General features: G+C 72.7%; 101 protein-coding genes, 1 tRNA gene, 2 pseudogenes and 1 riboswitch (1 of these 105 running past the window's edge). Of the genes and pseudogenes, 41 read left to right on the top strand and 63 right to left on the bottom strand.

Annotated elements, in window-relative coordinates; translation table 11 throughout:
• A pseudogene (locus tag IG86_RS45545) lies at positions 1-306 on the top strand (eCIS core domain-containing protein) (its annotated part extends 24 nt beyond the left edge of the window); the annotation flags it as partial.
• Positions 307-1,449: 1,143 nt separating this feature from the next.
• On the opposite strand, the gene IG86_RS41500 reads toward IG86_RS45545, so the two are convergent.
• The 4 genes from IG86_RS41500 to IG86_RS0126525 all read right to left on the bottom strand — a co-directional run bounded on the left by IG86_RS41500 (position 1,450) and on the right by IG86_RS0126525 (position 4,878).
• The gene (locus tag IG86_RS41500; RefSeq protein WP_053677969.1) at positions 1,450-1,857 is read right to left on the bottom strand and encodes a PPOX class F420-dependent oxidoreductase; all 408 of its coding nucleotides are present in this window, start codon (positions 1,855-1,857) and stop codon (positions 1,450-1,452) included.
• 138 nt (positions 1,858-1,995) lie between these two features.
• Positions 1,996-2,499, bottom strand: a complete 504-nt coding sequence (locus IG86_RS43135) for a zinc ribbon domain-containing protein (protein ID WP_157854895.1) — start codon at positions 2,497-2,499, stop codon at positions 1,996-1,998.
• Positions 2,500-2,682: 183 nt separating this feature from the next.
• Positions 2,683-3,885 carry a S41 family peptidase gene (locus IG86_RS0126530; RefSeq protein WP_078906043.1) on the bottom strand — a complete coding sequence of 401 codons (1,203 nt, stop codon included), beginning with the start codon at positions 3,883-3,885 and terminating at the stop codon, positions 2,683-2,685.
• A gap of 51 nt (positions 3,886-3,936) precedes the next feature.
• Complete coding sequence (locus IG86_RS0126525) at positions 3,937-4,878, bottom strand: LysR family transcriptional regulator (RefSeq protein WP_030828988.1); 942 nt, start codon at positions 4,876-4,878, stop codon at positions 3,937-3,939.
• Between the two features lie 89 nt (positions 4,879-4,967).
• Here IG86_RS0126525 and IG86_RS0126520 point away from each other — a divergent pair, with 89 nt between their 5' ends.
• The 3 genes from IG86_RS0126520 to IG86_RS0126510 all read left to right on the top strand — a co-directional run bounded on the left by IG86_RS0126520 (position 4,968) and on the right by IG86_RS0126510 (position 8,023).
• A complete protein-coding gene (locus IG86_RS0126520) occupies positions 4,968-5,888 on the top strand; it encodes a zinc-binding dehydrogenase (protein ID WP_030828985.1) in 921 nt (306 codons plus the stop codon).
• Positions 5,885-6,877 carry an alpha/beta hydrolase family protein gene (locus IG86_RS0126515; protein ID WP_030828982.1) on the top strand — a complete coding sequence of 331 codons (993 nt, stop codon included), beginning with the start codon at positions 5,885-5,887 and terminating at the stop codon, positions 6,875-6,877. Before IG86_RS0126520 ends, IG86_RS0126515 begins: the two co-directional genes overlap by 4 nt.
• A 174-nt stretch (positions 6,878-7,051) precedes the next feature.
• Positions 7,052-8,023: a DUF4185 domain-containing protein gene (locus tag IG86_RS0126510; RefSeq protein WP_234316105.1), complete on the top strand. Its 972-nt coding sequence runs from the start codon at positions 7,052-7,054 to the stop codon at positions 8,021-8,023.
• 96 nt (positions 8,024-8,119) lie between these two features.
• Here the strand turns inward: IG86_RS0126510 and IG86_RS40140 are convergent, their stop codons facing one another.
• A complete protein-coding gene (locus IG86_RS40140) occupies positions 8,120-8,983 on the bottom strand; it encodes a ricin-type beta-trefoil lectin domain protein (protein ID WP_078848202.1) in 864 nt (287 codons plus the stop codon).
• Positions 8,984-9,277: 294 nt separating this feature from the next.
• Here IG86_RS40140 and IG86_RS0126500 point away from each other — a divergent pair, with 294 nt between their 5' ends.
• The gene (locus IG86_RS0126500; RefSeq protein WP_030828973.1) at positions 9,278-9,808 is read left to right on the top strand and encodes an RICIN domain-containing protein; all 531 of its coding nucleotides are present in this window, start codon (positions 9,278-9,280) and stop codon (positions 9,806-9,808) included.
• Positions 9,809-9,944: 136 nt separating this feature from the next.
• Here the strand turns inward: IG86_RS0126500 and IG86_RS0126495 are convergent, their stop codons facing one another.
• Complete coding sequence (locus tag IG86_RS0126495) at positions 9,945-10,376, bottom strand: GNAT family N-acetyltransferase (RefSeq protein ID WP_030828970.1); 432 nt, start codon at positions 10,374-10,376, stop codon at positions 9,945-9,947.
• Between the two features lie 93 nt (positions 10,377-10,469).
• On the opposite strand from IG86_RS0126495, the gene IG86_RS0126490 reads away from it, so the two are divergent.
• Positions 10,470-10,958 carry a hypothetical protein gene (locus tag IG86_RS0126490; protein ID WP_157854893.1) on the top strand — a complete coding sequence of 163 codons (489 nt, stop codon included), beginning with the start codon at positions 10,470-10,472 and terminating at the stop codon, positions 10,956-10,958.
• 22 nt (positions 10,959-10,980) lie between these two features.
• On the opposite strand, the gene IG86_RS0126485 is transcribed toward IG86_RS0126490, so the two are convergent.
• The 4 genes from IG86_RS0126485 to IG86_RS0126470 form a co-directional block, all read right to left on the bottom strand.
• A complete protein-coding gene (locus IG86_RS0126485; RefSeq protein ID WP_030900179.1) occupies positions 10,981-11,625 on the bottom strand; it encodes a VOC family protein in 645 nt (214 codons plus the stop codon).
• 96 nt (positions 11,626-11,721) lie between these two features.
• Positions 11,722-12,102: a hypothetical protein gene (locus IG86_RS0126480; protein WP_030828961.1), complete on the bottom strand. Its 381-nt coding sequence runs from the start codon at positions 12,100-12,102 to the stop codon at positions 11,722-11,724.
• A 2-nt stretch (positions 12,103-12,104) separates the two neighbouring features.
• A complete protein-coding gene (locus tag IG86_RS0126475; protein ID WP_030828958.1) occupies positions 12,105-12,350 on the bottom strand; it encodes a hypothetical protein in 246 nt (81 codons plus the stop codon).
• 27 nt (positions 12,351-12,377) lie between these two features.
• Positions 12,378-13,406, bottom strand: a complete 1,029-nt coding sequence (locus tag IG86_RS0126470; protein WP_030900177.1) for a membrane protein — start codon at positions 13,404-13,406, stop codon at positions 12,378-12,380.
• Positions 13,407-13,512: 106 nt separating this feature from the next.
• Between IG86_RS0126470 and IG86_RS0126465 the strand changes: the two genes are divergently transcribed.
• A complete protein-coding gene (locus IG86_RS0126465; protein ID WP_030828952.1) occupies positions 13,513-14,151 on the top strand; it encodes a TetR/AcrR family transcriptional regulator in 639 nt (212 codons plus the stop codon).
• 108 nt (positions 14,152-14,259) lie between these two features.
• Here the strand turns inward: IG86_RS0126465 and IG86_RS0126460 are convergent, their stop codons facing one another.
• Genes IG86_RS0126460 through IG86_RS0126440 form a run of 5 tightly spaced genes read right to left on the bottom strand, consistent with a single transcriptional unit; the run spans position 14,260 to position 19,676 of the window.
• On the bottom strand, positions 14,260-15,036 hold the full coding sequence (locus tag IG86_RS0126460) for an enoyl-CoA hydratase (RefSeq protein ID WP_030900174.1): 777 nt from the start codon (positions 15,034-15,036) through the stop codon (positions 14,260-14,262).
• Positions 15,033-15,935, bottom strand: coding sequence for a 3-hydroxyisobutyrate dehydrogenase (gene mmsB / locus IG86_RS0126455; protein ID WP_030828946.1), 903 nt, complete (start codon positions 15,933-15,935; stop codon positions 15,033-15,035). Before mmsB ends, IG86_RS0126460 begins: the two co-directional genes overlap by 4 nt.
• A complete protein-coding gene (locus IG86_RS0126450; RefSeq protein ID WP_051785417.1) occupies positions 15,932-17,029 on the bottom strand; it encodes an enoyl-CoA hydratase/isomerase family protein in 1,098 nt (365 codons plus the stop codon). Before IG86_RS0126450 ends, mmsB begins: the two co-directional genes overlap by 4 nt.
• Complete coding sequence (locus IG86_RS0126445) at positions 17,026-18,171, bottom strand: acyl-CoA dehydrogenase family protein (RefSeq protein WP_037943107.1); 1,146 nt, start codon at positions 18,169-18,171, stop codon at positions 17,026-17,028. The genes IG86_RS0126450 and IG86_RS0126445 overlap by 4 nt, the downstream gene beginning before the upstream one ends.
• Positions 18,172-18,176: 5 nt before the next feature.
• Positions 18,177-19,676, bottom strand: a complete 1,500-nt coding sequence (locus IG86_RS0126440; protein ID WP_030828938.1) for a CoA-acylating methylmalonate-semialdehyde dehydrogenase — start codon at positions 19,674-19,676, stop codon at positions 18,177-18,179.
• Positions 19,677-19,868: 192 nt separating this feature from the next.
• Positions 19,869-20,039, bottom strand: a riboswitch (cobalamin riboswitch).
• 160 nt (positions 20,040-20,199) lie between these two features.
• On the opposite strand from IG86_RS0126440, the gene IG86_RS0126435 reads away from it, so the two are divergent.
• Together IG86_RS0126435 and IG86_RS0126430 are read left to right on the top strand one after the other, a co-directional pair.
• Positions 20,200-21,252 (top strand): serine hydrolase domain-containing protein, encoded by a 1,053-nt coding sequence (locus tag IG86_RS0126435; RefSeq protein WP_157854891.1) that lies wholly within the window; start codon positions 20,200-20,202, stop codon positions 21,250-21,252.
• A gap of 106 nt (positions 21,253-21,358) precedes the next feature.
• Complete coding sequence (locus tag IG86_RS0126430; protein WP_244306074.1) at positions 21,359-22,825, top strand: MFS transporter; 1,467 nt, start codon at positions 21,359-21,361, stop codon at positions 22,823-22,825.
• A 42-nt stretch (positions 22,826-22,867) separates the two neighbouring features.
• Here IG86_RS0126430 and IG86_RS0126425 read toward each other — a convergent pair whose 3' ends face one another.
• From IG86_RS0126425 to IG86_RS45130, 4 genes are all read right to left on the bottom strand, one after another.
• Entirely contained in the window at positions 22,868-23,512 is a 645-nt protein-coding gene (locus tag IG86_RS0126425; RefSeq protein WP_030900163.1) for a response regulator transcription factor, read from the bottom strand.
• A complete protein-coding gene (locus tag IG86_RS0126420) occupies positions 23,464-24,795 on the bottom strand; it encodes a sensor histidine kinase (protein ID WP_244306072.1) in 1,332 nt (443 codons plus the stop codon). The genes IG86_RS0126425 and IG86_RS0126420 overlap by 49 nt, the downstream gene beginning before the upstream one ends.
• A gap of 1 nt (position 24,796) precedes the next feature.
• On the bottom strand, positions 24,797-25,642 hold the full coding sequence (locus tag IG86_RS0126415) for a CPBP family intramembrane glutamic endopeptidase (RefSeq protein ID WP_078906042.1): 846 nt from the start codon (positions 25,640-25,642) through the stop codon (positions 24,797-24,799).
• A gap of 443 nt (positions 25,643-26,085) precedes the next feature.
• Positions 26,086-26,217 (bottom strand): hypothetical protein, encoded by a 132-nt coding sequence (locus IG86_RS45130; RefSeq protein ID WP_276329196.1) that lies wholly within the window; start codon positions 26,215-26,217, stop codon positions 26,086-26,088.
• A gap of 88 nt (positions 26,218-26,305) precedes the next feature.
• On the opposite strand from IG86_RS45130, the gene IG86_RS0126405 reads away from it, so the two are divergent.
• Positions 26,306-26,548, top strand: coding sequence for a DUF6332 family protein (locus IG86_RS0126405; RefSeq protein ID WP_030828918.1), 243 nt, complete (start codon positions 26,306-26,308; stop codon positions 26,546-26,548).
• A 19-nt stretch (positions 26,549-26,567) separates the two neighbouring features.
• Here the strand turns inward: IG86_RS0126405 and IG86_RS0126400 are convergent, their stop codons facing one another.
• Complete coding sequence (locus IG86_RS0126400; protein ID WP_051785415.1) at positions 26,568-28,013, bottom strand: DUF7824 domain-containing protein; 1,446 nt, start codon at positions 28,011-28,013, stop codon at positions 26,568-26,570.
• A 428-nt stretch (positions 28,014-28,441) separates the two neighbouring features.
• Here IG86_RS0126400 and IG86_RS0126390 point away from each other — a divergent pair, with 428 nt between their 5' ends.
• Together IG86_RS0126390 and IG86_RS0126385 are read left to right on the top strand one after the other, a co-directional pair.
• Positions 28,442-29,644, top strand: coding sequence for a M4 family metallopeptidase (locus IG86_RS0126390; protein ID WP_037849111.1), 1,203 nt, complete (start codon positions 28,442-28,444; stop codon positions 29,642-29,644).
• A gap of 37 nt (positions 29,645-29,681) precedes the next feature.
• Positions 29,682-29,987 (top strand): protealysin inhibitor emfourin, encoded by a 306-nt coding sequence (locus tag IG86_RS0126385; RefSeq protein WP_030828911.1) that lies wholly within the window; start codon positions 29,682-29,684, stop codon positions 29,985-29,987.
• Between the two features lie 24 nt (positions 29,988-30,011).
• Here the strand turns inward: IG86_RS0126385 and IG86_RS0126380 are convergent, their stop codons facing one another.
• A complete protein-coding gene (locus IG86_RS0126380; RefSeq protein ID WP_037943076.1) occupies positions 30,012-31,226 on the bottom strand; it encodes a serpin family protein in 1,215 nt (404 codons plus the stop codon).
• Between the two features lie 268 nt (positions 31,227-31,494).
• Here IG86_RS0126380 and IG86_RS0126375 point away from each other — a divergent pair, with 268 nt between their 5' ends.
• Both IG86_RS0126375 and IG86_RS0126370 read left to right on the top strand, forming a co-directional pair.
• Entirely contained in the window at positions 31,495-32,700 is a 1,206-nt protein-coding gene (locus tag IG86_RS0126375) for a sensor histidine kinase (protein WP_157854889.1), read from the top strand.
• A gap of 35 nt (positions 32,701-32,735) precedes the next feature.
• Positions 32,736-33,425, top strand: a complete 690-nt coding sequence (locus IG86_RS0126370) for a response regulator (RefSeq protein WP_030828902.1) — start codon at positions 32,736-32,738, stop codon at positions 33,423-33,425.
• 131 nt (positions 33,426-33,556) lie between these two features.
• On the opposite strand, the gene IG86_RS0126365 is transcribed toward IG86_RS0126370, so the two are convergent.
• The 4 genes from IG86_RS0126365 to IG86_RS0126345 all read right to left on the bottom strand — a co-directional run bounded on the left by IG86_RS0126365 (position 33,557) and on the right by IG86_RS0126345 (position 37,087).
• Positions 33,557-33,940, bottom strand: a complete 384-nt coding sequence (locus IG86_RS0126365) for a peptidoglycan-binding domain-containing protein (protein WP_030900152.1) — start codon at positions 33,938-33,940, stop codon at positions 33,557-33,559.
• A gap of 667 nt (positions 33,941-34,607) precedes the next feature.
• The gene (locus IG86_RS0126360) at positions 34,608-35,342 is read right to left on the bottom strand and encodes a hypothetical protein (RefSeq protein ID WP_157854888.1); all 735 of its coding nucleotides are present in this window, start codon (positions 35,340-35,342) and stop codon (positions 34,608-34,610) included.
• Positions 35,343-35,428: 86 nt separating this feature from the next.
• Positions 35,429-35,962, bottom strand: a complete 534-nt coding sequence (locus IG86_RS0126355) for a DUF7822 domain-containing protein (RefSeq protein WP_030900149.1) — start codon at positions 35,960-35,962, stop codon at positions 35,429-35,431.
• 285 nt (positions 35,963-36,247) lie between these two features.
• A complete protein-coding gene (locus IG86_RS0126345) occupies positions 36,248-37,087 on the bottom strand; it encodes a hypothetical protein (RefSeq protein WP_030828889.1) in 840 nt (279 codons plus the stop codon).
• Positions 37,088-37,597: 510 nt separating this feature from the next.
• Here IG86_RS0126345 and IG86_RS43125 point away from each other — a divergent pair.
• Positions 37,598-38,887, top strand: coding sequence for a P-loop NTPase family protein (locus IG86_RS43125; protein WP_157854887.1), 1,290 nt, complete (start codon positions 37,598-37,600; stop codon positions 38,885-38,887).
• 439 nt (positions 38,888-39,326) lie between these two features.
• Here the strand turns inward: IG86_RS43125 and IG86_RS41490 are convergent.
• A pseudogene (locus IG86_RS41490) lies at positions 39,327-39,800 on the bottom strand (transposase).
• 183 nt (positions 39,801-39,983) lie between these two features.
• A complete protein-coding gene (locus tag IG86_RS0126335) occupies positions 39,984-41,753 on the bottom strand; it encodes a PKD domain-containing protein (RefSeq protein WP_030900143.1) in 1,770 nt (589 codons plus the stop codon).
• An 832-nt stretch (positions 41,754-42,585) separates the two neighbouring features.
• Here IG86_RS0126335 and IG86_RS0126325 point away from each other — a divergent pair.
• Complete coding sequence (locus IG86_RS0126325; RefSeq protein WP_244306068.1) at positions 42,586-42,948, top strand: ferrous iron transport protein A; 363 nt, start codon at positions 42,586-42,588, stop codon at positions 42,946-42,948.
• Positions 42,949-43,028: 80 nt separating this feature from the next.
• Here IG86_RS0126325 and IG86_RS0126320 read toward each other — a convergent pair whose 3' ends face one another.
• Entirely contained in the window at positions 43,029-44,222 is a 1,194-nt protein-coding gene (locus IG86_RS0126320; protein WP_030900140.1) for an ALF repeat-containing protein, read from the bottom strand.
• 135 nt (positions 44,223-44,357) lie between these two features.
• Between IG86_RS0126320 and IG86_RS0126315 the strand changes: the two genes are divergently transcribed.
• On the top strand, positions 44,358-44,840 hold the full coding sequence (locus tag IG86_RS0126315) for a hypothetical protein (RefSeq protein ID WP_030828873.1): 483 nt from the start codon (positions 44,358-44,360) through the stop codon (positions 44,838-44,840).
• On the opposite strand, the gene IG86_RS0126310 is transcribed toward IG86_RS0126315, so the two are convergent.
• Entirely contained in the window at positions 44,815-45,732 is a 918-nt protein-coding gene (locus IG86_RS0126310; RefSeq protein ID WP_030828870.1) for a LysR family transcriptional regulator, read from the bottom strand. The genes IG86_RS0126315 and IG86_RS0126310 overlap by 26 nt on opposite strands.
• Before the next feature lie 72 nt (positions 45,733-45,804).
• On the opposite strand from IG86_RS0126310, the gene IG86_RS0126305 reads away from it, so the two are divergent.
• Both IG86_RS0126305 and IG86_RS0126300 read left to right on the top strand, forming a co-directional pair.
• The gene (locus tag IG86_RS0126305; protein ID WP_037943074.1) at positions 45,805-47,322 is read left to right on the top strand and encodes an aminotransferase class I/II-fold pyridoxal phosphate-dependent enzyme; all 1,518 of its coding nucleotides are present in this window, start codon (positions 45,805-45,807) and stop codon (positions 47,320-47,322) included.
• 130 nt (positions 47,323-47,452) lie between these two features.
• Positions 47,453-48,439, top strand: coding sequence for an ABC transporter substrate-binding protein (locus tag IG86_RS0126300; protein WP_030900134.1), 987 nt, complete (start codon positions 47,453-47,455; stop codon positions 48,437-48,439).
• A gap of 217 nt (positions 48,440-48,656) precedes the next feature.
• On the opposite strand, the gene IG86_RS43120 is transcribed toward IG86_RS0126300, so the two are convergent.
• The 6 genes from IG86_RS43120 to IG86_RS0126280 form a co-directional block, all read right to left on the bottom strand.
• Positions 48,657-48,776 (bottom strand) — tRNA-OTHER (locus tag IG86_RS43120).
• Positions 48,777-48,874: 98 nt separating this feature from the next.
• Positions 48,875-49,117 carry a hypothetical protein gene (locus tag IG86_RS0126295; protein ID WP_157854886.1) on the bottom strand — a complete coding sequence of 81 codons (243 nt, stop codon included), beginning with the start codon at positions 49,115-49,117 and terminating at the stop codon, positions 48,875-48,877.
• On the bottom strand, positions 49,114-49,671 hold the full coding sequence (locus IG86_RS43115; protein WP_157854885.1) for a ligand-gated ion channel: 558 nt from the start codon (positions 49,669-49,671) through the stop codon (positions 49,114-49,116). The genes IG86_RS0126295 and IG86_RS43115 overlap by 4 nt, the downstream gene beginning before the upstream one ends.
• 119 nt (positions 49,672-49,790) lie before the next feature.
• Positions 49,791-51,347, bottom strand: coding sequence for an FAD-dependent oxidoreductase (locus tag IG86_RS0126290; protein ID WP_030900129.1), 1,557 nt, complete (start codon positions 51,345-51,347; stop codon positions 49,791-49,793).
• On the bottom strand, positions 51,344-52,090 hold the full coding sequence (locus tag IG86_RS0126285) for a class I SAM-dependent methyltransferase (RefSeq protein ID WP_030900125.1): 747 nt from the start codon (positions 52,088-52,090) through the stop codon (positions 51,344-51,346). Before IG86_RS0126285 ends, IG86_RS0126290 begins: the two co-directional genes overlap by 4 nt.
• A gap of 59 nt (positions 52,091-52,149) precedes the next feature.
• Positions 52,150-53,364 (bottom strand): lycopene cyclase family protein, encoded by a 1,215-nt coding sequence (locus tag IG86_RS0126280; protein WP_037849145.1) that lies wholly within the window; start codon positions 53,362-53,364, stop codon positions 52,150-52,152.
• A gap of 221 nt (positions 53,365-53,585) precedes the next feature.
• On the opposite strand from IG86_RS0126280, the gene IG86_RS0126275 reads away from it, so the two are divergent.
• The 4 genes from IG86_RS0126275 to IG86_RS0126260 are packed head-to-tail and all read left to right on the top strand — an operon-like array spanning position 53,586 to position 58,493.
• Complete coding sequence (locus tag IG86_RS0126275; RefSeq protein ID WP_045936542.1) at positions 53,586-54,953, top strand: polyprenyl synthetase family protein; 1,368 nt, start codon at positions 53,586-53,588, stop codon at positions 54,951-54,953.
• Complete coding sequence (crtI, locus tag IG86_RS0126270; protein WP_030900123.1) at positions 54,950-56,470, top strand: phytoene desaturase family protein; 1,521 nt, start codon at positions 54,950-54,952, stop codon at positions 56,468-56,470. Before IG86_RS0126275 ends, crtI begins: the two co-directional genes overlap by 4 nt.
• Entirely contained in the window at positions 56,467-57,486 is a 1,020-nt protein-coding gene (locus tag IG86_RS0126265; protein ID WP_030828835.1) for a phytoene/squalene synthase family protein, read from the top strand. The genes crtI and IG86_RS0126265 overlap by 4 nt, the downstream gene beginning before the upstream one ends.
• The gene (locus tag IG86_RS0126260; RefSeq protein ID WP_030900120.1) at positions 57,483-58,493 is read left to right on the top strand and encodes a Rieske (2Fe-2S) protein; all 1,011 of its coding nucleotides are present in this window, start codon (positions 57,483-57,485) and stop codon (positions 58,491-58,493) included. The genes IG86_RS0126265 and IG86_RS0126260 overlap by 4 nt, the downstream gene beginning before the upstream one ends.
• A gap of 55 nt (positions 58,494-58,548) precedes the next feature.
• On the opposite strand, the gene IG86_RS0126255 is transcribed toward IG86_RS0126260, so the two are convergent.
• A complete protein-coding gene (locus IG86_RS0126255; RefSeq protein ID WP_030900118.1) occupies positions 58,549-59,724 on the bottom strand; it encodes a cytochrome P450 family protein in 1,176 nt (391 codons plus the stop codon).
• 319 nt (positions 59,725-60,043) lie between these two features.
• Here IG86_RS0126255 and IG86_RS0126250 point away from each other — a divergent pair, with 319 nt between their 5' ends.
• A complete protein-coding gene (locus IG86_RS0126250; protein ID WP_234316039.1) occupies positions 60,044-60,577 on the top strand; it encodes a CAP domain-containing protein in 534 nt (177 codons plus the stop codon).
• Positions 60,578-60,622: 45 nt separating this feature from the next.
• On the opposite strand, the gene IG86_RS0126245 is transcribed toward IG86_RS0126250, so the two are convergent.
• The gene (locus IG86_RS0126245) at positions 60,623-61,657 is read right to left on the bottom strand and encodes a hypothetical protein (protein WP_078906040.1); all 1,035 of its coding nucleotides are present in this window, start codon (positions 61,655-61,657) and stop codon (positions 60,623-60,625) included.
• Positions 61,658-61,839: 182 nt separating this feature from the next.
• Here IG86_RS0126245 and IG86_RS0126240 point away from each other — a divergent pair, with 182 nt between their 5' ends.
• The 3 genes from IG86_RS0126240 (at position 61,840) to IG86_RS0126230 (ending at position 64,231) form a co-directional block, all read left to right on the top strand.
• Positions 61,840-62,184 (top strand): hypothetical protein, encoded by a 345-nt coding sequence (locus IG86_RS0126240; RefSeq protein WP_030900113.1) that lies wholly within the window; start codon positions 61,840-61,842, stop codon positions 62,182-62,184.
• 137 nt (positions 62,185-62,321) lie between these two features.
• Positions 62,322-63,335: an SPFH domain-containing protein gene (locus IG86_RS0126235; RefSeq protein WP_030652773.1), complete on the top strand. Its 1,014-nt coding sequence runs from the start codon at positions 62,322-62,324 to the stop codon at positions 63,333-63,335.
• Positions 63,332-64,231, top strand: a complete 900-nt coding sequence (locus tag IG86_RS0126230) for an inorganic polyphosphate kinase (RefSeq protein WP_030828817.1) — start codon at positions 63,332-63,334, stop codon at positions 64,229-64,231. Before IG86_RS0126235 ends, IG86_RS0126230 begins: the two co-directional genes overlap by 4 nt.
• Before the next feature lie 39 nt (positions 64,232-64,270).
• Here IG86_RS0126230 and IG86_RS44590 read toward each other — a convergent pair whose 3' ends face one another.
• The 10 genes from IG86_RS44590 to IG86_RS0126180 all read right to left on the bottom strand — a co-directional run bounded on the left by IG86_RS44590 (position 64,271) and on the right by IG86_RS0126180 (position 76,367).
• Positions 64,271-65,758 carry a serine/threonine-protein kinase gene (locus IG86_RS44590; RefSeq protein ID WP_051785412.1) on the bottom strand — a complete coding sequence of 496 codons (1,488 nt, stop codon included), beginning with the start codon at positions 65,756-65,758 and terminating at the stop codon, positions 64,271-64,273.
• Positions 65,759-65,869: 111 nt separating this feature from the next.
• The gene (locus tag IG86_RS39050) at positions 65,870-66,664 is read right to left on the bottom strand and encodes a DUF4328 domain-containing protein (protein WP_051785411.1); all 795 of its coding nucleotides are present in this window, start codon (positions 66,662-66,664) and stop codon (positions 65,870-65,872) included.
• A gap of 209 nt (positions 66,665-66,873) precedes the next feature.
• On the bottom strand, positions 66,874-67,107 hold the full coding sequence (locus IG86_RS0126215; RefSeq protein ID WP_030652784.1) for a hypothetical protein: 234 nt from the start codon (positions 67,105-67,107) through the stop codon (positions 66,874-66,876).
• A 1,141-nt stretch (positions 67,108-68,248) separates the two neighbouring features.
• The gene (locus tag IG86_RS0126210; protein WP_030900104.1) at positions 68,249-69,865 is read right to left on the bottom strand and encodes a vWA domain-containing protein; all 1,617 of its coding nucleotides are present in this window, start codon (positions 69,863-69,865) and stop codon (positions 68,249-68,251) included.
• A 569-nt stretch (positions 69,866-70,434) separates the two neighbouring features.
• Positions 70,435-70,710 carry a hypothetical protein gene (locus IG86_RS43110; protein ID WP_157854884.1) on the bottom strand — a complete coding sequence of 92 codons (276 nt, stop codon included), beginning with the start codon at positions 70,708-70,710 and terminating at the stop codon, positions 70,435-70,437.
• 240 nt (positions 70,711-70,950) lie between these two features.
• Positions 70,951-73,062: a xanthine dehydrogenase family protein molybdopterin-binding subunit gene (locus IG86_RS0126200; RefSeq protein WP_030900100.1), complete on the bottom strand. Its 2,112-nt coding sequence runs from the start codon at positions 73,060-73,062 to the stop codon at positions 70,951-70,953.
• A gap of 29 nt (positions 73,063-73,091) precedes the next feature.
• The gene (locus IG86_RS0126195) at positions 73,092-74,111 is read right to left on the bottom strand and encodes an FAD binding domain-containing protein (protein WP_030828806.1); all 1,020 of its coding nucleotides are present in this window, start codon (positions 74,109-74,111) and stop codon (positions 73,092-73,094) included.
• Complete coding sequence (locus IG86_RS0126190; protein ID WP_045936550.1) at positions 74,108-74,719, bottom strand: 2Fe-2S iron-sulfur cluster-binding protein; 612 nt, start codon at positions 74,717-74,719, stop codon at positions 74,108-74,110. Before IG86_RS0126190 ends, IG86_RS0126195 begins: the two co-directional genes overlap by 4 nt.
• 159 nt (positions 74,720-74,878) lie before the next feature.
• Positions 74,879-75,475: an NADPH-dependent F420 reductase gene (locus IG86_RS0126185; protein ID WP_030828800.1), complete on the bottom strand. Its 597-nt coding sequence runs from the start codon at positions 75,473-75,475 to the stop codon at positions 74,879-74,881.
• 73 nt (positions 75,476-75,548) lie between these two features.
• Positions 75,549-76,367: an inositol monophosphatase family protein gene (locus IG86_RS0126180; protein ID WP_030828797.1), complete on the bottom strand. Its 819-nt coding sequence runs from the start codon at positions 76,365-76,367 to the stop codon at positions 75,549-75,551.
• A gap of 138 nt (positions 76,368-76,505) precedes the next feature.
• Between IG86_RS0126180 and IG86_RS0126175 the strand changes: the two genes are divergently transcribed.
• Positions 76,506-77,411, top strand: a complete 906-nt coding sequence (locus tag IG86_RS0126175) for a LysR family transcriptional regulator (protein ID WP_030828794.1) — start codon at positions 76,506-76,508, stop codon at positions 77,409-77,411.
• 60 nt (positions 77,412-77,471) lie between these two features.
• On the opposite strand, the gene IG86_RS43105 is transcribed toward IG86_RS0126175, so the two are convergent.
• The gene (locus tag IG86_RS43105; protein ID WP_157854883.1) at positions 77,472-78,521 is read right to left on the bottom strand and encodes a helix-turn-helix domain-containing protein; all 1,050 of its coding nucleotides are present in this window, start codon (positions 78,519-78,521) and stop codon (positions 77,472-77,474) included.
• Positions 78,522-78,778: 257 nt separating this feature from the next.
• On the opposite strand from IG86_RS43105, the gene IG86_RS0126165 reads away from it, so the two are divergent.
• A complete protein-coding gene (locus IG86_RS0126165; RefSeq protein WP_078848207.1) occupies positions 78,779-81,526 on the top strand; it encodes a M4 family metallopeptidase in 2,748 nt (915 codons plus the stop codon).
• Between the two features lie 192 nt (positions 81,527-81,718).
• On the opposite strand, the gene IG86_RS0126160 is transcribed toward IG86_RS0126165, so the two are convergent.
• The 8 genes from IG86_RS0126160 to IG86_RS0126125 form a co-directional block, all read right to left on the bottom strand.
• Positions 81,719-82,249, bottom strand: a complete 531-nt coding sequence (locus IG86_RS0126160; RefSeq protein ID WP_030828785.1) for a GNAT family N-acetyltransferase — start codon at positions 82,247-82,249, stop codon at positions 81,719-81,721.
• A 134-nt stretch (positions 82,250-82,383) separates the two neighbouring features.
• The gene (locus tag IG86_RS0126155; RefSeq protein WP_030900098.1) at positions 82,384-82,656 is read right to left on the bottom strand and encodes a hypothetical protein; all 273 of its coding nucleotides are present in this window, start codon (positions 82,654-82,656) and stop codon (positions 82,384-82,386) included.
• A gap of 213 nt (positions 82,657-82,869) precedes the next feature.
• Positions 82,870-85,836 (bottom strand): condensation domain-containing protein, encoded by a 2,967-nt coding sequence (locus tag IG86_RS0126150; RefSeq protein ID WP_030900095.1) that lies wholly within the window; start codon positions 85,834-85,836, stop codon positions 82,870-82,872.
• On the bottom strand, positions 85,826-87,697 hold the full coding sequence (locus tag IG86_RS0126145; protein ID WP_030900093.1) for a non-ribosomal peptide synthetase: 1,872 nt from the start codon (positions 87,695-87,697) through the stop codon (positions 85,826-85,828). Before IG86_RS0126145 ends, IG86_RS0126150 begins: the two co-directional genes overlap by 11 nt.
• Before the next feature lies 1 nt (position 87,698).
• Positions 87,699-89,621, bottom strand: coding sequence for a non-ribosomal peptide synthetase (locus IG86_RS0126140; protein ID WP_030900090.1), 1,923 nt, complete (start codon positions 89,619-89,621; stop codon positions 87,699-87,701).
• Positions 89,621-92,809, bottom strand: a complete 3,189-nt coding sequence (locus IG86_RS0126135) for a non-ribosomal peptide synthetase (RefSeq protein WP_030828768.1) — start codon at positions 92,807-92,809, stop codon at positions 89,621-89,623. Before IG86_RS0126135 ends, IG86_RS0126140 begins: the two co-directional genes overlap by 1 nt.
• Before the next feature lie 397 nt (positions 92,810-93,206).
• Positions 93,207-94,487 (bottom strand): condensation domain-containing protein, encoded by a 1,281-nt coding sequence (locus IG86_RS0126130; protein WP_030828766.1) that lies wholly within the window; start codon positions 94,485-94,487, stop codon positions 93,207-93,209.
• A gap of 103 nt (positions 94,488-94,590) precedes the next feature.
• On the bottom strand, positions 94,591-95,946 hold the full coding sequence (locus IG86_RS0126125) for an MFS transporter (RefSeq protein WP_051785408.1): 1,356 nt from the start codon (positions 95,944-95,946) through the stop codon (positions 94,591-94,593).
• Positions 95,947-96,420: 474 nt separating this feature from the next.
• Here IG86_RS0126125 and IG86_RS0126120 point away from each other — a divergent pair, with 474 nt between their 5' ends.
• The 3 genes from IG86_RS0126120 to IG86_RS0126110 are packed head-to-tail and all read left to right on the top strand — an operon-like array spanning position 96,421 to position 98,902.
• Positions 96,421-97,230, top strand: coding sequence for an alpha/beta fold hydrolase (locus IG86_RS0126120; protein ID WP_030833634.1), 810 nt, complete (start codon positions 96,421-96,423; stop codon positions 97,228-97,230).
• Positions 97,230-98,546, top strand: a complete 1,317-nt coding sequence (locus tag IG86_RS0126115; RefSeq protein WP_030833653.1) for a PP2C family protein-serine/threonine phosphatase — start codon at positions 97,230-97,232, stop codon at positions 98,544-98,546. Before IG86_RS0126120 ends, IG86_RS0126115 begins: the two co-directional genes overlap by 1 nt.
• Positions 98,543-98,902 carry an STAS domain-containing protein gene (locus IG86_RS0126110; protein ID WP_030833670.1) on the top strand — a complete coding sequence of 120 codons (360 nt, stop codon included), beginning with the start codon at positions 98,543-98,545 and terminating at the stop codon, positions 98,900-98,902. The genes IG86_RS0126115 and IG86_RS0126110 overlap by 4 nt, the downstream gene beginning before the upstream one ends.
• A 68-nt stretch (positions 98,903-98,970) precedes the next feature.
• Here the strand turns inward: IG86_RS0126110 and IG86_RS0126105 are convergent, their stop codons facing one another.
• Positions 98,971-99,852, bottom strand: a complete 882-nt coding sequence (locus IG86_RS0126105; protein WP_078848599.1) for a helix-turn-helix transcriptional regulator — start codon at positions 99,850-99,852, stop codon at positions 98,971-98,973.
• Here IG86_RS0126105 and IG86_RS0126100 point away from each other — a divergent pair.
• The gene (locus IG86_RS0126100; protein WP_030833676.1) at positions 99,851-100,300 is read left to right on the top strand and encodes a DUF2000 domain-containing protein; all 450 of its coding nucleotides are present in this window, start codon (positions 99,851-99,853) and stop codon (positions 100,298-100,300) included. The genes IG86_RS0126105 and IG86_RS0126100 overlap by 2 nt on opposite strands.
• Positions 100,301-100,399: 99 nt before the next feature.
• On the opposite strand, the gene IG86_RS0126095 is transcribed toward IG86_RS0126100, so the two are convergent.
• A complete protein-coding gene (locus tag IG86_RS0126095) occupies positions 100,400-101,365 on the bottom strand; it encodes an alpha/beta hydrolase family protein (protein ID WP_030833679.1) in 966 nt (321 codons plus the stop codon).
• Between the two features lie 102 nt (positions 101,366-101,467).
• Between IG86_RS0126095 and IG86_RS0126090 the strand changes: the two genes are divergently transcribed.
• From IG86_RS0126090 to IG86_RS0126080, 3 genes are all read left to right on the top strand, one after another.
• On the top strand, positions 101,468-102,064 hold the full coding sequence (locus IG86_RS0126090; RefSeq protein ID WP_030833682.1) for a TetR/AcrR family transcriptional regulator: 597 nt from the start codon (positions 101,468-101,470) through the stop codon (positions 102,062-102,064).
• A 127-nt stretch (positions 102,065-102,191) separates the two neighbouring features.
• A complete protein-coding gene (locus tag IG86_RS0126085; RefSeq protein ID WP_030652852.1) occupies positions 102,192-102,599 on the top strand; it encodes a YciI family protein in 408 nt (135 codons plus the stop codon).
• Between the two features lie 7 nt (positions 102,600-102,606).
• A complete protein-coding gene (locus IG86_RS0126080; protein ID WP_030833684.1) occupies positions 102,607-103,764 on the top strand; it encodes an RNA polymerase sigma factor in 1,158 nt (385 codons plus the stop codon).
• A gap of 13 nt (positions 103,765-103,777) precedes the next feature.
• Here IG86_RS0126080 and IG86_RS0126075 read toward each other — a convergent pair whose 3' ends face one another.
• Positions 103,778-104,335 carry a pyridoxamine 5'-phosphate oxidase family protein gene (locus IG86_RS0126075; protein ID WP_030833686.1) on the bottom strand — a complete coding sequence of 186 codons (558 nt, stop codon included), beginning with the start codon at positions 104,333-104,335 and terminating at the stop codon, positions 103,778-103,780.
• 304 nt (positions 104,336-104,639) lie between these two features.
• On the opposite strand from IG86_RS0126075, the gene IG86_RS0126070 reads away from it, so the two are divergent.
• A complete protein-coding gene (locus tag IG86_RS0126070; protein WP_030833688.1) occupies positions 104,640-105,374 on the top strand; it encodes a DJ-1/PfpI family protein in 735 nt (244 codons plus the stop codon).
• Between the two features lie 84 nt (positions 105,375-105,458).
• Here the strand turns inward: IG86_RS0126070 and IG86_RS0126065 are convergent, their stop codons facing one another.
• Positions 105,459-106,823, bottom strand: coding sequence for an acyl-CoA synthetase (locus IG86_RS0126065; protein WP_030900083.1), 1,365 nt, complete (start codon positions 106,821-106,823; stop codon positions 105,459-105,461).
• A gap of 197 nt (positions 106,824-107,020) precedes the next feature.
• Between IG86_RS0126065 and IG86_RS0126060 the strand changes: the two genes are divergently transcribed.
• Entirely contained in the window at positions 107,021-107,485 is a 465-nt protein-coding gene (locus IG86_RS0126060) for an anthrone oxygenase family protein (protein ID WP_030833692.1), read from the top strand.
• A gap of 56 nt (positions 107,486-107,541) precedes the next feature.
• On the opposite strand, the gene IG86_RS0126055 is transcribed toward IG86_RS0126060, so the two are convergent.
• Positions 107,542-108,126, bottom strand: coding sequence for an anthrone oxygenase family protein (locus tag IG86_RS0126055; RefSeq protein ID WP_078906038.1), 585 nt, complete (start codon positions 108,124-108,126; stop codon positions 107,542-107,544).
• A 400-nt stretch (positions 108,127-108,526) separates the two neighbouring features.
• On the opposite strand from IG86_RS0126055, the gene IG86_RS0126050 reads away from it, so the two are divergent.
• On the top strand, positions 108,527-109,966 hold the full coding sequence (locus IG86_RS0126050) for an MFS transporter (protein WP_051785407.1): 1,440 nt from the start codon (positions 108,527-108,529) through the stop codon (positions 109,964-109,966).
• Positions 109,967-109,996: 30 nt separating this feature from the next.
• Here the strand turns inward: IG86_RS0126050 and IG86_RS0126045 are convergent, their stop codons facing one another.
• Positions 109,997-111,280 carry a sensor histidine kinase gene (locus tag IG86_RS0126045; protein WP_051785406.1) on the bottom strand — a complete coding sequence of 428 codons (1,284 nt, stop codon included), beginning with the start codon at positions 111,278-111,280 and terminating at the stop codon, positions 109,997-109,999.
• Positions 111,281-111,462: 182 nt separating this feature from the next.
• On the opposite strand from IG86_RS0126045, the gene IG86_RS45125 reads away from it, so the two are divergent.
• On the top strand, positions 111,463-111,591 hold the full coding sequence (locus tag IG86_RS45125) for a hypothetical protein (RefSeq protein WP_267886301.1): 129 nt from the start codon (positions 111,463-111,465) through the stop codon (positions 111,589-111,591).
• A gap of 93 nt (positions 111,592-111,684) precedes the next feature.
• Here the strand turns inward: IG86_RS45125 and IG86_RS43695 are convergent, their stop codons facing one another.
• Positions 111,685-111,840, bottom strand: coding sequence for a DUF6131 family protein (locus tag IG86_RS43695; RefSeq protein WP_167751168.1), 156 nt, complete (start codon positions 111,838-111,840; stop codon positions 111,685-111,687).
• A gap of 509 nt (positions 111,841-112,349) precedes the next feature.
• Here IG86_RS43695 and IG86_RS0126030 point away from each other — a divergent pair.
• On the top strand, positions 112,350-112,529 hold the full coding sequence (locus IG86_RS0126030; protein WP_030833700.1) for a CsbD family protein: 180 nt from the start codon (positions 112,350-112,352) through the stop codon (positions 112,527-112,529).
• Positions 112,530-112,829 lie beyond the last annotated feature (300 nt).

Here is a 112,829-nt window from a genome sequence, read left to right as displayed (position 1 = left end):
AACGCCGCGGTCGTACAGATGCTCCGTCGGGCCGGCCGGCTCGGGGACCAGGATCAGCACCAGCACGCCGACGGATGCGGGCACGACCGGCCCGGACAGCACGCGGTGCAGCGGTCCGCCGTGCACGACGTCCTGCGCGCCCCCGGGCGCCCCATGGACACCGCCACCCGCACCGACATGGAGGCCCGGCTCGGAGCGGACTTCTCCGACGTCCGCATCCATGACAACGGCGCCGCCAAGGCATCCGCCGCGGAAGTCGGGGCCCGGGCCTACACCTCGGGCAGCCATGTCGTCATAGGCGCCGGCGGCGGCGACAAGCACACCCTCGCCCACGAACTCACCCACGTCATCCAGCAGCGCCAGGGACCGGTCGCGGGCACCGACAACGGCGCGGGGCTCAAGGTCTCCGACCCGTCGGACCGGTACGAGCGGGAGGCGGAGGCGAACGCCAGCCGGGTCATGGCGCCCGGCCACCGCGCCGCCGCGGACGTGCAGCGCCAGGCGGCGTCCCCGGCGCCCTCGGCCGCGTCCGGTTCCGCCGCCGCGGTGCAGCGCGTCGCGAACCCGCAGGACCTGCTGACGGAGGAGCACTGGCGGGACAAGGCGGGGCTGGGCGGTGCCAGCAGCAGCAACGCCAAGGCCAGGGCCACGCACATGGCCGATTCCAAGAAGGCCGCGAAGAAGTTCAAGGCCAGTAAGCCGGCGCGCACGATCGACGAGGTCATCAAGATCGTCGGCCCCCAGCTCCTGGACGAACTGTCGCGCAAGGGAGAGGACGCCGGGCGGATGGAGCTGTACCGGTCCATGAGTTTCGAGGAGGCCGAGAGCGCTCTCGCCTACTGGGGCGACGCAGCCGCACGCGACGAGATGCTGGCGTACGTGGCCTCGGGCACCGGCTCGGCGAAGGAGTTCAGGGAGAAGGGCTACACCGGCATGACCATCGGGGCCCATCTCGGCGACCAGGGCCAGGCCGACGGCTACTACGAGACCCAGGGCGCCCCCTACGCCGTCCAGCTGAAGTTCACGCTGAAGCCCGGGGCCCACGAACTCCTCTTCGACCAGACCCACATGGCCCTCGGACCGGGCTACAAGAACGACTACATCCGCAAGGCGAACGAACGCGGCGGGGACTACAAGAACGCGAACCCGAACGAGGGCACCCTGCCCGGCTACATCGGCGTCAAGGCCGAGGACAAGGAGCCGTACAGCCTGGGCATCGCGCAGGGGAACAACGGCAAGAACGGCCGGGAGCTCGGTGCGAGCCAGCTGCTCTTCCAGTTGTTCGTCGAGAACGTCGAACTCGTGAAGAACAGGTCCGGGCAGGAACTGCCCTCGGCCGCTCCCCAGCAGGAGCAGGAGGGAGCCGATGCGGAGCATCGGCGACCGACGACAACGCGGCAAGCGCGCGTGCCGGACCCCGCCGCGCAGGCGGGACTTCGCGGACACGACCTAGATCGAGCCGACGACCTTGCGCGGAACCACCCGGACCACGACGCGCGGGGCGTCGTCGACGGAGGCGGGGTTGAAGTCCCGGTAGTCCTTGCCCGTGTACTTGCGCGAGAGTTCGTTGATCAGCTCCTGACCGCCCTCCGTGGTCAGCTCGGCGGTGCCGCGCACCTCGGCGTACGTGTACGGCGCGTCGTGCGGGTTGATCATCACGGTGATACGGGGGTCACGGCGCAGGTTCTGTTCCTTCCTGCGCCCCTCGGTCGTGGAGATGAGCAGTTGGTCTCCGTCACGCAGGAGCCAGGTCACGGACAGTTGCGGGCTGCCGTCGGGCTGGATCGTCGCCACCGTCGCGAAGACGGGGGAATCGTCGATGAGACGCTTCAGATCATCGGAGAGTGCAGCAGACACGGGCGCAAGCCTTTCCTGAAGGGCGTCCCGCACCCACGGCACGGAAGCCGACAACTTCTGACCCTGTGTCACCATAGCCCCCGGGGACGCCACTCAACGTGACAACGCGGCTCACGGCGTCCGATGGCCGACGGGTGCCTACCGGGACGCGGGGCGGTCCGTCAGGGCCGTGCCGCAGCCGGTGCAGTAGCGGGCGTCCGCCTCGATCGCGTGGCGGTGGCAGCGGGCGCACACCAGGTGGAGCGCGCACGGCTCGGGGGCGACGGCGGGGGTGCTCCGTCCGATGCTCATGCCGCGGCGCCTGTGGTGCGCGGTCAGGACGAGCAGGCCCTCGGGGCCGGCCAGCAGTGCCCGGGAGGTGCCCCGCGGCAGCAGTCCGATGAACCCGGGGGTCAGCCGGGACTTGGTGCCGTCCAGGGTGAGGGTCCCGCCGCCCGCGACGACGACCAACATCACGTCGACCTCGTCCTCGGTGTAGGCCGCCCCGCCGGTCCCGGGCAGGTGGCGCACCAGGTTCGCGTCCAGCTGACGGTCAGCGCCCTCCAGCCGCCACAGCGCGCCGCTCTCCCCCTGTGCAACCGCCGCGACCAGCCCCGCGACCGTTACGAACTCCGCCTCCCGCACAGCTTGCCTGTCCTTCACACCCGAGCCGAACCTCACTGCACCACACCATCATGATCTCCCACTGATGGCGAACGGGCAGACCGACAACATTCGCGGCCCGTGACTGTCCGCCTCCGTGTGCGTCCGGGCCCTGCTCCCCCGGCCTCCGTGTGCGATGCGCCCTGCTCCCCCCTCACGCCCGATCCCCGCTTCCTGACACCGTCACTGATGGCAGGCGGGCCGGGACTCCAGCCACTTCCGGGCGGCGGCGACGGCCGGATCGCCCGTGCCGCGGGCCATGTCGCGGTCGGTGAAGGCCACGCGGACGTCGGGGGCGATGGGGGTGTTGGCGTACCGCCGGCCGGTTCGGTCCACATCGGCCGCTTCGGTGACGAGCAGGAGCGCGCCGTCGTTGAGCGGGTAGGACGCGTTCCCCGTCGCCAGCCCGGCGGTGGGCAGTCCGAAGCTGCGGCTCTCCGGCCGGCCGCGGAAGGCGATCAGGGCCGCTTCGCCGGCACTCGCCGTCTCGGGTCCGGTGAGGACCGCGACCGGCGGCCGGGGCCGTTTCAGCACGTACGCGTTGTGCGTCACGTAGTCGTCGATGCCGGACTCGCCCGTTTCGATGCTCGGGGGGAGGTCTTTGGGGATGACCTCGCCGTCGACGGACAGCTGCCCCTTGTCCAGCGCCCACGCGGCCTCGTTGCCGTCCGCGTCCACGAAGCCGCCGAGGCGGCCGTCACCCAGCAAGGGCGCCAGGACGTCGAGCTTGGGCCAGACGGCTCCCCCGCTGTCCCCACGCAGGTCGACGATCCATCCGCACGGCCCGGAGGCGTCGACCGTGCGGACGGCCCGGGCGCCGGCCCGCGCATAGCCCGGGATCTTCTCGGTGGCCGGGAGCGACACGTACCCGATCCGCTGTCCGAGGAGGCGGCCGCTGGGTACCTGCGGCGGTGCCCCGGTGCCGGGTACTTCGGGGGACGGCACGAGCGCCCCGGCCCGGTCCGGCCTCAGGAAGAAGGTGTGGGGATTGTCGACGGCCTTGACGGCGAGGTCGATCGCGTCGTAGGTGTCGGCGGTGGTCCTGGCCCCGTCTGCTTCGGCGAACGCCTGGCGCCGCACCTGCGGCCAGTCGACCTTCTTCTTGTCGATCGACTTGCTCTGGAGCAGGTCCAGGACATGGGTCAGGTACAGCTCCGCCGCTGCCGACATGTCCGCGCTGGGCTGTGGTGACGGGCCGACGGCCACCGCATCGGCCGGCCGGACGCCAACACCCCCGTGGCCGAGACCCGCGGCGGTCGAGGTGCCGCCCGCGGCCGTCGCCAGTCCGACCGTCAGCGCCACTGAGACCGACAGCAGCACCACACGCCTTCGCCCGCCGGTGGTCACGAGGTCCTCCTCGTCAAGAGCAGGGGCCGCCCACTTCATCGTCACGCTCGGGCGGACACCCCGGCAACCGGAGGGTGCGCGGGCACGCCGTCAGCCGTTGTCGCCCCGCGCGTTCGCGGGCGGGTCCGGCAGCCAGTCGCGCGTCGGGTCGTACTCCAGCCAGCGCCTTCGCCGCGCCTCTCCCGCGCAGGCCGCGGTGAGGCGGTCCAGGCCCGGGTGTGCGTCGCCGGTGCGCCACAGCAGTGACCAGGCGTACAGCGGCGTGGGATTGACCAGGGGGACGGAGCGCAGCCCGGTGACCTCCGGCAGGGGCACGTCGGCGGGCAGCAGCGAGAAGCGGTGCGGATCCTGCGCCACCTCGGCGAGGAAGTGGGCGAGGCCCAGATTGACGCTCGCGGCCCTGTTCCGGATGTCGAACCGCTCGGCGAACTGGTGGAGGAAGTCGAGCCGCTCCAGCGCACCGGGTGCCCACATCACGCTGCCGCGCAGTTGGTCGGGCCGCAGCTCCGCCTCGGTCGCGAGGGGGTGGTCCGCGCTCAGTACCGCGTCCACCGGTTCGAGGCGGACGAGACGGTGGACCAGTCCGGTGCGCAGCGGCGGGTGGACCCGCCCGAAGGCCGCGTCGATGTCGCCGTGCAGCAGTGCTTCGGTGACCGACGGAAGATCGCGCCCGTGCCCCAGCACCAGCTCGCCGGCCCCTCCCGCGACCTGGGCCAGGGTCCGCATCGGGGCGTAGAGGTGTCCCCAGACGTCCACGTGCAGCGGACGGTCCGTCCCGATCGCGGCGGTGACCGCGGCGTCGGCGGCGGTCACGGTCTGCCGGGCGGGTGGGAGGAAACGCCGTCCGGCCTCGGTGAGGCGCACCCCGTTGCCGTCACGCTGGAACAGCCGGGTCCCGAGCAGGGATTCGAGTCGCGAGATCCGTTTGGACAGCCCCTGTTGGGTGATGGCGAGCATCCCCGCCGCCCGGCCGAAGTGCAGTTCTTCGGCGGCGTGCACGAAGGCACGCACCTGCGCCACGTCAAGATCCACGGCTTCCACCCTAGGCGACAACCGTCAGTTGTCGGCCGTGCTCGTTCGTTGTTGGATCGCGCGATGGCCGCGGGCGTTCAATTCTCGGCATGCGAAGACTGATTCCCACAGGGGAGGCGGAGCGTCCGGTCGCTTTCGCCGAGGTCCCCCAGCCCGTCCCGGAGCCCGATGAGGTCCTGGTCAAGGTCGAGGCGTTCGCCCCCAACCGGGGCGAGACGTTCCTCCTCGAAGACCCCCGGCCGGGGTGGCTGCCCGGCAAGGACGTCGCGGGACTCGTCGTACAGGCCGCGGCGGACGGCTCGGGTCCCGGCATCGGCGCCCGTGTGGTCGGGCATCCGGCGCAGGGCGGCTGGGCCGAGTACGCCGCAGTTCCCACGCACTCGCTCGCGGTGCTCCCGGACGGCATCGACAGCGTACGGGCGGCGGCCCTGCCGCTGGCCGGGATCACCGCGCTGCGTCTGTTGCGGACGGCCGGTCCCGTGGCCGGTCTGCGGGTCCTGCTGACCGGTGCTTCGGGCGGGGTCGGTCACTACGTCACCGAGCTGGCCGTCGGTGCCGGTGCCGAACTGACCGCGGTGACGGCCACGCCCGAGCGGGGCGAGCGGCTCGTGGAGCTGGGCGCGCACGTGGTGCACGGGGTCGCGGCGGCCGAAGGGCCGTTCGACGTCGTGCTGGAGTCCACGGGCGGGCCGGACCTGCCCCTGGCGCTCTCGAAGGTCCGGCCGGGAGGAACGCTCGTGTGGTTCGGCCAGGCGAGCCGCACCCCGGGCACCCTGGACTTCTTCGAACTCCTCGGCGGGCCCGAGCGCGTTACGATCCGGCACTTCCACTACGCCGGCGCCCCGTACGGCCCCGATCTCGCGTCGCTGGTACGCCTCGTGGAGCGGGGGCGGCTGCATCCGGAGATCGGCTCGGTCACCGGCTGGGCCGGGACCGCCGACACGCTGGTCGACCTGCGGGAGCGCCGCGTACGCGGCAAGGCCGTCCTGCTGACGGGAGGAACACGATGAGCGTCCCCGAGTTCGCCGCCGCCCAGTACGCGCGCGCGGTCGGCGCGGGCCTCGACCCGCACGAGTACCGGCGCGTCACCGACGGCCTCGCATCCCTCTCCGACTGGGGGCCGGCCTTCCTGGACACCGGGCACGCCCACCTCCGGCGTGCGCAGAGGGCGGCGTCGTCCGTCTCGGCGGGCGGACACCTGATGATGGCGGCCCGCTGGTTCCACGTCGCCACGCTCGCGCCGTACGCGCAGGCACACCGCGCCGCCGTCGAGGCGGACCACGCCCTGGGCCGGGCACTCGCCGCGCTGGAACCGGGGGCGCGGCGGGTGAGCGGGGAGGGATTCACCGGCTGGCTGCGAGGCCCCGCCGACGCCGTCGCCACCGTGGTCGTCGTTCCCGGTCTGGACTCGGCGAAGGAGGAGTTCCTCGACCTGGCGTCCGCTCTGCTGGCCAGGGGTCTCGCGGTGTTCGCGATGGACGGCCCCGGGCAGGGCGTCCTCGCCGCCACGACCGTCTTCAGGCCGGACTACGAGCAGGTCGTGAGCCGGGTCGTCGATGCGCTCGGTGTCGCACGCATCGGACTCGTCGGCCTCAGCCTGGGCGGCTACTTCGCGGCCCGGACCGCCGCGCTGGAGCCGCGCGTGGCGGCGGTCGCCACCGTCAGCGGTCCCTTCCGCCTCGACTGGGAGGAACTTCCCCCGCCGGTACGGGACATCATGGCCCAGCGTGCCGGAGGGGCGCGCGCCGCCCGCGATTTCGCCCGCCACGTGGACCTCGCCGCCCTGGCGTCGCGCATCGAGGCCCCGCTCCTGGTCGTGGACGGAGGCCAGGACGTCATCCCCGGCGTCACCAAGGCGGAACCGCTGGCCCGTCTGGCCCGGAACGGCACCTACCTGTCCGTCCCGCACGGCGATCACCTCCTCGGCAACGCACGGGCCGACTGGCTGGCGCCCCTCGCCGACCACTTCACGCTCGCCCTGAGCGGTGTGCAGGCGTAACGCCCGGGCCGCCGGTGCGGTTGTGGGAGCGTGACAGGTGGACGGGGGCCGGGACCGGGACTGTGCCGGTCGACGTTTCTGAGAGCGGGCGCCGCGGCTGCCCTCGGGGCGGGCCGCGTCGGCGGCGCGGTCGGCGGGGACCCCGGCGGGGCGGGCGAGTCCGGGGGGCTGCGGGTGGTGAAGGTCCGTGACCTGACGGGCCCCGGCATCACGACGCGGTTCCGGATGGAGGCCACGGACCTCGGCATCCCGGTCCGGACGCCCGACGGCCGCATGCTGTTCGTGTTCGGCGACACCTTCGAGGAGGCCCGGGTGGGGGGCGGCTGGTGGCGCTCCCCGGTCGGCCTCCACTCGACCACGGCCCGCCTCGAAGAGGGGATCACCTGGAGCGGGGCGGTCGGCGGACGGTACGCACACCAGCTGTGGGCGTACGAGCACGACAACCCCCTCTTCAGCACCCAACTCCCCTCCGACGTCATCCTCCTCGGGGGCAGCCTGTTCCTGCACGTCAGCGTGCACCGGGGGTGGGGCAGTGTGCTGTGGAGCGAGATCTGGCGGTCGGAGGACTCGGGCTCGACCTGGCGGCACACCGGAGCCCGGTTCCCGGGGAACGCCCATGGCGGCCTGTTCCAGCTGCTGACCTGGGCACTCGGGGAAGACGGCTACGTCTACGCGTACTCGACCGGATACGGCCGCAACGGTCCGCTCCTGCTGCACCGGGTACGGGCCGGGGCCATCGCCGATCCCACCGCGTACGAACCGTGGGGGTACCGGGAGGGATCGTGGGGCTGGGGGAACGCACCCACCCCGGTTCTGGAGGGCGGCTTCGGAGAGCTGTGCCTGCGGCGGCTGGACGGACGGTGGCTCCTGGTCTGCTTCAACGCCGGCGAAGTCCGTATCGAGGCCTTCGTCCTGGACCGGCCCACCGCGGACCTCGGCAGGGCGTACCGGCGGACGCTGATCCACGGCACGGCCTGGGGGCAGGAGGCCGGCCCGTACGTCGCCCAACCCTACGGCGGCTACGTCGTCCCCGGCTCACGCCTCGACGACCTGCACCTGACGGTCAGCCAGTGGCGGTCCGGGACCGAGACCGGCTGGCCGTACCGGGTGATGCAGTTCCGGGTCCGGGGTCTGGAGCCGCGCTGACGGCCGCCGGGCGGCGCGCGGTGGACGGTGGGCGGGCGGCGGCGGGCGGCGGGCGGCGGGCGGCGGGCGGCGCCGGAGTGGGCAGCCGGGTGGGGGTCAGGTCCAGCGCTGCGGATCGGAGCCGTCGCAGGTGCGGGCCGTCAGGGACGCGGGGCCCGCCGCCAGGCAGGTTCCGGCCGCCAGGTTGCGGAGCTGTACCGTGCCGTCCTCCCGGCCGGTGACCGTCCATTCCTGATGCGTGGAGCCGTCGCACGAACGGGCCCGGGGAGCGGCCCCGCTGTTGTCCAGGCAGGCTCCGGTCGCCCGGTTGCGCAGGTCGCCGGGGCCGGAGCCGTGCGGGCGGAACTCCCATTCCTGGTAGTGGAGTCCGTTGCAGGGCCAGCTCCGCAGCCCCTCGACGCTGTCGTCCAGGCAGGTCTCGGTGGCCTTGTTCCGGAACACGCGGGCCGCACCGGGCGCCGGCGACCCGCCCAGCAGCACGGTGCCGGCGACGCCCACGGCCAGGCCGGCCAGCAGCCCGGCCGCCGTCCACCGCCAGCGTCCGCCGGCGGCCCGGAGGGGGTCGGGCAGACCTCGGCCCGGGGACGCCCGTTCCGCCTCCGGCGAGGGGGAAGGGGAAGGGACGCGTGCGGGCGCGGGCACGGGCACGGAGGGGTCCGGGGCCGGTCCCGCCCCGGCGTCCGCACCGGTCGGCGCACGGCTCTGCGTCCGGTCGGCGGCTTCCCAGAGCGCACGGTAGCCGGCCGGGTCGGTGTCCATGGCCCGGCAGATCTCCCGTACGACGCTCCACGGCGGCACCGTCGACCCGCGGAAGTAGCGGGAGAGGGAGGAATCGCTGATCAGCGCCCGCTGCTCCAGGTCCCGCAACGTCATTCCGGACCGCTGCTGCAGCGCTCGCAACGCGTCGCCCAGCCGCCGGGCGGCCGTGGTGTGCCGGTCGACGCCGTCAGCATGACTCATCCGTGCCTTCTTCCCAGTGGAAGGTCGCCGAGGCGGGGGCCGAGGTGTCCCGGAGGGCGCGCCCTGTCCCGGGATACGCCCGTCCCCGCAGGTCAGGAGGGTAGGGATCCCGATATAGGTGAAGCAACCGGGACAACGTTGCGACACCCTGACGGACCGCCACAAACTTGGAGCATCCAGTCGGCGCTTCACCCCTTGAGGTGAAGCACGCGGCATCCCTCCCCCCCCTCCGTGCGGCACAGGTGTGCCCGCCGCCGACCCGTTCCCTCCCCACAAGCGAAAGGTCCATCAGCGATGCGCTTCGACACCCGTACGGCCCGGAACCTGTCGGCCGGCCTGGCGCTCATGCTCCTCCCGCTGGCCACGGCCGAAGGAGCCGCGGGCGCCGCGGAGGCCGGAACCCGCACCGGAACGGCGGCCGCGGGCGCGGCGGCCGCCGGGGTGGCCTACCAGGTCCAGCTCAGCAACCGGTGCCTGGACGCCGACACCAACACCATCAACAACAACCCGGCGAAGGCGCAGGTGTGGGACTGCAACTTCGCCGCCAACCAGCGCTGGATCCTCGAACCGTCAGGGGCCCTGAGGGTCGACTTCAACAACAACAAGTGCCTGGACGCCGACACGAACACCATCAACGACAACGGCGGCAAGGTCCAGCTGTGGAGCTGCAACGGGCAGCCGCAGCAGACCTGGTACCGGGAGAACAACACGATCCGCCTGAGGTACAACGGCAAGTGCCTGGACCACGACACCAACCAGAACCACAACGGCGGCAAGGTCCAGCTGTGGACCTGCAACGGCAGCCCCCAGCAGACCTGGCGCTGACGGCGCCCCGGCTCTGACCGCCCCGGCGGCCCCGGCCGCCCCCTGAACCGGAGTGGAGCGCGAAGGCCACGGCCTCCCGCTCCGCTCCGGCCGTTCCAACGCCGCCGGGGCCGGGGCCGGGGCCAGGGCGGGGTGGTCACTGGCTGCCGAGTGCCATCCACCGCTCGGGCGCCTCCAGCGGGGCGAAGCCGATCTTGGCGTAGATCGCGTGCGCGTCCGCGGTGGCCAGCAGGACGCGCCGCAGGTTGTACGGGGCGAGGTGATCGCGCACAGCGGTCACCAGCGCGGTGCCGATCCCCTTGCCGCGCGCGTGGGGGGAGATGTACACGTCGCAGAGCCAGGCGAAGTCGGCGTGGTCGGTGACCACGCGGGCATAGCCGACCTGCGCACCGGAAGCCCGTTCGTAGACGCCGAAGTTGAGGGAGCCGGCGATGGCCCGGTCCTGCTTCTCACGGGACCGGTCGCGGGCCCAGTAGGCGTCCTGCGACAGCCACTGGTGGACCAGCGCGTTGTCGATCCGTGCGGAGTCGGCGGATATCTCGTACTCATCGGGAAGGAGAGTGCTCATGGCTGCATCCAAGCAGTTCCGATCACTCCCCCACCGCTGGTTTTCGCCCCGCCGCGTGATCATGGAACGCCGGTGCGTGCGAGGATCCACACCATGGATCATGCACCTGTGTGGACGTGCGCAGCGGACCGAGAGCCCTCCCCCGGGCCCGAGGACTTCCTGCGCGGGGTGCGCGGTGCCGTCCGTACGGAGCCGGGCGGGCGCGTCGAGGCGCGGATCGCCCGGTGTGTGATGTGCGGCGCCGAGGAGGAAGAGTTCGAGGCCGCCAAGGGCGAGTGCTTCTGCGTGGGTTGCTGCCTACCGCTGGGCATCACGGACGGGGAGGTGCACCCCGCCGCCTACCCGTGGAGGCTCGAGCCGTCCGGGGTTCCGCTGCCGCCCGCCTCGCCGGGCCCGGGTTTCGAAGCCTCGGACCTGCCCCGCTGCCCCGCCGGGCACGACGTGTTCCACGTCGCGGTCGCTCTCGCTCTCGCGGCGGACGGGGCGGTGCGGGGTATCACGGTCGGCCTGTGGTGCCCCGAGGACGGTGCGTCGTGCCTGTACGTCGACGACGCGCGCGTGGTGGCGACTGCGGAGGTCTGATCCCGTGGCCGCGTGGTCGGGGTCAGGACTGTTCGGGGGCTTCCCAGGCGAACCCGTCGGGGTCGGTGAAGGCGCCCGGGGTGCCGCCGAGGACGACGCGGTGCGAGCCGGCGCCGTCGGCGGGGACGCCGAGGTCCTTGGCCAGGGCGCGGCGCTTGTACAGGGCCAGCTTGACGGGGCTGGACTCTCCGGCGGCGAACTCGGCGTACTTGCCGCCGAAGCTCTTGCCCACGGTCAGGCCGCGGGCGACGTAGAACTGCTTGGTGGCCTTGACGTCCTCGACGCCGATCAGCAGGACGACCTCGTCGATCTCGCGGGTGGCGGGGCCGGTGTCCTTCCTCGCCGAGGTCGCGATCTTCCAGATCGTCCCGTCGGGGGCCTGGACGGTGCCGCCGTAGCCCCACAACGACTTCGCGGCGGGCTTGAGCACCGTGGCGCCGGCGTCCACCGCGGCGGAGACGAAGCCGTCGACGGTGGCGGGCCCGGCCACGGTCAGCGCCAGGGTGAAGCCGCGGAATCCGGTGGAGTGCGCCTCGGACGCCCGCAGGCGTACGTAGCCGTCGACGCCGAAGGCGCTGTAGAAGCGGCGGGCGGCTTCGAGGTCGGTCACCTCGATGGTGACGGACGCGAGGGACGTGGGGGCCGGGGTGTGCGTGGTGGTTGCCATGTCCCTCACGCTAGGGGCTGGAGGGCCGCCGGGGCTTCTCCATTCCTGACCGGTCCGGGACGGCTCCGTCGCCGGGGCCTCCGGCTCGGCGTCCGGTCAGGAACCGGGGGTCATCGCGCGCAGCCGGTCGGCCACGTCGTACACGTTCAGGCGCAGGCCGCGGATGTCGGTGATCAGGTCGCGCCATGGTTCGAAGGCGGTGTCCACGTCCTTGCCGGAGGCCCTGATGTAGGCCACTGCGACGCCGTAGCCGAAGTACTCGTTCCTGGCGGGCAGCGGGCGCAGCAGCACGATCTGCTCCAGCAGGGCCGCCGCCCGCCAGTGGGCGTCGGGCGGATCGGCCGCGAGCGCCGGGGTGTTCACGCGGTGCCGGGCGACGGCGGCGACCAGGCCCGAGTAGTCCAGGACTCCCAGGTCGTTGCCCAGGAGTTCCTCCTGGCGGTCCAGGAGCCACCGGATGTCGACGTGCAGCTCCAAGGTCAGGCCGCCCGGTGCGGGCGCGCGGACGACGGCAGCCCGCCGAATTCGCGGTCGAACGCCTCCGCGATGCCCGGTCGGCCGACGACCTCGCGGAACACGGCGGTCGCCCTGCCCAGAGCGAGCTGGTTCTCCTCCTCGACGGCCAGCTCCGCGAGGTAGGCGCGGACGCTCATGCCGCGAGCGGCGGCCACCGCGGCGAACCGGTCCCGCGTCGCCGAGTCGATCTTCACAGTCGTGTCAGCCATGACCCGAGTATGCACCCGTGAATACCTTCATGAATACGTGACGGCGGAAGTCGGCGCCGGGGCCGGGTCCGTGTGCGCCGGGGCGCCCGGGGCGGTGCGACGGCCGGCGAACGCGATGGCGGCCACTCCCAGTACGGCCCACAGCGACAGGACCAGCGCCGGCGCGGCCGCGCCGGCGCCGTCGAAGAAGGCGACCGAGCGCAGGAGGGAGCTGCCCGCGCCCGGCGGCAGCCACTGACCGACGAGCCCGGCGGGCTCGGGCAGCAGCTGGGGCGCGCCCGCGGCGCCGGAGAACGGGTTGCCGAGGAGGACGATCAGGAAGGCGCCGAGGCCGATGCCGGGCTTGCCGAGGAGCGCGTGGAGTCCGGCGACGCCCGCGGCGACGGCGGCCACGGTCAGGGCCAGGGCTCCCGCCGCGGCCCACCAGTTGCCGGTGAGGACGCCCAGCCAGCTGTGTGCGAGAGCGGCCCCGGCCAGGCCGACGAGGGCGGAGGCGCCGAGAACGGCGGTGACGGCGCGGCCGCCGCGCAGCCCGCCGAGGGAGACGAGGGCGCCGGCGGCCACCCCGGCGAGGGCGAGGGGCAGGACGCTGGCACCGAAGCCGGCGCCGCGGACGTCGGCGGCGGGGGCGGGCACCACGTCCGTGACGGGCACGGCCTGGGCCGTGGGCGGCGCCTGGGAGGTGACGGCCTGCGTCAGCAGCTGCGCGACGACGGGGCTCGCGGCGGAAGCGGTCAGCAGGCGCGGGCCCTGCGGGGTGGCGACGACCGCGCCGTACACCTCGCGGTTCTGCACGGCGGAGCGGGCGGCGGCCTCGTCGGCGTACCGGTGGATCTCGAAGGCCCCTTCGTGGGCGGCGAGCCGCTGCTCCAGGGGCGCGGCCGCGGCGGCGGGTCCTGCGACGCCGAGGGGCAGGTCGCGAGGGGCCATGCGGGTGGCCGGCCAGGCGAAGGCCCAGAGGGCCAGTGCGGCGAGCAGCGGGACCATGACCATCACGGCCAGGACGCGGCGGGAGGCCGGGACCGTGGGGTGGGCAGGGGGTGTCACGGGAGGCATGGCGGACTCGATTCAAAGAGAAGGATCGTTCGTTTTACGTCCTGGCCCCACTGTGTGACGACCTCCTCTCCTTGTCAAGAATGAATGTTCGTTTTAGCGTGGGGGCATGGCACGTGTATCCCAGGCGCACCTCGACGCCCGACGTCGGCAGATCCTCGACGGCGCAACCCGCTGCTTCACGCGCAACGGCTTCCACGCCACGTCCATGCAGGACGTGCTGAAGGAGGCGGACCTGTCCGCCGGCGCCGTCTACCGATACTTCCGCAGCAAGGAGGAACTGATCGTCGCGATCGCCGAGGAGACCTTCGTGCTGATCCGCGGCGCGTTCGAGGCGGCGGCGCAGCGGAACCCGCCCCCCGGCCCGGACCTCCTGCTCGCCGAGGTCCTCGGGACGATCCTGGACGTGCGGGCCGGGGAGCCCGGAGCCGACCCCCGGGACTTCCCCCGCCTGATGCTCCAGGTCTGGACCGAGACCCTGCGCAACGAGGACCTCGCCGCACTGCTGCGCCGTGGGTACGAGGAGATCAGCGGGGCATGGATGGGGCTCGTGGAGACCTACCGGGAGGCGGGCACGCTCCCCGCCGGCGTCCCCGCCGAACACATCGCGCGCACCCTCATCGCCGCGGCCCAGGGGTACATCACCCAACAGGCGCTGTTCGGCGGGATCGACCCCGGGATGCTCCGTGACGGCCTACGCGGGCTGATGTCCATGGGGCCGGTGCCCGACCGCCTTCATGGAGCGTGAGCGGCGCCCCGCTGCCCGGCCGGCGGTCGGGCCCGACGGCGCCTTCGAGGAGTCGCCCGCGGCCCGGTGTCAGGACGGCTCGGGCCCGTCCTGACACCGGCATCGTGCTCAGCCGTGGGTGAAGTGCGGCGGGCGCTTTTCCACGAAGGCGCCCATGCCCTCCTTCTGGTCGGCCGTGGCGAACACGGCGTGGAACAGGCGGCGTTCGAAGCGGACGCCTTCGGTGAGGGTGGTCTCGAAGGCCCGGTTCACGGCTTCCTTGGCCATCATCGCGACCGGCTTGGACATCTCCGCGACCGTCGTGGCCACGGCGAGGGCCTCTGCGAGCAGCTCGTCCGCGGGGACGGTCCGGGAGACCAGCCCGGCGCGCTCGGCCTCCGCGGCGTCCATGGTGCGGCCGGTCAGGCACAGTTCCATGGCCTTGGCCTTGCCCACGGCCCGGGTGAGCCGCTGGGAGCCGCCGATGCCCGGGATGACGCCCAGTTTGATCTCCGGCTGCCCGAACTTCGCGGTGTCGGCGGCGAGCAGGATGTCGCAGAGCATCGCCAGCTCGCAGCCGCCGCCGAGGGCGTAGCCGGAAACGGCCGCCAGGGTGGGGGTGCGGACCTGGCCCAGGCGGTCCCATGCCGTGAACCAGTCGGCGAGGTACATGTCCATGTAGGTCCGCGGGCGCATCTCCTTGATGTCGGCCCCCGCCGCGAAGGCCCTCGCGGAGCCGGTGAGCACGATGCAGCCGACGTCCGGGTCCCGGTCCAGTTCCTCCGTGGCGGCCACGACCTCGGTCATGACCTGGAGGTTCAGCGCGTTCAGTGCCTCCGGCCGGTTGAGGGTGAGGACGGCCACCCGGCCCTTGCGTTCCAGCAGGATGGTCTCGTAGGCGGTCATACGGGGGTTCCGTTCTGCGGTCGGAGGGTGCGGACGATCGCCGAGAAGTCGAGGTCCGCGCCCTCGGCGGCGGCGAACGCGGCGTACATCTCGGCGGCCTTGAGGCCCAGCGGCGCCTCCACCCCGCCGGAGCGCAGGGCGTTCGCGGCGAGCCCGAGGTCCTTGGCCATCAGCGGGGCGGCGAAGCCCGGCCGGTAGTCGCGGTTGGCGGGGCTGGCCGGGACCGGTCCGGGGACCGGGCAGTTGACGGTGAGGGCCCAGCACTGGCCGGAGGCGGTGGACGCGACGTCGTAGAGGGCCTGGTGGTCGAGGCCCAGGCTCTCGGCGAGGACGAACGCCTCGCTGACGCCGATCATGGAGACGGCGAGGATCATGTTGTTGCAGATCTTCGCGGCCTGCCCGGCGCCCGCCGCGCCGCAGTGCACGGCCTTCTTGCCCATGGCGTCGAGCAGTGGCGCCGCGGCGGCGAACTCCGCGGTCCCACCGCCTGCCATGAAGGTGAGCGTGGCCGCTTCGGCGCCCACCACCCCGCCGGACACCGGGGCGTCCAGGGAGCGGTGGCCGGCGGAGACGACGGCCTCGTGGGCGGCTCTCGCGTCGGCCACGTCGATGGTGGAGCAGTCCACGAACAGGGTTCCGGGGCGGGCGGCGGCCAGCAGGCCCTGTTCGCGGTAGAGGGCGAGGACGTGGCGGCCCGCGGGGAGCATGGTGATCACCGCCTCGGCCGCCGTGACGGCCTCGACGGCGGAGGCTGCGGGCTCGACTCCGGTGCCGGCGGCGGTGGCCAGCAGTTCCGGGACCAGGTCGAAGCCGAGGACGCGGTGGCCGGCCTTGACCAGGTTGGCGGCCATCGGTCCGCCCATGTGCCCGAGCCCGATGAATGCGACGGTGGTGCTCACCAGACGACCTCCTGGGACGAAGCGGTCGCGACGAGCCGGAGTTCGTCCGCGTCGAGCGGGGCGAAGTAGCGGTCCACGTCCGCGGCGGTGACGTCCTCCAGCGTGGCCGGTGACCAGCGGGGATCACGGTCCTTGTCGATGACCTGGGCGCGGATGCCCTCGACCAGGTCGGGCGAGGACAGGGCCGCGCAGGAGACGCGGTACTCCTGCTCCAGTACGCGTTCCAGCGGTCCGAGCCGGCGGGCCCGGCGCAACGCGGCCAGCGTGACCTTGACCGCGGTGGGGGCCTTGGACAGCAGGGTGTCCGCCGCGTCCTTCGCGGCGGGTACGCCGGACGCGAGCAGCCGCGCCACGATCTCCTCGGCGGTGCCGGCGGCGTAGCAGAGGTCGATCCACTCGCGCGCGGTGGCGAGGCTCCCGGCCGGTGGCTCGGCCACGTGCCGCTCCAGGACGGTGCGTACGCGGTCCACGGCCAGCTCCCGGGCCAGGGAGGGCAGCGCCGCCGAGGGTACGAAGTGGTCGGCGAGACCGCACAGCAGGGCGTCGGCGGCGCCGACAGGTGCACCGGTCAGCGCCAGGTGGGTGCCGAGTTCCCCGGGGGCCAGCGCGAGGAGGTAGGTCCCGCCCACGTCGGGGACGAAGCCGATGCCGGTCTCGGGCATGGCGACGCGCGATCGCTCGGTGACGATCCGGACGCTGCCGTGGGCCGAGACGCCGACTCCGCCGCCCATCACGATGCCGTCCATGAGGGCCACGTAGGGCTTGGGATAGCGGGCGATGAGTGCGTTGAGGCGGTATTCGTCGCGCCAGAAGTCTGCCGAGGCGCTGCCGCCGGTCCGGGCGTCCTCGTGGATCGCTCGGATGTCGCCGCCCGCGCACAGGCCGCGTTCGCCGGCGCCGTCGATGACGACCAGCTCGACCGAGGGGTCGTCGGCCCAGGTCGTGAGCGCCTCCTCGATGCGGAGCACCATGGGGTGGCTGAGGGCGTTGAGTGCCGCGGGGCGGTTGAGGGTGATGTACGCGGCGTGGTCCTCGGTACGCAGGAGCACGTGGTCGGGGTCGGGGTTGGGGCCGGTCCGGGGGTCGTGGGTCATCGCAGGGTCTCCGTCAGTCCGCGCGCGACGATGACGCGCATGACCTCGTTGGTGCCTTCCAGGATCTGATGGACCCGCAGGTCGCGGACGATCTTCTCGATGCCGTACTCGCTGAGGTAGCCGTAGCCGCCGTGCAGTTGCAGGGCGGCGTCGGCCACCGCATATCCGGTGTCGGTGGCGAACCGCTTGGCCATCGCGCACAGGCGCGGGGCCAGCGGATCTCCCGTGTCCAGGGCCTGGGCTGCCTGCCGCACCAGTGCGCGGGCGGCGGCCAGCTCGGTGGCCATGTCCGCGAGGCGGAACTGCAGGGCCTGGGCGTCCAGCAGCCTGGAGCCGAAGGCCTCTCGGTCGGCCAGGTAGGTCAGCGAGCGGTCCAGGGCGCTCTGTGCGCCGCCGAGCGAGCAGGCGGCGATGCCGAGGCGGCCGCCGTTGAGGCCGCTCATCGCGATGCGGAAGCCGTCGCCCTCGGCGCCGAGCAGCCGGTGGGCGGGGACCCGGACCGCGTCGAGGATCACCTGACGGGTGGGCTGCGCGTTCCAGCCCATCTTGCGCTCGTTGGGCCCGAAGGAGACGCCCGGGTCCGCACGTTCGACGACGAAGGCCGAGATCCCGTCGGGGCCGGGCTCGCCCGTCCGGGCCATGACCAGGTAGAGGTCGGCGGCGCCTGCGCCGGAGATGAACTGCTTGACGCCGGTGAGCACGTAGTGGTCGCCCTGCCGTTCGGCACGGGTGCGCAGCGCGGCGGCGTCCGAGCCGGCGCCGGGTTCGGTGAGGCAGTAGCTGCCGAGGGCGGCGGCCGAGCAGAGGCCGGGCAGCCAGCGGTCGCGCTGGGCCGCGTCTGCGTACCGGTCGATCATCCAGGCGACCATGTTGTGGATCGAGAGGTAGCCCGCGATGGACGGGCAGCCGGTGGCGAGGGTCTCGAAGACGAGAACGCCGTCGCTGCGGCTGAGGCCCGAACCGCCGTGCTCCTCACGCACGTACGCACCGGCGAGGCCGAGCGCGGCCGCCCGTCGGATGACGTCGACGGGGAAGTGCTTGTCCTGGTCCCAGGCCACGGCGTGCGGGGCGAGCTGCTCCTGGGCGAAGTCGAGGGTGACCTCGGCGAGAGCGAGCTGGTCCCCGGTGAGGGTGGTGGTCACGGCGCTCACCCCATCGTCGGAATGGTGAAGCTCGCGCCTTCCTTCGCCCCGGAGGGCCAGCGCGAGGTGACGGTCTTGGTACGGGTGTAGAAGCGGATGGAGTCGGGGCCGTGCTGGTTGAGGTCGCCGAAGCCGGACCGCTTCCAGCCGCCGAAGGTGTGGTAGGCGACGGGTACCGGGATGGGCACGTTGACGCCGACCATGCCGGTGTTCACCCGACGGGTGAACTCGCGCGCGGTGTCCCCGTCCCGGGTGAAGATCGCCACGCCGTTGCCGAACGGGTGCTCGCTGGGCAGCCGCAGTGCCTCCTCGAAGTCGGCGGCGCGGACCACCGAGAGGACGGGCCCGAAGATCTCCTCGCGGTAGATCCGCATCCGCGGGGAGACCCGGTCGAAGAGGGACGGGCCGGCGAAGAAGCCGTTCTCGTGACCGTCCAGGGTGAACCGGCGTCCGTCCACGACGAGTTCGGCGCCCTCGCCCACGCCGATGTCGACGTAGCGGCGCACCCGGTCCAGGGCTTCGCGGCTGACCAGGGGTCCGAAGTCGGCCTCGGGGTCGTCGGACCGGCCGATCCGCAGGGCAGGGATCCGGTCCTTGAGGGCGGCGACCAGGCGGTCCGCCGTGTCCTCGCCGACGGGCACGGCGACGGAGACGGCCATGCAGCGTTCGCCCGCCGAGCCGTAGCCGGCGCCGATCAGGGCGTCCACGGCCTGGTCGAGGTCGGCGTCGGGCATCACGATCATGTGGTTCTTGGCGCCGCCGAAGCACTGGGCGCGCTTGCCGTGTGCGGCGGCGGTGGCGTAGATGTGCGCGGCGATCGGGGTGGAGCCGACGAAGCCGAGCGCCTGGACGCGGGGGTCCTCCAGCAGCGTGTCGACGGCTTCCTTGCCGCCGTTGACGACGTTGAGCACGCCGGGCGGCAGGCCCGCTTCGAGGAACAGCTCCGCGAGGCGCAGCGGTACGGAGGGGGCGCGCTCGGAGGGCTTGAGGATGAAGGCGTTTCCGCAGGCCAGGGCGGGCGCCGCCTGCCACAGCGGAATCATCGCGGGGAAGTTGAACGGGGTGATGCCCGCGACGACGCCGAGGGGGCTGCGCAGGGAGTGCACGTCGATGCCGGTGCCTGCGTTGTCGGTGAACTCCCCCTTGAGGAGGTGGGGGACGCCCGCCGCGAACTCGACCACTTCCAGGCCCCGTTGCAGATCGCCGTGGGCGTCGGCGACGGTCTTGCCGTGCTCGGCCGACAGCAGGCGGGCCAGGCCGTCCCGCTCGCCTTCGACGAGCTGGAGGAAGCGCAGCAGGACGCGCGCGCGGCGCTGCGGGTTCCACCGGCCCCACTCGGCCTGCGCCTCCTCGGCGTCGGCGATCGCCGCTTCGGTGTCGGCGCGCCCGGCCAGCGGCACCCGGGCCTGGACGGCGCCGGTGTTGGGGTCGTACACGTCGGCGTGCAGACCGGAGGTGCCGGTCGTGTGTTTTCCGCCGATGAAATGGGTGAGTTCACGGACCATGGATGCCTGCTCTCGTCAGGTTGGATCCGGGGATGGCACGGCGGGCCGGCGGACGCACCCGGATGGGAGTGCACCGCTGCGGAGTGCCGTGAGAACTACGAGCGCACGGAAGTGGTACGTGTGCGCTCCGCCGGATCACCAGGGTCGTGGGTACAAACCGGTGCCATGCGTGTCTGCTCCATCCTCGTGGACAACACGGAACAATCCGCGGCCGGTATCCTGACTCCCGGATCCCCGCGCGCCGCCCGCCTTCCCGACAGACCTCGTCAGTGGCGTGTGGATGGCAGCACGCTCCCCGGTCACAGTGGCGGGACCGTGCCGGACTCACACCGGCTTCCCTGCACCGCGGACCTTGTGCCCCGAAGATATAGTTGGACGTCCTAGTAAGTCCAGACCCGCCGCCGTGAGGGCGCCGGCTCCTGACCGTCGCCGCTTCGCGTACTGCTCAGGTCGCAGTCGTGGCCGCGGGAAATCATCATCAAGGCGCACCGGCGGTGCGGGACGCGCCGCAATGATGTTCGTCATGGCACAAGAACTCGCAACCCTCGCCCAGCAGACCGCGGACCGGCTGGCCGGGAAGCACGTGGGTGTCGTCGTGGCCGCGGTGGCGGGGGACGCCGTGGAGATCCGGGGCGCCGGAAGCACCGGCACGGACCACGGGGGCACCCCCGGACCCGACACCCTGTTCGAAATCGGCTCGGTGACGAAGCCGTTCACCGCCCTGGCCCTGGCGCGCCTGGCATCGGCCGGCACGGTGGCGCTGGACGAGGCGCTCGCCGATCTGCTGCCCGACGGGACGGCCGTACCGTCACGTGACGGCCGCCTGATATCGCTCCAGCACCTGGCCACCCACACGTCCGGGCTGCCGCGGCTGCCCCGCGGCATGCTGCTCCCGGCTCTGCTGCGCCCGTCGACGCCGGATCCGTACGCCGGCTGCACCGCCGACTCCCTCCTGGCCGGGCTGGCCGGGACGCGCCTCGGGGCCGCGCCGGGGAAGCGGGTGCGCTACTCCAACCTCGGAGCCGGGCTGCTGGGTCTGGCCCTCGCCCGCCGGGCCGGCACGGACTACGAGTCCCTCATCACCCGTGAGATCTGCGGCCCGTTGGGCATGACGGACACCGTGGTGACGGTGGACGGCGCCCGCTCGGAACGCTTCGCGCGGGGCCACGTCCGCCGCGGGCGTCCCGCCGCGCCGTGGCACCTCGCCGACCTCGCCGGCGCCGGCGCTCTGCGATCGACCGCCACCGATCTGGTGGCCTTCGTACGGGCCCAGTTGGACGGCGGCCCCGAAGGGCTCGCCGAGGCCATCCGCCTGAGCCGGTCGGTGGAGCACCGCAGGAACCGCTTCGCCCGGGTGCACCTCGGCTGGATGGCGCACCGCCTCCACCCCCGGCAGGGCGCCCACCTCCAGATCTGGCACAACGGAGGGACCGGGGGCTTCTCCTCCTTCGTCGGCTTCGACCCGGAGAAGCGCCTCGCCGTCATCGCCCTCGGAAACACCCGAAGCCCCGTGGACCGCCACGCCTTCGACCTCCTGCACACGCTGCAGACGCAGAACGCGGCCGGGCCTAACTGATCGTGGGTCGCTGACGGGCTGCGCGAGGGGCGGCCGGATAGGGTCTCCGCAGCCGTCCTTCGCCGCGGTGGCTCACCCGCCCCGGCCGATCAACGGGAGTGCCGCCGTGGGAGCCGTTGACACTCCGCCGCCCGCGTCCGGCGGCCTCGGCCGCAACCGTGGGACCGCGGTGCTGGTGCTGCTGTCCTTCGCCATGTTCATCGTCTCGCTCGACCAGTACATCGTGGTCGTGGCCCTTCCCGACATCGCACGCGACCTCGGCTACTCCGCGCGGACGCTCCAGTCGGTCATCAGCGCCTACGCGGTGGCCTCGGCCGGCTTCCTGCTGTTCGGCGGGCGGGCCGCGGACCTGCTCGGCCGACGCCGGGTCCTGGCCGTCGGCCTCGCACTGTACGCCGGGGCGGCGTTCGCGGGAGGGCTCGCGACCGGCCCCGGAGCGATCCTCGCCGCCCGCGCCGTCCAAGGTCTCGGCGGATCACTGGTCTTCCCCACCACGCTGGCACTCCTCAACACCACCTTCGCCGAAGGCCGGGACCGCAACCGCGCCGTGGGGATCTGGGGAGGGGCGGGCGCGGCAGGGCTCGTCATCGGTGTGCTGCTCGGCGGCTTCCTGACGCAGGTGTTCGGATGGGTGGCGGTCTTCTTCGTCAACGTCGTCCTGGCCGGCCCCGCGCTGCTGCTCACGTTCGTGGTGGTCCCCCGGGACGGCGCGCGCGAGAAGAGCCGCACCTTCGACCTGCCCGGCGCCCTCAGCATCTCCCTCGGTGTCACGCTCCTGGTCTTCGCCCTCGTCGAGGGTCCCGCGCTGGGCTGGCTCTCGCCGGTCATCCTGGCCGGCACCGCCGCAGGCCTCCTGCTGATCGCGGCCTTCGTCGTCATCGAACGGCGCGGCTCCGATCCGCTCATGCCGCCCCGGCTGCTCTCCAACCCCAACCTGGTCACCGGTGTCGTCATCGCCTTCATGTTCATGGCGACCTTCGGCTCGGTGCTGTACTTCCTGTCCCTCTACTTCCAGGACGTCCTGGGTTATGACGCCCTGCGCACCGGCGCCGCGTTCCTCGTCCCCACGGCGGTGGTGGTGGCAGGGTCGACGACCGCGGGCCGGCTCGTGACGCGGTTCGGCCTCAGGCGCTCGCTGGCCGCGGCCCTGGCCATCGGTACGCTCGGCGCGGTCGCGCTCGGCCTCGCGATCTCGCCCGACGGTTCGTACGTGGCGCTCGTGCCCGGCCTCGTGGCGCTGAGCATCGGCGACGGGGTGGTCTTCACCACCATGTTCATCGCCGCCGGCACCGGGGTCCCCGACCGGCAACAGGGCATCGCCGCGGGCATCGCCTCCACCGGGTCGGGTGCGGGTGCGGCGGTCGGCCTCGCCCTCCTCGTCCTGGTGGCGACCGTGGGCCTGGACGGCCTCTCCGGTGAGCAGCTCCGGATCGCCACCGCCGAGGGGATCCGCACCACCATGTTCGTCCTGGCCGGGGGAATCGCGCTCACCTTCGCCGTCGCCGTGGGCCGGTGCCCGACGCCGTCCCCACCGCTTCCCGCACCCGTGCCCCACCAGACGCGTCGTTGCTGACGCCGCCAACCGTGACCGCACCCGCCGCCCGCCGAGGCCGTGCTACCGCTTGAGGTAGGCCAGGACCGCCAGCACGCGGCGGTTGTCGTCCGCGGACGGTTCGATCCGCAGTTTGGCGAAGATGGCCGCGGTGTGCTTGGCGACCGCGCTCTCGCTGATGAACAGGGCTCCCGCCACAGCCGCGTTGGAGCGGCCCTCGGCCATGAGGCCCAGTACGTCCAGCTCGCGCGGTGTCAGCTCCGCCGTGGTGCCGCGGGCGTCGCTGCGGGCCAGCAGCCGTGCGATCACCTGCGGGTCCATGACCGTACCGCCCGCGGCCACCGTGCGTACGGCGTCGACGAACTGGGTGGTGTGCGTGATCCGGTCCTTGAGGAGGTAGCCGATGGCTCCCTCGCCCCCGGCGAGCAGTTCGTGGGCGTAGAGCTGGTCGACGTACTGGGAGAGGACGAGGACCGGCAGCGCGGGCCGGATCCGTCGTGCGGCCAGGGCTGCCTGGAGGCCCTCGTCGCTGAAGGTGGGCGGCAGCCGGATGTCGACCACGGCCACGTCGGGTGCGTCTTCGAGGAGGCTCTTGAGGAGGGCGGGACCGTTGTCGACGGCGGCGACGACCTCGAACCCGTGGTCCTGGAGGGTGCGCGTCAGCCCGTCCCGGAGGAGGAAGAGGTCTTCTGCGAGGACGACGCGCACGGTATCTCCAAGGTCGCGGTGGTCGGGCCGCCCCGCGGGCTGTGCAGGACGAAGCTTCCGTCGAAGGGTTCCAGGCGGCGCCGCAGACCCCGCAGTCCGCTCCCGTCCGGGTCCGCGCCGCCGCGGCCCTCGTCGGCGACCGTGACGCGCAGGAGGCCGTCCGTATGGCTCAGACGGATGCGGACCTCGGGGGCGCCGGAGTGCTTGGCGGCGTTGGCGAGCAGCTCCGCGACGGCGAAGTAGCCGGCGGACTCGACCGGGGCGGGGAGCCGGCCGGGCAGGGCCGCTTCCACGTGCACGTCGAGATGGCTGTCGAGGGCCAGTGAGCGCACGGCGTCACCCAGGCCGCGGTCGGCGAGTACGGGCGGCAGTACGCCGTGCACCAGATCGCGCAGGTCCTGGAGGGCTCGCTGGGCGGTGGCCCGTACCTCGTGCAGCAGGGCGCGGGCGGCCGGCGGGTCGTGGTCGAGGAGGCGGGTGGCCTCGTCGAGGGTCATGCCCAGGGAGACCAGCCGGGCCTGCGCCCCGTCGTGCAGGTCCCGTTCGATGCGCCGCAGTTCGGCGGCCTGGACGTCGAGGACGTCGGCGCGGGATCCGGCGAGGTGCTCGATGCGGCGGACGAGTTCGGTGGTGTACGGGGCGGCCAGCAGACGCCCGCTCCAACGAGCGTGCAGCCGCAGGACCACCGGGGCCAGACGCAGCCCCGCGGCCGTGAACCCGAGGCCGAGTGCGAGCGCGCCGAGCATCGACGGCGTGGAGTCGACCAGGACGAAGGCGTACCAGTTGCCGTCGCCCAGGAGCCGCCAGACGAAGGGCTGGACGGCCGCGCCGAAGATCCCGTACTCGACGAGGGCCAGCGGCACGGCGGCGAGCAGCGCGCCCGTCCAGGGCTCCGCCCAGGCCCAGCGCAGGTCGTGCCAGAAGCCCGCGTCGCCGAGGAGCGCGAGGGCCCTTCGGTGGCGGCCGGCCGGGCCGCCGTCGGGTGGGGTGGGCCGTGGCGGCAGCGGTCGCGGCGGGCTGATCACCGTTCCCGTCCAGCGTGCGGCCCAGTCGCGGTAGCGGTCGGACATGCGGCGCAGGGCCGTCGCGGCGGGCGGGAGCAGGAGGAAGCCGACGCCGACGGGCAGGAGCAGCAGGGCCCCGATCACGAGGGCGCCGGCACCGGCCACGGCGAACGCGGCGAGGGACAGCAGCTGGCAGCGGCCGATGTCGGCCGGCGCTCCCCCGATGCCGGGCCGTGTGCCTCCGCGCCCCGCCATGCCCTCCACCTGTCGTCCTGTCATCTCAGCGCGGTACGGGCGCTGTTGCGACGGTGATCCTATCCGGCGCCGCGTGCGCCGTTCGGCGGGCGGTGACGATCCACGGGAGCGCCGCGACCAGGGCGGCGGCCCCGAGGAAGAGCATGGGCGCCGTCGTCGCCGCCGTCTCGTCCGTCACGTACAGCATGCCGAGGTTGATCAGGGTGTGGAAGCCGCCGGCGAGCAGCAGCCGGTTGCTCCGTACGCCTTCCAGGGCCAGGCCGAGGATCACCGACATCGCGGTGGTGGCCAGCAGGAACCCGGCCGCGTAGGCCGGTTCCTGTGCGAAGACCGGTACGTGCCAGAGGCCCCAGAGCAGCCCGACCGTGGCGGAGGCGGTGACCGGGCCGAAGCGGGCGCGCAGGAGCGGCTGGAGGTAGCAGCGCCATCCGATCTCCTCGGCGCAGGCACCGAAGAGCTGGGCGGTCACGACCAGGGCGAGGGGGTGGGCGGCCAGTGCCCGGGGGCTGGTGACGGGGAGCGAGCCGGAGGTGAGCAGACCGCCGCATGCACACAGGGCGATGATCAGGGCGGGGGTGAGGAGGAGGGCCGCCGCCCGGCGCACGGGGGCGCCGGTACGGGTACGTGGCCGGCCGGGCAGGGTGCCTGCGAGCCGGTCCCTGATCCGGGCCGGCCACAGCAGCGCCACGGCTACCACGGCCACGGCGGGCCCCAGCTGGGTCAGTTGCACCACCTCCGGCGGGACACCGGTCGCGGGCTGGACGGCTCCGCACGCCCCCGCGGCCACGAAGGCGACCGCGAGGAACACCCCCGCCTGCGCCGCCCACCCCGTACGCGGCGTCCGCCGCTGGCCCCGCTCGTGTTCCGGCATGCTGCCCGGCCTCCCCGTCACTCGCTCGGGCGTGCCTGTCACGCCCGCCTCCGACTCTGCCGGTCCGGGTCCTGCCGGTCGTTGCACGTGGATACCGAGAGGGGGTGTACCCAGGTACACCCCCGCCCGCGCGCACCTCAGGGCGCTCGCCCGAACCGGCCTTCGACGACTGCAGTTTCGGCAGCGGTTTCGGCAGGCCGTGGCAGGGCACACGACGTAGCGTCACCCACCGACTGCGCAGGAGGATTCGTGTCCGGGCTACTCCGCAAGATCAAACAATTCAGCCGCAGCCCGCAGGGGCAGCGGACGATCGCTTCGGCGCGTCGGGCGGCTTCCGATCCGCGCAAGCGCGAGCAGGTCCGCGTACTGCTCGGCCGTCTCCGCGGGAAGCGCTGACGACACCCGGCCGGGGCGGCTCGGCCAGGCGCTCGCGCCCGGTGGTCTCAGCCGCCGTCGGCGAGCGCGGTGCGCAGCCGGGTGAGTCGAGAGGCGGCGCGGGTGGCCCGGCCGTCGCGCAGGTCCAGCGGCACGCTCACCGTCACCCCGCTCTGTACCGGGTCGCGGACCTCCACCACGAACGGTTCGGCGGCCCGCAACCGCAGGTAGCCGCCGCGGCCGGCTCACCTCGTGGACTACCGGCCGCCCCGGTGCGATTCTTCAGCCATGACGACGAAACGACGGAGCCAGGCCGAGCGGGACGCGATCCCTGTGGAGATCGGTTATGCGCTCCTCAGCGCATGCTTCCTCGGCGCCCTGGTGTTCGCGACGATCGCGGGGCCGACCGCCGTCTGGGACCTTCCGGCGGGGGTGGACAACTTCCTCCGGGTCGGAGGGCTTTGGGTTGCAGGACTTCTCGCGGTGATCCGTGTGGTTCATGTCCTCCGGCAACACGGACGACGCGGCTAGCAGGTGTCAGGCGCCGTACTCAGCTGCCGGTGAGGGCGGCGCTCAGGCGGCGGGCTTCGGTGGTCACGGCCGAGGAGCCGCGACGTGCTGCGGCCGCCGCCACCGCGTCGGGGACCGGGCCCGTGGCTGCGCAGTGCTCGGCGCAGGAGGCCGCTACGGCCAGGACCTCCCCCGCGCCCCGTACCGAGGGCAGGAGGGCCGGCAGTACCTCGGCCAGTACGGTCCAGAGGGTCGCGTGCGCGCCCGCCGCCACGGCGCAACGGGCCGCGTCCGCCAGCCGGTTGGGCTTCACCGTGCCCAAGGCCGTCATGGCGGCGAGCTCGCGGCCCAGCAGCGGGGCGTCGAGTTCGCCGCGGGCCGCCAGGACCAGCAGCGCCTCCACCGCCGGGCGGCGGCTCTCCGCGTACCGGCCACCCAGTCCCGCGGCGACGGCGGCGTGCAGAGCGGGGCCCGCGGGCCCGCCCAGCCGGGCGAGGTGGGGCAGCATCCAGGAGCTGCCGTGATCGCCGGCCGTCGCCGCCAGGGTCACCTGCGGCAGGAGCCATGCCGCCTGGGTCTCGCGGTCCTCGGGCAGCACGGACGCGCGTACGGGGTGCCCCTCGTACCAGTGATAGCACTGGGTGAATCCCGCGTGCGGCCGGCCCAGCCAGTGGAACGGCTCCGGGAACTCCCCCCGCAGGACGGCACGTTCTCCGCTGAGGAAGGCGACCTGCGCGCCGGCGGTACCGGCCCGCTGCCAGGCCTTGTGGACCTGCGGGTCGGGTTCGGCGACCCGGCGCAGCGCCGGGGCCGGTTCGCCGTCCGGGCCGAGCCAGGCGGCGAGCCGGGCACCCTCGGCGGTACCGAGGCGGGACGCCGCCTCGGCGGCCGCCCCGTCCGCGGCACCGTCACGCCGTAGGCGCAGCAGGGCCTGTCCGAAGTCGGCCGGACCGGGCCGTACGTCCAGGCGGCGGTAGTCGGAGAGCCGTTCCACCAGTTCGGCGGGCTCCAGCGCGCCCGTGTCCCAGGTCGGCGTGGACAGCAGGAACGGCAGCGGCTCCTTGGACATGAGCCGGTACGAGATCTCGCGCAACCGCGCGGCGAGCACCAGCTCCAGACCGCCCTGCGCGCATTCCTCGTGCCCCCGACCACGGCGTACGTACTCGGGCTTGAGGCTGTAGCCCGGAACCCGCCACAGCAACGACGCCACCACCACGTTCAGCCCGCCGAGCCGTTGTGCCTCGATCTCCTCGGTGTAGCGGTGCCCCAGCGCGTCGGCGAGCGCCCGTGCGAGCGGGTGGCGGTCGCGGTGGGCGTGCCGTACCAGCCCGTCGAGGGAGCGCTCGAAGTCCGCGACGGTGTGCGCGCGGGAGTCGAGGTGGGCCGCCGTGAGCTCGACGGTCTCGGCGAGCCCCTCGGGCGCGGGGTCGAGCCGCCGGACGGGGGGCACGGGCGGGAGGGTGTCCTGAGAGGCGGTCCAGATCATGCCGCAACGCTAGAGGGGCCCACTGACACACCCCTGTCGGGGCCCCACGACCGGTCCTCGCCCCCGTCCCGGACAGCTTGAAAACAGAACGTTCCCGCGCGCTCGCACTGCGTTTGCGAGCTGCCGCGAACGGCCGGAAACTGGTGGTATCAGCGTGGCCCTGCCGGGGGAATCGGGGCTGGTCGACGCCAGACTCTTCTTCCACTGCCGCGGCACCAGCGGGTATCCGCTGGTGTCTGCCGTGCCGCGCGGCCCCACCGGTCCGTTCAGCGGGGCGCGGCAGGCTGCGCCCGGCCCGTTCGAAGGTGCCCGGCCCGTTCGAGGGTCGAGAAGCCGTCCGCGCGTGGGTGGGTTCGAAGCCGTTCTCGGCACCTCGGTCCTTGGGCCAGGATGATCAACCGTCGGTCCTCTCACTCAGGAGGTATCCCATGAGCAGGACCCGCCCGATGAACTGCATCATCCCCCCGTACATTCTCGAAAAGCTCATGGAGAGCGACGACCGTGATGTCCGCCAGGCCGCCTTGGCGACTCTGCTGACCACGGCACGCCTGCGGGGCGAGCGTTCCGTCCGAGCGAGTTTCGCGGCCGCGGCCGCCCCCGGCAACGGCCGGCGCACCATATTCGACTGCGAGCAGACTGAATCCTTCACCAACGCCCTCGTGGCCAGGTCGGAAGACGGACCGGCGTCCCTGGACGATTCCGTCAACCGTGCGTTCGACGCACTCGGCCTGACACGTGACTTCTTCAAGGAGGTCTTCCAGCGCAATTCGGTCGACGGCCGGGGGATGCGCCTGGAGGGGTTCGTCCACTACGGCTTCATGTACGACAACGCCTTCTGGGACGGACGGCGCATGGTGTTCGGCGACGGCGACGGCGACAGCGTCGGCGACCTCACCGGATCCCTCGATGTGATCGCCCACGAGTTGGCACACGGAGTCACCGATTTCACCTCGGGATTCGAGTACCACAACCAGTCCGGCGCCCTGAACGAGTCGATGTCGGACGTCTTCGGGTCGCTGGTCAAGCAGTGGTCCCTGAAGCAGACGGTCGAAGAGGCGGACTGGTTGATCGGGGCCGACGTGTGGACCCCGGCAATCGAGGGCGACGCCTTGCGGTCACTGAAGGCCCCGGGGACGGCGTTCGCGGGTGACCCCCAGCCCGACCGCATGGGCAAGTTCGTCCACGCGCCCGACACCTTCTTCGGTGACTGGGGTGCCGTGCACTCCAACTCCGGCATTCCGAACAAGGCTTTCTACCTGGCTTGCGCGGGCATCGGGGGGTTCGCGTGGGAGACCATCGGGCCCGTCTGGTACGAATCGCTCAAGGCGTCCACCGCCGACGACCAGTTCCAGGACTTCGCCGACACCACCTTCCAGAAGGCCGGGCAACTGTTCGGCGACGGCAGCCCCGAGCAGTCGGCCGTGTTGGCGGGGTGGCAGGAGGTGGAGGTCCCGCTGAGAAGTGTCCCGAGCGGCCTCGCCCGAGCACGGAGCTTCGCGTTCAACGGGCACGGTGGCGCGGGCCGGGAGGACGGGATGGCAGCCCTGACCAGGCAGATCGGCGCACTGAGCGACAAGGTGACGGGTCTGGCCAAGGAAGTGGCCCAGCTGAAGGGCGCGGGCGTCAGGTGACCACCGGCACACCCCGCCGGCCGAGAGGCTGCGCGCCATGAGGGTGACTCTGGAGTCGTACGGCGGGCTGGCGGCGGCGGCGAACCTCCGCCGCCGGCCCAACGTGCTGAACACGGACGACCTGCCCGAAAGCGCTGCGGCCGAGCTGGCCCGGCTGGTTGCGGCGGCCGTGGCGATGCCGGAGGAGGAACCGGACGGGCGCGCCAGGGACGCGATGAGCTACGTGATCACGGTGGACGACGGCGGCCGCTCGACGGTTCTCACGCAGTCGGACACCGCCAAGTCCCCCGCGTTCGCGGCCCTGCTCGCCTGGCTCCGCGTCCACTTCGCGCAGCAGCGGTGAAGCCGCTCCCCCATCGGGGCCCGCTCACCGATCGTCGTCCCAGTCGTCGTCCCAGTCGTACTCGGGTGCCGGCAGCGGATCCGTGACCCAGCCCGCCGCCAGCACGAGCCGCGTGTGGCGGTGCAGGGCGAGGAAGCCGAAGGGGCGGTCGAAGGCGGCGCTGATCCTGGTGGTCACGTAGCGGAGGTCGGGTATGCCCGCACCGACTGCACCGTACGCCGAGACCGCGGCGGCCTCGAAACCCAACGCGTCGAACCTCGCCGTTGTGTTCTGCTGGGCCGACCCGATGGCGAGCGGGAAGTCGCTGATGCCCGGGAAGTGCCCGCGCGAGGTGTCCTGTGCCGCCGTGAGCCCGAACAGCTGGTGCAGCTTGAGCAGATCGTGGCTCGCGTTCACGTCGTACGCCACGGTCTTCACGTGCAGCGACGGCGGCTCGGGCCGCGTGGAGCGCACCTTCTGCACCCGCAGGCCGGGGCCCACGTTCCCGTAGGGCAGCCGCGGTCCCGGTACGACAGCACACCGGCCGGCGAGGATGTCGACGCCGGCTCCCAGCACGTGCCCCGGCCGCATGCCCTCCTCGCCGAGCAGCAGGTGCACGTCCAGGGCATTGCTCCCCAGCACCTTCAGCTGGGTGACGTGTCCGGCGGGTGTGGCGGCCACCCCCACCCGGTCCAGCACGGTACTGGAGCGCCCCAGGCCCAGCCGCGGCCTGGTCGCCCAGGGCTCGTACGCAGTCTCGAGTTCCATCTCGTGGAACGGGTTCAGCCACCGCGTGCGCATGGTCAGCGCGCTCGCCAGCACCATCTGCGTGTCCTCGGTCAGCGTCACCGGCATGCGGTCGATCAGCCCGCCGGTCCGCTTCGCCGTCCAAGCGTCCAGCGCGCGGTGGTCGGCCACCGAGTCACCGGTGAGCACCCCGTGGGCGTCGGCCGGCAGGCCCGCCTTCCACTCCTGCCTCAGCTCCAGCGTGCGCTCGGTCCACAGACCCAGAGCCGCGTCCAGTCCCCGCACGGCACCCATCGCGGCGAGCAATTCGCGGGCAGCCGCTGCCGCTCGCCCGGCAGGGAGCCCGAGAGCCTCCGCCAGTTCGGCGCGCGTCGCGCCCTCGGCTCCGTCGGCCAGGTGGGCCAGCAACGGCCACACCCCCGCTGCCGAGAACACCGTGCCGTCCTCCGAGGCACCCGCCCACCGCGCGGTCAACTTGTTCACCGCGCGGACCGTCGCCGTCGCGACTCCCATCCCACCCCCATCGCCGACGCGCCCATGACGCGCCCACCGTACTTCAGTTCGGTGTCGCCACCATCCGCCCCGGGCCGGGCACTCGTTCTGATGCGGCGGCAGCGCAGGGCCTCATACCTACGGTGTACGCCGGCGCGTCCGGTACCACGGTCGCGGTGGAGGGCCGTCTTGCGACCTCCGCAGGCCGGCGGCGACCGCGGTCGGTGTCGCCGGTGCGGTCAACCCCCGGTTGGACGACGCCGTGGGCGGGCGCCTCTACGCTTCGGGGATGCAGGTAGGCAGAGGGCGGATACACGTCGACCCGCTGGCGATCGACAGCTTGCTCGGCTGTGTCATGGCCGTCGTGACCGTCGTGTACGGACGGCAGGCCCACACCGCCCAGTACCAGGCTGAGGGGTGGCCGCCCTTCGGACTGTTCGCCGTCGCCCTCAGCCTGGCGGTGAACCTTCCTCTGGTGTTCCGGGGACGAACGCCCTGGGTGGCGTTCGGTGTCTCGTGCGGTGCTCTGGTCGTCTACACGGGGGCCGGTTTCCAGCCGTCGACGAACATGTGGGCGCCGCTGCTGGCCTGCTACACGGTGATCGTGCGCAACCCGGCGCGACGCGCGGTGTGGGCCGCCGCCGCGACCGCGGTGGCATGGGCGGCAGCCGGCCTGGGGGCTCGCCTGTCGGTGGAGCTGTCCGTGGCCCAGGCCGCGATCGGGGTCGGGGTCGTCTGGGTGTGGGCCGCGGGCAGTCGCCGCCTGGCGCAGCGCAACGTCCAACTTGCCGAGCTGACGGCGCGGTTACGCCGCGAACAGGAACTACGGGCACAGCACGCGATCGCGCGGGAGAAGCTGCGCATCGCCCGCGAACTCCACGACGTCGTCGCCCACCACCTGTCGGCGCTCGCGGTGCAGGCGGGGCTGGCCGAGTACGTGTTCGCTTCCGACCCGGCGGCTGCCCGGCAGGCGGTGGTGTCCATAGGTTCGAGCAGTCGGCAGGCGCTGGAGGAGATGCGCGGCCTGCTCGGTGTGCTGCGTACCGGTACGGAGGGCCCCGACGAGGACGGGCTGTACCGATCCGCGCCGGGTTTGGCGGCACTGGAGGATCTGGTGCAACGGACCCGGGCGTCCGGCCTCGATGTCACATGGGCGGTTTCAGGACAATGGCGGCCCCTGCCGGCGGGGGTGGACCTGTGTGCGTACCGCATCGTCCAGGAGGCGCTGACCAACTCCGTGAAGCACGCCGGCCGTGGCGCACGGGTCTCCATCAGCCTCGGCTTCGCCTCCGGACTGCTGACCTGTGAGGTGATCAGCCGGGGCGGTACCGCGCCGGTGGCCGAATTGCCGTCGAGCGGACTCGGGTTGCTCGGCATGCGGGAACGGGTGAGACTCTACGGCGGGTCACTGCGGGCCGGGCCGCGAGCCGAGGGAGGGTTCGAGGTCGTCTTCACCGTCCCGCTGGCCCCGCTCGACGCAGCCGGGGGCGCGTGACACCTCCCCCGCACACACGGGGGGAGGCGGCAGCGATGACACGGCTGCTGATCGTGGACGACCAGGTCCTGATACGGGCCGGGCTGGCAGCACTGGCCGCGGCGGCACCCGGCCTGGAGGTCGTGGGGCAGGCGGCAACGGGCGAGGAGGCGGTCGAACTCGCGGCGGCGCTGCGGCCGGACGTCGTCCTGATGGACATCCGTCTGCCGGGGATGAGCGGCATCACCGCTCTCCAGCACATCCTCGACCGGGCGCCTCGGCCGAAGCCGAAGATCGTCATGCTCACGGTCTTCGATCTGGACGAGTACGTGTACGCCGCCCTGCGGGCCGGCGCCAGCGGGTTCCTGCTCAAGGACACCCCTCCCGAGCGACTGCTGGCCGCCGTGGCCCTGATCGCCGAAGGCGAGATGCTGTTCGCTCCCACCGTCACCCGAAGGCTCGTCGAAACCTTCGCCCACCAGCCGGAGGCGCGGCGTGCGCAGCCTGCCAGTCTCGCGGAACTGACGGAGCGCGAGACGGACGTCCTGCACCTGGTCGGGCAGGGTCTCGCGAACGAGCAGATCGCCCAGCGCCTGGTGGTGAGCATCGCCACCGTCAAGACGCACCTGAACCGCATCATGTCCAAGCTCGGCCTGCAGAGCCGCGCACAGGCCGTGGTCGTCGCCTACGAGAGCGGCCTGCTGTCGCCCGGCGGGGCGGGTGCGCAGCGGCCCTCTGCCCGGTAGTGCGGTGATGGCCGGGGTCGCTCGCGGGCGCTTCGTGTTCCCGTGCTGAGGGGTGCCGGCCCGCCAGGGGCGGGCCGGCACGTCACAGCGAGCCGGGGTCGCTTCCGCTCACCGATCCCGGCCGGCCGCTGTCACTGGCCCCGCAGCTTGCGCCAGGTGTTGGGGCCGACCTTGCCGTCGGCCGCGAGGCCCCGGCTGCGCTGGAAGGCCTTCACCGCGTCTTCCGTGGCCTTGCCGAAGTCGCCGTCGACGCCGGTCCTGCCGATGTTGAAGCCCCAGACGTTTTGCAGGAGGCACTGCACCTCGCGCACCTTGTCGCCGCGGTCGCCCCGGTCGGTGTAGGGCGTGCCGTCCTCGTAGCCGCAGTACCAGCCGGAGGCCGCCGCCGTGGCCGCCGTGGCGGCCGCCCCCGCTCCGGCCGGGGCGGCCGAGGCGACTCCGGCCGTGCCCATCAGGACGGCGGCGGCCAGAGCACCGCCCGACAGCAGTACGGCGGACTTCTTGATGGTGATCATGTTTCTCCCCTTCATGACATGACAGGTCGCCGGGACCGGCCGGCCCGAGCGCGCCCCTCGAAGGCGCGGGCCGGGACACGTCCCGTGCGCAAAGGTGTCGCTCCGTACCGGGTGCCGGGTGCTGGGTGCCGGGCCGGGTGCCGGGTGCGACAGACAGGAACGCTATGCGGGCGGCCGATGTCCACTCGTCGCCCGACGGGTTGAACCCCTGTCTCAACCCCTCAGCCCAGTCCCGCCGACTGTGCAACCACGGCATGAGATCGGGCCCGTGGCATGTACAACCACAGCCGCAGCGCAATCCGGCCAGCCGGCATCGCGTATGCGCGACCGATGCAGGATCGCCTTTGTTCCGCCCGGCCGGCGCGCCGCCCGAAGGCTGGAGGCCGGTGCGTCATCGGGGAGCGAGGTCGCCCCGTGCGGGCATCACTTTTGGCCGCCGCCGTCGTCGTCGTCGTCGACGACGACGACGACGACGACGACGACGGCCCGGCTCGTCCGGCAGCCGGGCGCAGGGTGTCGGCGGCGGCCCGGTCGTCGATGGCGTCCGGCATGCGGCGCGCTCAGCGTCCTCGCCCCGTGCGGCGGCCAGGACGCCGGAAGGGACCGCAGGCTGACTGGGGCATGCCTTTCGGATCTTGTCGGCCGGGCCAGATCCGAAAGACACGCCCTAGCCGCCCCCTCCGCCTCCGCCGCATCCGCTGCCGCAGCTGTAGCCCCCGGCTCCGCTGATGCCGATGCCGGAGGACCCGCCCCGGCCGCGGTTCCGGGGGCCGGGGCGGCGCCGGGGCGCGGGGCGGGTGGTGCGCTTGACGTGGAGTTCGAGCAGGACGGCCGGCCCGAGGGCCTGCTCCAGAGCCGCGAGGAGCTGTCGGGCGTCGGTGTCCGGGAGGAGGACAGCCCTGCAGACGTCGGAGTCGTCCCGGATCAGGCGCAGCGTGAGGGCGCGGGTGGCCGGGAGGGGGTCCCCGGCGTACGGCTCCTCGATCTCCTGCTCCAGGCGCAGGCGGTCCGGCTCCTCCAACGGCCGCCACGGACCGCTCCCCAGGCCGCGCACCAGGCACACCGCGGGGGGATCGCCGACGGCGGAGAACCTGATCCGGTACACCCGGAAGCAGGCCTCGGCCAGTGCGCCCGCGAAGCCCACCACGACGGCTGCGGACACCGTCCAGAGGGCAACCACCCCCACCGTGGCCCAGCCGGCGCCGGAGAAGAGCACGATCACCGCCACCGGCAGGACCAGAGCGAGCCCGAGAAGACCCGTACCGAGCGCGGTCAGCGCCGCGCTCCCCGTCGAGCGCGGCACGGTGAGCCAGGAGGCGCCGCCCGCCCGCAGTACCACGTCCGTCGTCCCCGACTCGCCCCGCTCCACGCCGCCGGGCTCCCCCGGGCTGTGTGCCGTCATTGCCTCACAGTAGGTCTGACGCGGTGTGACTGACCAGATGCCGTACGTGAGACACCTCGGTACGCCCGGCACCGCGCCACGGGGCGTCAGCCCGGGAAGGAGAAGTAGAGCGCCTCGCTGTAGAAGGACGCGAAGTGCGTCTCCCAGTCGGCGCGGACCGAGGCCAGCCAGTCGTCGTTCTGGCCGGCGATCGCGGCTTCCGCCTTGGCCACGGCGTCGGGGATGTCCTCGGAGGCCAGACGCCGCACGCTCGCTGCCGGGTCGTCGCCCGACATCGAGATGATCTCCCCGGTCTCGAGGACGAAGTACTTCGCCTGCTGCTTCTCAAGGTGGGCCGTGCTCCTGGCAACGCATTCGGCGAACTCGGCGTCGTCCTCCAGGCCCTTGCCGACCGCGTGCAGGAGGTCGCGGAGCAGGGCCGCCCCGTCGGCGTAGTCCGCGGCGATGCCGATCGGAGGGTTCCAGATCATGGACGGGACGATCGTCGTTCCGCGCCCCACCATGAGCTTGTGCGCGAGCGGGATGTCCCAGTTGTGCTCGGAGATGCATCGGATCCGCTTGGGGAGCCCTGCCTCGTTCGGCATCGAGTCCGCGGAGTAGAGATATGAACGGTTTGCCATGGTGGCGACGCTAACACCGGGGACCGACAACGCCGGCGCCATCGGAATCCTTTCACGTACCGGTGCCGGCCGAGCCCGTCGTGGTGCGCGGCCCCGCACGGCTCAGCCGCTGGCAACCTCGTTGACGAAGCCGCCCACTTCAGCCCCACCGGTCTGCCGGTCGAGGTCGGGCTGACGGCGGGCACGCCGGGCCGGGGACCTGAGCTGACGGTCCGCGACCACGGCCTCGGCATCTCCCCGCAGCACCTCCCTCACGTCTTCGACCGCGAGAACCGGGCGAGCCCCTCAGGGGAGCCCGTCCTGGGTCGCACCGATGTGGGTCCAGTCCCCGAACTGCCCTGCGGGGAAGTCCATGAGGTTGATGAAGTCGCCACTGCCGTCGAGCTCGCCAGATGCGGCGGCCCGCGTCTGCTTGTTGTAGAAGAACAGCCGGCGGTTGGTGGGCACGATGTGGGTCCACTTCCCGAACTGTCCGGCGGGGAAGTCCTTCAGACTGACGAAGTCGCCGCCCGCGTCGAGCCTCCCCGTCCCCGCCGCCCGCGTGTCCTTGCTGTAGAAGAAGAGCTTCGAGGCCCCTCCGTCGAAGACGATGTGGGTCCACTCCCCGAACTGCCCCGCCGGGAAGTCCACCAGGTTGATGAAGTCCCCGCCGTCGTCGAGCTCACCCGATCCGGCCGCCCGGGTGCCCTTGCTGTAGAAGAAGAAGCGGGCGAGGAGATCACCGCCGGCGAACAGAACGTGGCTCCAGTCCCCGAACTGCCCGGCGGGAAAGTCCACCAGGTTGAAGAATTCACCACTGGCATCGAGTCGGCCGGTTCCGGCTGCCCGCGTGCCCTCGCTGTAGAAGAAGACCTGGACGCCGTCGGGCGAAATGTGGGTCCAGTCCCCGAACTGCCCGGCAGGGAAGTCCTTCAGATTGACGAAGTCGCCACCCGCGTCGAGCCTCCCCGTCCCCGCCGCCCGGGTGTCCTTGCTGTAGAAGAAGAGCTGGCCGCCACCGGGCACGATGTGCGTCCAGTCCCCGAACTGCCCGGCGGAGAAGTCCTTCAGGTTGACGAAGTCGCCACTGCCGTCGAGCCTGCCCGATCCGGCGACTCTCGTCTCCTGGCTGTAGAAGAAGAGCATGATCCGTCCTCCTGTTCTCGCACTCCGGCTTCATTCGGAATTCAAGAGTTCAGGGGCCACTCTTTGAGCCGTCAACGGCCCCGATCTTTCCCCCTTCTGAGCCTATGTCAGGAATGATGCCGATGCGACTCATGTAAATGTTGAAGGTTGATCGGTTGCGCGGGCCTCGGATGGGGCCCAGACGGGCAGATCTTGACCCTCACGCAGCGTCAGGCGGCTGGGCGGTGTGAGCAGGGCCGACTCGGCCTCGCTCTGCATCACGAGTCGTTCGAGGAAGCAGAGGATGAGCGTGGCGCTGCGCCTTCTGAGGGGGTGAGCCGCTGCGATTTCTCGCCCCGGATCCGCCGCAAGGGCATGTGAAAGGCATCCGCAGAGGGCACTGTGCGGCGGTCGCAACAACTGAACGTGACGCTCAAGTTGAGGACATGGCGATCAACTTCTAGGCTTGACAAGAGAGAGTCGCCCCAATTCGCACTATTACCGTTTCAACGAAACGCCAGCTGGTGCGCCATGACGATCTGGTCCGATTTCGGTTTCACCCAAAGTCCCTACGACACGGACTCCCTGCCCCCGACCGCAACAGGGGAAAGGCTCCTCGTGGGGCGCGAGCGTCACATACGACGCCTGATCAACCGACTGGCTTCATCTTCGAGCCACGTAACAATAGAAGGCGAAGCCGGCGTCGGAAAGACGAGCCTCATCACCATAGCCAACTATCGCATGAAGCGGAATAGCGACAAGGCCAGAGGGCCACTTATGCTGCCCCTTGGAGAGGAGTTTCAACTCACCACCAAAGACGGCGTGAAGCTCCTCGAATCAAAAGTATATCGGGCGATCGCAGAGGCGTTCATTCAATACAGGGACGAATTGAACGCATGGGGCTATGGCGCACCCAAAGTGAAAGACGTCAACAAGTGGATGAACTCGCCCATTGTCAGATCCATGTCGGGCGGAGCTTCGATTGCCGGTATTGGCATTTCGGGCTCCAGAAGCGAATCCTTGAACTCTTCGGCAGCCTTTGCGGAGGCGGGCCTCGCCAAGACGGTTCGAAGCTGGATACACACCTGCTTCGACCCTCCAGGTTCCGGATATTTCGTCTGCGTGCTGGACAATCTGGAACTCTTGGTCAGCTCAACTTCGGCACGGCAAGCACTTGAAGAGATTCGCGACACGATCCTCGCAGAACCGGGCTTGAGGTGGGTCATCTGTGGCGCACGGGGGGTCGTACGCACAGCGGCAGCCTCGCCTCGCCTTCAAGGCCGTTTGTGCCACCCCATCGAAGTTGAACCGTTGCCCATGGATGACGCCATACGCGCACTTGAATCCAGAATAGCGGAATACACGATGGGAGGGGCGCCCCCGGTCGGCCCCATCGGATTTCGATACCTCTACGAGATACTGAAATGCAATCTCAGGAACACCCTTCAAAAGTGCGAGGATTTCAGCTTCTGGCTACACGACGAAGGAATCGTCGATGCAGATGATTTGGAACATGTCGCACTACTCGAATCCTGGCTGACACTCCGATCCGACGAATATGCAAACAACGCCAACATCTCCGGATCCGGCTGGGGACTTCTGGATGACATGGCCAGCGGCGGAGGATCTTGCAACTTTGAGGACTGTGAGGCATTTGGCTTTTCGGACGCTCGGGAAATGAAGCGATGCGCAGAGGAGCTCGAACGTCAAAATTTGATCGAGATGGCACCCGGGGACACCGGGATCGACGCAGCCTTCGTCGCTCCCAATGGGTGGCTCGCCCGATTCTCCAGATCTGGATATCAGATCCCGCGCAGCTGAGCGGCATCCGCAGATACCACCGAACCACGGATCACAGTCGCTGCGTGTGAGAACGGCGACGAAATCTGCCGAGTCGCTGCTCGACGGCGACGGCGACGGCAACGAGCGCGGCCACACTCGACTGCCGCGTCTGCAACGGGACCTAGGACGTCGTTTCTTGTGGCGGTTCCCAGGGTCACGGGCCATGCGGCGCATGACGAGCAGGCCGGTCAGCTCCGGTGCTCGACGGGATCGGTGCCCGCGGAAGCATTGCCGCTCGGCGGCGCCTACGACCTTTCCGACGACCTCGGGCCAGTCGTCGAGGGGTTTCTGGCCGACAGCGAGCCGGGCGTCACGGGCTGGTCGTGCCTGGAAGGCGTGCAGAACCACTCGGAGCCGACCGCGGCCGAGCGAGAGGCGGTGCCCATCCGGATCTGGGCAAGCAAGCGTTGGAGCCTCCTCACGCTGACTGGCTGTGCGCGTCCGCATGGACGAGACGGCGGTGGCAGATGAGGGCCGCGGAAATACCCGCGGAGGCAACGTGCTCGGCCTTGCGCTCGTATCGCCGGTGCAGGCGACGGCAGCCGGCCAGCCAGGACATCGTGCGTTCCACGACCCGGCGATGGCTGCCCAGGCGTTGGGAGGACTCGATGCCACGGCGGACAATCCGCAGCACCACGATGCCGTGCTTGCGCAGCCACTGCCGCAGATGGTCGTCGTCGTAGCCCTTGTCGCCGTCCAGTTTGGGCGGGCGACGCCGGCCCGGTCCACGGCGCGAGCGGATCGGTGCGCCATGTGCAGCCCGACGTCGCCACGAACACGATCGCGGCCGGCACCTCACGGTCCCCGGCCCTCCGACGTCCCCACCCTGCGGCCGATGCACCACCGTCGGCGGCACTACCCGCCGAAACAGCTCCCACAGCTCGTCCGGCACCCACTGCTCAACAAGACGGTCCGCGTCTCGTCAACGCCCGCCCTGCACCAAAGGAAACGGCGTCTGGGCGCGCCCCGACTTCACGGCCTGGCTCACGCACGACGCGGCCGTCTGCTCGCTGCGCCCGAGCACCGGCAAGGCCGGCGGGGAGGGGTGGCGCGGCCGGGCGCGCCACCCCCGGGGTCACTTCGTCTGGTAGACGCCGAAGACGTCGAGCACCAGGTCGGCGTCCTCGTGGCCCTGGTTCCAGAAGGTGATGACGCCGTGGTCGCCGTCGCTCGCCTGGACCAGGTTGGGGACGGTGTCGCCCGTCGTCCAGTTGAGGGTGGAGGAGACGGGGCGCGGTCCGGCGGGTCCGGCGGGCGCGCCCTCCGCCGGCAGCGCGTAGGGGCTCGGGGCGACCGAGAGGAATCCGGTGCCGCGGGTCTCGGTGACGGTGGCGTTCAGGACGTACGCCTCGACGCCCGTCGCCGCCTCGGGGGTGAACCCCTTCGTGATGAACTCCCGGGCCCGGAACCTGCCGCCGGGCCAGCCGTACGCCTCCTCGCGGGTGTCGAGCGTGCGGAAGGGGGTGAAGGGCAGGAAGGCGGCCTTGCTGTCCGGGCTGTAGTAGCCGACGACGTCGACCACGACGTGGGTCGGGGACCAGGCCCCGTTGAAGATCTTGATCGTGCCGTCCGCGGCCACCGGCACGATCACCGCGTTGGCCACGGTCTGCCCGGGTACGAAGTTCAGGTTCGACGCCGTCGGTACCGGCCCCGTGCCGGAGTAGGCGGTCATGTGGCCGGGCCCCTCGGGTTCGGTCACCGTGACGTTCAGCGCCACCGCGGTGACGTTCTGGGGCACGCCCTGCAGGCCGCCGATCCCGGTGGTCAACGCGCTGCGGGCGGCGAGCTTTCCGCGGGCCGTGCCGACGCCCTCACGGGTGTCGACGAACCGGGCGGGTGTCATCGAGGTGTAGCCGCTCGCCGAGGCCCGGGTGAAGTAGCCGGTGACGTCGGCGATCAGGTCGACCGGCTGCCAGCCGCCGTTGAAGATCTCCACGTACCCGTCCTCACCGACGGGGACGATCACCATGTTCGGGACGGACCGGCCGGCCGTGTAGTTGAGGTTCGAGGTGTTCGGGCGGTCATAGCCGGCTCCGGGCCACACGGTCACGTGGCCGCTGTCGACTGTCTCCGTGACGGTGACGTTGAGGGCGACGGCGGTGACGCCCGCCGGGACGGAGGCGTTGCCGGCCACCTTGACGCGGGTGGAACCCTGTCCCGCGACCTTGCCCGCCGCCGTCACTCCCGTTCCGTTGCGGGTGTCGAGGAGGCGGGTCGGGGTGTGCGGGGTGAAGTCGGCGCCGGGGGTGAGGAACGCACCGCCGTTGGTGGCCTGGACCGCGTTGGCGGTGTCGGTCACCTTGACCTGCACCTGGTACTCGCCGGACTTGTCGTAGATGTGGGAGGCGTGCAGTTCGTAGTTCCCCTGGGCGGTGAACGTGTCGGTCTTCCCGTCGCCCCAGTCGACGACGATGTCGAGGGCGAAGTCCGCGCTCGTGATCAGGGCGGTGAGCTCGATCCCGTGCGCGGTGTAGCTGGTGCCGCTGACGTCGACGGCGAGGGTCGGATTGGCACCCGCGTCGAGTGCGGCCTGCGCGGTCGGTGCGGCTTCCGCGGCTTCCGCGGCCTGTGCGGTCGGTGCAGTCGGTGCAGTCGGTGCGGTCGGTTCGGCCTGCGCGGTCTGGGCCTTCTGCGGTGCGGCGGTTTTGGTGTTCGCCTTGGCCTTTCCGTCGGTGGCTGTGGGCAGGGTGGTACGGATCGTGCGGTCAGCGGGGCTGTGGAAGCCCTCGGACGTGGATGCCTCGGCGATCGCCTCGGCCACGCCGGCCGCGACAGGTACGGGATCCGCCGCCTGCGCGATGCCCGGGATGATGCCGAGACCGGCCGCCACGAGGGCAGCGGTCATTACGAGTCGGTGGTTGCGCACCGGCCCCCCAGTTGTGGTGATGAGCGAAGAGGGGCCACCGTATGGAAGGTTCCGGCCAAGGGTCACGGGGTTCTGGCACGATTCACTCCATAGGGGCCAACGCTTTACCCGCTGTGCGGTTTGCGATCGACAGAGGGGCGTCTGCTGTTCCGTAGAGCCTCCGGCTCGTGCGGGGTGTCCGGGTAGCTGTGTGAGGCAACGCCAGCACACCGTCCGGACCGGTGAACTCGGCGGCCGGCGACTCGAAGTGGCTTTGATCTCGGCTATGACCGCAGGGGTGTGGCTCGTCACGATCCGGCCGATCGTGGCCACGCCGGAACCTTGTCCGGTGCAGGAGGAGTGGCCTTCGGGAGCCAGGGCCGGCAGGGGAGTCTGAGACCGACGTGGTTGAGGACCATGGTGCCGGCCACGGCGTCGAACTCGTCGTCGGCGAACGGCGAACGGGGCAGGGCGGCCACCCGCACCCCGGCTTCCGGAGCCGCAGGCGTGGCCGTCCCCGTCCCCACATCGGGTACGCACACGCCTTCCCGGACTCCGGCAGCGTCGAGGAGGCCAGGCAGCGGATACGCGCAGAGCTTGGCGAATCCGCGGCATGGGCATCGGCCCGTCCCGCCCACGCACGCCGCTCGGACCGATCGAACGCCGTCGGTATGACTCGTCCCCTCCCAGAAGCAACCACCGCCGCGCGAAGGGCTCGGCCGGCCCCGAGAGCAACCCGTAGATGATCAACAACGGCAGGGGATCGGGACCGCACCCTGAGCCTGGGCGTTGTCTTCTGGCGTCACGGAAGTGCTGCAGGCAGAGTGAGCGGATGACAGACACTTCCGGAGGCCCTGTTTCTGCGAGCGCCGACGACCGCCAGGCGGTGGAGTACGTCCTCGGTCGCCCCTTGAGGCAGTCATGGCCGCCGGGTGCACTGGCACCGGGCAGCCGGGTCAGGGTCGTTCGCGCGCAGGACTGGGACGGCCCCTGGCAGGTCGAGTTCACCGGAGTCGTCGATGCCATGGGCGCGCCAGAACCCAACGAGCATGCCCAGGCGTTCGCCGGCGAGTTGAGGTACTGGGTCACCTTCGACACGCCGCAGCGTGACAGCGGTGGGGACGGCCCCTATCGCAAGGCCCTGATCTGGGATCGCCACCTGCGGGCCGAACCCGGTGGACCGGACACCCCCTGAGCGTGATGGACACCGGTCAGGGCCGTCACCCGCGCGGGTGACGGCCCTGGGGCGTGCGCCGGTCAGGCGTTCAGCCGATGTCAGGCGTTCGCTCCGGCGCGGCGCATGCGTGCGGCGAGCAGCAGGCCGGCGCCGGCGACGAGCGCGGTACCCGCGCCGCCCGCGATGAAGGTGGTGTTGTCGCCGGCGCCCGTGGTGGCGAGGGGAGCGCCGTTGCCGCCCTGGGCGGCGACGGCGGTGTTGCCCGAGCCGGAGCCGCTGCCGCTGCCGCTGCCGCTGCCGGTGCCGGTGCCGGTCGACGAGGTACCACCGCCGGAGCCGGAGCCGTCGCCCTGGTCCTGGCCGTCCTTGCCCGGGGCCGGCTTCTCCTTGTCCTTGGCCGCCTCGTCCTTGGCGCGGGCCTCGTGCTGGCCCGTCTTGAGGAACTCGGCCCGATCGGCGGCGGTGCCCGCCAGCGCGGCGCGGCCCGCCTTGACGAGTTCCGGACCGCCACCGTCGATGATCTTGGCGATCGCGACCCGGTTGTCCTGGTCGCGCAGCTCGTACTGCGTCACCTCCAGGAAGTGACGCAGTTCGGCCGGGGTCGGCGACCCGTTGAGGAGCTTGCTGATGGCACCGCTCAGGATCGGCCCCTCCCAGCCCTCGTCGATGCGGGACAGCTCGACCCGGTCGTCCGAAGCCTGGGCGAGGAACCGGCCCGTCTTCAGGAAGGCGACGCGGTCGGCGGGGGTGCCCTTGAGGGCCTTCTGGCCGGCTTCCTTCACCGACGAGCCGCCGGTGCTGATCAGCTTGAGGATCTCGACGCGGTTGTCCACGTCGCGCAGCTCGTGCTGGGTCACCTCGTAGAAGTGGCGCAGCTGCTCCAGAGTCGCGCCGCCGTCGAGAATGTCGTTGATGCCTTCCGTGAGGCTGGGACCTGCCTCGTGGGTGAGGCGGACGATCGCCACCCGGTAGTCGTCGAGGCGGATCTTGTGCTGGTCGACCTCGATGAACTTGCGCATGGCCTGCGGGCCGTCGGCAATGGCCTTCCGGCCGGCTTCCTTCATGTACTCGCTGGCCATCGGGTGGGCGATGATCGCGAGGATGGTCTTGCGGTCCTCTTCGGCCTGGTCGGGCACGGACTGGTCCGGCGCGGCCTGGTCCGGCGTGGTCGGAGCCGGCTGGTTGCCGGCGGCCGGGGCGTCCGAGCCCGCGGCGAACGCCGGTGACGCGATGAGGACGGCCGGAGCAAGAGCGGCGGTGGTGACCGCTGCGGCGATCCGGGACAACTTCACAGACAAACCCCCTGGAAACGTTTCTTCGCCCCAGAAGACTGTCGACCTGGGCAGATGGTTGCGCCAGGACACCAATTTTCGGCCACTCGCTTCGGCCTGCCGACGGCGATCGGCGGCTGCGGGGATGCTGACCGCATGGATGCAGCCCTCACCGGTCTCGTCGCCGTCTTCGCCACACTGGCCGGGTCCACCCTCACCTTCGTCTTCCAACGGCACATCGCGCGGCGGGCGGAACGGTTCACCCGGGACCAGCAGCTCTGGCACGAACGGATAGCCACCTACAGCGCCTTCGCCGCGGCGGTCACCGACTTCCGCCGGAGCCAGAACGACCGCTGGCACCTGGAACGGGCCGACCCGAACAGCCCTCAGTTCATCGGCGCCCGTGACGAGTCCTACCAGCGCCGGGCGGACTCGACGGCGGCGCTCTGCCGGGTTCGCCTGCTCTGCGGCGATTCCGCCCTGTTCGAGCTGGCCCAGAACGCTCTCGACGCGGCTACGGAGATCCACACGGCGCGGAGCGAGCAGGACCGGGCAGGCCGCGGCGAGACGGCGCGGCTCGCGCTGGACAGGTTCCTGATCAGCGCCGGCGGGGTCACGCAGCGGTCCAGCGCTCCGTGACCAGTGCGGCCTGTTCCTGCAGCGCCGCGATCAGTTCCTGGGCGGCGCCGGCCGAGGTGGACCGCAGTAGGGCGACGCTGATCTCCCGGGCGAGGTCAGGACTGGCCAGGGGGCGTACCGCCAGGTCGGGCCGGGGGTGTCCCAGCGCGAGCCGCGGCACGAGGGCCACGCCCGTCCCCGCCGCCACGAGGCCCTGGACCACCGCGTAGTCGTCGGTGCGCATCACGTGCAGGGGCTCGTACCCCTCCTGCGCGCACGCCCATGCGAGGACGCGGTCGCAGGGGTCGTGGGGGTCGGCCGCGCCCACCCACGCGGTGTCCCGCAGTTCACCGAGGGGAACCCGGTCGAGGGATGCGCACGGGTGGTCCTCGGGCATGACCAGGAGGAGCGGATCGGTCAGGAGCGGGTGGACCTCGAAGTCCTCTTCGAGGTCGAGGCGGTCGCCGGGCTGCGAGAAGACGAGGGCGGCATCGAGTTCGCGGGCTTTCAACCCGCGCAGCAGAAGCGGCAGTTCGCCCTCGGTGAGCGAGATGTGCACCCCTTGGCGGTGGAGCCGCTTGACCGCCGGCGCCAACAGCAGGGCGCCCGCCGTGGGGAACGTGCCGATGTGGAGGGTGCGCATGCCTCGCTCGGCGAGGCTGCGCACCTCCAGCTCGGCCTGCCGCAGTCGCTCCAGAACGGCCTCGGCGTGCGGCAGCAGGGCTTCGCCGAGTTCGGTGAGCGTGGCGCCGCGCGGTCCGCGCTGGACGAGCCGGGCGTTGAAGTGGGCTTCAAGGGCGGCGAGGTGGTGGGTGATGGTGGGCTGGCTGTAGTGCAGTGCGCGGCCGGCGGCGGCGAGCGAACCCTCCTGCGCGATGGAGCGCAGCACCTGGAGGTGCCTGACGTCGAGCATATAGACATCCTATGGAGGGGTAACGAAAAGTCCATGCTTCTTCAATGGGTCGTGGGGTGTCACGCTCCCCGGGTGAACACGCGAACGACCGATCAGCACGCCCCGTCCTCCCGCTCCTCCTCTGGATCCGGCTCCGGCTCCGGCTCCGGGCAGCTCTCCGCCCCGTACGCCGAGGCGGTGCTGCGGCACGCCGGAAGGGACTGGCTGCGGCTGAACGTCCCCGGCCACGCCGCGACGCCCGGCTCGGAACTCGCCGGCTTCTTCGGCGCGAGGGTCCCGGCCCTGGACTTCCCGCCGCTGCTCGACGGTATCGACCTCGGCCCGGACACCCCGTTGGACCGGGCCCTGCATCTGGCGGCCGAGGCCTGGGGAGCGCGGCGCACGTGGTTCCTGACGAACGGCGCTTCGCAGGGCAACCAGATCGCCTCGATGGTCGCCCCCGCGCTGGGGCGCACGCTCGTCGTGCAGCGCAGTGTGCACTCCAGCGTGATCGACGGGCTGGTGCTGTCGGGCATGGACGCCGTGTTCGTCCAACCGTCCGTCGACCCCGAGCAGGGCATCGCCCACGGTGTGACGGCGGCGGACGTGGCGGCTGCGCTCGCACGGACACCGGACGCGGCCGCCGTGTACATCGTCTCGCCGAGCTACTTCGGAGCGGTCTGCGACGTGCGCGCGATCGCGGACGCCGCCCATGCCGCGGGCGTCCCGCTGATCGTCGACGAGGCATGGGGATCGCACTTCGGCTTCCATCCCGGTCTTCCCGCGCGTGCGCTCGCGATGGGCGCGGACCTGGCGACGTCGAGTACGCACAAGCTCGCGGGCAGCCTGACGCAGTCGGCGATGCTCCACTTGTCGGAGGGACCCTTTGCGGACCGGCTCGAGCCGCTGGTGGACCGGGCGTTCCGGCTCGTCCAGTCCACCAGCGCGAGTGCCCTGCTGACCGCGTCGCTGGATCTGGCGCGCAGGCGTCTGGTCACGGACGCCGACGCGACGGGCGCCTGCGTCGAGGCCGCGGAGGGAGTGCGGGGCGCCGTCCGCGCGCTGGGCCGCTTCAAGGTGGTGAGCGACGGTTTCCACGCGTTCCCCGACATCGTCGGCGCCGACCCGCTGCGGATCGCGATCGACACCCGCGCCGGCGGGATCACGGGGCACGCGGCCAGGCGGCGGCTCTTCCGGGACCACCAGATCATGGTCGAGGTGGCGACCGACGCGTCGATCGTCGCCGTGATCGGTGCGGGGTCCGCGCCCGACACCGACCGGTTCGTCGAGGCACTGCACATGCTGCCCTCGCCGATCACGGGCTCGGCCGACGCCAGGGGCATGCTGCGGCTGCCGAATCCGGGCCCCACGAAACTCACCGCCCGCGAGGCGTTCCTGAGCCCCGCCCTGGTCGTGGACGCGGAAGACGCCGTCGGACGGATCTCCGCGGACACCCTGGCCGCGTACCCGCCGGGCATCCCCAACGTCCTGCCGGGCGAGGTCATCACCGCCGAGGTCGTCCGCTTCCTCCAGCGGACCGCGACCGCGCCGAACGGCCACGTCCGAGGCGCGCTCGACCTGGGCGTGACGCGCCTGCGCGTCGTCGCCTGAGCCGGGCACCGGGCGGCACCGGCGTTCCGCCCGCCGCCCCCGCGACCACGACCACGACCACGCCCGTTCCTGTTCCTGTTCCCTCCGTATCCCCCGTCACCCCCACCGTCCCCGAGAGAGAGCACAAGCCATGGCCACACGCAGACCGACCCGACGGACGCTCGCCACCGTCCTCGCCGCAACCACCGCCTCCCTGCTGCTGAGTGCCTGCGGCGACCAGACCGCAGCGGGCCAGGGCATCGACGGATCCGGCGCCGGGGCCGGATCCGGAGCCGGAGCCGGAGCCGGAGCCGGAGCCGCCAAGAGTGACGCTCCGCTGTTCGCCAAGCTGCCCGCGGACATCCGGGCAGCCGGTGTCATCAAGGTCGGCACGGACGCCACCTACGCCCCGATGGAGTTCGTCGAGAACGGAAAGATCGTCGGCGTCGACCCGGACGTCGCCGCCGCCCTCGGCAAGCACCTGGGCGTGAGGTTCGAGTTCACCAGCGGCACTTTCGACAGCCTCATCACCTCCCTCAACTCCGGACGCCAGGACATCGTGATGTCGTCGATGAACGACACCCTGGCCCGCCAGCAAGGCCTGGACGACAAGGGGCAGAAGACCGGCAACGGCGTCGACTTCGTGGACTACTTCGTCGCGGGCACCGTCGTGTACGTCCACAAGGGCAACCCCCAGCAGATCAGGTCCATCGCCGATCTCTGCGGTAAGAAGACCGCCGTACAGCGGGGCACCATCTTCGAGGAGGCGGCCAAGAACCGGTCGAAGGAGTGTGAAGCCTCCGGGAAGCCGGCCATCGCGATCGAGTCCTTCCCGACCGACGCCGAGGCACAGACGCGCGTCAAGGCGGGTGGCGCCGCCGCAGGGGTCAACGACTACCCCGTGGCCGCCTACCTGGCCCTCAAGGCCGACGGCGGAAACGCCTTCGAGGTCGTCGGCAACCAGATCGAGGCCGGCCCCTTCGGCATCGCCGTCGCCAAGGACAACCCCGAACTGCGCGACGCCCTCAAGGCGGCCCTGGCTGCCTGCATCGCCGACGGTTCGTACCGGAAGGCACTGGACAAGTGGGGCGCGGGCACGGGGGCGGTCGCCTCGGCGAACGTCAACACCGGCTCCTGACCCGACCCCGTGCACACCGAAGGGCAGTCGCAGTGACCGACGCCCTCCACCAGTCCCCCGCCAGGCCATCACGGCCGTTCCGGTGCGCCATCCCGGACGCTGGGCAGGCGGAGCCATCCTGGTCGCGCTGATGGCGCTCCTCGGGTACGCCTTCTCCCAGGACACCGAAGGGGGGCGCGGACAGCTGTCCGCGCCCCCCTTCGGTGTCCTTCGGCTGCAATGCCGACGGGATTTGAACCCGCGAGACGGCTGGGGGCAGGTCCGCCCCTTCCCCATCAATCGCCGTGGGAGGGACCTCGCCCACGGCGAGCGCATTGGACCGCTCTGCCACGGCACCGCAACCTGCGGGAACGCGCGCGCCCCCGCTCCGGCCAAGAGTAGAGACGTCGCTCGCCGCGGACGAACCCTTTTCCGGCGCACCTGCGTCGGCACCGTTCAAGTGACCGCGAAGCCGATACTGACGGCGTTGGCGATCAGGAACACGGCTGTGGTCGACAGGGCGACGACCGTGTTCGTCCGCTGTACCGACGCCCTCTCCTCGGGATCGACCCACTTGTAGAGGATGTAGGAGGTGCAGCCGACGCCGACCAGCGTGTAGAGCAAGGTGGCCAAATGGATCTGGTCGACGAGGGTCACCCCGAAAGAGGTGCCCGTCAGACTGGCGGCGCGCATGCTCACGACCACGCTGAAGAGGGATGCGCCGAGGATTCCGAAGCGCGCCCCCACCACGGTGATGAAATCGGAGGCCCAGATCCAGTACGAGATGAAAGAGATGAGGAACGCCACGTAGGCGTGCCCCCGACACCGAAGTCCCTGATCTTGAAACCGCCGAGACTGATGGCGTGGTCGTACCCGGAGTCCTTGCTGTCGGCCACATAGGTGAACTGCGAGGCGTTGTATTCGGAGTCCTCGATCTGGATCTTCACGTCCTGTTTGCCGAACGGGTACTCGCTCAGATCGAATTGCTGACGGAACGTTCCGGACACTTTCACCTGCGACCAGTATTCGTCGCCGACCTTCACCACGGATCTGTCGCTCTGGGTGACATCGGTCGCGTTGACGAACTCAAGGCGTCGGGTGGCGTCGAGGGCATCGGTCGGGCACACGCTCCACAGCCAGAAATCCGCCTTGATGGTCCGTGGTGAAACATCCAGCCCGTAGAGGTCCGTGACATAGGCCCCGACTCGACAGCTGGGGGGCACGGCCGCGCTCGCAGGGACCGATGGTCCCATGACGGCGAGGAACCCCGTCGTGCAAAGCACCAGGGAGATCAGTCTTCGCCGTACCCCGCCTCCCGGCCCGCCTTTCCGGAGGCCTGTGCCGGACCGGCGGTCCCCGCCTGCTCGGCCCCTCAGCGGCTCGCCCACTCGGCCGCCTTCCGCAGTAGGGCGCCACGGCCCCGGCCCGGGACGGTCCACAGGGCTTGACCTCGGACGCCCCAGCGCTTCAGGAGGGCGTTCGCGGCCAGGAAGCCGGTGGTGGCCGCCCGTTCCATCAGTGCCACCGGGAGGTCGGTGCGGACACAGTCCCCGGCCACCAGCAGGCCGGGATCGGACGTGTGGACGGTGGGGCGGTCGGCGTAGCCGCCCACGGGGAACAGCGGGCAGTCCTCCCGCCATTCGTGCCGGGCGTCGACGACCGTGGCGGCGCGGGTCTCCGGGTACACGCGGTGGAGCTGCTCGACGAGGTGACGCTGCTCGGCGGTGCGCGCGGCGCGCGGGTCCACCGCGTAGGCATGGAGTTCCACGACGGATCCCCCGGTGCGTGCCGCCCAGCGGGCCGCCTCGTCCTCCCAGCGGTCCAGCACGCTGATGTTGTCGAGGCCGCCGAATCCGCTGGTTCCCAGGAATCCGGGACGGTCGGGGGCGACGGGCCGGTCCAGCCACAGCCGGGTGACCAGGAAGGGCGGGGCGGGGCGCAGGCGTGCCACGCGCTGCCGCCAGGCGGGGTCGCCCAGCTGTTCCGAGCGGGCGGCCAGGGATCGCAGGCCGGTGGCGTCCAGGGCGAGGACCACGGCGTCGTACCGGTGCTCGTCGCGGCCTCCCGCGACGTCGAACCCGGCGGCGCCGGCCGGTGTGACGTGCTCGACGGGACTGCTCGTCCGCACCTCGGCGCCGTGCCGCTCCAGGTATCGGGCCAGGGGCTCCCACAGCGCCGCCGGATAGGCCGAGCGCGGCACGTCGAACAGCAGGCCCTCGGCGGAGCCGAGGAAGTAGATGTGGAACATCAGTGCCATCTCGGCCGCCGACAGCTGTCGCGGGTCGGCGAAGAAGCTCCGCGAGAACACCTCGAACGCCAGGTGGCGGGCCTGCGCCGGGAAGCGGATGGCCTCCAGGAAGTCGTACGCGCTGATGTCGTCGAGGCGGTGGTAGACGTCGGGTACGCGGACGTCGAGCAGCGGCAGGGCCCGGACCGGGTCCATGGCGGGCAGGTCCCGCATCCGGAAGGAGGGGCTGAGCGCCGCGAAGCCGAGCGCACTCCACGGCGGGGTGCGCGGTACGCGCCGGAAGCTGTCGCGCAGCCCGTCGGCGTGCAGGAGGGGGTAGTCGGGAAGTCCTGCGAGGCGTGCCAGGGCGGGGTCGGTTCGCCGTAGCAGGCCCCGCAGGTTGTAGTACTGCCGGAAGAACGCGTGGAAGCCGCGGCTCATGGTCACGGTGGTGCCGTCGCGCAGGCGGGTCGGCCACCCGCCCGCCCGTCCTCCGAGGTAGGGCTCGCGCTCGTACAGGGTCACCGCGACTCCCCGCTCGGCGAGGGCGGTGGCGGCGGCGAGGCCGGCGATGCCGCCGCCGACCACGGCGACCGTGTGCCGGCCGGTGGCGTGACGGGTTCCCTGGTGCGCCGGCAGGATGCGGGCTCGCCGGTCCCGGCCGCGGCGCGCCGCGGGCAGGTGTTGTGCGGGGCGGGTCATCGGGGGTCCTGCGCGTTCTGCGGGTCCTGCGGGTCCTGCGCGCGTGAGGCCACGAAGGTGTGGGTGATGCCCGTCTGCCAGCCCGGCAGGGGCAGGGCGCGGACCTGGTCGAAGCCCGCCTCGCCGATGCGGCCGGCGAATCGGTCGGCCTGGTCGAAATGGACGACGCTGTGCCACAGGTGACGGTAGAGCGGCCCGTCGCCCAGCAGGGTCGCGGCGGGCTGGACGATGCCGCGGCACACGAGCGTCCACACCGCCCGGTCGGCGCGGCGGCCGCTGAGGCTGTACTCGTGGACGCCGAGTCGTCCGCGCGGTCGCAGCACGGTGCGGACGGTGCGCAGGACGGCGTCGGGATCGGAGACGTTGCGGAAGAGGTAGGCGGCGAACACCGCGTCGAAGGGCCCGTCGACGCCCGCGTCCGCGAGGTGCTCGGCCGGTGTGTGGACGAAACGCACGCCGTCCGCCCAGGGCTTGGCGGCCGCCCGGGTCAGCATGCCCGCCGAGGCGTCCACGGCCGTGATGCCTGCGGCCGGGAGGACGGTACGGATCGCGGCCGTCGAGGCTCCGGTGCCGCAGCCGAGGTCCAGTACGCGCAGCCCCTCCCCACGGCCGGGCAGGCCGAGGCGGCGCACCGAGCGGCGCAGGTGCGCGTGGTAGCCGGGATTGGCGGCCACCAGGGCGTCGTAACTGCGGGACGCGTGGTCGAACGCGGCGGCGAGGTCCTCGTCGCGCAGCAGGGTCATAGGGTCTCCAGAACGGGTGGGGTGGGCGGAGGAGCGGGGCAGGCGGGCGCGGAAGCGGGTCAGGTGGCGGCACGGCGGGGCAGTCCGGGCAGTTCGACGGCGGTGCGCAGCATGGGGCCGACGGGTGCGTGCCGGCCGACGGCCAGGTCCTCGAACAGACTGGTGCGCCCGTCGAGGAAGCGCAGCAGCCGGACCGCCGGTACGCGGGTGAACAGCCGGCAGAACAGTTCGGGGCCGTCGACGCGGCCGCTGTCCAGGGCGCGCAGGAGTACGGAGTCCATGGCGCGGGCCCGCACGGAGTGCGCGGCCGGGGGTACGGGCCTGCGGCCCTGGCGCAGCGCGGCGGCGACGGCACGTGTCTGGCGCTGGAGTCCGGCGAAGGTGTACCCGGTGGACGGGCGGGTCGCTCCGCCGGCGGCGCCGATCCGGAACACCGACGTGCCGACCCGTCGTGGCATGGGGGCGTCCGTCATGGGGATGACGCCGGTTTCGGCCGCGACGATCTCCACGTCGCCGAGGGAGAGGGACAGGACGTCCGCGGCGTAGTGCCGCAGAGCCGCCTCGTAGCCGCTCGCCGTCAGGACGCGCGGGGAGAACTCCGTGTATTCGACGAGGGCTTCGTGGGGGCCGGTGGGCAGGACGTAGCCGAAGGAGAGTCCGGAGGCGGGCTGGGGCGTGCGGAAGTCCATCAGTTCGGCGGTCCGGGGGTCGAACGCGGGGTGGGCCGTGCGGACGAACCAGCCGTGGAAGTGCTGCAGCAGGGTGGTGCGGGCGGCCGGGAGACTGCCCAGGGGACGCGAGTCGAACACCCAGCGTGCCTCCAGGGCGCGGGCCGGGCCGCCGGGCGGGGTCATCAGCACGCGGGCTCCGCCCCCCGCGGCGGCGGGGATCTCCTCGACGGTGTCCACGGTCGCTTCCAGGCGCCGGACGTTGGGGCTGTGGGCGAGGTGCCGCGACACGAGGGACTCGAAGTCGTCGGAGCGGATCATCTTGTACCGCAGCGGCGCGATGTCGGCCTCGACGGCGGGGCCGGCGGGCGGCCTTACCCGCAGGTGCCGCCACTGCGAGCGCACCGCGGCATCGAAGCGGCCGCGTCCGGACTCCCAGAAGCACCAGGTGCGCGGCCTCGGGCGCAGCGGGCCGGGCGGCGCGTCGATGAGGATCACGGACGGGGTGAGGGCGCCGGGCACCCCGGGCAGGTGTCCGCTCAGCCGGTGGGCCAGCGACAATCCGGCGGCTCCCGCCCCGATCACCGCAACGTCCGCCTTCAGCACGGCTGCTCCCTCCATCCGATTTTTCGCCGGCACGCACCACGTGGAAATTCCTGCCCCGGCGCCGGATCGGATGCGGTCATGGCCCGCAGGTCACCTGGTCAGCCGCGTCCACATGATGGCATTCATGTATGAATCGGGCATCTACGTCGAACCGCATCCGTATCACGGGAAGGGACCGAAGACCCGTGAGAGCGATCGCAGCCACGACGAAAGGAACCGGGATGCGCCCGATCCAGGCGAAGGACCCTTCTGCGGCCGCGCCGTCGCCCGTCCCCCGCCTGACGGCTTCGTCGGACAACTCACCGCGGCCGAAGCGGCCGCAGCGGCCGCCGGACCCGGCGGCCGCCCGTACGGCGCACGCCCGTACGGCGGACGCCCGCACGGCGTACGGCACGAAGGCCCCGGCAGGCACCGGTGTCCCGGCGGCCGGCGCCGTCGACGAAGACGTGGCCGGTACCGTAGGAGGCGCACTGGAGCAGGTCCTCGCCGACCGGCTCGCACGGGCCGGTGCGCTGGACACCCTCTTCGCCGTCGAACTGGCCGGACGCGTGGCACGCTTCACCCGGGAAGGCGGCAAGCGCACCCGCTCGCAGCTCCTCTGGTGGTCGATGCGCGCCTGCGGCGGAGGCGACGAGCCGACCGTTGCCGCGACCCTGCGCATCGGGGCGGCGCTGGAACTGCTCCAGACCTGCGCCCTGGTCCACGACGACCTGATGGACGGATCGGCACTGCGCCGCGGCAGGCCGACCCTGCACGCCGATCTGCGCAACCGCTACGCCGGTTCCGCGCCGCCGGACCGTACCGCCCGTTTCGGGGAGGCGTCCGCGGTCCTCGCCGGGGACCTCGCACTCGCCTGGGCGGACGACGTCGTGGCGGAGACGGCGCTCGACGCGGCGTCGGCGGGCACAGTGCGCCGGGTGTGGAGCGACATGCGCACGGAGATGGTGGCGGGCCAGTTCCTCGACCTCCAGGGCCAGCTGACCGGCTCACGCTCCCGGCCGCAGGCCTTGCGCGCCGCGCACCTCAAGAGCGCGCTGTACTCGGTCCAGCGGCCCCTCGCGTTGGGCGCGGCCATGGCGGGCGCGGACGGCCGCACCACGCGGGCGCTGTGCTCCGCGGGGCGCTGTGTCGGCATGGCCTTCCAGTTGCGCGACGACCTCGACGACGTCTTCGGCGACCCCCACCTGACGGGCAAGAGCTGTGGGGACGACATCCGCAACGGAAAGCCGACCTTTCTGGCCGCGCTGGCGCTGGCGCGCGCCGAGGCCGCGGCCGACCGGCCGGCCATGACGGTACTCGAACGGGCGCTCGGCGATGAGGACCTGACGCCCGCCGGTCTCGACGAGGTGCGCGACGTCCTGGTACGGACCGGCGCCCGACAGGCGGTCGAGACGAAGATCGCCCGCCTGTCGGCCCGGGGACTGCGCCACTTCGACGGCGCCCTCCCCGATTCCGGTGCCAAGTCCCGTCTGCGCGGGCTGCTGACCGCGGCGACGGCCTCCCGGGCCACGGACGGCCCGCCCGACGGCGAACGTCCCGCACCCGCCGGGCCCCCGGAGGGCTCGGCGGCGCCGGAGGCCCGGCGGTGACGCGCACCGTGCGCGGCCGCACCGACCACGTGGTGGTCGTCGGGGCCGGTCTCGCCGGCCTGTCGGCGGCCCTCCACCTGTTGGGCGCCGGTCGCCGGGTGACCGTCGTCGAACGGGACGTTCTGCCCGGCGGGCGGGCGGGACGCCTCGATCTGAACGGCTACCGCATCGACACCGGGCCCACCGTGCTGACCATGCCCGACCTCGCCGACGAAGCCTTCGCGGCGGTCGGCGACAGCCTGTACCGGCGGGTCGACCTGATCCCGCTGCACCCGGCCTACCGGGCGTCGTTCGCGGACGGCAGCGCCCTGGACGTGCACACCGACGGCGAGGCGATGGCCGCGGAGGTCGAGCGGTTCGCCGGTGCGGGTGAGGCGGCCGGCTACCTGCGGCTGCGCGCCTGGCTGGAGCAGCTCCACCGGGCCCAGATGCGCCGCTTCATCGACGCGAACTTCGACTCCCCCCTAGACCTGCTCACCGGTGACCTCGCCCGGCTGGCCGCGCTCGGCGGCTTCGGCCGGATGGACCGGCGCATCGGTGGTTTCCTGAACGACGAGCGGCTGCGGCGGGTGTTCACCTTCCAGGCCCTCTACGCGGGCGTGCCACCGGCCCGGGCACTCGCCGCGTACGCCGTCATCGCGTACATGGACACGGTGGCCGGGGTGTACTTCCCGCGCGGCGGCATGCACGCCCTGCCGCAGGCCATGGCGGACGCCGCGGCCGACGCGGGCGCCGAGCTGAGGTTCGGCGAGCCGGTGACCCGGCTGGAACGCTCCGGCGAACGGATCACCGCCGTCATCACCGCGAAGGACCGCATCCCGTGCGACGCGGTCGTCCTCACCCCCGACCTGCCCGTCACCTACCGGCTCCTCGGCCGCCGTCCCGCCCGGCCGGTGCGGCTGCGGCACTCCCCTTCCGCCGTCGTGCTCCACGCGGGCACGCGCCGCACCTGGCCGCTCCTGGCCCACCACACGATCTCGTTCGGCGCCGCCTGGCACACCACGTTCGACGAACTCACCCGGCGTGGCCGCCTGATGAGCGATCCGTCCCTCCTCATCACCCGGCCCACGGCGACCGACCCCACGCTCGCCCCACCGGACCGCCATCTGCACTACATCCTCGCGCCCTGCCCCAACACCCGGATCGGGCCGGGCGGCGCCGCCTGGGGCGAACTCGGCCCGCGCTACCGGGCCGATCTCCTGCGCGAGCTGGAACGACGCGGCCTCGACGGCATCGAGGCGGCCATCGAGGACGAGTGCCTGGTCACCCCGGCGCAGTGGCTGGACCAGGGCCACGGCGCCGGAACCCCCTTCTCCGTGGCCCACACCTTCCTGCAGACGGGGCCCTTCCGGCCCCGCAACCTGGTCCGGGGCACCCGGAACGCCGTCCTCGCCGGCTGCGGCACCACCCCCGGCGTGGGCGTGCCCACCGTGCTCGTGTCGGGAAAACTGGCGGCAGCCCGGATCACCGGCACGTCCCGGCGCCCCTCCACCCACATCGAGGGGGCGACCCGTTGACCGCACGCGAACTCGACGCCGCGGGCATCACCGACCCGGTACTGCGCGCCGCGTACCACCGGTGCCGGGAACTCAACGCGGCACACGGAAAGACCTACTTCCTGGCCACCCGCCTGCTCCCCGCCGAACACCGGCCCGCCGTGCACGCCCTGTACGGCTTCGCCCGGTGGGCCGACGACATCGTCGACGCGACCGGCCCCGACACCGGCGACAGCAGCCTGCGCGGGGCCCGCCTGGCAGCGCTCCAGCAGCGTCTGCACAGCGGCTTGCGCCGGCAGGACGGCGATGAACCCGTGGTACTGGCCCTCGCCGACACCGCCCGCCGATACGCCATCGATCACCGCCACTTCCACGACTTCATGACGGCGATGCGCTCCGACCTGACGGTGACGGACTACCCCACCTACGCCGACCTGCGCGCCTACATGCACGGCTCGGCCGCGGTGATCGGCCTGCAGATGCTGCCGGTGTTGGGCACGGTGGTGCCGCCCGGGGAGGCCGAGCCGCACGCAGCGGCCCTCGGGGTGGCCTTCCAGCTCACCAACTTCCTCCGCGACGTCGGCGAAGACCTCGACCGGGGGCGCGTCTACCTGCCGGCCGACCTGCTCGCCGCGCACGGGGCCGACCGGCAGCTGCTGCGCCGCTGCCGGGACACGGGCCGTCAAGACCGCCGGGTACTGGCCGCCCTGAGGGAGTTCGAGGCGCTCACCCGCCGCGTCTACGCGGACGCACGGCCCGGCCTCGCCATGCTCGCCCCCGTCTCCCGGCCCTGCATCCGCACCGCGTACGTCCTCTACGGGAGCATCCTCGACGCCGTCGCCCGGGACGGCTACGCCGTGCTCCACCGCCGCGCCGTCGTACCGCGCCGCCGACGCGCCGCGGTCGCGGCCGGTGGCCTGGTCCGGCTGGCGGCGGCCAGGCTGCGCCACCGCGGGCGCTCCGCGGCGATGCGCCCGCCCGTGCCCCCGGCTCCCCCCGCCGACCCGTCCCGACCGGTCTCGCAGGAGGTCGTGTGAATCCGCAACCGTCCGCACGCAGGTCCCGGCTCCCCCTCTCGCTGCGCCGCGAGCCCGTTGCGTGGGACCGGCAGCGCCCGACCTGGCGCGACGCGAGGCCGAGCCTGATCGCCGAGGCGTTGAAGCGGGCGCAGGCCCGGCCGTCGGGGAACTGGTACGTCGTGGGGGCGACCGCCGACCTGAGCCAGGACCGGCCGCTGGCCCGTACCGTGGCCGACCACGAGCTGGTCCTCTGGCGCGGCGCCGACGGGCGGCTGCACGCGGGACCCGGTGTCTGCCCGCACCTCGGAGCGCCCCTCGCGGACAGCCCCGTCCGGTGCGGGACGCTGGTGTGCCACTGGCACGGACTCGCCCTCGACGGCTCCGCGTTCGCGGGCTGGGAGCCACTGCCCGCGTTCGACGACGGCATCCTCCTGTGGGTGCGCCTCGACGAGATCGGCGGGGAGGTGCCGCTGGACGCCCCCGTCGTACCGGGCCGCCCGGCCCCCGCCCGCGGGGTGACGGCCGTGTACGAAGGCACCGGGGTCTGCGAGCCCGAGGACGTCGTCGCCAACCGGCTGGATCCGTGGCACGGCGCCTGGCTCCACCCCTATTCGTTCGTGGACCTGACGGTGGTCGGCTCACCCGAGGCGGATGACGGCCCGGACCACCTGGAGGTCGAGGTCTCCTTCAAGGTGGCCGGCCGGCTCGTGGTGCCGGTGCGGGCGACGTTCGCCGCGCCCGAACCGCGGACCGTCGTCATGCGGATCACCGGAGGGGAGGGCGCGGGCTCGACGGTGGAGACCCACGCGACCCCGCTCGGGCCGGACGACCGGGGCCGTCCCCGCACGGCGGTGATCGAAGCCGTCGTGGCCGCCTCCGACCGCGCGGGCTTCGCGTTCGTCCGGCGGGCCGCCCCGCTGCTGCGCCCGGTGATGCGCGCGGCGGCGGCCCGGTTGTGGCGGGACGACCTCGCCTACGCCGAACGCCGCTGGTCCCTGCGCTCGACGGGCCGGTTCCCGGGCTGAGGCGAAATGACCCCACGCCGCAGCGTGATGAGAAGCGGGGGCGTGCTCCTACTCCCTACAGCAGGACCGGGAGCGCTTCGAGGCCGCGCATCAGGCGGGTCTGCCGCCAGCGCAGATCCTCGCCGGGCACGGCGAGCCGTATCGCGGGGAAGCGGGTGAGCAGGGCGCGCAGTGCGATCTCGCCCTCGGCCCGGGCCAGCGGGGCTCCGAGACAGCGGTGGATGCCGTGCCCGAAGGCCAGGTGCGACGTGGCTTCACGGGCGAGGTCGAGCCGGTCGGGGCAGGCGAACCTGGCGGGGTCGCGGTTGGCTGCGCCCGGTGCGATGAGAACGGGCACGCCCGCGGGGATGTCCGTGCCGCCGAGGGTGAGGGCTTCCGTGCTGTGGCGGAAGGTGGCGATGCCGACGGGAGAGTCGAGGCGGAGCAGTTCGTCGAGGGCGGTCGGGATGAGTTCGGGTGCTTCCCGCAACCGTGCGAGCGCGTCAGGATGCCGCATGAGCGCGAGGAGGGCGTTGCCGATGAAGTTGGTCGTCGTCTCGTGCCCGGCGACGAGCAACAGCACGGCGAGCGACACCACTTCGGCTTCGGTGAGCCGGCCTTCGTCATCGAGGACGACCAGGTCGTGGAGGAGTCCCCCGTCGGGGGCGCTCCGCTTCGATGCCACGAGCTGGGCCATGTAGCCGGCGAGGGAGTGGGAAGCGGAGTCGATCCGATCGGGCCGGCCGGCGGCGAACAGGTCGTTAGACCACTGGGCGACCGTGCTCCGGTCGCTGTCGGGAACGCCGAGGAGTTCACAGATCACCGTGACGGGCAGCGGGACGGCGAGGCGCGCCACCAGGTCGACCTGCATGCCTGGTTCCCAGTCGGACAGCAGCCCGTCGACCACGTCGGTGATGCAGGGGCGCAGCCGAGCCACCGGCCCTGCGGTGAAGGCGGGCCCCACGGCCTTCCGCACGCGGGTGTGCTGCGGAGGGTCGGTGGCCAGCATGCTCTGGGAGACCGCCGGGTGCAGGTTGCGCCCCGAAGGCCGGCCGGCGAAGAAGCGGCCGGTGTCCTTCGAAAGCCGGGGATCGGCGAACGCCTCCCGCGCCTCGGCGTAGCCGGTGACGACGTAGCTGTGGTGTCCGCCGGAGCCGGCCGGCACCTTCTGGACGGGGCCGGCGCTGCGCAGCTCGTCGTACACCGGGTAGGGGTCCTGGAAGAACCGCGGGTCCTGCAGTGGGTTGGTCATACCCCTGAGGCTGCAGCAGGAGCCGCCGGCGCGACGTCAGCGACGCGCAGTTCGGGTCCCGCGCGCAGGGCGGCCCCCTGGCCAAGGTGTGGGCGGGGGCCCGGATGGCGGGTCGGCGGATCGGCTGGCAACCTGGAGGTGAAGCCGTAGCGGCGGGCGATGCCATGTGCCGCCACTGGCGCGACGTGGCACACCTCCACCGCCGGAAACCACAGTTCGTGTTCGCAGGAGGTGGACCTCCTTGGACAGGCACGCTTCACTCACCAGAACCGCACGGAACCTCGCTGTCGCCGGAGTCCTGTCGGCTGCGTTGCTACCCGTGTCGGCGGCGCCGGCGACGGCCGCCGCGTGCGACGCCGCAGCCGCTGCCCGCGCCCCGAGCAGCAGCAACGACGCCGCCGCGCGCAATGCGGTGATCTGCCTCATCAACGCCCAGCGCACGCAACGGGGGCTGCCCGCCCTCACCACGAACCAGGCCCTGACGACCGCGGCGCAGCAGCACTCCGCCGCCGCCGTGCAACTGAAGTGGTGGGGACCGGGCAAGGACTCCCACCGCAACCCGCAGACCGGCTCGACCCCGCAGAGCCGGATCAAGGCGGCGGGCTACTGCCCGAACCCCAGGTCATGGGGCGTCGCCGAAATCACGTACACCGGCTGGGGCGGCTCGGGAACACCGAATGCCGCGGTCAACTGGTGGATGAACGTCAGCACGTGGGGCCACCGCCAGATCATCCTCGATCCGTCGATGCGGGAGATAGGCGCCTGGGCCCAGCCCGGTTCGGCCGACCCGGCCGGCGCCGGCGCGAGCCAGGCCGGAACCTACGTCGTGACCTTCGGCCGCTGCCAGCAGTGACCGCTCCCCCGGTCCTGCATCCGGCCGTGGGTTCCTCCGTACCGGTCAGTCCTCCCAGTCCTCGTCGTCGCCGCCGCGCATGGTGCGCCACCCTTCGAGGTTCTTCAGCGCTTCCCGCGCCAACTGGGCGTACTGCACCGGGCATTCCCACAGCTCGCGGGCCGAGAGCTCGGCGGGCACCGGGGTGTCGGGGTGGTCGTCCGGCGCGTACAGGTGGACCACCGCGCGGTACCGGGACCGCGCGGTGTCGCCGACGGTGGACCAGGGGTGCTGCGGATGCTCGCAGGAGACGTCCAGGTCGATGGTGGCGAGCGCGGCGGCCAGGTCGCGCGCGTACGAGGGCGGCAGCCCCCCGTACGACTGGGCGATGCCCATCCACAGGCACAGGAACAGGCCGATCCGCTCCTCGTCCCGCACCTGTCCGGTGAGCCAACGGCGGGCGGACCACAGGGCGACCGGGCCGGTGTTGTGCTCCCAGCTACGGCTGATCCCCTTCTGCATGGCGGCGATGTCGAGGCGGCCGTCGTCCCGGACGAACTGCGCGTCCAGATGGGAGACGTCAATGCTGCCGAAGAGCTCCTGGTGCGCCTCGCGCAGGCGGCCCAGGGCCTCGTCGGCGAGGTCCGCGAGGAACACCCCGCAGTCGAAGGCCGCCAGTTCGTCCTCGTCGAGACCGTAGTCCTCGGCGAACGCGGCCCGGCCGGCCTCGGTCAGCAGGCTCACTCCGGCCTCGACCTCGTACTCGGCGTCCAGGTCCGCGGGGTTGACGCCTCCCGGGCAGGCGCAGGCGGTCCGGTCCGACTGCGCACGGAGTCCGTCCAGGGCCCGCGTGTACGACGCGAACAGGGACTTGCTGAAGACGCGTGCGGAGACGTACCAGCAGGTGGCGTGCAGCAGGATCGTGTACCCGGTCCGCTCCCTGCGGCCCTCCGGGGAGGTGGCGTCGCGGCCGAGCGCCTCCGCCGCGTCGTCGGCGAGGACGGCGAGGGTCGACTCGGGATCCACATAGGGGTAGTCGCTGACGATCCCCGACAGGTCGGAGATCAGTTCACGGTGGTCGGCAGACAGCGTAGGTATCACTTCAGTCACATCCGTAACCGACGACCGCGCAGGCCGGACGGTTCCCGGCCCACCCCCGAAGCGTCTTGAACGCGTTCAACTCATCTGGCATGGCGGTTCCCGATGAACCGGCGAGAGCGACGGGAACGGGATCCGCCCTTCTTCGTGACCGGCTTCCACGACGAGCAGAGGGGCGGCGCTGCATGATCATCGCCTTGTTCGTGTTCCTGGCGGTCGGCGTCCTGGCGGCCGCCGCTCCGGGCGCGGTCCTCGGATACGCGTTCGCCGCCGTGAGCGGCGGACTGTCGCACGGCAAGAGGGTCGGAGCGCTGCTCCTGCTGGCAGCGGCCTCAGCCTCCGCGTGGCTGACCGTGGCGGGAGCCGACAACACGTGGCGACTCCCCACGGTGACGGTGTCGTTCATCGCGACGCTCGTCTCCGGCGCGACGTTCCTCGGACGTGAAGCCAACAGACTGCGCGCTGCCCGCTTCCGCACCGGGCCGCGGCCCAACTGGCAGCCACCGGCCGGTCCCCACGGTGGCCGGTGAGGCAGGTGCCGCCGCCCCTGGCGGGAGCCCTACCCCCCTTGCGTGATCGACGCCCGGCCGGCCCCACGCTTGTCGTCTCCTTGACGATATTCCCCGCTCCCGTTATCGTCGCACTGACGAAATGAAGGGGGTTCGCCATGGCCGACATCACCCGGCGCCTTGGCTGGCGTCATCTGCGCTCCGCGCCCACCGCCCACATCCGCCACCACAGGCGCGGCCGGCTCGTCCACGACGGGCGGGGGCTCAGCTTCTGGTACCGGTCGCTGTCGGCGGCGCTGTCCGAAGTGCCGGTCGACGACCGGGAGCTGGCCATGGCGTTCCACGCCCGTACGGCCGACTTCCAGGACGTCACCGTGCAGGCCACCGTCACCTACCGGATCAGCGACCCGGCCCAGGCGGCCGAGCGGCTCGACTTCTCCGTCGACCCGGACACCGGGAGCTGGCGCGGATCGCCCTTGGAGCAGATCGCCACCCTCCTCACCGAGACCGCGCAGCAGCACACGCTGGACGTACTGGCCCGCATCCCGCTGGCGGACGCCCTGGTGGACGGCGTCGCCTCCGTACGCCAGCGGGTCGCCGACGGGCTCGCCGCCGAGCCGCGGCTCCCGGCCACCGGCATCGACGTGGTGGCCGTGCGGGTCGTCGCGATCCGTCCCGAGGCCGAGGTGGAGCGCGCCCTGCGCACCCCGGCCCGCGAGCAGATCCAGCAGGAGGCGGACCGGGCCACCTACGAACGCCGGGCCGTGGCCGTCGAGCGCGAACGCGCCATCGCCGAGAACGAGCTGGCCAGTCAGATCGAACTGGCTCGGCGCGAGGAGCAGTTGGTCGATCAGCGCGGCATCAACACCCGCCGTGAGGCCGAGGAACAGGCGGCGGCGGACAGGGTCAGGACCGAGGCCGAGGCGGCCCGCAAGGTCCGCCTGGCCCGCGCGGACGCCGAGGCGGCGCGCGAGGTCGGCGCGGCGCGCGCCGAGGCCCAGGCCGCCTGGCTGCGGGTGCACGGCGAAGCCGACGCGGGCACGCTGCACGCCCTGGCCGCGACCCGGCTGGCGGAGAACCTGCCGCGGATCGAGAGCATCACGCTCTCCCCCGACGTCCTGACCGGCCTCCTCACCAGGCTCGGGCGTCCGGAAGGCGGGGCGGGGGCGTGAGCCTGGCCCCGCGGGCGGTACTCGTACACCGCAGGACCGAGTACGAGGAGCTGCTCGCCCGGCACGGCACGCACGGGCAGGCGGCGTTCTTCCTCTCCAGCCGGGGCCGCTCGATCGACGAGGTGGTCGGCCGCCACGACCGTACGCGGCAGGCGCTGCGGGACGTGGCGGCGGCGGTACCGCTGACCTGGCGCAGCTCCCGGGTGGAGCGGGCGGACCTGGACCGCTTCCTGTTCGCCCCGGAGGACGTGGTGGTCGTGGTCGGCCAGGACGGTCTGGTCGCCAACACCGCGAAGTACCTTTCCGGGCAGCCGGTGGTGGGCATCGACACCGACCCGGGGCGCAATCCGGGGGTGCTGGTCCGTCACCGCTGCGCCGACGCCGGCCCCCTGCTGCGTGCCGCGACCGCCGCCGGGGGCCGGGCGGAGGAGCTGACCATGGTCGAGGCCGTCGCCGACGATGCCCAGCGCCTGCTCGCGCTGAACGAGATCTACCTGGGCCCGCCCGGCCACCAGACGGCCCGCTACCGCCTGGGCCCCGACGGCGAGAACGGCCCGGGCGAGGCGCAGGCGTCCTCCGGGGTGCTGGTGGGGACCGGCACGGGCGCCACCGGCTGGCTGCGCTCCCTGTGGCTGGAGCGCGGCGGCACCACGGGGCTGCCCGCACCGTGCGAGGAGCGGCTCCTGTGGTTCGTACGCGAGGCCTGGCCCTCGCCCGCGACCGGAACATCGCGGGTCACCGGCGAACTCGGGCGGGGACAGGGCCTGCGGCTGACCGTGGAGTCGGACCGGATCGTGGTGTTCGGCGACGGAATGGAGTCCGACGCCCTGGAACTGACCTGGGGTCAGAGCGTACGGCTGGGCATCGCGGAAACGTCGCTGCGCCTGGTGACGTAAAGGCGGCGGCGCGGGCCGTGCGCAGGACGGACGGCCGCGTCACTCCTCGTTGAGCCAGCCGCATACGTAGTACTGCTGGTCCGCGTCCCGCTCGATGATCCACTGGTTGAGGACGTCCCCTGCGGGCTTCCCGGTCTCGGGATCGCGCCGCGTGATCCTCGCTTCCACGCTGAGCTGGTTCATGTTCGGGGGGACCTCGTAGGGCTGGAGTTCCCAGCGGTCCACGAAATAGCCGTTGAGGACGAATCCGAGCAGGCCCGCTCTCAGCCGGGGGCAGGTGCCTCGGCGCAGCGAGGTCATGTCGTGGTCGGCCAGGCCGTTCATGTAGAGGGCGAAGACGCTCTCGACGGCTTGGCGGTCGAGAGGGGTGCGGGTGGGACCGGTGGTGGGGACGGGTGGCGCAGCCGGAGTGGCGGAGGAGGGAGACGGGGACGGGGAGTGGAGGGTGGGCGCCGTGGCGTCGCCCGCGCGGGTGCGCCCGGTGCCGTCGTCGGGGGATCCGGACGCCGGTAACCACCACGGCATCGCGATCACTGCGGCCACCGAGGCCGCCGCCAGGCCGCCCGCCAAGTACCTCCGCCGGGCAGGGCGGACGGGCCCGGGCGCCGGCGGTGTCGGCCGTCCGGCTCCGGGGCCGCCGCCCTGCGGGGCTCCGAGCCGCAGCGTGGACGCGGAGGTCGGGGCGGGGTCCGGCCGGGACGGATCCGTTCCGCCCGCCGGTCCGACGAGCAGGTCGTACGCCTCCTGTGCGGTGAGGCGCTGCGCCGGGTCCTTGCGGAGCAGGCCCGTCAGTACGGGGCCCAGCTCCCCGGCACGGACGGCGGGGGCCGGCTCCTCGGTGGCGACGGCGACGAAGACGGCCCAGGACCCGGAGCCGCTGAACGGCGGCTGCCCCTCCACGGCGGTGAACAGCGTCGCGCCCAGGGACCACAGGTCGGACGCGGCGGTCGCCGGAAGCCCCCGCACCTGCTCGGGGGCCATGTAGACCGGGGTCCCCATGAGGGCTCCCGAACGGGTCAGGCCGGGCTCGCCCTCCACCGCGGCTATCCCGAAGTCGGTCAGCACCACCCGGTCGCCTTCGAGCAGCACGTTTGCGGGCTTGATGTCGCGGTGGGTGACGCCCGTGGCGTGTACGGCGCGCAGCGCGTCCAGGACCTGCAGGCCGATCCTGGCCACCCTGGCCGGCGCAAGCGGACCCTCGTCCTTGATCAGGTCGTCCAGGGACCGGCCGTGGACGAGTTCCATCACGATCCAGGGCCGGCCGTCGTCGCCGGTTGTCCGGTCGTGAACGGTGATGACCCCCGGGTGTTTCAGCCGGGCGGCCGCGCGCGCCTCGCGGTCCAGCCTGCCGATCCAGGCCTCGCGCCCGGACGCGTCGAGGTCGTCGGGAAGCCGGAGTTCCTTGAGGGCGACCTCCCGGTCGAGTTGCTCGTCATGAGCCCGCCAGACGGTCCCCATGCCGCCCTGGCCGAGCAGTTCGGCCAGCCGGTACCGTCCGGCCAGCAGTCGTCCGCGATCGTGAGTCACGCCCGGAACGTAACCCAACCCGCCTGGTCCTGAAAACGGCCCCCGGGACAGCCGACGGACCAGCGGACGGCGGTGGGCAGCGGCAGGCGGTGGCCAAGGCCCACGGTGACGTCAGGCCCGCGCGTACGGGCCCTCGGTCGCCATCGTGTTCTGCATCGCCGTCAGCCTGCGGACGAAGAGGACGGCGAGCACGCCGGCGGCCATGGTGGCCAGGTCGCAGACGATCCCGAGCTTCCCGGCCGCGAGCAGTTCGTCCACGGTGTCGGCCCCCATGTAGATCCGGCTGAAGACGCGGCCCCCGGTCGCCGCGAGGACCCAGACCACCCACCAGGACGTCAGCAGCCCGGCGGGCGCCGTGCGGTCGGAGCCGTCGGGGCCGCGCTGGGTGCTGGCCCGCCAGGTCTGCCGGGCGATCTGGTAGGGCATGAACAAGTGCGCCACGGGGATGAACCAGGCGCCGATGGCCCAGCCGCGGCCGAGGGTGAAGGCATCGGGGCGGAAGATGCCGCCGTTGCTGCGCACCCGGTGGAACCAGATGATGAAGACGACGATGGTGGGCAGCACCGTGAGCACCTGGAGCAGTCCGGCGACGATGGTGAGCGCGGCGGACAGACCGATTTCGAGGTCGTCGAAGTGGGTGTCCCCCGCGAACCCCCGCATCCACGACTGCTCGTACGCGCCGGCTCCGGCGGAGAAGAGGTGTACACCCGCCGCGGCACCGAGCAGCCAGGTCAGGGCCGTCGCGAGGCCCTTCGGGGAGCGCAGCTCGCCCTGGGGCGCGGGCGGAGCCATGGGGACGGGCCCACCGGGGTAGCCGTAGCCCTGCTGGGGCACCTGGTACGGGGCCGGACCGGGCTGCGGGTACGGCTGCGGAGGCGGCGGTGAGCCGGGCGCGCTGAAGGACATGACGGTGGACCCCCCACGGGAACGGATGACATGCGGACGGGCCCCGGCCCGGCGGGCGGGGGCCCCGGAGAAGATATGCCGGTCCCCTGCCCGCAGTCCAGGCGGTTTCTGCTGGTCAGAGAGTACGGAGACGGTGGCCCTGGCCGCCTGGAAGCGGAACCGGGGCCACCGCAGGTGCCTACTCCTGACCGTCCGTGGGGAGCCGTCGTTCAGATGATGTGGATGCGCTCCAGCGCCCCGGCGGTGTCGCGGATCATGAGGTCGTTGCCCTTGGCCCGCTCGTTCTCGATGAAGCCGAGCAGGAGCACCGCCCGGTTGATCACGTCGGACTTGCTGACGCCGCTCGCGGCGGTCAGCTCGGAGACGATGGTCACCGCCGGCGGGCACAGGGTCACGGAGTACCGCTCGCTGTCGGGGTGTGCGGGCAGCTGCTGCTGATCCATGGTGACGTCCTTCCTTGGGGCCCTGGAAATCGATGTGCACCATGTTTGCATCAAAGCCGTGCAGCTGTGCACCATTTTCACGCAGCGGTGGGCCTGCCGTTCCGGCCGAACCGCAGCATGGGGAGCGCCCCTCCGCGCCCGCGCAGGAACGGGGGCGAGCCCCCACATCGCTCAGCGCCAAGGCCAGGCGCACTCACCGAGACCCGCGCGAGGGGTATCACGAGTCCGTAAGACGGGCGTTGCCCCAAACCCCGTCGACCTCATTCACCGGCCCCCCGCGGCAGCTGCTCACATTGACGACCTGATCGATGCCGTGGTCGTGGACCAGTCCGTTGACCTCAACTCGTGGGCGATCGCGTCCGCCCGGCCTCCGCGAGGACGGCAGCCACACAGACACATTTCTGTCACGCTTGAGCCATGACCGAACCGGTGAACGCAGGCGGTCCGAGGAAGAGGCCGATCGCCTGCGCAATCTCGCACCAAGCTCCAATACCGCCGGCTGCAGGAGCGCATCGACGCAACTGAGCAGCGCACGCAGGAGGTCCGGCAGGCAGCCGATGACGCAGCCCGGCAGGCTCGCGTCGCCTTGGTGACCTCGGCCAGCGAGAACGTCCCCGGTGGTTCGCCGACGGAGAAGGTCGCACAGCTCACCCGAGCCTTCACAGAGCTACGGCGGACTGAACCCTCCGGTCCCGGACGGACCTACCGTCAGGAGCAGATCTTCGCCGAGCTGGTGAGGCTCACCCCGCAATTGACCGACATGGACCTGCCCGCAGCGCTCGGCTCCGACGGCGGCGGGACGCGCCTGACCGCGTACGCGCGCCTGTACGCGCGGCCGGAGGGCCAGTACCTCAAGGCACTGGTGGAGGCCGCCCTGACGGAGGAGATGCACTTCAGCCAGTACTGGGCCCTCCACGCGGTCGGCGCGTTGATCGACGCCCTCGGTCCAGGCCGGGTCGAGCTGTCGACGATCCGCCGTCTGCGTCAGGGCCTTTCGCTGCTCCCGGAAGACAGCGACCGCGGCCCGGACACTGCGCGCCGTTCTCGCGAGAGTGGACTACGAGATGTCGCAGACGCGCACCGGGCGAAGGGGCGGGCGCTCGCCCGCCCGCCCCGACGACCCTGGCCGGTTGGCCGTCGGTCAGCCCAGGAGCCGACGGGCGTTGCGTACGGCCTCGGACAGTTGACGGACCTCGGGGTCCTCGGTCCGCTCGGCCAGTCGGGCTGTGATCTCCGACAGCCTGCCCAGACCGACCGCGCCGGGAACCGCCTCCCAGCCGCCTCCCCGCTCGCGCAGCGACGAGGCCAGGTACGCCGCCGCGACCGTGACCTGGAAGCGGGGTGCGGCCTGTTCCCAGCCGCCGGTCAGCGCGGAGGCCTCGACCCGGCCGGACTCCTCGTGCGGGGCCCGGCCGTCGGGGTCGAGCCACCGGACCGTGGCGGTGGCCACGTGGCCGGAAGCGCCCGGCCGCAGCCGCACCGCGTACAGCGCGGTCACCGTGTGGCCCGGGCCGACCTCGCCGCCGTCCACGGAGTCGTCGCGGAAGGAGTCGTCGGCCACGCGCCGGTTGTCGTAGCCGATCAGCCGGAACCGTTCCACGTTGCGCGGGTCGAAGGAGACCTGGGCCTTGGCGTCACGGGCTCGCAGTTCGACCTGTGCGGGCAGCTCGTCGCAGAAGACCCTGCGGGCCTCCTCCTCGTCGGAGACGTAGACGGTGTGCCCGTCGCCCTTGTCGACCAGCCGCTCCATGAACGAGTCGTTGTAGTCGCTGCCCACGCCGACCCCGAAGAGGGTGATGCCGTGGTCGCGGCGGGCACCGTCGATCCGCTCCAGCAGGGCGTCGGCGGAGGTGGTACCGGTGTTGGCGAGGGCGTCGGACAGCAGGACGACGCGGTTGGTGGCGCCGGCCCGACGGCCCTCGACGGCGGTGTCGTAGCCGCGGGTGACACCGGCCTCCACGTTGGTGGAGTCGGTGGGGCGCAGCCCGTCGACGACCTCGTGCACCCGCTTGCGGTTGCCTTCCAAACGGGTCATCGGGAGGCGGGTCTGGGCCTCGCCGCTGAAGGCGACGACGGCGACCGAGTCGTCGCCGCGCAGCCGGTCGGTCATCAGGTCCAGAGACTTGCGGACCAGGTCGAGGCGGCCGGGCTCGGCCATCGAACCGGAGATGTCGACGACGAAGGTGAGGGCGGCGGGCGGGCGCCGGTCCTGGCCGAGGCCGGCCCGGGTGGCGAGGCCGACGCGCATCAGGGACCAGCCCGCGGCGTCCGCGCGGGCGCCGTCGACGGTGACGGAGAAGCCGTTGCCGTCCGGCTGCCGGTAGTCCTGGCGGAAGCTGTTGACGAACTCCTCGGGGCGAACGGTCTCGGGGTCCGGGAGGTTTCCGTCGGCGAGGGTCCGGCGGGCGTAGCCCCAGCTCGCGGTGTCCACGTCGAGGGCGAAGGTGGAGAGGTAGTCCGCGGGCGGTGCCGCGGTGCGGCGGCCGTCGTCCTCGCCCTCCGGCGTTCCGTCGGCCCGGTCGGCGGTGCCGGGCGCGCCCTGGGCGGGGGCCGGAGCGGGGTTGGCGCCGCGAGTCCCCCGGCCGCCCTCCTGGGAGGCGCCGCTGCTGCGGTCGTGGCCGCTGTCGGAGGCACTGCACCCGGAGAGCAGCACCGCCGCGGCGGCGAGCACGGCGAGCACGGCCGGTCTCGCCGCCCGGCGGTCGCGGTTGTGGTTACGGCTGCGACTGCGGCCGCGGATGGGTGTGCGCGACGTCATGGTGTCCCCCTTCGAACGGGCAGTGTCTGGGAATGTGACGTCCGAGAAGGGGAGTTGGAACCGACGGGGGTGTTGCGAACGCGTCTCGAAAGGACAACGGCAGGCGGAACGTCAAGCTCTGGCGGAGATCTGGACACGATGACGTCGCGGAGGGCAACCCCGAACGGGCGTCGAACGGTCCCGCCCGAGCCATGGGATATGATCGATCTTGTACTCGCGGCCGGGACACCGGCCGGCGGGACTCGCGTTGGTGGTCCAAGGAAAGACACCCCACTTCCCGTGGGGGAATGCAGGTGCAAGGCCTGCCCAGCGCTCGATCAAGGCCCCGGCATCCTCAAGGAGACCGGGGCCTACGTCGTACGTGCTGCCCCCTCCCCCCGGGGGGCGCGATCCTGAACTTGCGGGTCGGCAGCGGAGCGTGTTGGCTCCCTTTCGATCTTGCCCGGCGACAGCGCCGGGCAGCACAGACCCGGGGGGAACCTGATGCGCACTCACCGAACTCGTGGGCTGGCGGCCGCTGTTGCGGTGTCCGGCTTAGTCGCCGCCCTGCCTCTCGCGACGGGCATGGCTCAGGCACGCACCGCGACCGCGGCTCCGACAGCGAGTCCCACCTGCACGCCCGCTCCGAGCCGCACACCGGACCCGACCGGCACGCCGACTCCCGTCCACACTCCGCGCCCGACCACCGAGCCCGGCTCCACACCGCCCCCGGCGCTCGCCCCGATCGCGGCCTCCGAGCCCGACCCGATACCGAGCCCCGCGTGCACGCCCGACCCGGCCTGCACGCCGACTCCGACACCGAGCGCCGCCCCCACCACGGCCCCGACCCGCGCACCGAGTCCCACCCCCACGCGGCTCCCGACCTCCGCACCGGTCCCGGCCCGCGCGCCGATGGCCGCCTCCGCACCCGACCCGGTCCCGACCCCTGTCATCACGCCGGGCCCGGGCTGCGCTTCGGGCCCGACACCGGGCCTGCCCGCCACGCCGACACCCGGCGTCGCGCCGACTGCGAAGCCGCCGAGGCCCACAGCGCTGCCGCCGACCCCGCAGCCGATGACGAGGTAGGAAGCGCTCGCCTCCCGTCGTCAGCCGGCGCCGCCCAGTGCGGTCAGTACGCGATCCGGTGTCAGGGGCAGTTCGCGCAGGCGGTGCCCCGTGGCGTGGCAGAACGCGTTTCCGATCGCGGCCGCCGTTCCGACGATGCCGATCTCGCCGATCCCCTTGCTGCCCATGGGGTTGAGGTGCTTGTCGTGTTCGTCGATCCAGTGTGCCTCGATGGTGGGTACGTCGGCGTGCGCCGGGACGTGGTAGGCGGCGAGGTCGCTCTCGGCGAAGTCGCCGAACTCCGCGTCCATCGTGCTGTGTTCCGTCAGCGCCATGCCGAGTCCCATCACCATGCCGCCCTTGAACTGCGACCGTGCGGTGAGCGGGTTGAGGATGCGGCCGGCGGCGAAGACGCCCAGCATGCGCCGTGCCCGGACCTCCCCGGTGATCGTGTCGACCCGCACCTCGGCGAAGTGCGCGCCGAAGGCGTGCCGGGAGTACGGGGACTTCTGCTTGGCGGACTGGGTGGTGTCGGCGGACGCGGACAGCCCCACGGTCGGCAGCGGCCCGTGGTGGCGCTCCAGGCGCGCGGTCAAGGCGGTGCAGGCGTCGTGGACGGCCCAGCCCCAGGAGCCGGTGCCCGAGGAACCGCCGGCGAGCGAGGCCGCGGGCAGGCCGGTGTGTCCGATGGCGACGGACACACGGTCGAGCGGAACCCGCAGGGCATCGGCTGCCACCTGGGCCAGGACCGTACGGGCGCCCGTTCCGATGTCGGTGGCGTTGATTTCGACGAGGTAGCCGCCGTCGGGGAGGGCGTGCGCCCGTGCGGTGGAGGGCGCGACGAGCACGGGGTAGGTGGCGGCGGCGACTCCGCTGCCGATGAGGTGAGGGCCCTGCCGACGGGGCTCGCGGCAGTCGGCCCAGCCGAACCGCTCGGCACCCTCGCGCAGGCACTCGACGAGGTGGCGGCTGCTGAAGGGGAGGCCGCTGTCGGGTTCGGTACGGGGTTCGTTGCGCACGCGCAGCTCGATCGGGTCGATGCCGAGGGTTTCGGCCAGCTCGTCCATCGCCGATTCCAGGGCGTACATGCCCGGGGCCTCGCCGGGGGCGCGCATCCAGGACGGGGTGGGCACGTCGAGGGCGACGGCCCGGTGGATGGTGCGCATGTCGGGCACCGCGTACATGACGCGGGCCGGCACCGCCGCCTGCTCGACGAACTCGCGGACGCGGGAGGTGTGGGTGGTGACCTCGTGGGTCAGGGCGGTCAGGGTGCCGTCGGTCCGGGCGCCGAGCCGGATGCGGTGCAGGGTGGGCGCGCGGTGGCCGACGGTGGCGGGAAGGTGGTTGCGCGGGAGGGCGAGTTTGACGGGCCTGCCGTAGCGGCGCGAGGCCATCGCCGCCAGGACCACGTGCGGTCGCGGGGTGCCCTTGCAGCCGAATCCGCCGCCGACGTGCTCGGAGACGACGGTGACGTCCTCGTCGGTCAGCTTGAGGAGTGCGGCCAGCGCCGTGCGGACGGGTCCGGCGCCCTGGCTGGAGTCGTGCACGGTGAGGTGGTGACGTTCCTCGTCCCAGTCGGCGGTGGCGGAGTGCGGTTCCATGGGGTGGTTGTGCAGGGGCGCCACCGCGTAGGCGCAGTCGATCCGTACGGGTGCGGCGGCGAGCGCCGCGTCCGGGTCCCCCTGCTCGCGGTGTGCGGGGTGGCCTCCGTTGGCCTCTTCGGGGGTGTAGGCGCGCTGGTGGTCGACGCTGAGGATGACGTCGTGGGGGTCGGTCTCGTAGGTGACGCGGACCGTGGCGGCGGCGGCCCGCGCACCCTCCAGGGTGTCGGCGACGGCCAGGGCCACGTACCAGCCGCGGTGGGGCACGCTCAGGTCCTGGAGGAGGCGCAGGGTGGGGTCGTCGGCCGCGCCGAGGCGGGGCGCGTCGTACGGGGTCAGTACGCCGATCACACCGGGCACGGCGGTGGCGGGGGCGGTGTCGACGGAGGTGACGCGGCCGCGGGCGATCGTGGCGGGCACGGGCCAGGCGTAGGCACAGCCGGGGGGTGTGTGCTCGGCGGCGTAGCGGGCGGCTCCGGTGACCTTCTCGCGTCCCTCGCTGCGCCGGGCCGGGCTGCCGAGGGCGGACGGAGTGTCGGGCGTGGTGGGCATCGCGTGTCCCCTTTCCGTTCGGGGGGCGGTCACGGCTGGGGGCGGGCGGGCGGAGCGCCGGGGGCCGAGCGGACCAGCGTTGCGACGGCGTCTCGGGCGAGGTTGCGGGCGAGAGCGACCTTGAAGGCGTTGTCGGGCAGGGGCCGGGCCGCGGCCAGCTCCGCGTCGACGGCTTCCCGTACGGCCTCGTCGGTGGGTACGGCGCCGGTGAGCCGTTCCTCGGCGGTGGTGGCGCGCCAGGGCCGGTGGGCGAGGCCGCCGAAGGCGAGGGCGACGTGGCGTACGCGGCCGTCGTGGAGTGCGAGGACGGCGGCCACCGAGGCGAGGGCGAAGGCGTACGAGGCGCGGTCGCGGGCCTTGCGGTAGAGGGAGACGGCTCCGGGCGCGGGCGGGGGCAGGAGCACGGCGGTGACGATCTCGCCCGGGCGCAGGACGGTGTCCCGTTCGGGGTGCTCGCCGGGAAGCCGGTGGAAGCCGGCCGCCGCCACCCGGCGGGTTCCGTGCTCGCCGTCGTAGAGCTCGATCTCGGCGTCGAGGGCGGCGAGGGCCACTGCCATGTCCGAGGGGTGGGTGGCGATGCAGTGCTCGGAGTGGCCGAGGACGGCGTGGTCGCGGTGCACTCCGTCGCGGGCTGCGCATCCGGTACCGGGTTCCCGCTTGTTGCAGGGCTTGGACACGTCCTGGAAGTACGGGCACCGGGTGCGCTGGAGCAGGTTCCCGCCGGTGGTGGCGACGTTGCGCAGCTGTCCGGACGCGCCGGCCAGGAGGGCCTGGGACAGGGCGGGGTAGCGGGTGCGGACGAGGGGGTGCACGGCCAGGTCGGTGTTGGACACACCGGCTTCGACCCGGAGCCCGCCGGTGGGCAGTTCCCGGATGTCGTGGAGGGGCAGCCGGGTGAGGTCGATGAGGGTGTCGGGGGTCTCCACGTCGTGCTTCATGAGGTCGACCAGATTGGTGCCGCCGCCGATGTAGCGGGAGCCGGGGTGGCTCGCGTAGGCGGCCGCCGCTTCCTGGAGGCTGGTGGCCCGTACGTAGGCGAAGGGCTTCACGCGATCACGTCCGGGGTCGGGGGCGGGGTCCGGTCGGGGGTCCCGGCGGCGGCGCAGGCGGCCACGGCTTCGGCGATCCCGTTGTAGGCGCCGCAGCGGCAGAGATTGCCGCTGAGCCGCTCCGCGATCTCCTCGGCGCTCAGGACGACCGGGCGGGCGGTGTCGGCGGGGGCGTCCGCGCCGGTCACGTGGGAGGGGTGTCCGGCGGCGGCCTCCCGCAGGACTCCGACGGCGGAGCAGAGCTGGCCGGGGGTGCAGTAGCCGCACTGGAAGGCGTCGTGGTCGAGGAAGGCCTGCTGGAGGGGGGACAGGGCGCCGTCGGGGGCGGCGAGCCCCTCGACGGTGACGATCTCGGAGTCGTCCAGGGTCACGGCCAGCAGCAGGCAGCTGTTGGCGCGCCGGCCGTCGACGAGGACGGTGCAGGCTCCGCACTGCCCGTGGTCGCAGCCCTTCTTGGAACCGGTCAGGTCGAGCCGCTCCCGGAGGGCATCGAGGAGGGTGACGCGGTTGTCCAGGTCGAGGACGTGGCTCCGGCCGTTGACGCGGAGCGCGACGCGCGAGTGGACCGGGCCGGGGGCGGACGGTGGGGCGGCCTGCTGCTGTCGCAGGGGATTGCGTTCACGTGCAGCCACGACCGTCCTCCATGTCCGGTTATGGGAAGTATGCCTCAGCGTCTTCCCCGGCCCGGCCGCGACATACGTCCTCGACGTGGCGACCTCGGAGCGGCTCGCCGCGCCCCTCCGAAGGTGCGGGTCGGCGGGCCGGCGTCAGCGGGCGATGGAGAGCGCGAAGGGGGAGAATCCGGCGGCGCGGATCACATGCGGCACGAACAGGATCGCGGCCTCCGTGGCGCGGGCGGTCTGGATTCCGCCGAGGTCGGTGATCCATTCCTGCCGCCAGCCGAGGTCGGTGAGCAGTTCGAGGACGGTCTGCTTGGCCTGCGGGTCCTCGCCCGAGAGGAACGCGGTCGGCGGCTGGGTCAGCGCGGCCGGTGCGGTCATCACCGAGAAGAGCATGGTGTTGAGCGTCTTGACGACGCTGGTTTCGGGGAGCGCTTCCTGGAGCTGTTCGGCGAGGCTGGAGCCCGGGTGGAGGAGGTCGGCGGGCAGTCCGTCCGGGCCGTCGGTGGTGGCGTTGGAGACGTCCACGAGGATCTTGCCCCGCAATTCCTCGCGCAGGGCGGCGAGACGTTCCAGTGAGCCGGCGCCCGGTGTGGCGTTGATGACGATCCGGGCACTGCGGGCGGCATCGGCGGCGGCGCCCGGTGCGCGGTCCGCCACGGCGACCTGGTGTCCTGCCCGGGTGAGGGCGGCGGCGAGGTTGCTGCCGACGCGGCCGTTGCCGAGTATGGCGATCTGGTTCATGACGATCCGTTTCTCTTGGTCGTTCGGTCGTTCGGTCGTTCGGTCGTTCGGTCGCTGTGGTTCTCGTGAGGGGTCAGCGGGAGAGCGTCACGACGGCCTCGCCGTGGACGCCGGGTGCGGCGGCCAGGAAGCTGCCGCTCTGGGGGGTCCAGGGGCGGCCCTCGGCGTCGGAGATCCGTCCGCCGGCCTCCTGGACGAGCAGCGCCCCGGGCAGCAGGTCCGCACGGGCCCCGGCGAACTGCCAGAAGGCGTCCGCCCTGCCGGCGGCCACGTTCACCAGGTGCAGGGTCGCGGGCACGGCGGTGCGCACGACGAGTGCGTCGAAGAGCATCGCGGTGATCGAGCGGCCGACGCGCCGCACGACCTCCTCGTCCTCGTCCGGCCGGGCCTGGCTGGTGGCGACGATGCTCAGGTCGAGGTTCGCGGTCTTGCTGACGCGCAGGGGCCGGCCGTCGAGGTGGGCGCCCGCTCCGGTGAGCGCGGTGTAGGTCTCTCCGGTCAACGGCAGGTGGACCACGGTGAGTACCGGCTGGTTGTCGCGCACGAGGGTGGCGGTGACCGCCCATTCCGGCAGGGCGTGCAGGTGGTTGACGTTGCCTTCGGCCGGGTCCACGACCCACCACTCGCCGGGCGGCAGCGCGCCGCCGTCGAGCTCGTCCTCCACCCAGCCGGCCTCCGGGCGGAGGTCCGTGAGGTGGGGGCGCAGGATGGCGAGGGCCGTGTCGTCGTTGGCGGCGAGCGCGTGCATCAGCTCTTCGCGGGTCTCGTAGGGGACCACCTCGCCGAACCGCTCGCGCAGCGCCGAGCCGGCCGTGCGCACGGCGAGCACGGTCTCGGCGAGCAGGTGGGCGTCGGGGGTGGTGACGGCCTCGGTCTGAAGCGTTTCGGACATGGTGGTGCTCCTGTCTGAGGAGGGGATGGTGAGGTCGGCCGGTCCGGGCCGCGCGTTCCGTCGTGCGCTCTCGCCTCAACGGTAGGGAGCCGCAACGTTAACTTCAAATGCATGTCAGGAACCTCTAGGATTACTGACATGCAATTGGACTTGAACCTGCTCACCGCGCTCGACGCGCTGCTGGAGGAGGGGAGCGTGGCCGGGGCGGCCGCGCGCCTGCACGTCACCGCCCCCGCGATGAGTCGGAGCCTGGGCCGGATCCGGCACACCACCGGGGATCAGATCCTGGTGCGCACCGGCCGCACGATGACCCCGACGCCGTATGCGATCGCCGTCCGGGCACAGGTGCACGAGCTGCTGCACCAGGTCCAGGGGGTCCTGGCACCGAGTCGTGAACTCGATCTGGCGACGCTGGAGCGCACTTTCACGCTGCGCTGGCACGATTCCCTGGTCGCCCTGAGCGGGCCCGCGCTGCTCGCGTCCGTACGCGGCCAGGCCCCGGGCGTGCGGTTGCGCTTCGTCGCGGAATCGAGCGTCGACACGCCCGGGTTGCGCCGCGGCGAGGTCGACCTGGAGGCGAACGCCAACCGCCCGGGCGCACCGGACATCCGCGCCGAGAAGGTGGGCGAGACCCGCCTCGTCATCGTCGTGAGACGGGGGCATCCCTTCACCCTCGACGGGACGCTCACCGCGCAGCGGTACGCCGCGGCGGAGCACGTCACCGTCTCGCGACGCGGGAACCTCGCCAACGCCCTGGACGACGCCCTCGCGCGGGTCGGCCTCAGCCGCCGGGTGGTGGCGACCGCGCCCACCGAAGCGGCCGCTTTCGCGTTCGCGCGCGACTGCGATCTGGTGGTCAGCGTTCCCGAAGCCACCACGCGCTCCCTGGCCACCGCTCTCGGCCTGGTCGTGCTCCCCCTGCCGCTCGAACTGCCTTCGGCGCCGGTGTACCTGTCGTGGCACCAGCGCTACGACACCGACACCGCCCACGCCTGGCTGCGCGGGCTGGCTCGGGACGCGCTGGCTCTGGGCGGGGGGTCGTAGGCGGCGCGGTACGGCGGCTTCGTCCTCTCCGCGCCCCGGGCCGAGTCGCCTGATGGTGGATCAGTTCGCCCCTGCCGGTCGGGGGGTTCCCGGCGGCTCTGGGGCGGCGTTCGAGGTGGGGTCGGGTTGCAGCCAGCCGCGGATGGCGGCTTGGACGCCGGCCTGGAAGCGGGTGTCGGCGTCGAGCTCCTCCAGCATGCGGGTGATCCGGCGGCGGGCGGTGTGCACGTGCACGCCGAGCCGGCGTGCGATGGTCTCGTCCTTCAGGCCGGAGGCGAGCAGCCCGAGGAGTTCCCGCTGGCCCGCCGTGAGGGGGCTGCCGGGGCTGCCGACGGGGGTGGCGCGCGCCCACAGGGATTCGAACAGCGGTAGTGCGGCGCGGTGCAGCAGGGAGTCGCCGAAGACCAGGGCCGCCCCGTCGGCCCCTTCGTCGTCGGCGGGGGGCGGGGGCAGCAGGCAGATGCGGCGGTCCACGAGGACCAGGCCGGTGGGCAGGCGCCGGCCGATCCGGGCCTGGAGGCCGAGTCGGGTGAGGGCGACCAGTTCCCTGGCCCGTTCGGGGAAATCGGTACCGCGCCGGTCGGTGACGGTCCGTACGGTGATGCCGCGGGCCAGCAGACGGCGAATGCGGTCCGCGCCCGCCTCCCCCGCCGCCCCCGTCTCCCCCACTTCCCCCGCCCCTCCTGCCGCGCCCCCGCCCGCGTCCGCGGAGTGCGCGTCCGCGGGGGACGGGGGTGACGCGGGTGACGCGGGTGACCGGGACGCCCTCAGCGCGCCGCGGTCGAGGACGAGCACTTCCGTCTCGGCGGAGTCGAGCACGGCGTCGAGGCGGGCCCCGACGGCTTCGGCGCCGGTGACGATCTCGATGCCGGCCGGGGGTCCGGAGGGTAAGGCGGGCGGCGGTGGCAGCTCGTGGGCCAGTAGGTCGGCATAGGTGCGCAGGGACTTCAACTCCGCCGATTCCCGGTGCAGGAGGGCCTGTCGGCGCTGGATGAGCACGCGCAGTACGGAGGCCGGGTCGGCGGCCGATGCGGCGGCCGGGTGGATCACCGCCCTGCCGTCGTACTGCGTGCGGGCCGGAGTCCGGTCGTGCGGGTCGGTTTCGATCATGCCGGGGATTTTGACCGCCTTCACAGCGCCCCCACAACCGTGCATGGCCACTTCTGAGGGGGTCCCGGCTCTGTTCGCGGGCCGCCCGCGGCGCTTGCATGGCGGCGACTCACAGCAACGCATCAGGCACTCATGGTTGAGGAGACCCCTTGCCCAAGTACAGCGCAGGTTCGTCGGCTCCGACCCCGACCGCACGACGGATATGGCGGAAAGAGCTCCGATCCGCCGGAGGAATCGCGGTTCTGCTGGCCGCCGCAATGACCTTGCAAGCGTCGCCGGCGTGGGCCGCCGACCCCGGCCCCTCGAACGTCCTCCCCGGCCAGGACACCGCGACCCCGGTGCTCGTCGAGGGCATACGGGAGTCCGTGGACGCCAAGGCCGCCCCGGCCGACGCGGCACGCGGACACCTCGCGGCGAACAAGAGCCGCTACAAGATCCCGCGGGCGGGCAGCGACCTCGTCCCCCTGTCGGCTACGGCCACCGGGTCCAAGGACGAGACGGTCCGGCTGCAGCAGAAGCACCGCGGAGTCGACGTCCTGGGCGGCCAGTACGTCGTGCGCATGCAGAAGCAGGACGGCAAGCGCGTGGTCACCGGCACCTCGGGGCACTACTTCACGGCCCTGAACACCGATGTCACCCCCCAGGTCACCGAGGACGTCGCGGTCCGCCGCGCGGTCGCCGCCACGGCTCGCCGGCTGGGAGCCGACCTCGACAAGAGCCAGGCGCCGCGGTCGGAGTCGGGCGATCCGGCGGCCACCGGCATGACCGGCGAGGCCAAGGGGCTCGTCGTCCTGCCCAAGGGGGGAGGCGTACTCGCCTACCGCGTCACCGTACGCGGCACCGCGCCCGGCACCGGCGCGCCGGTCGTGGACGAGGTGTACGTGGACGCCCGCTCGGGCTACCCGGCGCTCCAGTACAGCGCGCTGAAGACGCTGGCGGCCCCGAAGGCCGCCACGGGGACGGCCGGTCAGGCCGCGGAGGGTGCGACGGCGGACGGACCCCCTGCCGCTCCCCCGAACCTGGTCCCGGAGACCGGGTCCGGTGCCCGCCTCGGCGGCGCCGCGGCCTCGCTGGACATCGCCTACGACCCGGCGGCCGGCAACTACCTCCTCGCGGACGCGGGCCGGATGCGCACCACGTCCAAGAGCCTGCTCTCCACGTGGGACGCCCGGGGCAAGTCGGTGTCGGAGACCTCTGGCAAGTGGCCGTCGGGCATCACGATGTTCTCCTCCCCGAACACCACCTTCGGCGGCGCGGCGACGGACTCGGGAGCCGTCGACGCCCACTGGAACGCGGGCCAGGTCTACGACTTCTACAAGAAGAACTTCGGGCGCGACAGCCTCGACGGGGCCGGCGGGGCCGTCAACTCCCTCGTCGGCGTGACCTATTACGGCCTGCCCTACGCCAACGCGTTCTGGGACGGCACCAAGATGGTCTACGGCAACGGCGACGCGGAGTTCAAGCCGATGTCGGCCGACACCGACGTCGTCGGCCACGAGATGACCCACGGGGTCATCGAGCACTCGGCGAACCTGGTCTACGCGGGCCAGTCCGGAGCCCTGAACGAGGCCCTGGCCGACTACTTCGGCAACGCGATCGACGTCACCGCGAGCGGCAAGCCGATGAGCGATCCGGCCGCCGGCCTGATCGGTGAGGACCTGTGCCGCACCAAGGCCGGCGCCGACTGCGCGCTGCGCGACCTCAACGACGGGGCCACCACCTCCAAGAGCTTCCTGGGCGTGTCGTTCGCCACCGACAACGGCGGCGTGCACCTGAACTCCACGATCTTCTCCGGCGCGCTGTGGGACATGCGCGAGGACCTGGGCGGGGAACTCGCCGACAAGATCGTGTACAAGGCCGTCACCGAGTACATGACGCCGATCGACGGGTTCACCGAGGCCCGGGGCGCTGTACTCGCCGCGGCCAAGGCGCTCGGCGCGACCTCCGGCCAGCAGAACACCGTCAAGCGGTCCTTCAACGCCCACGGCATCGTCCCGGGCTGGGAGCAGGCCCTCGGCGTCGACAGCGACACCCTCTTCGGGACGCTGAACACCACGGACTCCGGGGTGGGCGCGGGCGGCGGCTGGTGGACGGCCTCGAAGTCCAACGACGACGGCTCCGAGCCCTACTCGGTCTACGCCGGCCGGCTGGACGGCAAGGGCGCGCCGAAGGTGATCAGCCCCAATGACGGCCGCTACCACACCGCACCGGCGACGGACGGCAAGACCGTGGTGTGGACGGCGTACGGCCCGACCTCGGTCGACGTCCTCTCCCGCCCCGTGGCGGGCGGCCCGGTCAAGACGCTCTACAGCTCGACGACCGGCGTCGCGGGCCTGCGGGTGGAGAAGAACACGGTCGTGTTCGAGGAGTACGACATCCTCGGCGGCCGGCACGTCGGCTACATGCGGCCCACCGACAAGGCGCCCGTCTTCACCGACGGGAAGAAGTGGAACACCCTGACCGCTCTGCCCTCCATCAGCGACAACAAGATCGCCTACGCGAAGCTGTACCCGCAGGGCGGCTCCTACCGGCTGGGCGTGGAGGTCGTCGACCTGGCCACCGGCAAGGCGGTCATGACCGAGCAGCTCGACGAGCCGGTGAGCCTGGGCCAGACCGGCATCAACGGCAAGAACGTGTTCTGGCTGGCGGACGGCGACGAGAGCGACGGCGGTCTGATGTCGGTCGTCAGCTCCGGCCTGGACGGCCGAGGTGCCTTCATCGTCAGCAGCGAGCACAAGCCGGGCGCTTTCATGGCCTCGGACCTGACGGTCTCGCAGGACGCGCTGACCCTGGTCGCCCGGACGCCCGACACACGGTACCGCAACGAGTCGCTGCCGAAGCTGTGGCAGCTGACCACCGACGGCTCCCGCCGCGAGCGGGTCTCCTGCAACCGCGGTGAGCAGAACTACCCGGCGGCCGGCGCGGGCCGTCAGGTCGCCTGGCTGGACGCGACCACCGGCTCCACCGACCTGGTGGTCCGTGAACGCCCGGCCGGCACCTGCTGATCCCCACCGCTGAGGGACGGGGCCGACGGCACAACCGTCGGCCCCGTCCGCGTGCCGGGACGGCTGCCACCGAGTCCGGGCCACGGCAAACCGCCGAAGACCGCCAGGGCCTGTCCATGGTCGTACCCCGTGCCCGCTGAGCAGTCCCTGCGCCAGAGAGACCGGAGGAATCAGCGCGTATCGGCCCGAGCATCAGGGCCTCAGCAGTCCGCCCACCCACCAGTCGTGCGGCTTGCCGTCGTTGGCGATGCTGCGGTTGCGCAGTGTCCCTTCGACGGTGAAGCCGAGTTTCTCGGCGACGGCACGCGAGCCGGTGTTCCCGACCATGGCCCACCACTCGATGCGGTGCACGTCGAGCGTGGCCCAGCCCCAGTCGCACAGGGCCCGAGCGGCCTCGACCGAGTACCCGCGTCCGCGCTGCTCCTTGACCGCCCAGTAGCCGAGCTCCCAGACGCCACGGCTGATGCGGGTCAGGCAGTACGAGCCGGCCAGGGCGCCGGTGTCCTTGCGGAACGCGCCGAGGGTGTGGTCCTTGTCCTCGGCCCACTGGGCGGGCAGCGTCTCGCCGACGAGCTTCTCCGCGTCCGCACGCCGGTAGGGCACCGGCACCGGGGTGTAGAACTGGATGTCTTCGTCCTGGCAGGCCTCGTACACCGCATCCACGTCGGCAGGCGTGAAGGCCCGCAGCAGCAGACGGTCGGTCTCGAGAGTCACTGGATCCATCGCGACAGTATGAGCAGCTTCGACAACCGGCGACCACCGGATATCCCGACCGAGCACCGCCTCTCCCACGGAACCTGAATCCCGTTCAGGTGACGCAGGCGGCGGGGTCGGCGACGGAGAGGCACGCCGGGTCCTCACCGGTGGTGGTCCTTCCAGCCCTCCATGGCGGTCGCTCCCCGGGGCAGGCGGAGGAGCACCTTGCTCTCCGCGCGGACACCTCCAGAGCTCGCTGCCACGGTGAACCGCCCCGACCGTGCGACATCTGTCAGTGCCGGATCGGAGGGGAGGAAGGTCCAGGACCCGCTCTCGAGGAGGCCGCCGCCGATGTCCACGACCTCCACCGGAGGACCGTTGAACAGGTCGTCCACCGCCGACGGTGCGGCGGTCAGCTCCGCCAGGGGTTTCACGAACGTGTGAGGGGGTGCCCGGCCGCATGGGTGATCGACGCCGCCCGGGGTCTGAGCCGGCTGTGTGACGGCGTCGTGCGACGTGCTCCATCTCGCCCATCGGCAGCAGCGCCATGTGGGAAACCTCGGCGGTCGCTGCCGGGTACTCGGCATGGAACGCCTGCCGCGGCTGCGCCCGGAGGGCGGTGGGGCCGCTCCGGGCGCAGGCGGTGGTCAGACCCGGGGCGGCGGCGTGGCGGTGATCATCTCTGCCAGGACGGTGCGACGGTCCTCGCCCCGCCGGGGGCGCAGGGGGCGGGCCAGGCGCGTGCTGTCGTAGTGCCAGCGGTGGTCCAGGTCCCGCGGTACCGCGTCGGTTTCGCGGAGGTCCGCTCGGGTGCCGAGCAGTTCCGTGAGGTCGTGGGCGAGGTCGTGCCAGGAGACGTGGCCGCTGCACGCGTTGGCGACTCCGTGCACGGGCCGGTCCAGGCACTCGGCCACCGCGCGGGCCAGGGCCGCCGCGTGCACCCAGGCGGCGCCGTACCAGGCGTGCCCGCCCGTGCCGGGGCGGGGCAGTTCGATCGGCCGGCCGTGCTCGGCGGCCTGGTAGAGCGTGCCGAGGGCGCCCCAGCGCAGCTGTTCGCGGAGCCGGTCGTGGGCGCCCCAGACGATCGGTGACCGTACGGAGCTGGCGCCGCCTCGCCCCTCGGTCCCGGCTGCGCGCAGCAGCACGGCCTCGCAGTCGAGTTTGGCCCTTCCGTACGGGCTGACGGGCTCGTGGGGCGCCGACTCCTCGGCGACCCGGTCCGTCGCGGGATGGCCGTAGGCGTCGACGCTGCTGACGAAGACGAACGGTCCGCGGCGCCAGGCGTCGACCATCGTCTCCATCGCCGCCAGGTCCACCTCGTGGCGGGTGAAGGTGCAGGCGGCGTGGACGACCGCGTCGGCTTGCGCCACGGCGTCCCGCAGTCCGGCCAGGTCGGTGAGGTCGCCCTCGATCACGTCGACGCCGTCGGTGGCGATCAGGTGGGCGGACTCGGGCCGGGCCAGCGCCAGTACGGGGCGTCCCCGGGCGGCGAGTTCGCGTACCACGAACGCGCCGACGCCGCCGGTCGCGCCGGTGACCAGCACGGTGCCGGGGCGGACGTGCCGGGAACGGGCGGCCGGGCGGCTCGCGGCTTTCGCGGCGCTCTGCCGTGCCGCCCGTTCGTCGAGGAGCGCGGTCAGGGCCCGCGGCGTGCGGGCCTGGAGCACGTCGAGGCCCGTGAGCGGCAGTCCGAGGTCCGTGCGCAGCCGTTCGGCGAGCTGTACGGCCTTCAGGGAGTGACCGCCGAGTGCGAAGAAGTCCTCGTCCGGCGACGGGCGGTGGCCGAGCACGGCGGTGAAGGCCTCCGTGACCGCCTGGGCCCGTGGGCCGGACGGGGCGTCCGGGGTGGACGGCCGCCCGGGCAGCCGGGCGTGGTCCGCGGGCCCTGCGGCCGTGCGCGGCATCGCGTCGAGCAGGGTGACCGCGGCGGGTACGGCCTCGGGTGCGAGCGTTCGGCGCAGCAGACCGAGGAGTTCGTGGCCGGACGGGCCGGCGCTGTCCTTCAGGACGGCGTAGGCCACGGCCGGCCCGTGCTCGGGCCGGACCACCGTGGCGTCGGCGACCATGGGGTGGGCGCACAGTGCCGCCACGGCCGGGTGGCGGTCGCGGGCCGGGGAACTCGGGCCCGGGGAGGCGTCCTGCGTGCCGGCCGCGGGCAGCGGGTCCGGGGTGAGTTCCGGGTCGGCGGCCATCGCGTGGAGCAGGGCCGCGTAGTCCCGTACGGCCGTCTCCGCCGCGGTGTCGTCCAGGGCGTGGGCGTCGTACTGGACCAGGGCGCGGGGCCGCGCGGGGTCGCCCAGGTCCAGGCCGTAGGAGAGGTTGAACTTCGCGCCGTCGGAGGGGAGGTCGACGTACTGGGCCGAGGTGCCCGGCAGCCGCAGCACCGTCGGCTCGCCGAGGACGTCGGAGGTGACGCGGACCAGTGCGGTGCCGTCGGCGCCGCGTGCCCCGGCGCCGAGGCGTTCGAGGACGAGGTCGAAGGGGATGTGCCGGTGCTGCTGGGCTTCGAGGAGCGCGTCGCTCACGCGCCGCAGCAGCTGGGTGAAGGAGGGGGCGCCGGAGAGGTCCACCCGGACGGGCAGGGTGTTGACGCAGAGGCCGACCAGGCCGCGCATGGCCGTTCCGCTGCGGTGGGTGCCCGCCACGCCGATGACGAGGTCGTCGGCGCCGGTGAGGCGGTGCAGTGCGGCGAAGGCCGCGGTGAGGGACACCGCGAAGAGCGTGGCCTGCCGCTGTGCGCCCAGCGTCCGCAGGGCGTCGGGCACGGTGGGTGCGAGGGGCACGGTGCGTACGGCCGCGGGGCGCTCGGCGGTGTGCGGTGCGGGCGCCGCCGGCCGGGGCAGGCGGGGCGGTTCGGCGTCGGCCAGCAGCTCGCTCCAGCGCTCCAGTTCCTCCTCGAAGCCGGACAGGGCCCCGTGCTCGCGGCGCGCGTGGTCGGCGTACTGCGGCGCCGGGGCGAGGGCCTGCCGGGGCGTTCCGTCGGTGGCCGTCGTGTAGAGGTCGGCGAGTTCGCCGGCCACGGTCTCCAAGGAGGCTCCGTCCACGGCGATGTGGTGGAAGGTCAGCAGCAGGGTGTGGTCCTGTGGGCCGTGGCGCAGGACGAGCGCCCGTACGCAGTCGCCGGCCGCGAGGTCGAAGGGCCGGGCCGTCTCGCGCCGCAGCAGCTCCGGGGCCTGCGCCTCGTCGGTGTCGACTACGTGTACGGGGACCGTCCGCGGGGTCGGGAGCACCTCCTGGCAGGGCTCGCCGTCGTGCTCGGTGTAGCGGGTGCGCAGGATGGCGTGCCGGGCCACCAGGGAGGTGAGGGCGGTGGCGAACGCGGCCACGTCGAAGGGGCCGCGCACACGGGTGGCGAACGGTACGTGGTACGAGTCGCCCGTGCCGCCGAGCCGCTCCATCAGCCACATGCGGCGCTGCGCGCGGGAGAGGGGGACGCACTCGGCCGGCGGGACGCACCCGGGCCGCGGTGTGCGGTCGTCCCGGCCGGTGCCGGCGCCGGTGGCGGGTCCTGCGGTGGTCGTGCCGCGGGTGGAACCGGCGCGGGCCCGGCGCAGCAGTTCCCGCTGGAGTTGCTGCCGGCGGTCGTGGTTCGCGGAGTCGGCGTCAGTGGACATCGCTGTGCTCCGGGGTGTCGGGGTGGAGGTCGGCGTGGGCGGCCAGGAGGGCGCTTTCGACCAGCGCGGCCTGTGCGGCGACGGTCGGTGCGGCGAAGAAGTCGGCGAGGGAGATCTCCACGCCGAGTTCTTCGCGCAGGTCCTCGGTGACGACGAGGGCGAGGAGGGAGTGACCGCCGATGAGGAGGAACTCGGCGTCGGCGTGTGTCACTTCGGTGCCCAGGGCCCTGCTCCACACCTCGGCGACGGCCTGCTCCAGCGGTGTCATCGGCGGCGCCGGCTCGTCGGTGGGCCGGCTTTCGGCGGCGTGTGCGCGTGCGGTGAGCGCGCGCCGGTCGACCTTGCCGGCCGGGGTGAGGGGGAGCCGGTCCAGCACGGTGACCGCGTCGGGTACGAGGTGGGCGGGCAGGACCGCGGTGAGCCGTTCGCGCAGCGCCGTGCCGCCTGGTACGGGGCCGGGCGCGGCGACGACGAACGCGACGAGGCGCGCTTCGGGGGTGCCGGCGCCGTCGACGGTGACGGCGGCGTCGTCCACGTCCGGCTGCTCGCGCAGGGCGTGCTCGACCTCGGCGGGTTCGATGCGGAAGCCGCGGACCTTCACCTGGTCGTCGTTGCGGCCGTGGAAGTGGAGGATGCCGTCGGGGCGGAGGGAGACGATGTCGCCCGTGCGGTAGAGCCGCCGGCGGGCCGCGGGGTGTTCGACGAACCGTTCGGCGGTGAGTTCGGGCAGGCCCGTGTATCCGTGGGCGAGCCTGCTGCCGCCGATCCACAGCTCGCCGCGGTCCCCGTCGGCCACCGGGTGGCCGTCGGCGTCCAGGACGTGCGCCGTGGCCCCGCAGATGGGCCTGCCGATCGGTATCGGCCCCGCGCAGTCCTGCTCGGTGACGCGGTGGGCGGTGGCGAAGGTGGTCGTCTCGGTCGGCCCGTAGCCGTTGACGAGCTCCAGCCAGGGGAAGGCGGTGAGTACCTCGCGGGCCTGTGCGGCGGCCATCGCCTCGCCGCCCACGACGACCGAGCGGAGCTGGGCGAAGACGCGGGAGCGGCGCGCGGCGAGCTGGTGGAAGAGGGCCGTGGTGAAGAACGCCACCGTCACGCCGTGCCGCTCGACGTGCCGGGCGAGGTCCTCCAGGGTGGGCCGCTGTTCGGTGCAGACGACGACCGCGGCGCCGTTGGCGAGCGCGGCCCAGACTTCGAACGTCGAGGCGTCGAAGGTCATGGGCGAGTGGAACAGGACGCGGTCGCGGCCGGTGAGGGTGACGTAGTCGGGGGCCGTGACCAGCTCGGCGATGGCGCGGTGCGGCACCAGGACGCCTTTGGGGCGGCCTGTCGAGCCGGAGGTGAACATGATGAACGCCGGGCTGTCCGGGTCGGACTCGTCGGCCGCGGGGCCGCTCGTGAGCGGCTCCTCGGGCAGGGCGAGGACGGGGCCGGGGAGTGCGGCCGCGTCCAGCAGTTTCGCGTCGCCGACGGTGAGCGTCACTTCCGCGTCGGCGATCATCGCCTCGGTACGCGGCCGGGGCTGGGCGGGATCGAGCGGTACGCACACGGCTCCGGCCAGCCACAGGCCGAGCTGGGCCACGACCGTGCGGGACGAACGGGCCGTCAGCAGCGCCACCCGGTCGCCGCGGGTCACGTCGTGCTCGCGCAGGCGTGCGGCGAGGGCGTGGCCGGCCCGCAGGAGGCGGCCGTAGGTGAGGGTGGTGTCGCCGTCCACGACGGCGAGGGCGTCGGGGGTGAGTGCGGCGTGCCGGGCGACGAGGGCGGGCAGGGCGGTGCCGTTCGCCGGGGCGGCGGGCTGCGCGTCGTAGAACTCCGCGTCGGTGGGCTGCGGATCGGCGGGCTTCGGGATGGTGAGTGTCATGTCAGGCTCCTGCCTGCTGCGGGGTCCGGCGCTGGTCGAGGAGGGCGGCGAAGGCACGCAGGTCGGTGCTGCGCAGCAGCTCGGGGGCGCGCAGGCGTACTCCGGTCTCGCGTTCGAGGGTTGCCAGCAGCCGTGCGGCGATGATGGAGGTGCCGCCCGCGTCGGTGAAGTTGTCGCCGAGGCCGGTGCCGGGGCGGCCCAGGAGGTCGCGTACGGTCGCCAGCACGAGCCGCTCGGTGGCGGTGGCCCCGGTGGCAGTGGCCTCGGTGTCGGCGTGCTCGTCCTCGGTGGCGGTCCGGGGCGCGACGGGCGCCGGGACGGCGGCCGCCAGGGCGGGCCGGTCGACCTTGCCGTTGGCGTCGAGCGGGAAGCTGTCGACGAGCCGTACGGTGGCGGGGACGGCCTGCTCGGGGAGCCAGGCACGGACCGCGTCCAGGAGGTCCCCGGTGGCCGGTTCGGCGCCGTCGGTGAGCCGCAGGTGTGCGACGAGACGGCCGTGGCCGGAGCTGTCGCGCAGCACGGTGACGACGGCGCTGCGGACCCGCGGGTCCTGTTCGAAGGCGGCTTCCACCTCTGCGGGTTCGATGCGCACGCCGCTGATCTTGACCTGGTCGTCGAGGCGGCCGAGGAAGTCCAGGCTGCCGTCGGCGTTCATGCGCACCCGGTCGCCGGTGCGGTAGAGGCGGTCCACCGACGCCAGCTCCGGCTCCTGCGGGGGTGCGGTGAACCGGCGTGCGGTGAGTTCGGGGTCGAGGTAGCCGAGTGCCAGGCAGTGGCCGCCGACGCGCAGTTCACCGTCCTGTCCACGGGGGACGGGGCGGCCCTCGTCGTCCGTGACGACGAGGGTGACGCCCGGCAGCGCGGTGCCGATGGGCGGCGGGGCCTGCTCGCCCGCGTCCGGGTCGGTGCCGCGCATGGTGTGGGTGGTGGTGACGACGGTGGCTTCCGCGGGGCCGTAGGCGTTGTGGACGGTGGCGGTGACGTCGGCGCCGGGGCGGCGGCGCATGCGGTCGCCGCCGACGACGAGGTGCCGGAGCTTCAGGTCCTGCGGCCAGGGCCGGTCCAGGAGGGGTTCGACGGTCGGGGTGGCCGCGACGGCGTGCGTGAGGGCGCGGTCGCGCCACCAGTCGGTGAGGACGCGGCTGTCCCAGCGGGTGTCGTCCGGCGCCGGGACGAGGGCGGCTCCCGAGGTCAGGCCGGCCCACAGTTCCAGCAGGTGCGGGTCGAACGCGACGCCGATCAGCAGGGACTGGCGGTCGCCCGGTGCGAGGCCGGTCTCCGCCCGGTACCAGTCGAGGGCGACGGAGAGGGAGGCCTCGGCAACGGCGACCGCCTTGGGGCGGCCGGTGGAACCGGAGGTGAGGACGGCGTACAGGGCGCTCTCGGGAGCGCGCCGGGTGCCGCGGGCGGAGTGGGTGAAGGCCGCCACGACGGCGGCGGGGGCGTTGACCCCGTCGGTGGGCAGCGGCAGCGGGAGGTGTTCTCCGCCGCGGTGCCCCTCGGGCAGGACACCGGGGTCGCCGATGAGGCAGGCGACGTCGAGGTCCTCGGTGACGGCCTGGGTACGGCGTTCTCCGGGTCGGGGGCCGAGCGGTAGGTAGACGGCGCCCATCCGGGCGAGCGCCACGGCGGTCACCACCAGGGCGGTGGAGCGGTCGAGGCAGACGCCGACCAGGTCGCCGGGCCGGACGCGGTCGCCCAGGGCGGCGGCGACCTGCTCGGCTGCCGCGTCCAGGTCCTGGTACGTCCAGACGCGGGCGTCGTCGATCACGGCCGGGGCCTGCGGGGCGAGCCGGGTCCAGTCCTCGAAGCGGTCGAGCACGCCGGTCGGCTCGGCGCGGGGCCCGTGGGCGACGCTCGGCGCGGTGCATGCGTCGAGGTGCGCGGCGAGGAGCGGGGCAGGGGCGGTCAGTGGCTGGGTCATCACGACTCCGTGGAAAGGGCGGTGGCGGCGAGGGCTTCGGCCTGGTCGGCGAGGACGGGGTTGCGGAAGAGCACCCGCAGCGGCGGGCGCGCGCCCAGCCGGGGCTCCAGCCAGGCGGCCAGTTCGGCGGCCAGCAGGGAATGGCCCCCGCTGTGGAAGAAGTGGGAACGGGCGTCGATCCGGCTGTGGCCGAGGACCTTGCTCCAGCCCTCCGTGAGCAGCACCGTCATCGGGTCGGCGGACGCGGCGCCGGCCTCGGGCGAGGCCTCCGGGCCGGTTCCGGCCCCGGACGCGGCGGTGCCGCCCGCGTCCGCGTGCGCGTCACCCGCGTCACCCGCGTCGAGTTCCGCCGCCCGGCGGGACAGCGCCGTACGGTCGGGCTTGCCGCCCGCGAGGGTCGGCATGGTGTCGAGCGGGGCCCACCGGGCGGGCACGAGCGGGCCGGGCAGGCGGCGGCCCAGCTCGGCGTGGAGCGCCTTCTCGTCGAAGTCCGCTCCGTCGGGCCCGTCTTCGAGGAAGCCGACGAGCCTCGGGCCGCCGGGGCTTTCCCGGTCCAGTACGACGGCGCAGGACCGGCCGCCCAGCACCGCGGACGCCGCGGCCTCGATCTCCTCCAGTTCGATGCGGTGACCGCGCAGCTTGACCTGGTTGTCGCGCCGTCCGAGGAAGTACAGCAGGCCGTCCAGACCGCGGTAGCCGAGGTCGCCGGTGAGGTAGACGCGCTGCCCGTCGAGGGCGTCGACGGTGACGAACCGGGCCGCGGTCACCTCCTCGTTGCCCGCGTAGCCCTCGGCCAGGCCGGGTCCGGCGACGGCGAGTTCGCCGACCGCGCCGGTCGGCAGCGGGCGGTGGTGGGCGTCGAGTACGTGGATCCGCTCGCCCGGCAGTTCGGTGCCCAGGGGGATCTCGGCGCCCTCGACGAGGGCGTCGCGGGAGATCTCGTGGACGGTCGAGCTGATGGCCGCCTCGGTGACGCCGTACGCGTTGAGGACGGTGGCGTCGGTGTCGGCGAGGACGCCGCGCAGTGCCTCCACGGGAAGGCGCTCGCCGCCGAGGACCAGGAGCCGGGGCGTCCAGCTCCCGTCGCGCAGTGCGGGCCGCAGGTCCTCGCGGGTGGCGAGGAAGTAGCTGGTGGGCAGGTTGGCGACGGTGACCCGGGCAGCGGCCAGCAGTTCGGTGAGCTCGGCGCCCGTGGGCACCTCGAGCTCGGGCAGGACCAGGCAGGCGCCGGCGTACAGGGTGGGCAGCACCTCCTCCAGCGCCACGTCGAAGGACGGCTGGGCGAACATCAGGACCCGGTCCGAGGCGATGAGGCCGAACCGGTCGGCGGCCGCCGTCATGTGGTGCACCAGGGCGGCGGGTCCGACGGCGACCGGCTTGGGGGTGCCGGTGGAGCCGGAGGTGTGGATGACGTAGGCGGTGCCGGGAAGTACGGCGCCGTCGCGCGCCGGGGGCAGGACCGGGGCGTCGATCCGGGCGGTCGGCACCGCGTCCGGCAGGGCCGGGGTGCCGTCACCGGTGAGGACGAGCGCCGGCGCGAGCCGCTCCAGCAGCAGGCCGAGCCGGGCCGGCGGATCGGACGGGGACAGCGGGCAGTAGACGGCGCCGGTGCGCAGGCAGGCCAGCAGGGCGACGACGGAGTCGGTGCCGCGGGGCAGGACCACGGCCACCGGTCGGCCGGGGGTGACACCGGCGGCCTTCAGGCGCTCGGCGAGCGAGCCGACGCGGGCGTCGAGTTCGCCGTAGGTCAGACGGCGGGCACCGCACAGCAGGGCCGGGAGCGACGGGTGGTGTGCGGCGACGGGGTCCAGCGGATCGCGGCCGGCCGGGACGGGTACGGGCTCGGCGGCCGGCTCCGTGGCGGCCGGATCGAGATCGGCCAGCGGGGTCCCGGGGCTGTCGAGGTAGGCGCGCAGCAGGTTCAGGAAGCGGCCGGAGAGCAGCCGGGCGACGTCCTCGCCGAAGAGGTCCGCGTCGTAGTCCCAGACGAGGGTCATGCCGGGCGCGCCGTGGCGCCGGGTGACGCCGCGCCGGTCGTCCGGGAGCAGGACCACGTCGAGGTCGAAGCGGGTGGTGCCGGTGTTGAAGCCCTCGAAGAGGGTGATGTCGAGGCCGGGTACGTCGATCTCGGGCAGGGGCGCGTCGTGGGCGCTGAACATGACGGAGAAGAGCGGGTTGTCGGCGCCGGAGGTGTGCATGCCGAGTGCCCGGGTCAGTTCCTGGACCGGTACGTCCTGGTGCGGCAGGGCCCGGATCAGGGTGTCGGTGATCTCGTCCATGGTGTCCTGGGCGGGGACGGCGGCGTCGAGGGCGAGCGGCAGCGGGATGGTGTTGACGAACATGCCCACGGCGTCCTCGTAGCCGAGGGGGCGGTTGCCGACGGCGGTGCCGATGACCATGCGGGAGCGGCCGCTGTGCCGGCGCAGGAGTTCCGCGAACAGCCCGAGGAGCGTGGAGAAGGGCGTGAGGCCGCGGGTGCGGGCGTGGGCGCGCAGGCGTTCGGCGAGATCGGCGCCGATGGTCTGGCGCAGCTGTCCGCCGTGGTGCCTGCGGCGGGCGCCGGGGCGCGTCACGCCGGGCAGTGGCAGGTCGTGCTGCTGGTCGCGCAGCTCGGCCCGCCAGAAGTCGAGGGACTCGGGGCCGTACGCGGCCTCGGCCCGTTCCCGGACGTGGTCCGCGTAGGAGGAGGCGGCCGGCAGCTCCAGGGTCTCGCCGAGGACGTGGGCGCGGTAGACGCGGAAGACGTCGTCCAGCAGGATCGCGAAGGAGTGGCCGTCGTGGATCAGGTGGTGCTCGACGTGGACGAGCCGGTGGTGGCGCTCGGCCAGCCGTACGAGCGTCCAGCGGATCAGCGGTGCCTCGAAGGTGTCGAGCGGTGTCTCGGCCTCGGTGCGCAGGAGGTTGGCGAACGCCGCCTCGGGGTCCTGCGCCGTGCTGAGGTCGACGGTGTGCAGCCTCGGCGGGCAGCGCACCGCGACCCGCTGCTGCGGTACGGAACCGGTGGAGGCGACCAGTTCGAGTCGCAGACCGGGATGGCGGGCCAGGGTGGCTGCGAGTCCGCGGCGCAGGGCCTCGGTGTCGAGGGTGCCCCACAGGTCCAGTGAGGCGGTGAAGTTGTAGGCGCGGCTGCCGGGCTGCATCTGCTCGTGCAGCCAGACGATCTCCTGCGAGGAGGAGAGGGGAAGCATGGGCGATCCCTGAGGTTGTCGGGTCGGTTTCCGGTGCCGGTCACGGTCGTGTCCGGCGGTCGTGCGGGCGGCTTCGCGGGTCGCGCGGTGCCGTTGCCCTTCGGGGCGTGCGGGGATGCTGTGGGGGGAGGCTCGGGAGCGCGGCGCGGCGGTGTGGGGGCGCGCGCGAGGGGGGTGCGGGGCCCGGGTGGGGGCCGGTGTGCGGTGGCCGCGGGCCGGCGGGGCGTCCGGCGGGGATGCCTGCGCGGGCGGCGGCGGGTGCCGGGAGGGAGCGTGTGGTGCGCGGGCCGTCCTCGGCGGCGGCGTTCGGACGCCCTGGGGGGTGTCTGTCCCCGGGGAGTGTCCACGCAGTAGCGCCGGACCCCGCCGCGAGCCCGGCCTGATCGGCGAGACACCCCTAGGGGCGCAGTGCGTGGGTGAGCGCGTCGAACGCCCGGTTCGCGGTCTCGTCGTCGAGTACCGCCCGGTCCCACACCATCCGCAGGCGGATCTCCGCTCCCTGGGTGACGGACACGGCGAAGGGACCGCGGACGGGTCTGCCGTCGACGTGGACCTCCCGTCCCTCGACGCCGGCCAGGGTGAGGGGTGGGCGACGGCTGTCGTCGTCCACGGTGAGCAGTCCGTCGAGGCCTCCGGTCCAGCCGGAGCCGGTGGCCCGTACGGCGGTCACGACCGCGTCGAACGGTACGTCGGCCCGGTCGAGGTCGTCCCACCACGCGTCGGCGGTGGCCTGCGAGCCGGGCCTGTGGCCGGTGTCGGCCGGGAAGACGAGGGTGTTGAGGAAGCAGCCGACGACCGGCTCCGCGCCCGCGGGACGGCCGCCCCACGGGTAGCCGAGCGGGACCGTGCGGTCCGGGCCGTACAGCTCACGGGCGGCGGAGCGGCAGGCGTCGAGCAGGCCGGGGAAGGAGATCCCGCCGTCGTGTGCGGGCAGCCGTGCCTGTGCGGCGCCGCTGGGCGGTGCGCCCTCGGGCGCTCGTGCGGGACGGGGCGCCGGGGCGTGGGTGCGCAGGGTGCGCAGTCGCTCCGCCCAGTACGCGGCCGCCGCGGGCGTCTCCGCTCGTTCCTCGGCGGCGAGTTGCCGCAGGACCGCGTCCTCGTAGGCGGCGAGTTCGGCTGCCGTCTCCCCTGCCGCGGCGCCGGGTTCGGTGGCCTCCTCGGCGTAGGCGGCGCCGAGTTCGTCGACGATCCGCGCCAGCGAACGGCCGTCGCAGACGGCGTGGTCCAGGGCTACGGCGAGGACGTCCTCGTCGCGCTCCTCGTCGCGTACGAGGAAGAGCCGCAAGGGGGGACCCTGGGAATCCCAGGACGCGAGTGCGCGGCGGAGCGTGTCGGCTGCCGGTTCGCCCGGTGCGGCGGCCGGCCGGGTCACGGTGACGTCCGCGTCGTCGGGAGCGGCGACGCGCAGTACGGGGGTGCCCCGGACGATGGCGGGCCGCGAGCGCAGGGCGGTGTGCCGTGCGGCGAGCCTGTGGGCCGCTGCCCGCAGGCGTCGGGGGTCGATGGTTCCGGACGGGAACGCGAAGAACATGGGCACCACGTCGGGGCGTCCCGTCGGGTCCAGCGAACGCACCAGCACGAAGCGGCGCTGTGCTCCGGTGACGGGCAGCAGGGTGTCGGACCGGTCGGCGGTGAGACGCCGGTAGCGGGTCAGGTACTGACTCGTGATGCTGAGCACGGGGTCCTCTTCGTCGTGGCCGCGGTGGCGGCCGCGCGGGGGGGGGCGGTGTGGTCGGTGGCGGCGGGCGGCGGTCAGCCGGTGGGGGGGGTGCGGGCGGTCGTCAGCCGGTGGGTGCGGGGGCGGGCCGTTCGTCCTCGTCGGCGCGGGCCGCGGCTGTGTCCTGCGGTTGCCGGGTCCCGTCGGCGCCGTCGTCCTGAGGACCGGGGAGGTCGCGCATCCGGCGCAGCGGGGAGAGCAGCAGCGGCAGCGGTACGGCGAGGATGCCGACGGCGCACCAGACGAGGGCCGTGCGCGACCCGTAGGTCTGGGCGAGGGCTCCGCCGATGAGCGCACCGAGCGGCAGGGTGCCCCACATGAGGAAGCGCAGGGTGGCGTTCATCCGGCCCAGCAGTCGTGGCGGGCACATCCCTTGGCGGAAGCTGACCTGGGCGACGTTGTAGACGACGGCGCCGAAGGAGACGACCGCGGATCCGGTGGCGAAGAGGACCGCCCCGGCGGGACCGTGCGTGGACAGGGGCCACAGCAGTGCGAACGGGCCGGTCACGAGGAGGGACAGGAGGATGACCCGGGCCTGCCCCAGCCGCGCGGCGAGGCGTCCGGCGCACAGCGCGCCGAGGAGCCCGCCGACGGCCGACGCGGACAGCACCAGGCCGAGCCCGCCGGCCTGCAGCCCTACGGTGCGGACGAGATGCACGGTCTGCGTGGCCATGAGGACGGCCGTGCAGAGGTTGGCGAGGCCGGTGGTGAGGGCGATGACACGGAGCAGGGGATGACCGAAGACGAAGCGGACGCCCTCGCTGATCTCCTTGCGCAACGAGGCCCCGGGCGCGGCGGGTTCGGGTGCCTCCTCGGCCCGCGCGATCCGTTGGAGGAACAGGGCGGAGAGCAGGTAGCCGACGGCGTCGACGATGACGGCGAACTGCGCTCCGACGAGCTGGACGAGTCCGCCGCCGATGCCGGGGCCGGTGACGTGGGCGGTGGAACGGACCGTCTCCAGCGCGCCGTTGCCGGCGACGAGTTGGTCGCGGGGCAGGATCTGCGGCAGGTAGCTCTGGTGGGCCACGTCGAAGAACACGGTCGCCACGCCGGTCACGAGCGCGACGGCGTAGAGCTGGGCCATGGTCAGGACGTCGGCGAGCGCGGCGGCGGGGATGCTCGCCATGGCCACGGCGCGCACCAGGTCCGCCCGGATCATCAGGGGCCGTTTGCGCATGCGGTCGGTGAGTGCCCCGGCGGGCAGCCCGACGAGCAGGAAGGCGGCGGTCTCCGCTGCGGTCAGGAGGCCCACCTGGAAGGCGGGGGCGTCGAGTTCGAGGACGGCTACGAGGGGCAGCGCCACCAGCGTCACCTGGGCACCGAACTGTCCGGTGGCGGCTCCCGCGAGCAGCAGTCGGAAGTCACGCAAGCGCATGGGGCCACCGGTGCCACCGGTGGCGGCGCGGTTTGTGTCGGACATGTGAACGACATTCACCGATTAATCGCGCAACAGTCAAAGGAAACCTGTCAGTTTCGGACTTGTTTTGCGGCTCCGCGGACACAACCCGGGAAATCTTTCGTGCTACCCGGGGTACCACCACGTAAATTCCGGCGCACCCCGCAAGCGACGCGGGGCGGGCGAGGCAAGGGGGGTCAGGGGGGCGCGAGGGGGCCGAGCGGCGACCCTTACCGTGAGTAACCGTTTCCATCCTGGCCGAAAAGGCTCATCCGTGATCATGCTCCTGCGGAACCAGATATTCCGTCCGCTATGAACGCGCTTGCGGCCCGGGGGCCGGTCGGCAGCGCCGCCTGCGGCCCGTCCGTGAGCGTCGCCGCCATCACACTGTGGGCCGACAGCGCCCGTCGCTCGGTACCGCCCCACCCGGCCTCGCCGTGTCCGGCGGGGACGCGATCCTCCCGGGGCGCCGGGGAAGGGTCTGCGAGGATGAGGCCCATGGACGTGCGGAGCAGGAACCATGTCACCGTGACCGGGCGGACCGGTGCACCGGCGGTGATGCTGGCGCACGGATTCGGGTGCGACCAGAACATGTGGCGTCTGGTGGTCCCCGAGCTGGAGAGGGACTTCACCGTCGTGCTCTTCGATCATGTGGGCGCGGGGAACTCCGAGCTGACCGCGTGGAGCCGGGACCGCTACGCCTCCCTGGACGGCTATGTCGACGACGTGCTGGAGCTGTGCCGCGAGCTGGACCTCGGCCCGATCACGTTCGTGGGGCACTCGGTGAGCGCGATGATGGGCGTGCTGGCCGCGGCCCGCCGGCCGGAGGCGTTCGCCGGCCTGGTGCTCCTCGCCCCCTCCCCCTGCTTCGTCGACGACCCTGCCACCGGCTACCGGGGCGGGTTCAGCGCCGAGGACATCGACGAACTGCTGGAGTCCCTGGACGCGAACTACCTCGGCTGGTCCGGCGCCATGGCCCCGGTGATCATGGGCAACCCCGACCGGCCGGAACTGGGCGAAGAGCTGACGAACAGCTTCTGCCGCACCGACCCGGAGATCGCCCGGGTCTTCGCCCGGGTCACGTTCCTGTCCGACAACCGCGCCGACCTCGCTGCGGTGACGGTACCGACCCTGGTCGCCCAGTGCTCCCACGACGCGATCGCCCCGCCGGAGGTGGGCGCGTTCGTCCACGCGCAGATCCCGGGCAGCCGGCTGGTCACGCTGAACGCGACGGGGCACTGCCCCCAGCTTGCGGCTCCGGAGGAGACCGCCGCGGCGATCGCAGCGTTCGCGGGAGCCTCCGGGTGATGTGCGGGACCGACGACGGGGCCGCCGACGACGGAGGCCGTGGCCGGGGCCGTGACCATGGCCGGGGCCGTGATCATGGCCGGGGCCGGTCCGAGGACCACCAGGAGAACCAGGAGGCCCGGTTCTCCGAGCTGCTGGAGGACAGCGCCGAGGACCTGTACGAGCACGCGCCCTGCGGCTACCTGTCCACCCTCTTGGACGGCCGGATCGCCAAGATCAACACCACCCTGCTGGACTGGCTGGGCTACGAGCGCGACGCCTTGGTCGGCCGTAAGCGCTTCTCCGACCTGCTGACCGTCGGCGGCCGCCTCTACCACGAGACCCACTTCGCCCCGCTCCTGCGCATGCAGGGAGAGATCAACGGGATCGCACTGGAACTCAAGACCGCCGACGGCACTCGACTGCCCGTCATGGTCACCTCGACGGTCAAGACCGGCGGCGACGGACAGGCGCTGCTGATCCGCACCACGATCTTCGACGCCCGCGACCGCCGCGCCTACGAGAACGAGCTCCTGCGTGCCCGCCAGGAAGCCGACCGGGAACGCGACCGCCTCAAGGTCCTGAACACCACCCTGCAGAAAACCCTGCTGCCACCCACGCTGGCGAACGTTCCCGGCCTGGACGTCGCCGCCCACTACCACATCGCCTCCGCCGACGAGGTCGGCGGCGACTTCTACGACCTCTTCCCCCTGGCCGCCGGCACCTGGGGCATGTTCCTGGGCGACGTCTGCGGCAAAGGGGCGGCCGCCGCGGCCGTCACCTCGCTGGCGCGCTACACCCTGCGTGCCGCAGCGGTCTACAGCCCCGCCCCCGATGCCGTCCTCGCCAACCTCAACACGGTCCTCAACCACGAGTACAACGGCACCGACCCCCGCTTCTGCACCGTCATCTTCGGCCTGCTCACCCCCGACCCCGACCAGGGCGGCTTCCACATCACGCTGGCCAGCGGCGGCCATCCGCCGGCCATGGTGATGCGCCATGACGGCACCGCCGACTCTCTGCCCACCCCCGGCGGCCAGCTCATCGGCATCCTGCCCAACGCCAACATCGCCACCACCACCGTGCACCTCGCCCCCGGCGACACCCTGCTCCTGCACACCGACGGCCTCACCGAAGCCCACACCGCCGCCGGCCCCGACGGCCGCTACAGCGACGAAGCCCTCCTCGACCTCGGCCGCGCCCTGGCCCCGACCACCGCCACGGACGCCATCACGGCGATCCGCGACCTTCTCGACACCCTCGGCAACGGCGTGGACGACGACACCGCCGTCCTGGCAGTCCACGTTCCCCGAACCACCAGTGAAGAGCAGCAGTGAGCAGACACCTGACCCTCCTCACCCGCACCACCACCGCCGGCGCGGTCATCGAACTGGCCGGGGACCTGGACCACCACACCGCACCCGAGGTGCGCGACGCCCTCCCCGGCATCACCCTGGCCGCCGGCCAGCAGCTCACCATCGACCTCGGGGGGCTCACGTTCTGCGACTCCAGCGGCATCACCATGCTGATCGCGGCCCGAAACCACGCCCTCGCCGCCGGCGCGACCATCGCGCTCGCCGCGGTCCCCGAACGCGTCAGCCGTATCTTCCGCATCGTCGGCCTGGAACAGGTCTTCCCGACGCACCCCAGCACCCAGGCCGCCGAAGACTCCTGGCACCCCACCACGGGCTGACCAGAGCCACCGCCGATCCGCGGACGAGTCAGTTCCCCGACTGCGCTTGCGCCGGCCGGGAGAAGGCCTCAGCAGCAGGAGGGCGCGGAGCGGGCGTAGTGGCCGGGGGTGGTGCCCACGACTCGCTTGAAGTGCCGGGTGAAGTGGGACTGGTCGTGGAATCCCGCCTCGACCGCGACCTCGGCGGCCGGGCGGCCGTCGAGGAGCAGCCGACGGGCCAGAGCGATCCGGCGCGAGATGAGGTACTGGTGCGGGGCGATGCCGAAGGCGGCGCTGAACGAGCGAACCAGATGCGCGGGGTGCGCCTGGACCAGGCCGGCCGCTTCCGGGAGGGAGATGCCCGCGACCACCCGCTCGTCGAGGAGTTCGCGCAGGCTGCGCGCGATGCCGTGGCGGGTTCCTGCGCCGAACGGCGCGGTGTGACCGCCGAGGAGTGCGGGGCGGGGCCGGAGCAGCACGCGCAGCCGTTCGCGGATCAGAGCCAGCCGGCTCTCCGCCTCGAACTCCTCGCCGGGGAGGGTCAGGGCCTGGTGGAGCTGCCCGACGCGTCGGCTCAGGGCCGGGTCGGCGAGGTCCGGGCCGTCCACGGCGGCGCCGATGAAGCGCTCGTCCAGGACGGTCGTGTCGAGGTAGACGACACGCTTGCGAAACCCGTGCGAGGTGGCGGCGGAGCCGTTGTGCGCGACCTGGGGCGGGAGCAGGCTCACGGTCCCGCCCGGGGTGCCGCGCCGGTGTCGGTCCAGGTCGTAGCGGACGGCGCCGTCGTCGACGATCAGCAGCGTCCACTCGTCGTGGACGTGCATGGGGTACGCGTGCGCGGTGAAGCGGGCGTGGAAGACCTCGACGACACCCGCGACCTGCGGGCGCCACGCCGAGACTTCCTGCTGGAGCTGCTGCACGCAAAGAACGTACAAGACCGGGCGAGGCCGAGCCCGGCAGTCTCGGACCATGAGCGATGAGACGAAGAACGAGAACGCTGACGTGCCCGTGCGCTTCGACACCAAGATCGCGGTGCTGCTCCGCGACGACCTGGAGACGTGGCAGCGGCTGAATGTCACCGCATTCCTCGTCAGCGGGCTCGGAACGGCCCTCCCCGAGGTGGTCGGCGAGCCGTACCAGGACGCCGATGGCACCCCCTACCTGCCGATGTTCCGCCAGCCCGTACTGGTCTTCGAGGGCGGGAAGGAAGTGGTGAAGGCGGCGCACGAGCGGGCGGTGCGGCGCGGGCTGGCGACCGCGGTGTTCACCGCGGACCTGTTCGGCACGGGCCACGACCGCGCGAACCGGGCAGCGGTGGCGGCGGTGGGCAAGGACCAGCTCGATCTTGTCGGGGTCGCCGTCCACGGGCCGCGCAACTCCGTGGACAGGGTCGTCAAGGGCGCCCGCATGCACGGGTGAGCGGCCCCTGCCCCGAGGACGGACCCCGGGTGACTCCGTGTACCGGCCACTGCCCCCCACGCCCCCCCCACGCCCCCCGCGACCTGCGCTCGGATACGCCTACTTGGATTCGACGCGCCCCACCGGGTCGGGGCCCGTCGTCAGCGCCTCGCACTCGGTCTGCCACGCGGGGTCGCCGGGGTGGAGCCGGGTGCGGAGGTAGGCCGCCGTGAGCCGGGCGAGGGCGGCCACTCGCGCCGGGTCCTCGTCCGTGGTCTCCGCGGCGTCGTATCCGGCGATCCCGCCGAGTCCGTGCTCCGCGTCGAACAGGGTGAGCAGGGTCTTGGGGCCGGGGGCGAGGGTGTAGGGGTCTGCGTGCCAGTCCGGCCCCATGTCCGTGAAGTGCCGCGAGTCGTCCTTGTCGCCGGCGACGACCAGTGCGGGTGTGGTCATGGTGGAGAAGTCGACGGCCCCGATGATCGGCCAGTGCTCGGCCATGGGCCCGTTCAGGACCTCGCCGCCCCGGCCGGGCGCGGCGAGCAGCACGCCCGCCTTGATCCGGGGCTCGGCGAGGTGCACCACCTTCCCGGTGTCGGGGTCGTCGAGCCCCGCGCCCAGCAGGAGAGCGGCGGTGAAGCCGCCGAGCGAGTGTCCGGCGAGGGCGACCCGGGCGGGGTCGATCCGCCCCGCGAGCTGCGGCACCGTGCGCTCGAGCACGTCGAGCCGGTCGAGTATGTGGGTCATGTCCTCGGCGCGGGAGCGCCAGAAGTCGGGTGCGCCGGGAGCGTCGGCGACCAGGTGGCTCAGCGTGCGGGAGGTGAGGTGGGTGGGCTGGATGACGACGAAACCGTGGGCGGCCCAGAAGTCGGCGAGGGGCGCGTACCCGTTGAGGGAGGAGAGGTTGTTCGAGGGGCCGTGGCCGTGGGAGAGGAGGATGACGGGCAGGTCGGTTCCGGTCGCGGGCGCGCAGACGCGCACCTGGAGGTCCACGGGACGTCCGGGGACGGAGAGGACCACCGGGCTGTAGGACAGGACCGGGACGGGCGCGCCCAGGGCACCGGTGGGGGTGACAGTGGATGTGCTCATGGTGTGGCTGCCTTTCGCTTCGAGTAACCTGAAACGGAGCATTGCTCCACCTACTATCCGGAGCGCTGCTCCGCTTTGTCAACCACCATGGGAAGGAACGTCATGGCCGCCGAGAGCCCCACCGGGGAGTCACCGTCCCGCGGCAAGCGGGCCGACGCCCGGCGCAACCGGGAAACGGTGCTCGCTGCCGCCGCCGAAGTGTTCGTCACCTCCGGCGTCGACGCGCCGATCCGCCGGATCGCGGCCCAGGCGGGCGTCGGGATGGCCACGATCTACCGCCACTTCCCGACCCGGGCGGATCTCGTCACCGCCGTCTACCGGCACCAGATCGAAGCGTGCGCCGAGGCCGGCCCGACCCTGCTCGCCGCCGCCGACTCCCCGTTCGACGCGCTGCGCCGGTGGATCGACCTCTTCGTCGACTTCCTGGTCACCAAGCACGGCCTCGCCGACGCCCTGCAGTCCGACAACGAACGCTTCGCCGCCCTGCACGCCTACTTCCTCGACCGCCTGCTGCCCGTCTGCGCCCAACTGCTCGACGCCTCGGTCGAGGCCGGCGACATCAGGCCCGGCACGCAGCCGTACGAGCTGATGCGCGGCATCGGCAACCTCTGCGCCGGGCGCGACGGCGACCCCCGCTACGACCCCCGACGCCTGATCGCCCTCCTGCTCCAGGGGCTCCGGCGGCCTGACGCACTCTGACCGCCGGGCCGTCGGACCGCCGGACCATCCAAAAAAGTGGGGCCGGGATGTCGAGAAGCGTCTTTCGGCTCCGTCCCCGGTGTGAAGGCGACCAGAATGGGTCGCACCAGCACCGAGGAGAAGCACCATGGCCAAGTACCTGCTGCTCAAGCACTACCGCGGCGCCCCGGCTCCGGTCAACGACGTTCCGATGGACCAGTGGACGCCGGAGGAGATCTCGGACCACATGCGGTACATGCACGACTTCGCGGCCCGGCTGGAGGCGACCGGCGAGTTCGTCGACGGCCAGGCCCTCGCCCCCGAGGGGACCTTCGTGCGGTACGACGGTGAGGGCCGCCCGCCCGTCACCGACGGGCCGTTCGCCGAGACCAAGGACCTCGTCGCCGGCTGGATGGTGATCGACGTCGACAGCTACGAGCGCGCCCTCGAACTGGCCGGGGAGCTGTCGGCCGCCCCCGGGGCGGGTGGCAAGCCCATCCACGAATGGCTGGAGCTGCGCCCGTTCCTGTCCGCGCCGCCCACCATCTCGGAGTAGGCCCGAGATGGACGAGGTCCTCCTGCGGAGCCTCACGCCCGGCGTGCTCACCGTCCTCGTCCGCCGCGGAGCGGACTTCGCGGCGGCCGAGGACGCCGTGCAGGACGCCCTGGTCGAGGCGGTCCGCGTGTGGCCGGCCGACCCTCCGCGCGACGCGAAGGGCTGGCTGGTCACCGTGGCCTGGCGCCGGTTCCTCGACGCGAACCGTGCGGACGCCTCGCGCCGCCGGCGGGAGGACCTCGTCGACCAGGAGCCGGAGCCCGGGCCCGCGCCCGCGGTCGACGACACGCTCCAGCTCTACTTCCTGTGCGCGCACCCCTCGCTGACGCCGTCGTCCGCGGTCGCGCTCACCCTGCGGGCGGTCGGCGGCCTCACCACCCGCCAGATCGCCCAGGCGTACCTGGTGCCCGAGGCGACCATGGCGCAGCGGATCAGCCGCGCCAAGCGCACGGTCTCCGGCGTGCGGTTCGAACAGCCCGGCGACGCCGCCACCGTGCTGCGCGTCCTCTACCTGGTCTTCAACGAGGGCTACTCCGGCGACGTCGACCTCGCGGCCGAGGCCATCCGGCTCACCCGGCAGCTCGCGGCCCGGTTCGATCACCCCGAAGTGGCGGGGCTGCTCGCCCTCATGCTGCTCCACCACGCCCGGCGGGCCGCGCGGACGGCGGCCGACGGCAGCCTGGTACCGCTCGCCGAGCAGGACCGCGGCCGGTGGGACACGGGGATGATCGGCGAGGGCGTCGCGGTCCTGCAGGCGGCTCTCGTCCGGGACCGGCTGGGCGAGTTCCAGGCCCAGGCCGCCATCGCGGCGCTCCACGCGGACGCACCCGCCACCGAGGAGACCGACTGGCCGCAGATCGTCGAGTGGTACGACGAACTCGCGCGCCTCACCGACAGCCCCGTCGTACGGCTCAACCGTGCGGTGGCCGTCGGCGAGGCCGACGGCCCGCGGGCCGGTCTGGCGGCGCTCGCGGCGCTGGACGGCTCCCTGCCCCGCCGTGCCGCGGTGGCGGCGTACCTCCACGAGCGCGACGGGGACCTGGCGACGGCGGCGCGGCTTTACGCGGAGGCGGCCCGGAAGGCTCCGAACCTCGCCGAACGCGATCACCTGACGCGCCGGGCCGCGCGGATCAACGCCCGCCTCAACGCCCTGCGTTGCGACTGAGGAGCTGCGCCGCTCAGAAGGTCCAGCGCGTGTGGCTGTAGACGCCGCCGTCGCGCCCGAAGCCGTACGCCGTGGTCGGGGCCACCGCGAACACCACCGCGGTGCCCTGCCTGAACGCGTCGTCGATGCCGTGGAAGGTGCCCTCGGGCGAGGTGATGTGGGGCCCGTACTTCGCCTCGTACGCCGTGATCACCTCCTCCACCACGGCCGGATCGGCGACCTGTTCCGCCCTGCCCTCGACCACGATGTCGAGTCCCTCGGTGAGCGAGTTCCCTCCGGTGGTCAGCGCGCAGTGGCCGTCGTGAGCCAGGTTCTTCGCCTTCTGCTCCCCCGGTCCGGTGGAGAAGTACATGACCCCCTCGTGCCAGGCGGCGATCACGGGGGTGACGTGCAGGCGCCCTTCGGGCCGGACCGTGGACAACCAGAAGATCTCGGCGGCGCCCAGCTGCCGTTGGGCCTCGGCCCAGTCGGTGGCGGTGACTTCGGCGGCACCCGGGCGGGGGTTGAGCGCGGAGCTGTAGCGGGCGTCGAGTTCGGTGGTGGGGTGCTTCGCGGATCCCTGGGCGGGCATCGTGGACCTTCTTCCTCTCGCCCGTTCGCGGTCGGCCCGCTGCCGAGGGGGAACGAGCCCGTGCATCCTCCCCCGCGCCCGTGCGCGCCAGCGCCGTACGCGGCCGTCGACCGGGCCGGGGTCACCCGGCCGGTCGCGCTGCCGGTGTCCCCGCCCGGGTCCGGGTCCGGGCCGCCGCCGGGGGCTGTGGGGCGGACCACACGGTCCGCGGGGAACTCGCGCCCCGGTCCCGTCGACCACTTCTCCAGGAGGCGCGCGGCAGCCGGTCCGCCGTCCGGACGACACCGAGGAGAGCCGAATGAGCCTGAACCGACGGGACCTGCTGCGGGCCTCGACCGTCATCGGTGCCACCGGCGCGGTCGCGGGTGTGGCCGGGCTCGGCGCCGGACCGGCCGCGCACGCGGCGGAGGGCGGCCCCGCCGGGACCGGCAGGCCCTTCAGGGTGCACGTCGTGCTGTTCGACGGGGTGGAGGAGCTGGACTTCGCCGCCCCGTACGAGGTCTTCTCGGCGTCCCGCTTCTTCACGGACCGGACGGTCGAGGTCCGGTACGTCACCACCTCCCGCCCCGGCTTCGTGCGGGCGTCGTACGGGACGCGGGTCGGCGTCGAGCACGGCTGGGCGCCGCAGGAGGCCGACGTCGTCGTCGTACCGGGCGGCGGCTACGGCCGCCGCGAGGACCCCGGCGTGTGGGCGGAGATCCGGCGGGGCACCCTTCCGCGCGCCCTGTGGGCGGCGCCCCGCCCGGGCCTCACCGTCGCCGCCCTGTGCACGGGCGTGATGCTGCTGTCGGCCGCGGGACTGACCCGCGGCCGGCCGTGCACCACCCACCACAGGGCGCGCCCGGACCTGGAGCGGGAGGGCGGGGTGCTGAAGGACGCGCGCGTGGTGGACGACGGTGACCTCGTGACCGCCGGAGGCATCACCTCCGGCCTGGAGCTGGCCCTGTGGCTCGTGCGCCGCGAGCTGGGCGCCGACGCGGCGACCGGCATCGAGGGCATGCTGGAGTACGAGGCCCGGGGCACCGTGTGGTCCCGCTAGGGAGTGTCCGCAAAGCAGCGTCGGCCGCCCGCCGCGCCCTGATCCGCCGACACCGCCCGGGCCGCGTACGCGTCTTGGAACGGGTCAGGCGTGGTCGGGGGCGGCGCCGTCGAGGAGGAGGCGCTTTTGCGGCTTGCCCATGGCGTTGCGCGGGATCGCCTCCACGAAGCGGACCTCGCGGGGGCGCTTGTGCACCGACAGGTGGGCGGCGACGAAGTCGGTGAGCTCGGCTCCGGTGACTCCCTCCGCGACGACGAACGCGACGATCCGCTGGCCGAGATCCGCATCGGGGACACCGACCACGGCGGCCTCGCGCACCCGGGGGTGGTCCAGCAGGGCGTTCTCGATCTCGCCCGCCCCGATCCGGTACCCGCCCGACTTGATCATGTCGGTGGAGGCGCGGCCCACGATCCGGTGCACGCCGTCCTTCTCGTCGACGGCCGCGATGTCGCCCGTACGGAACCAGCCGTCCTCGGTGTACGCGGCTGCCGTCGCCTCCGGTCGGCCCAGGTAGCCGGAGAACAGGGTGGGTCCGGTCAGCTGGAGTTCGCCGATCTCCGCGCCGTCCTCGGCCGCGACCCGGGTGGCGATGCCCGGCAGCGGGGTGCCGACCGTACCCGGGTGGAGGTCCCCGCCCGCGCGGCCGCTCACGGTGATCAGCGTCTCCGTCATCCCGTACCGCTCCACGATGCGGTGTCCACTCGCACGCTCGATGTCCCGGAAGACCGGCGCCGGAAGCGCCGCACTGCCCGACACCAGGAGCCGGGCCCCCGACAGGGCGGCCGCGGCGCGCGGATCGCGGGCGATGCGCGACCACACCGTCGGCACGCCGAAGTACAGGCTCCCGCCCGCGGCCGCGTACGCCTCGGGCGTCGGCCGGCCGGTGTGCACGAGGCGGCTGCCGGTGCGCAGGGCACCGAGGACGCCGAGGACGAGTCCGTGGACGTGGAACAGCGGCAGTCCGTGCACCAGGGTGTCCCCGGCGTTCCACTGCCATGCCTCGGCGAGCGCGTCCAGGTCGGCGGTGATCGCGGCGCTGCTGAGGACCACGCCCTTGGGGGCGCCCGTGGTGCCGGAGGTGTAGAGGATCAGCGCGGGATCCTCGGGGGTGCGTACGTCGGCGGGGGCGGGGACCTTGTCCGAGCGGCGGGCGAAGTCGACGTCGAGGGGGCGGGCGCCGGAGTCGCGCAGGATGTGTCCGCGCTCGGCCGGACCCGCATCCGGCGGCAGCGGAACGCACGGTACGCCGGCGAGCAGGGCCCCGACCACGGCGGCCACCGTCTCCAGAGACGCCGTCGCGGTCACCGCGAACGCCGGGATCCCCGATTCGGCGAGATCGGCGGCCACCTGGCGGGCGGCCCCGAGGAGTTCCTCGTAGGAGGCGGTGCGGCCGGCGACGGTGACGGCGTCCGCGCGGTCCCCGTGGACACCGGTGAGGGCGGTCAGCATGGCGGGCGGCTCCGTTCGGCGGGGGTGGGAGGGTGGTGTGAGGTGCTGTCGGGCGACGTGCGGGGTTCGGCCAGCCTACGCGGGCCCGAACCGGGCCGCCGCACCCTATGATCGGCGGGACTTGACCGTTCGAAGACCAGCTCTCGACCTGATTCTCGATCCGGGGGGACCACGTGGAAACGGCACGGTTGGCGACGATGATCGCCGCGACGATCACCATCGGCTGGATGAGCGGTCTCTTCTACGGATTCTCCGTGTCCGTGATGCCCGGGCTGCGGGTCGCCGCCGACCGTACCGCCATCGAGACCATGCAGCGGATCAACGTGGCCATCCTCAACGGCTGGTTCCTGCTGGGTTACATCGGCGCGCTCGTCTTCAGCGCGGCCGCGGTGGTCCTCCACGCCACCGGCAGCGGCGGCCGGGACCCGCTGGTGCCGCTGATCGGCGCGCTCGTCGCCTACCTCGCGGCGATGGGCGTGACGGCCCGGATCAACATCCCGCTCAACAACGCGCTGGAACAGGCCGGCCCCGTCGAGCGCATCGCCGACCCGGCGGCGGTCCGCGGGGCCTTCGAGGCTCCGTGGGTACGCGCCAACGTGTGGCGGGCCGTGCTGTGCACGGTCTCCCTCGGCCTCCTCGCCTGGGCGCTGGTCCTGCACTGACGGGGCGGCGGGCCCACGGGGCCGGGCCGGGCTCGGCCGACGGGACCGGCCGGTGGTCAGCGGGTGGTGCGGCCGTGGAGGAGCAGGGCGCGGGCGAGGCCGGCCAGAGCCGTCGTGCACAGCAGCGTGCGGATGATGTTCGTGGTCACCCAGGTCGTCCGGAACCGCTCGACGATCTCGAAGTCCTTCATCCCGGTGACGTCGCCCGCGTCCGCGAGCTCGTTGTTGAGCGGGATGTTCACGGTGAAGGTGATCAGCAGGACGACGAGGTAGGCCACAGCGGCCGCGCCCACCCACAGGGCGACCGCCCGCCTCCCGCCGCGGAACTCCAGGACGGCCGACAGCACGGCCCCCACCAGTGCCAGCAGGAACACCGTCCCGAAGAGCGGGTTCCCGTCGATGGCCTTGTTGAAGGCGCGCATCGCGGTGACATAGGTCTGCTCGTCCCCCGCCGCGAGCCCCGGCATCACCGAGACGTCGAACGCGAAGAACAGCCCCGCCATCAGGCCCACCAGGACCGTGGAGACGATCAGCACGGCACCGGCCAGGCGCGTGCCCGACGCGGACGGTGCGGGCGTTGCAGCTGGGCCGGGCGGGCTGGGCTGTGCGGGCGGCACGAACGGCGACGGACCGGCAGACATGCGATGTACGTCCTCTCCCCTACGGTGGTGCGTTCCGGACACGAAGGCCCGATCTTGGCATCAACTGCGCACGATTGCAGGTGAGTCGGGGCGACGTTTGAGCGAATCTTTAGCCTCGCTCCGAGAGGCGGTCGCGAAGTCGCCGGGCCGGGCCGTCGCTCTGGTCCTCCAGGACCGCCGTGACGACCGTGCCGGGAGCGGGGGCATCGATGCGCGCCGAAACGCTCCGAGCGCAGGCGGCCCGCCGGGCTCCGGGAAGACGGGAACCACCCCGTCCGCGGCGGATCCGGACTGCGGACCTGCGCGGGGCGCTCCACAATGGGGGGAGGAGGTGCGGGCGGGCGCCCGGCGTGCCGGTGCGTTCGCGTGCGCCTCCGCGTCGGCCGAGAGGAACTCCCCCATGCGCGCTGAGTCTTCGCCGGCGCGGCGGAAGGGGGCCTTCGTCGCGGTCGCCCTCGCGCTGTTCTGCATCCAGCTCGACTTCTTCGCGCTCAACCTCGCCATCCCCGGCATCTCGGCGGAGCTCGGCGTCACGGTCTCGGCCGCCCAGTGGACCCTGTCCGCGTACATGCTCGCCATCGGCTGCTTCTTCATCGTCGGCGGCCGCGTGGGGGACGTCTTCGGCCGTCGGGGCACGCTGCTGGCGGGAACGGCCCTGTTCGCGGCCGGCTCCGTGGGCTGCGCGCTGGCTCCCGGCCTCGGACCGCTGGTCGCGGCCCGGGTCGCGCAGGGGGTGGGCGCGGCGTTCGTCTTCCCGGTGTCCGTGTCCGTGATCACCAACACGTTCCCCGAGCAGACGCGCGCCAGGGCCCTGGGCGCCGTGTTCGGCGTCGCCAACATCGGGACCGCGCTCGGACCCTTCGTGGGCGGCGGGTTCACCGAAGGGCCCGGCTGGCGATGGATCTTCTGGCTGATGGTGCCGCTGACCCTGCTCTCGCTGCTGATCGCCCAGGTGTACGTACCGGACTCGCGCGACACGTCGGCGCCGCGCGAGCTCGACCTCCTCGGCTGCGCCCTGATCGTGTGCTCGCTGGCGGCCCTGACACTGGCCGTGGAACGCGGCGACGCCTGGGGCTGGCACAGCGCCCGTACCCTCGGCTCCTTCGCCGTGGCGGTGGCGGCCGGCGGGCTGTTCCTCGTACGGGAGCGGCGTGCCCGGCACCCGCTGGTCGATCTGCGGCTGTTCCGCAACGTCCCCTACGTGCTGGTGACCGGGATGGGCTCGCTCACGAACATGGGCTACGGAGTCACCGTCTTCCTCGCCACGCTCTACCTCCAGGACGTGCGCGGGCTCTCGCCGCTCCTGGCGGGCACGGTGTTCCTGGCCCCGGCCCTGCTGGTGGCGCTCAGCGGGCCGCTGGGGGCGCGGCTGGCCCGGCACATGCGGGCGACCGCGGTGATGGCGCTGGCCGGGGCGGTCGCGGGGACGGGGATGTTCGCGCTGGCCGGGGTCAGCGCCTGGTGGCTGTACGTGCCGGTGTTCGCGTGGTGCGGCCTGGGACTGGGGCTGGGCTGGACCTTCTCGAGCGTGGCGACGCAACAGGTCGTCGCGCCCGCCAGGGCGGGCGAGGCGTCGGGCGTCCTGCTGACGTTCCTGGTCACGCTGGGGGCGATCGCCCTGGCGGGGACGGCGGCGGCGATCTCGGCCATGACCCCGCAGCGGCCGCCGGAGGAGGCCTACGACGCGATCCTGCGCCTGGGCGGAGTGGTCATCGCCGCGGCGGCGGTGGCCGTTCTGGCGGTACGCCACCGGCTCGTGAGACTGGGCCGGGTCCCGTCGCTGTCGATGCGGGCGGACGACCTCGCGGGGCGGAGCGGGGAGAAGGGGCGTCGGCCCTGAGGGTCGGACGGCGGCGCGCGGGTCGGCAACTCACCGCGAGCGGGCGTCCCCGGAACCCTGGGCACCGGAGGTGGGGGCCGGAAGCACGAGTCGTACCTCGAAACCGCCGAGGGTGCGGGGGCCGGCGGTGACGGATCCGCCGTAGATCTTCGCCCGCTCCCTCATCCCGATCACGCCGTGCCCGGGTGCGATCACGGAGTTCGTCCGGAACGCACCGCTGCCCTCGTCGGTGACGGTCACGACGACGGCGCGGCTTTCGTAGCGCAGGACGACGGCCGCGCTGGTCGGCCCCGCGTGCTTGAGCACGTTGGTCAGCGCCTCCTGGATCACCCGGTAGACGCACAGGGCCATGCCCTGCGGGAGCCGCGTGGGAGAACCGACGACCTCCATGGTGACGTGGACCCCCGCGCCCCGGACGCGGTCGAGGAGCCGGTCCAGCCGTTCCAGCCCGGGGGCGGGAGCGTAGGCGTCGTCCGGATCCGAGTCCGGGTCCGGGTCCGGGTCCGCGCGTCCGTCGGGTCGGTCTTCCCGGCCGACGCGCAGCAGGTCGAGCATGCGGCGCATCTCCTCCAGCGCTTCCCGACTGGTGTCGGCGATGGTGTCGAGGGCCCGCCGGCTGGCCGCCGGGTCGGTGGGGAACACGTACGACGCCATGCCCGCCTGGAGCGAGATCACGGACATGTGGTGCGCGACCACGTCGTGCAGTTCGCGCGCTATGCGGACCCGCTCTTCGGTGAGGGCCCGGCGGGCGTTCTCCTCCTGCTGTCCGCGCAGTTGAAAGGTCAGCTCGGCGAACTGCCGGTTGCGTTCGGCGAGTCTGCCGGAGCCTCGGCCGACGACGAACACCACGGCCGGGAACAGGACCGCCTGGGCGAGGACGGTGGGCATGGAGCTGTTCTCCGCGTTGCCCAGGCCGGCGTACACCCAGGTCCCGGTCACGACTGCCGCGCACCCGACGGACGTACGCAGGCTGCGGGTCGCCGCCACGGTGTACAGGCCCAGGAGCGGGGGCATCGAATTGACGACGGGCCAGTACCCGCAGGTGATGAACACGATCCACAGCGCGTTGCTGGTGGCGAACACCGCGACGGGCGCGATCCGGCGGGCCAGCAGGGCCAGGCCCACCAGAACGGTCAGGACCGCGCCCAGCTCGTCCAGGGGCTGCCATCCGGCCGGTGGCCGTTCCCGGCCCAGCAGCAGCCCCGCGCCGACGTAGCCCAGCGCGAGCCCCGAGTCGACGGCCAGCGACCGGTACCGGGACCAGGACCGGTGGCCGTCGGCGCGTGCTTCGCGTGACCCGAATCCAGCGTGCATCGGCGCAGCCTACGGTCCTGCCGGGCGGTGCGCAGGGGTGGGGGCGGGGCGGGCGGCCCGAAATCGGGCCCCGCAGCGCGTTGTCGGGCAGAGCGCGGGCAGGTGCGGTACATGACGACCACGGAGAAACAGCAGACACGGTTACGCAAGATCGGCGCCCTCGGGGAAGGGAGGGCCCTGCGATGACGACCGCGGGTACGAGCGTGAGCGCGAGTGCGAGTGTCGTGGACGCCCCCGTGTGGGTTCACCTGGCGGTGATGGCGGCGGCGATCCTGATCCTGTTCTACAACCTGGCCAGGGACGGCCGTTGACGCTCGGGGCGGCCGACGTCGCGCGGCGGCCTACGTGCCGAGGCCTGCCCGGTCGTGATCGACCGGGCAGGCCCGATTCGGCCACGTCCGGGTCTACCAGTAATGGCGTCGGCCACCGACGGCGTGTCCGACCGATCCCATGATCCACAGCGCCGCACCCACCACGAGCAGGATGACCCCGAGGGTCCACAGGATGGAGATCCCGGTCAGAAGTCCGATCAGCAGGAGGATCAACCCGACGGCAATCATGAGTACCTCATTCGCGTTGGAACGTCGGCGGAAACGGTGGGATCCGCCGTGGCGCTTCAGACGCCGTCTGCCCCCGAATGCGGTCCTTATCTGTCCCCCGACCCGATCCGGCGCGATGGGTTGGAACGCGTACGGCCGGGCAGACGCAGAAGCGCGCGTACGGCGCACCACCACCCCTCGCGAGCCGAGAAACCCGAGGTGAGCCGCATGGACCGGGACACGTCCGAACCGAAGCCCGACAGCTCCAGGCCGAAGCCGAGGCCGCCGCACCCCACCCCGCGCGACCTCGCGCAGGCACAGCGCGGGCCCCGGCCGGGTGAACCCCGCCCCGCCCCCGCCGAACCGTCACCGGTCAAGCGGCCGCCGGTTGCCGAGCCGCCCGACTAGACCTTCTCCGGTGCGGCATGGGGCGCGCCGGACGGTCCACTGCGCGTTGCGGGTCGCTCCCGGCGGACGCATGGTGGGCAGTGCATTCCCCCTCACTCGAGTCACTCAAGGAGTACCTCGTCATGAGCAAGGCAAAGGGCAAGGCCAAGCAGGTCAAGGGCAAGCTCAAGGAGACCGCCGGCGACGCCATGGACGACAAGCGCATGCAGGCGGAGGGCAGCGCCGAGCAGATGTCCGGCAAGGCCGAGGAAATGGCCTCGGATGCTGCGAGCAAGGCCAAGAAGGGCATGCGCAAGTCCTGACCGGCGCGCCTCCCCGCGCCAGACGAACAGGAGGGGCCGGCCCCGCCGTGTCGGCGGGTCCGGCCCCTCCTTTTCGTCACCCTGATGGTGGAGCGCGCGGCAACATGGCCGGTACGCGTCTGGCGCACGACCGGAACGGAAAATGTTTTCCGCCGGCGTCTATCGAAGACTCGTTCGCCGGGAATGCTGCGTGTGATCTCCCGCCCCCGCCCGACGCACCGTCACGGCGTCGCCGCCCGGGCGGGCCTTCCGTTCTGCGCCCCCGGGAGGTAACACGCCATGCAGCCCACCCCCACCCCC

Source organism: Streptomyces virginiae, assembly GCF_000720455.1.
Taxonomy (GTDB): domain Bacteria; phylum Actinomycetota; class Actinomycetes; order Streptomycetales; family Streptomycetaceae; genus Streptomyces; species Streptomyces virginiae.
Note: the sequence above shows the minus strand (reverse complement) of the source record. Positions and strands in the feature narration are given on the sequence as shown.

Bases quoted from the DNA above. Each gene is read 5' to 3' on its own strand.
- IG86_RS0126405 (WP_030828918.1), top strand. From the start codon at position 26,306: ATGACGACGAAACGACGGAGCCAGGCCGAGCGGGACGCGATCCCTGTG.
- IG86_RS0126030 (WP_030833700.1), top strand. From the start codon at position 112,350: ATGAGCAAGGCAAAGGGCAAGGCCAAGCAGGTCAAGGGCAAGCTCAAG.
- IG86_RS0126465 (WP_030828952.1), top strand. From the start codon at position 13,513: ATGGCACGTGTATCCCAGGCGCACCTCGACGCCCGACGTCGGCAGATC.
- IG86_RS0126310 (WP_030828870.1), bottom strand. From the start codon at position 45,732: ATGCTCGACGTCAGGCACCTCCAGGTGCTGCGCTCCATCGCGCAGGAG.
- IG86_RS0126380 (WP_037943076.1), bottom strand. From the start codon at position 31,226: ATGGGAGTCGCGACGGCGACGGTCCGCGCGGTGAACAAGTTGACCGCG.
- IG86_RS0126200 (WP_030900100.1), bottom strand. From the start codon at position 73,062: ATGCCCACCACGCCCGACACTCCGTCCGCCCTCGGCAGCCCGGCCCGG.
- IG86_RS0126530 (WP_078906043.1), bottom strand. From the start codon at position 3,885: ATGAAGTGGGCGGCCCCTGCTCTTGACGAGGAGGACCTCGTGACCACC.
- IG86_RS0126210 (WP_030900104.1), bottom strand. From the start codon at position 69,865: ATGACGTCGCGCACACCCATCCGCGGCCGCAGTCGCAGCCGTAACCAC.
- IG86_RS0126135 (WP_030828768.1), bottom strand. From the start codon at position 92,809: ATGCTTCCCCTCTCCTCCTCGCAGGAGATCGTCTGGCTGCACGAGCAG.
- IG86_RS0126390 (WP_037849111.1), top strand. From the start codon at position 28,442: ATGAGCAGGACCCGCCCGATGAACTGCATCATCCCCCCGTACATTCTC.
- IG86_RS0126185 (WP_030828800.1), bottom strand. From the start codon at position 75,475: ATGAACCAGATCGCCATACTCGGCAACGGCCGCGTCGGCAGCAACCTC.
- IG86_RS0126365 (WP_030900152.1), bottom strand. From the start codon at position 33,940: ATGATCACCATCAAGAAGTCCGCCGTACTGCTGTCGGGCGGTGCTCTG.
- IG86_RS0126175 (WP_030828794.1), top strand. From the start codon at position 76,506: ATGCAATTGGACTTGAACCTGCTCACCGCGCTCGACGCGCTGCTGGAG.
- IG86_RS0126490 (WP_157854893.1), top strand. From the start codon at position 10,470: ATGGATCATGCACCTGTGTGGACGTGCGCAGCGGACCGAGAGCCCTCC.
- IG86_RS0126065 (WP_030900083.1), bottom strand. From the start codon at position 106,823: ATGCTGACCGCCCTCACCGGTGTCCACGGGGACCGCGCGGACGCCGTC.
- IG86_RS0126080 (WP_030833684.1), top strand. From the start codon at position 102,607: ATGGACGAGGTCCTCCTGCGGAGCCTCACGCCCGGCGTGCTCACCGTC.
- IG86_RS0126215 (WP_030652784.1), bottom strand. From the start codon at position 67,107: ATGGATCAGCAGCAGCTGCCCGCACACCCCGACAGCGAGCGGTACTCC.
- IG86_RS0126500 (WP_030828973.1), top strand. From the start codon at position 9,278: ATGCGCTTCGACACCCGTACGGCCCGGAACCTGTCGGCCGGCCTGGCG.
- IG86_RS43105 (WP_157854883.1), bottom strand. From the start codon at position 78,521: ATGATCGAAACCGACCCGCACGACCGGACTCCGGCCCGCACGCAGTAC.
- IG86_RS0126520 (WP_030828985.1), top strand. From the start codon at position 4,968: ATGCGAAGACTGATTCCCACAGGGGAGGCGGAGCGTCCGGTCGCTTTC.
- IG86_RS0126300 (WP_030900134.1), top strand. From the start codon at position 47,453: ATGGCCACACGCAGACCGACCCGACGGACGCTCGCCACCGTCCTCGCC.
- IG86_RS0126290 (WP_030900129.1), bottom strand. From the start codon at position 51,347: ATGACCCGCCCCGCACAACACCTGCCCGCGGCGCGCCGCGGCCGGGAC.
- IG86_RS0126515 (WP_030828982.1), top strand. From the start codon at position 5,885: ATGAGCGTCCCCGAGTTCGCCGCCGCCCAGTACGCGCGCGCGGTCGGC.
- IG86_RS0126140 (WP_030900090.1), bottom strand. From the start codon at position 89,621: ATGACCCAGCCACTGACCGCCCCTGCCCCGCTCCTCGCCGCGCACCTC.
- IG86_RS40140 (WP_078848202.1), bottom strand. From the start codon at position 8,983: ATGAGTCATGCTGACGGCGTCGACCGGCACACCACGGCCGCCCGGCGG.
- IG86_RS0126255 (WP_030900118.1), bottom strand. From the start codon at position 59,724: ATGACCAACCCACTGCAGGACCCGCGGTTCTTCCAGGACCCCTACCCG.
- IG86_RS0126145 (WP_030900093.1), bottom strand. From the start codon at position 87,697: ATGACACTCACCATCCCGAAGCCCGCCGATCCGCAGCCCACCGACGCG.
- IG86_RS0126345 (WP_030828889.1), bottom strand. From the start codon at position 37,087: ATGCTCTTCTTCTACAGCCAGGAGACGAGAGTCGCCGGATCGGGCAGG.
- IG86_RS0126315 (WP_030828873.1), top strand. From the start codon at position 44,358: ATGGATGCAGCCCTCACCGGTCTCGTCGCCGTCTTCGCCACACTGGCC.
- IG86_RS0126475 (WP_030828958.1), bottom strand. From the start codon at position 12,350: ATGGCTGACACGACTGTGAAGATCGACTCGGCGACGCGGGACCGGTTC.
- IG86_RS0126370 (WP_030828902.1), top strand. From the start codon at position 32,736: ATGACACGGCTGCTGATCGTGGACGACCAGGTCCTGATACGGGCCGGG.
- IG86_RS0126085 (WP_030652852.1), top strand. From the start codon at position 102,192: ATGGCCAAGTACCTGCTGCTCAAGCACTACCGCGGCGCCCCGGCTCCG.
- IG86_RS43695 (WP_167751168.1), bottom strand. From the start codon at position 111,840: ATGATTGCCGTCGGGTTGATCCTCCTGCTGATCGGACTTCTGACCGGG.
- IG86_RS39050 (WP_051785411.1), bottom strand. From the start codon at position 66,664: ATGTCCTTCAGCGCGCCCGGCTCACCGCCGCCTCCGCAGCCGTACCCG.
- IG86_RS0126335 (WP_030900143.1), bottom strand. From the start codon at position 41,753: ATGACCGCTGCCCTCGTGGCGGCCGGTCTCGGCATCATCCCGGGCATC.
- IG86_RS0126435 (WP_157854891.1), top strand. From the start codon at position 20,200: ATGGCACAAGAACTCGCAACCCTCGCCCAGCAGACCGCGGACCGGCTG.
- IG86_RS0126285 (WP_030900125.1), bottom strand. From the start codon at position 52,090: ATGACCCTGCTGCGCGACGAGGACCTCGCCGCCGCGTTCGACCACGCG.
- IG86_RS0126075 (WP_030833686.1), bottom strand. From the start codon at position 104,335: ATGCCCGCCCAGGGATCCGCGAAGCACCCCACCACCGAACTCGACGCC.
- IG86_RS43115 (WP_157854885.1), bottom strand. From the start codon at position 49,671: ATGGGACCATCGGTCCCTGCGAGCGCGGCCGTGCCCCCCAGCTGTCGA.
- IG86_RS0126415 (WP_078906042.1), bottom strand. From the start codon at position 25,642: ATGCCGGAACACGAGCGGGGCCAGCGGCGGACGCCGCGTACGGGGTGG.
- IG86_RS0126180 (WP_030828797.1), bottom strand. From the start codon at position 76,367: ATGTCCGAAACGCTTCAGACCGAGGCCGTCACCACCCCCGACGCCCAC.
- IG86_RS0126375 (WP_157854889.1), top strand. From the start codon at position 31,495: ATGCAGGTAGGCAGAGGGCGGATACACGTCGACCCGCTGGCGATCGAC.
- IG86_RS0126325 (WP_244306068.1), top strand. From the start codon at position 42,586: ATGACAGACACTTCCGGAGGCCCTGTTTCTGCGAGCGCCGACGACCGC.
- IG86_RS0126460 (WP_030900174.1), bottom strand. From the start codon at position 15,036: ATGACCGCCTACGAGACCATCCTGCTGGAACGCAAGGGCCGGGTGGCC.
- IG86_RS0126045 (WP_051785406.1), bottom strand. From the start codon at position 111,280: ATGCACGCTGGATTCGGGTCACGCGAAGCACGCGCCGACGGCCACCGG.
- IG86_RS0126420 (WP_244306072.1), bottom strand. From the start codon at position 24,795: ATGACAGGACGACAGGTGGAGGGCATGGCGGGGCGCGGAGGCACACGG.
- IG86_RS0126115 (WP_030833653.1), top strand. From the start codon at position 97,230: ATGTGCGGGACCGACGACGGGGCCGCCGACGACGGAGGCCGTGGCCGG.
- IG86_RS0126060 (WP_030833692.1), top strand. From the start codon at position 107,021: ATGATCGCCGCGACGATCACCATCGGCTGGATGAGCGGTCTCTTCTAC.
- IG86_RS0126100 (WP_030833676.1), top strand. From the start codon at position 99,851: ATGAGCGATGAGACGAAGAACGAGAACGCTGACGTGCCCGTGCGCTTC.
- IG86_RS0126165 (WP_078848207.1), top strand. From the start codon at position 78,779: ATGACCTTGCAAGCGTCGCCGGCGTGGGCCGCCGACCCCGGCCCCTCG.
- IG86_RS0126240 (WP_030900113.1), top strand. From the start codon at position 61,840: ATGATCATCGCCTTGTTCGTGTTCCTGGCGGTCGGCGTCCTGGCGGCC.
- IG86_RS0126090 (WP_030833682.1), top strand. From the start codon at position 101,468: ATGGCCGCCGAGAGCCCCACCGGGGAGTCACCGTCCCGCGGCAAGCGG.
- IG86_RS0126120 (WP_030833634.1), top strand. From the start codon at position 96,421: ATGGACGTGCGGAGCAGGAACCATGTCACCGTGACCGGGCGGACCGGT.
- IG86_RS0126440 (WP_030828938.1), bottom strand. From the start codon at position 19,676: ATGGTCCGTGAACTCACCCATTTCATCGGCGGAAAACACACGACCGGC.
- IG86_RS0126495 (WP_030828970.1), bottom strand. From the start codon at position 10,376: ATGAGCACTCTCCTTCCCGATGAGTACGAGATATCCGCCGACTCCGCA.
- IG86_RS0126275 (WP_045936542.1), top strand. From the start codon at position 53,586: ATGCGCCCGATCCAGGCGAAGGACCCTTCTGCGGCCGCGCCGTCGCCC.
- IG86_RS0126485 (WP_030900179.1), bottom strand. From the start codon at position 11,625: ATGGCAACCACCACGCACACCCCGGCCCCCACGTCCCTCGCGTCCGTC.
- IG86_RS0126160 (WP_030828785.1), bottom strand. From the start codon at position 82,249: ATGGATCCAGTGACTCTCGAGACCGACCGTCTGCTGCTGCGGGCCTTC.
- IG86_RS45125 (WP_267886301.1), top strand. From the start codon at position 111,463: ATGACGACCGCGGGTACGAGCGTGAGCGCGAGTGCGAGTGTCGTGGAC.
- IG86_RS0126050 (WP_051785407.1), top strand. From the start codon at position 108,527: ATGCGCGCTGAGTCTTCGCCGGCGCGGCGGAAGGGGGCCTTCGTCGCG.
- IG86_RS0126385 (WP_030828911.1), top strand. From the start codon at position 29,682: ATGAGGGTGACTCTGGAGTCGTACGGCGGGCTGGCGGCGGCGGCGAAC.
- IG86_RS0126095 (WP_030833679.1), bottom strand. From the start codon at position 101,365: ATGAGCACATCCACTGTCACCCCCACCGGTGCCCTGGGCGCGCCCGTC.
- IG86_RS0126450 (WP_051785417.1), bottom strand. From the start codon at position 17,029: ATGACCCACGACCCCCGGACCGGCCCCAACCCCGACCCCGACCACGTG.
- IG86_RS0126125 (WP_051785408.1), bottom strand. From the start codon at position 95,946: ATGTCCGACACAAACCGCGCCGCCACCGGTGGCACCGGTGGCCCCATG.
- IG86_RS0126355 (WP_030900149.1), bottom strand. From the start codon at position 35,962: ATGGCAAACCGTTCATATCTCTACTCCGCGGACTCGATGCCGAACGAG.
- IG86_RS0126400 (WP_051785415.1), bottom strand. From the start codon at position 28,013: ATGATCTGGACCGCCTCTCAGGACACCCTCCCGCCCGTGCCCCCCGTC.
- IG86_RS0126055 (WP_078906038.1), bottom strand. From the start codon at position 108,126: ATGTCTGCCGGTCCGTCGCCGTTCGTGCCGCCCGCACAGCCCAGCCCG.
- IG86_RS0126470 (WP_030900177.1), bottom strand. From the start codon at position 13,406: ATGCCTCCCGTGACACCCCCTGCCCACCCCACGGTCCCGGCCTCCCGC.
- IG86_RS0126360 (WP_157854888.1), bottom strand. From the start codon at position 35,342: ATGACGGCACACAGCCCGGGGGAGCCCGGCGGCGTGGAGCGGGGCGAG.
- IG86_RS0126105 (WP_078848599.1), bottom strand. From the start codon at position 99,852: ATGGTCCGAGACTGCCGGGCTCGGCCTCGCCCGGTCTTGTACGTTCTT.
- IG86_RS0126235 (WP_030652773.1), top strand. From the start codon at position 62,322: ATGGCCGACATCACCCGGCGCCTTGGCTGGCGTCATCTGCGCTCCGCG.
- IG86_RS43125 (WP_157854887.1), top strand. From the start codon at position 37,598: ATGACGATCTGGTCCGATTTCGGTTTCACCCAAAGTCCCTACGACACG.
- IG86_RS0126150 (WP_030900095.1), bottom strand. From the start codon at position 85,836: ATGTCCACTGACGCCGACTCCGCGAACCACGACCGCCGGCAGCAACTC.